The following is a 95,592-nucleotide window of genomic DNA, read 5'->3' as shown; positions in this document are numbered from 1 at the left end:
CTCGCCGACCTGCACCGCGTAGCGCGAGGGAACCAACTCTTCGGGTCGCGATCTACCGGAGGGTGAGGTGTTGTCCAAGCTCATGTTTGTCTGCTGCTGAGCAATCGAACGGGGTTTTGTTTCTGTCTGCGACATGATGCGCTCCTGTTTTGCGTGATCGAAACGTGTCGGTTACAAGCCACGGCGCGGACTTTATGTTGAGGCGCGTTTGGCGGTCGATCCGGCCAAGGAAGAGGAAAGGCCATACCTGAGGATAGGGCAGCCTATGCTCTCAGTGCGGCCGCAGCGGAGATTTTGGCAGTGAAGGGGCTGGCATGAAGGAGCAGACGCTTTGCATTGGATGTTCCCGGGCGGATGAATCCGCCCGGTGCGTTCGCGTCTGCTCGGCGATCAAGCGGCGCGCTTGTGGTCTGCCGGATGCTGCAGCCGAAAGCCGATCGCCAGTCGGTTCCAAGCATTGATCATGGCGATGCCGATAGACAGCACCAAGAGTTCGTCTTCCGAAAAGACGCTGTGGGCAATTTCATAATCCGCATCCGGCGCACGGCTCTCGGCGATATTGGTCAGCGACTCGGCCCAGGCGAGTGCTGCGCGCTCACGGTCGCTGTACAGCTGCGATTCGCGCCAGGCGCTCAGAAGAAGCATGCGCTCTTCCGTCTCGCCCCGTTTCAGAGCGTCCTGACGATGCATGTGCAGGCAATGGGCGCAGCCGTTGATCTGCGACACGCGCACTTTGACGAGCTCCATTAGTTTTGGATCGAAGCTCTTGGCAATCCAGGCCTCGACGGCGACGAGGCCATCGATGCCGTCATTCTTCCTGGCCAATATGTTCAAGCGTCTGGTCATCCTGCTCTCCGTAGATTGGTTGCGATCGGGTCGAAGCCACGCGCGTCGCCCGGATCACCCACTATCCACGGCATCGCGGATCATCCATCTGGCCGGAAGGCGCTCCCGGTTAGCATCTGATGGAGCTGAGCTTTGCCGATCGATCAGGTTTCTCCGCCGTTTGAGCCATCTCCTTCTATACTTCGGCAGTGGATGGGCGCGTCCCACGTAGAATGGCTTGCGACCGCAAACCCGCGCATCCTCCCGGCATGGCAATCGCTGCGTTAGGAGAAAGCAGATGCTCAAACTTATCAAGGTCTTGGCGCTTGGCGCTGTGATCGCGACGCTACCTGTCGCAAGCGCACAGTCTCGAGCTCACGATCTCAAGCCGACAGTCGTTCTCGTTCATGGCGCCTTTGCCGAATCGTCGAGCTGGGATGCTGTGATTGGCCGCCTGACCAAGAATGGCTATGTGGCGATCGCGGCGGCCAACCCGCTTCGCAGCGTCGCATCGGATGCCGCATCCGTCGCGGCGGTCGTTCGCGCCATCCATGGACCGGTGGTTCTGGTGGGCCACTCCTATGGTGGACCGGTCATCACGGAAGCCGCAAACGGCAATCCGAACGTGAAGGCCCTGGTCTATGTTGCAGGTTTCATGCCGGATACCGGCGAATCCAGCCTCACCCTGTCGGGCAAATTCCCGGGCAGTACGCTTGCCAGCGCGCTCGCACCCGTGATGCTGCCGGACGGCACGCAGGACCTCTACATCCAGCCGTCCAAATTTCATCTCCAGTTCGCCGCCGACGTTTCAGATGACAAGGCGGCGCTGATGGCTTCGGCGCAGCGTCCAGTCGCCCAAGCTGCGCTCGCCGAACCCTCCGGCGCCGCATCTTGGAAGCTGCTGCCCTCCTACATGATCTACGGGTCCGCCGACCGTAACATTCCACCAGCGGTCATGCAGTTCATGGCCGAACGGGCACACGCCGCGAAGACTGTCGTCGTCGACGGTGCCTCGCACGCGCTCATGGTCTCGCATCCCGCCGAAGTCACCGCTCTCATCGAACAAGCGGCATCCGCCCGGTGAACAGCCATATTGTCGGTCCGGAGAAGTTCCGCCTCAAACGAAATTGCGGGCACCGTTCCTGACGTCGCTCGGCCGGCGTCGGCTTTCAGGACTGACTCAATCACTACCAGCCGAGAATGGGATCGCCCGCCCAGGGTCACGTGCTGGCGTCTGGTAGCCGCGATCCACTGGCACAAACGCCTAGTCGTTCGATGCGATCAGCTAAACTTTCGTACAGTTCCGCAGATGCTTGCGGCCAATAGTTTTCCGGGCCGCCGGTCGCCATCCTCGTTCGCATTTCAATCATCGTGAAGGATAAAATATGCAGGACATTTCAAACCCATCGGCCGTTAGCCTCTCACGCCGCGACGCCCTGCTCGGCGGCCTCACCGCCGGTATCGCAGCGGGCTTGCCCGCGGTTGCCGCCGCAAAGACTCCGAAGCAGCCTCTCCCCGCCACCATCAATCACGGAAAGCAAGCCATGAGCACGATCACCACCAAGGACGGCACAGAAATCTATTACAAGGACTGGGGCACCGGCCCGGTCGTTACCTTCTCGCACGGCTGGCCGCTGAACTCCGATGCCTGGGACGGCCAGATGGTCTTCCTCGCCCAGCACGGCTTCCGCGTCGTCGCGCACGATCGCCGCGGCCATGGACGCTCCAGCCAGCCGACGTCGGGGAACGACATGAACGGATATGCCGACGATCTGGCCGCCCTTATCGAGGCGCTGGACCTCAGGGACGCAACGTTGGTCGGTCACTCCACCGGCGGCGGCGAGGTCGCCCGCTATATCGGCCTGCACGGTACGAAGCGTGTCGCAAAGGCCGTCCTCATCGCTGCTGTGCCGCCGGTCATGGTGAAATCGGCGACCAATCCAGAAGGCCTGCCGATTGAGGCGTTCGACGCGATCCGCGCTGGCCTCGTCAAGGATCGCTCGCAATTCTACCGTGACCTTGCCTCGCAATTTTACGGCGCCAATCGACCCGGCTCGAACGTTTCCCAGGGCACGCTCGACCAATTCTGGCTCTGGAGCATGCAGGCCGGCCTGCTAAACGCTTATGAATGCGTCAAGGCATTCTCGGAAACCGACTTCACCGAAGATCTGAAAAAGTTCGATGTGCCGACGCTCGTCCTGCACGGGGAGGACGACCAGATCGTTCCAGTCAAGGATTCCGCCGTCAAGTCTGCCCGGCTGATCAAGGGCGCCAAGGACATCTACTATCCCGGCGCGCCGCACGGCATTACCGCCACGCATCAGGACCAGGTCAACGCCGACCTGCTCGCGTTTCTCAAGGCTTGAACCCGCTACGGCTCGCGGAGCAAACCGCCGTGCTCCGCGTCCCGTCCGGAACTGGCGCGGCCTTGCCGCGCCAGTTCCTCGATCCCTTTCTATCATCGCCTTTTAGAGGTCATCCACCATGCCGAAGACTTGGCTCATAACCGGCAGTGCCAGCGGAATCGGCCACAGCACGGCCGAACTGGTGCTCGCGCGCGGCGACAACCTCATTGCAACGGCCCGCAACGTCGACCGCCTTCTCGACCTTGCGCGCCGCTACGAGGAGCACGTGGAACTCATCGAACTCGATGTGACAGACGCGTCCGCATCGCGCGGCGCAGTCGAAGCCGCGATGGAAAGGTTCGGACGACTCGACGTGCTGCTGAACAACGCCGGCTATGCGCATCTCAGCCCTTTCGAACAGGTCTCTGAAGATGATTTCAAGGCGGAGATCGACACCAATTTCTACGGCGTGGTCAATCTGACGCGCGCAGCACTTCCCGTGATGCGTAAGCAAAAATCAGGACATATTATCAATATCTCGTCCAGTTCGGCGCGCTTCGGCAGTCCCGGCTCCGCCGCCTATACCGCCGCCAAATGGGCGGTGAGTGGTTTCACCGCTTCGCTCGCCAAGGAGGTCAAGCCGTTCGGCGTCAAGGCCATCGCCGTCGAGCCGGGCAGCATCCGCACGAACTGGACACGGGTCGCCCGCAGCCATGTCCCGCCGCTGCTGCCGGAATATGAGCCAACCATCGGCGCGATTATGAGGATGACGGAGGGCTATGCCGGCACCGAGCCCGGCGATTCCGACAAGGTGGCCGCCGTCATCTTCGATCTTTCCCGCCGGGACGATCTGCCGGAACAGCTCGTCCTCGGAAGCGACGCGCTGGCGCGAATTGCCCAGAACGATGTGGTCCGATCGACGGCCGCGCTCCAGTGGAACGAGGTCAGCCGGTCGACGGACTTCGACGAGGATGCCACGCCCTTGCGGCTTTTGGACTGAGACAGGAACCATCCAATCGGGTGGCGGATATTATTGAGGCTTGACAGTTTTACACCAGGCGGCCAAGCGACGGCATCGCCGCCAATGCATGGATTTCCATAAGTTGCGGCCGTGCAGTGGCGCGAATAGGGTACGACACGGGATCGCTGACGCTGCTATCGAGACTAGCCACTCGATATGCTGTCGCCCCCCAAGGTTTATTTTCCCTGCAGGAGCCGCCGATGACGCGCGTCTGGTCGAACCGCCCTCCACTCCTGCATCTGGGTCTGTTTTTGGCGGCCTATGTCCTGGGTTGCGGCTTCGCGCAGGCTCTTGCAATCGTTCCTGGAACAGGCATTTCCATATGGCCTCCGAGCGGGCTTTTCATCGCGACCCTTGCCACCTCGCCCAGAAAGAGCTGGCCGTGGTGGGTGCTGGTTGGCTGCCTCGGCGAGCTATTCGGCAATGCCTTGTGGTTCTACAGCCCGCTGCCTGCCGCCGTCCTGATTTATGCCGGCAATGCGCTCGAAGCTATGATCGGCGCGTGGCTCGTGAACCGGGCCTTGGGGCGGCCGGTCCGGCTGGAAACCTTGCAGGAAGTTCTTGTATTCGTCGCATTAGGTGCCGGAGTTGCCCCGATCGTGAGCGCAGCGGTGGGAAGCGCGACGCTTGCCTGGTTCGGCATATTTTCGCAAACGTTCTCAGGGGCCTGGCCTCTCTGGTGGATGGGGGATGCCACCGGCGTCCTGATTATCGCACCGCTTGCGCTGGTCGTGATCCAGAACTGGAACGCCAAGGCCGAGCTATCGACTGCGCGATGGGTAGAAGCGTGTGCCGTGGGACTTATCCTTCTTGGCGTCGCGGCCCTTTCGCTCGGCGGCTACCTGCCCTTCGCCTATATCATCATGCCGCCGCTGCTTTGGGCTGCGGTGCGCTTCGAGTTCAAGGGGGCTGCCGTTGCCCTCGTCCTTCTCGCGCTCATAACTGCGATCTTCACGATATCCGGCGCCAGCCAGTTCGCCGGAAATGCCGAGAGCCAGCGCCACAACCAGATCATGCTACAACTCTTCCTGGCGATCTCGGCATTTTCGGCGCTGGTCGTGGCCGCCATATCCCGGCAGCACCAGCTCGCGTTGCTGACATTGCGCCAGAGTGTGGAGGCCCTGCGCGATCGAGAGCGAGAGCTCTCGCAGATCGTGAACATGGTCCCAGTCCACATCAGACGGCTGACGCCCGAAGGCGAGCCGACCTTCTTCAACAAGCGGCTGGTGGATTTTTTCGGGCTTGATCTGCAACAGTTGAAGAGGCCAGGCACAAGCCAGCTAGCGGCAAACATTGAGACTCTTGTCCATCCAGATGATGCGCCCAGTCTATTGCAGGCGGTGCGCCATTCTGTCGCCACAGGCGAACCATACTCGATGAAATATCGCATGCGCCGCGCGGACGGCGTGTATCGCTGGGTTGATGGCCGGGCGGAACCACTGCGAGACGAAGGCGGGAAGATCTTGCAATGGTACGCAATCTCCATCGACATCGATGATGAGGTGCGCGCGCAGGAGGCCTTGCGCGACCGGGAGCGGGAGCTCTCGCAGCTTGTCGACGCCTTGCCAGTCCACATCTGGAGCTGGACGCCTGCTGGCGAGCTGGCCTACGTCAACAAGCGATCTTTGGAGGATCTCGGCCTTTCCAAGGCGAACTTCGAAGATACCGTCCGGGTGGCGCAAAAGCTGGTTCATCCCGAAGATGCCCCCGAGGTGCTGCGAACGTCAGCCAACTCCCTTAAAACTGGCGACGCCTTCATGATGCGGTATCGCCGGCGTTGGAAAGACGGCAACTATCGCTGGATAGAGGCGCGCGCGCAGCCTCTGCGCGATCACGATGGAGCGATCGTTCAATGGTATCAGGTGTCCATCGACATCGACGATCAGGTGCAGGCCGAAGAAGCGCTGAAGAGCAGCAAGCGGCAATTGGAACAAATGATCGACGCCATGCCTTTCAATATCCTGAGCTTCACCGCTTCAGGCAAGATGACCTACACCAGCAAGCGGTATCTCGACGACGTTGGTTTGCCGACGGCGGACACTAAGGACTTCGATGCGCTGGCCCGAGACGTGGCTCACCCCGACGACTTTCCAACAATGTTTCAGAGAGCATCGGATGGCTTTGCGACCGGTCAGTCTTTCGTGAACCGATTTCGCCGGCGCAACAAGCAGGGCGTTTATCGCTGGATAGAGGCGCGCGCGCAGCCGTTGCGCGATGCAGATGGCACAATCGTGCAGTGGTACATTGCTTCGATCGACATTGAGGACGAGATGCGCGCGCAGGCGGCATTGCGCGAGAGAGAACGCTTCCTTTGGCAACTGGTGGAAACACTGCCGGCGATGATCGATTGTGCTGCGCCGAACGGCGAACCAGTCTATCGCAGCCAGCAACTGCGCGAGTTCCTTGGCTATGAGCTGGGGGAACTGGATGGGAAGGCCAAATCGCGGCTGAACGGCACGCTCGATGCCGGGGTCCATCCCGACGATGTCGCGGGCGTCAAGGAGCAATATGCCCATTGCCTCGCGACCGGCGAACCCTATCTCAGAAAGCACCGTCTGCGGCGCTTCGACGGCGAATATATCTGGGTCGAAACGCGCGCCGCGCCGATGCGCAAGGACGACGGCACCATCGTGCAATGGAACATGATCTGCCTGGATATCGATGGTGAGGTGCGGATGCAGGAAGAGCTGCGCCTGGCGCAGGAGCGGCTTGCGCGCGCCAGTCAGGCGGCGAGCCTTGCCGAACTTTCGGCCTCCATCGCCCATGAGGTAAACCAGCCTCTGGCGGCGATCGTCGCCAATTCGCATGCCTGTTACCGCTGGCTGTCAGCCGAGCCGGCCAATGTCGATCGAGCGAAGATCACGACAGAACGCGTCGTCCGCGATGCCAATTCGGCGGCGGAAGTCGTCAGCCGCATCCGGGCGCTGTTCAAGCAGTCCGTGGAGAACAGGATCAGCCTGTCGCTCTCCGGCGTCATCGCGGAGGCGTGCAACCTCGTGGCAGGGGAGGCATTGCGCCGTCGCATCCGGATCGACATCGACGTGGAAGGCAAGCTTCCGCCTATCGCGGTCGACCGCATCCAGATCCAGCAGGTCTTGGTCAATCTCATGCGCAATGGCATGGAGGCAATGGAGGCCGTCGCAGGGGAAAAATCGCTCACCGTGCGCGCCCATCGCGTGGGTAGTGAGGTGCAGACCGAAATAGGCGACCAGGGAAACGGCATCGAGTTCCCGGATCAGATCTTCGAGCCCTTCTTCACGACGAAAGAGAATGGAATGGGCATGGGTCTCGCCATCTGCCGTTCGATCGTCGAGGCGCATGGCGGGCGTCTATGGGCCGAGAAAAATGAACCACATGGCGCGCGGTTCATTTTCACCTTACCAATCGTGGGGAAAGCGGCGCCATGACAACGGATGACCATGTTGTTTTCGTCGTCGACGATGACGAACGCATCAGGGAGGCGCTCGGCGAGCTCCTGGAGACCCACGGCATGCGCGCCATCGCGTTCGGTTCGGCGGGCGACTATGTGGACGCTGAAAAACCGGATCTACCTGCCTGCCTGATACTCGACGTTGAATTGCCCGATATCAACGGCCTCGAACTGCAACGGCAGATCGCCGAGGGCGATCATCCGCCGATCGTCTTCATTACCGGCCATGGCGACATCCCCTCCTCGGTGCGGGCGATCAAGCATGGTGCGGTGGATTTTCTCACCAAACCGTTCAGCGACGCGGACCTTATGGCTGCGGTGCATACGGCAATATCCGAGGATCGGCGAAAGCGATCGGAGCGGGCTGAACTCGGCATGCTGAGACAACGCTATCTCGAACTGACGCCACGCGAACGCGACGTGCTGCCGCTCGTGGTCAGCGGCCTGCTCAACAAGCAGGCAGCATCGGAACTCGGAATCAGCGAAGTGACGCTGCAAATTCATCGGAGGAATGTGATGCAGAAAATGGCGGCGGCATCGCTCGCCGACCTCGTGCGCATAGCGGAGCGATTGGGAATACCGATCACTCATTCGCGCCGGGCTGGAGGAAACTGAGCATGGAGAAGACAAGACCGATCGTCGCGATAGTCGATGATGACCCGCGGCTGCTCGAGTCGCTGGAGGAACTGCTGGAATCCGCCGGCTATACAGCCTGCTGTTTCCGGTCGGCGGAGCATCTGCTCGCCCGTGACCTGTCGAACCTGGATTTGTTGATCACTGATATTGGCATGCCGGGCATGAACGGCTTTGAGCTTCGTGACATCGTCAAAAAGGCGCGTCCGGAACTACCGGTATTTCTGGTCACCGGCCGCCACGAGATCGCCGACCAGGGCCGCGTCAAGGGCGTCGACGGCTTTTTTCGAAAGCCATTCGATGCGCCTGCGCTACTCATTGCGATAAGCGAAGCTTTGCAGAAATCGAGAAATGGAGGGTGACATGAGAATTGACCAGCCGCTCCGCAGATCGGCACCGCTGTCGCGGCAGCACAAGAATGACACAAGTGAGCCTATCGTTATCATCGTTGATGACGATGCGGCCGTTCGCGAGGCCTTGTCGGAGCTGATCCTCTCAGCGGGCCTGCAGCCCATGAGCTTCGCCTCGACCCATGAAGTGCTCGACGCCGACATATTGGACAGCCCGGGCTGTCTGATCCTTGACGTGCGCATGCCGGGGGCGAGCGGCCTTCACCTGCAGCACCATCTGGCGGAAAACGGCAATGCGAAGCCGATCATCTTCCTGACCGGACACGGCGATATTCCGATGACCGTGCAGGCGATGAAGGCTGGCGCGGTCGACTTTCTTACCAAGCCGGTGCGCGACCAGACGCTGCTCGACGCTGTGATAGCCGGCATCGCGCTCGACGCGGCCCGACGCGCCAACGCCTTGGTCGTCAGGCGCAATATCGAACGCCTGGAGACGCTGACGCACCGCGAGCGCGAGATCCTGCGCGAAGTGGCGCGGGGGCGGCTCAACAAGCAGATCGCCTTCGATCTCGGGATAAGCGAGGTCACGGTCAAGCTGCACCGCGCCAATGTCATGCGCAAGATGGAGGCCGGGTCGATCGGCGAGTTGATCAGGGCTTGGGAGACGCTGCCCATGGCGATGCGCGAGGCTGGCGGCGCCTGGTTCTGACGGGATCGATCCTGCCCAAGGATGTCGATGTCGCCGATGATAGGTTGTACTCACATCGCTTCGATGGCTCTCGCCTCACGGGCTATGAAGTCGCAGAACAGTTTGACGCGCAAGGGCACGGTGCGGCCGAAGGCATGCAGCGCGTTGAATGGCAGGCTCGGAAGCGCAATCTCCGATGCAAACGTGACAAGCGCACCGGCTTGCAACTCCTTCGCCACCAGACACCGCAGCAGATAGGCGGCACCCAACCCAGCGAGCGCCGCCTGGATGAGCGCGGCGCCTGAAGCAGAACTGAAAACCTGTCCGCAGGAAGATCCGATCCGACCGTCACGGCATTCTAGATATCGATCGCCGGCGATGCCGGGAGGGAGGGGGAAGCGGCGCTCGTCCATGGCCAGCATACGCGCGAAGTTCCGCGCGAATACGGTCTCGGCGATGAATGCCATCGATAGCCTTCTGGGGCGCAAGGTGGCGGAGAAATCGTCGCCTACTGGATGTTTCCTGAAACCGTATTCGATGAAGGATAAAACATGCATCGATTCAAAGTGCGACAGCGACCTTTGTGCGTCTGAAAAGACGCACCGCGCTGTAGAACACGATGATCTCAGGTTGCCTCGGCCTAAATCATAAACGCTTCGATGCGAAAAGGTCAGAGCGGGATGCGGGCGGATCGATCCGGCATTCTCCGAACGTTGCACGCGAGCCGAAGTCGTGCTTCAAGATGGCACGTGACTGGACATGCTGCATGGCGTTCGCAATGCTCGCTCAGACGCATGTTGCTACGATGAGGCCGGCGAGCCCGCCAGCCGGCCTAATCCATTTTGGCGGCGGTTCTCCCGAGAGACTCTCCATGGCACTCAAAGTTGCGGTCCAGATGGACCATATTTCCTCAATCAACATCGCGGGTGACAGCGCCTTTGCCTTGATGCTGGAGGCACAGGCACGCGGCCACGAGCTTTATCACTATACCCCCGACCGCCTGGCGATGATCGGCAACGACGTTTTCTGCGTGCTGGAGCCGGTCGAGGTGCGCGACGAGAAGGGCAACCATTTCGTGCTCGGCGAGAAGCAACGCATGAACCTGGCCGATATCGACGTGGTGCTCATGCGCCAGGATCCGCCGTTCGACCTGTCCTACATCGCGGCGACCCATATGCTCGAAAAGATCCATCCCAGGACCCTCGTCGTCAACGATCCAGCCGAGGTGCGCAACGCCCCGGAGAAACTCTTCGTCACCCAGTTCGCAGATCTGATGCCGCCGACGCTCATCACGCGCGACAAGACGGAAATCGACCTATTCCGTGCCGAATACGGCGATATCGTCATGAAGCCTCTTTTCGGTCATGGTGGCGCAGCCGTGGTCCGTCTCACCAGGGACGATCTCAACTACGGCTCACTCTATGATATCTTCGCCACGACCTTCCGTGAGCCTTGGGTCATTCAGCAGTTCCTCCCGAACGTGAAGCATGGCGACAAGCGCATTCTCCTCGTCGACGGCGAGTTCGCGGGTGCGGTCAACCGGGTGCCTGCAGCCGGCGATCTGCGCTCCAACATGGTGCGCGGCGGTGCGCCGACCGTCGCCGACCTCACCAAAAAGGAGCGGGAAATCTGCGAGCGTTTGGGCCCTTCACTGCGCGAGAAGGGGCTCATTCTCGTGGGCATCGATGTCATCGATGACAAGCTCACCGAAATAAATGTGACCGCGCCAACGGGTATCCGCGCAGTGAGGAAGCTTGGCGGCCCGGACGTGGCGGCGAAAGTGTGGGACGTGTTGGAGGCGAAGCTGGCGGGGTGAGGATCGTATGGCGATACCCGCAGCCATTGGCGGGCGGGATGCTAAGCGACCCCGCGAGAGGCGGTGGTCGCGCTAACACGATCGTCCTATGGGCGGGCTAAGGGCGGTCGCGGTCTCTCCGGAGATCGTTGGCCGCCCGCCGTTTCCGCTTCCGTCGGGGGAGATCGAGTGCCGACGGGATTGAAGCGGTGAAACTCTGTCGATGCGAGAAAGATGGAAAACGAACAGCCGAAAAGAGAAACAATCAACACTAGTCATTTTTCCATCAGATGATGGAATGGTAGAGTAAAGATCCTCCTCTATTGGATCGCCTATGCTCGAATATTCTCTTGCCCATTGGATCGCATTCCTCACGGCCGCCGTTCTCCTGAACCTGTCGCCCGGTCCAGATATGGCTCTCATCCTCGGCCACACGATCAGGAGCGGAACAAGGGCTGGATTTTCAGCACTCTTCGGCATTTGGACCGGCTCGCTCGTCCACGTGCTTCTAGCTGCATTTGGTCTCTCCGCAGTTCTCGCCGCATCGGCAACCGCCTTCACAGCCGTCAAGTGGATTGGGGCGCTCTATCTCGTGTGGCTCGGCATCCAGGCGCTGCGGGCAGGCGGCGGGACGGCTTTTGCGAAAGCCCAGGGCGAAACCTCAAGTTGGAGGCAGATTTACCGACAGGGTGTTCTCGTTGCGGCGCTCAACCCGAAGGTCGCCATCTTCTTTCTCGCGTTCCTGCCGCAGTTCGTCGTCGAAGGCGCTGGCCCAGCCTGGTTGCAACTCGCCGTGCACGGCCTCCTGATCATTGTCGTGGCGGCGTTCATCGAGCCGCCGCTTATCCTTGCCGGCGGACGGTTCACGGATCTTATCAAGAGGAATGGCCGCATCTCTGTTTGGCTTGACCGTGGCCTTGGCGCGCTTTTCGTAGCACTCGGCATCCGCTTGGCGTTGACGACCCGCTAGATCATCTCTCTGAAACTACGCAATCCCGAACGGAAAGCCGTTACACGCTTTTCCCGGAATTGCTCTAAAATATGGCCTCCGTCGGGGCGGATTGGACTCTTGCCCAAGGCGCGACGGACAAGCACTCGACAAGGTAATCCATGAGCGCGACCACACGGGCCGGTCGCAAGGTGCCAGGCGGGGTCAAAAGATTTAGCGCAATGTCATTGATGCGCCATCCGGGCAACACTTCTTCGAGCTTTCCCTCGGCCAGATCTTTCCAGACCATGAATTCCGGCTGAAGCGCCAGGCCATATCCCGCCATCAGTGCCGGAGTGAGCGCCTCAGCATTATTGAACTTCAGCCTCCCCCGCACAGAAACGATGTACTCGTCGCCGCATCGGTGACGAAAGCGCCAGAGTTCGGGTGAGGGGAGATTGGTGTAGATCAGGCAGGCGTGCTGCTCCAGGTCGCGAGGGTGGGTAGGCCGGCCCCATTGATCGAGGTAGGCGGGGGACGCGACGAGCGGGCGACGCACAGCGCACAGCTTGCGGGCGCGAAACGAAGAGGTTGTCAGAGCCGCAATTCGCAATGCGAGATCAAAGCCGCCGGCAACGAGATCTTCAATGTGATCGCTGAGCGAGAGCTCGATATCGACTTGGGGATAGCGCTCGAGGAAGGCCGGAATGAGGGGAGCCAGATAGCTCACGCCAAATGACATGGGAGCGGTGACGCGGACCAGTCCGCGCGGATTGAGCGCCTGTTCCGTTGCTTCGGCTTCGATGGTTTCGCCGTCGGCAAGAATGCGTGCCGCCTTGTCGCGTGCGGCTTCTCCCGTTGTGGTGAGCGATATCCGGCGGGAAGTCCGGTGCAGGAGTGCCGCGCCGAGCCGTTGTTCGAGACGGCTGATTGCCTTCGAGATCGTCGGCTGCGACATCCCAAGAGATTCGGCTGCTTTTGCAAAAGAGCCGGTCTCCGCAACACCGGCAAAGACTGCCCAGGCCTCAAGGTCAGGAAGTTTGCTCATGTAAATCTTGGAATGAATGTCTTTCCGCGCGTTCAATTCTGCATGATCCGAGATCATGCTATTTGAGGAGAGGCGTCAAGGAAAACTTCAAGATGTCTCTCAGGCTTCCTAGTCAACATCGAAATCCGGGACATGGTCGCCGAACGCCGGTTTTTCCGGCGTCCCGTGTGGGCAATGGCATGGTCAGGCAAGTATTTCAGGTCGCCACCTATAATAGAAATGCTTACGCGGCCGGCGGTCCTCGTACGCCGGCGGAACTCGTCAATCGACCTCACTTTCGGCACCCATGATATTCCTTGTCCCGACTGAAGCCGAACGGCATCACTTGAGAAGCACGCTAACCACAATGGCGCTCTGTACCGGTACTGCAATTCTCTCCGCATGTGTCGCGCCCGAGACCATGCTACGCGGCGTTGGGGGGAATCCAGTCGCGGCGCTGCCGCCCGAGCCGCAGGGCGTAGCAGGGGAGTGGCTGGACCCGAACGGATTCGTCTCAAGCTTCAGCGGGGGAGAATTCAAAACTCGCACGACCGACACCAACCAGGTGCTCGCCTACGGCACCTATGTCAGTTCCACCCCGCATCTCATCGAGATCCGCATGACGTCCCTGCTGCGCAATCGCATGACCAGGGTCAATTGTGCACTCGTCGGTCCGAGCCAGTTGAACTGCACGGCCGAATCCGGATCGCGTTTCACGCTCCAGCGCCGGGCGGCGGTCTCCGATTCGGGCACGGCGAATGCGATCGTCGGTCCCGGTTGACGCCGGTCGGCGGTCGCCAAAGTGTGCGGACCGTTGTCGCGCGCGCCGTGCGAACAGAGACAGTAATCTGGAGGCTGGATATGGAAACGAGCTTCGATGTAGGACACGCCTCTCACGCGCTTGGGGCCATGGCGCATGCCCATCGGCTGCTCATCCTCGAATTGCTTCTCGAGCGCGAATGGTCCGTTGGTACGCTCGCCGTTCGGGTCGGGCTCAGGCAGGCGACATTATCGCAGCATCTGGCGAAACTACGCGTGGCAGGCGTTGTCCAGTACCGGCGAGAAGCGCAGACGGTTCTTTATTCATGCCGTTCCGACTTCGTCGTGCGTATCATGGATGCATTGAAAAAAACGTCGATGAGGCGCTGTTGAGCCAGGAAGAGCGTTCTGAATTGTAACCTGGTTTCGCGCAGGCGCGGATCAGGCGCGGCAGCCGGAAGCCGCCGCGCCTTCTAATCACTCGGCCGCGAGCGTCTGCTCGCCGCTGTTCAGCGTGATCAGCCTCCTGGCGCGCGCGAGGCTTTCGGGCTGTTCGTTTCCGTACCGAGCGCCGATTTCCATCATCAGGACGGTGCCGGGCAGGAATTCGAGTTCGCTGAAGATGCTATCCCAGTCTATATCACCCCAGCCGAGCGGCATGTGCAGGTCGCCTATGCCGAGCGCAGTCGATTCCTGGGGGTGGAACGCCTTGTAAAATCCTTGCGGGCGGCCGAAGGAATCATGGACATGCAGATGCCCGGCGACCGGTGCCATCGCGCGAAGCTGTTCGCGGAAGTCGAGTCCGCGATAGGTCGATTCGATATAGGCGTGGCTGAAGTCGATCAGCGCCACCAGGTTAGGGTGATCGACCGCCTTCACAGTTTCCGCCAGCTCGACGGGCGTCTGCCGGTATTGTCCTGGCTCAGTGGTGAAGATGTTCTCGAACGCGACGCGCACTCCATAGGGTTTGCAGAACTCGGCAAGCTCGAACAGGGCTTCCCGCTCGCGCCGATCTGCGGCCGCCCGGTCGAAGATCTGGTCAGCACGCAGAAAGCCGCCGTGCTGGACGAGGATACGCGCATCGATCCGGTCACATAGCTCGACCAGCGCCTTCGCCGCGTCGATCTGGTAGCGGCAGGTGACCGGGTCCATGAAATTTGACGATACGAGGCCGTGGACCGTATAGCGGAAATCGAACTGGCTGGTGAGCGCCACGAGCCTGTCGGCCCTTTCCTTGATGATGCGGCCGCCGGCGATAAGGTCGAGGCTGGTGAGCCCCAGTTCAACCGTGTCGACGCCGATTCCGGCGAGGCGGTGCAGGTCCGCTTCGAGACTGGCCAGTTCGCCGTCGGTCGAGCCGGAATTGAATCCTGTCGCGATGATGTTGCCCATTGTTCGTCTCCGATCGTAGGATTTTGGGGTTATGCGTTGACCAGTGTTTCCGCGCGCAGTCTCAGGGCCAGATCCGGGCTGTCGGAGGTGAGGTGTCCGATGCCGCGGTCGAGCCATTTGCGGATGAGTTGCTCATCGTTGAGCGTCCACACGCAGAGCCGGTCGAGCGGCATGGTCCTGGTGAGGAGATTCCATTCGCGCTCCATCAATTCGTGATGGATGGCGATGATCTCGACCAGGTCGTCGACGCGGCCGAGAAAGGGCTGCAGTCCACCCTGCTTATCGGCCCACGCCGCGTCGACGGAGACGAGCCGCCGGATGAGCGGCGCATGGCGACGGCAAAGCTCGAGGACCGACGTGTCGAAGGAGGTGAGATAGCTGCGCTCGTCGAGGCCGAAGCGGGCGATCTCTGACGCCACCTTCTCGACGATGCCCGGATAGGGCGTGCCAGTTGTGTCTGACTTGATCTCCACATGCAGCGTCTTGTCCTTTGCCGGGGCGAGCACCGAAAGCACGTCGGCAAGGGTGGGGATGTTCTCGTCAGTGCCCCTCAGCTTGATCCGTGCACGGGTTTCGGGTGTGAGCGCGCGCACCGGACCTTCGGCTTCGGCTGTCCGTTCGAGCGTTGCGTCATGGATGACGACGAGCTCTCCAGCGTCTGTCAGATGCACGTCGAATTCGACGGCGTCCACGTTGAGCGCAAGCACGTTGCGAAAGCCCGTCAAGGAGTTTTCCGGCCAGAGATTGCGGCCGCCACGATGTCCGGTGATGAGTGTCATTAGCTGGTCCTGTTGGAGTATCTGAACGGTTCAGCGCACCGTCGGATCGAGCTTGTCGCGCAGCCAGTCTCCGACGAGCGAGATCGACAGCGTGGTCAGCATGATGACGAGTGCGGGGGCAAGCATGATCCAGGGTGCGCGCGTGAGGTATTCGCGTCCGAAGCCCACCATGTTGCCGAGGCTGGTTTCAGGTGGTTGCACGCCGAGGCCAAGGAAGGAGAGGCCGCTTTCCATCAGGATGATCTCGGGGAAGGTCAGCGTCATCGACACGATGAGCGTGGACGCGACGTTGGGCAGGATGTGACGCAGATAGACTCTCGCCGGTGTCGCCCCCAGCTGCACCACGGCAGCTGCATAGCCCTGCGCGCTTGCGGAAATCGCCAGGCCACGGGCGATGCGCGCGTAACGCTCCCAGCCGTAAAAGCCCATCAGGCAGACCAGAAGCACCATGGATGAGCCGAAAAAGGCGAGAACGGCGAGCGACATGATCAGAAACGGCAGAGCGGCCTGGAAGTCGGCCAGCACCAGCACGAGATGTTCGACCGCACCACGGAATTTGGCAGCGGCAAAACCAAGCGCCGTTCCGAAGACCGCCGACAGGATCGTCGCGCCAAAAGCGATGACGAGCGAGACGCGGATCGACTGGATGAGGCGGGAGAGCACGTCGCGGCCCAGCTCATCGGTGCCCAACCAGTGCTTGGCATTACCGGGCGATGCGAGCCGGTTGGTCAGATCCATCGCGGTGATGCCGTAGGGCCTCAAGGCGTCGGCAAAGCAGGCCACCAGGACCATGGCCGCCAGCCAGAAAATGCCGAGCCCGACCGAAAAGGGTACGTGGCGGCGAAAATACGAGATCAGTCCGAGAACGCCGCTGCATGCCGATTGCGTTTGCGCCGATTGCTTTTGTGCCATGTCTGCCGAGGTCATCGCCGGTCCTCAATGTGCAGTTTGCGCGCGCAGGCGCGGGTCGAGCCACCCGTAGAGCAGATCGACGACAAGATTCGAGATTACCATGGTGGCCGCGATCATCAGGAGGATGCACTGGACGACAGCCAGATCGCGGTTGCTGACGGAGACCACCAGAAGGCGGCCGATGCCGGGCCATGAAAAAATCGACTCGACCACGACGGCGCCGGCGATCAGCGAACCGACCATGAAGCCGACAATGGTAACGATCGGCACTGCCGCGTTCGGCAAAGCATGGCCCCAGACGACGTCCGACCACTTCAGCCCCTTTGCGGAGGCCGTCCGGATGTAGGGCTGGCCCATCACTTCGATCATGGCGCTGCGCGAGAAGCGTGCCAGGATGCCGATGCCGCCGATGCTCATGGTGATGGTCGGAAGGATGCTATGCATCCACGTGTCCTGACCGCCAGAGGGAAGAACGCCGAGGATCACGGAGAAGATCAACACCAGCAGCAATCCCATGACGAAGGAAGGGATGGTGAAGCCGAAAATCGCCAGCAGGATCACGCCGCGATCGGCAAAGCTCTGCCGATGAAGGGCTGCGTACACACCCGCCGGGATGCCGATCAGAAGCTTCAGCAGGAGCGCCGGAACGGTCAGTTGCAGCGTCGCCGGAATGCGCTCCAGAACGAGTTGCAGGGCCGAGGCCTCGTCGCGCATCGAGACGCCGAAATCTCCGGAGAAGATCGATTTGATATAGGCGAGATATTGCACCCAGAGCGGCTGATCCAGGCCCCAGGCCTTGCGGAAGGCGTCCACAGCGTCCTGCGGAACATCCGGGCCGAGCATCACCTGTGCCGGATCGCCCGACATGCGCAGCACGACGAAAGCGAAGGTGACGACGGCGAAAATGGTGATCACGGCGCGAAGCAGGCGGGTAAGAACGAAGCGTATCATCGTCACCTCCCGTTATGCGGCGACCGGCGCGGTTTCGCCGGGGACCAGGTGACAGGCCGCGGTTCGGCCGCCTCCGATCGAACGAAGATCCGGCGCGCTTGTCCGGCAGATGTCGCTCGCCAGGGGGCACCTCGGGTGGAACGCGCATCCGGAGGGACGGTTGGCGGGGTTCGGCGGCTCGCCCTGCAGGATCCTGCGCCCCTCGAGTATCTTGCCCGGAACAGGTACGCTCGATACCAGGGCCTCGGTGTAAGGATGTCTGGGCGACTGAAAAATCACGTCGGAGGACGCCTCTTCGACGATCTGTCCGAGATACATCACGGCGACACGGTCCGCGATGCTGCGCACGACTTTCAGGTCATGGCTGATGAAGATCATGGCGATCCGATTCTGTTCCTGAAGGTCGCGCAGCATGTTGACCACTTGCGCCTGGATGGAGACGTCCAACGCCGAAACAGGTTCATCGCAGACCAATAATCGCGGACGGGAAGCGAGCGCTCTTGCGATGACCGCGCGCTGGCGCTGGCCGCCCGAAAGCTCGTGCGGAAAACGGCCGGCCTGATCTCGGCGCAAGCCGACGGCGGACATGAGTTCCTCGACACGGGCGGCACGATGTTCCTTCGGAATGAGCTTGTGAATATCCAGGGGCTCTCCGATCTGGGTGGCGATCGTCAACCGCCGGTCGAGTGCGGCAAGCGGATCCTGGTAGACGAATTGCATTCTGGCGCGTAGCGCCCGCCATTCGGCTGTCCCGGGGGCTGCCATCGGCTTGCCCTCGAATTTCACCTCACCGGATTGCGGCGGATCGATGCCGAGGAGCATGCGCCCCAGCGTGGATTTTCCGGATCCCGATTCGCCGACAATGCCAAGGGTCTCGCCGGGCATCAGTTTGATCGAGACCCCGTTCACGGCGCGAACGGGTGTCGGAGTGCCAAAGAGGCCGCGGCGGACCTGATAGACCCGCACCAGGTTATTGGCTTCGAGGAGGGCGCTAGTCACGATACGGCTTCCAGAGTTCGTGTCCTGACCGGTGGCGCCGAGACGATGGGGACAGGCCTGTGGCAGGCCAGCCGCCGGCCATCATGCATCGGCGCGAGGCTCGGCAAGTCACTGCGACAAGCCTCCACGGCGCGCCCGCAGCGGGGAGAGAAGGCGCATCCGGCGGGAAGATTTTTCGGATTCGGCACGGTGCCGGTAATCGGGAAAAGCCGTTGGCGGGGACCATCGATCCGCGGGATCGCGTCGAACAGGCCGCGGGTATAGGGATGGCGCGGTTCGGAGAACAATTGCTCCATGCGGCCCTGTTCGACGATGCGGCCGGCATACATGACGCAGACGCGCTCGCAGACCTGCGACACGGCGCCGAGATCGTGGCTGATGAACACCATCGCCATGCCGGTTTCTGCTCGAAGCTGGACGAGAAGATCGAGGATTTGCGCCTGGATCGTCGCGTCGAGCGCGGTCGTTGGCTCGTCGGCGATAAGGAGATCAGGTTGACCGGCAAGCGCCATCGCGATCATCAGACGCTGGCATTGGCCGCCGGAAAATTCGTGGGGGTAGAGATCGAAGCGGCGCCGGGCATCCGGAATGCCGACCATGTCCATCAGTCTTAGGGCTTCAGCCTTGGCCGTCTCACCATGAAGCCCGCGATGGATCGCCAGTGCTTCGGTGATCTGTCGTCCGATACGGATCACGGGATTGAGGGAACTCGATGGGTCCTGGAAGATCATCGCGATCCTTCCGCCGCGAACCTCCTCCAGCACATGGCGGGAGCTACCGCAGATTTCGCGGCCCTCGATCCGAACGGAACCGGTGACGCTCGCCTTGCCCGGAAGCAGGCCCAGCGCCGCAAGCCAGGTCACCGATTTGCCGCATCCGGATTCGCCGACAAGCCCCACGGACTCGCCGCGCCCGACATCAAGGTCGATGCCGTGCAGGACCTGGACGCCGTCAAAGGCAACTCTCAGACTGCGCAATTCCACGAGGTTGGGGATCATTCCACTGACCTCCTTCGATGTCCGCGCTTGCGTGCCTTCCGGTTCGCAACTGCGCGTGCTGAAAAGGGGAAAGACACCGGGACCTTCGGGCCGCCGGTGTCTTTTTTGTTTGCGGATCACATGGTCCAGTTGCTGGCGCGGAAGTCCATTGCGAAGGCCGGAGCAGCCTTCCACTTCAGCGACGACTTCATGCCGGTGAAGACGGCGTTCTGGTGCAGAACCTGATAGACCGGGTCTTCGCGTTCGCAGATTTCGAGCATGCGGGCGAATGCCTTCTTGCGCAGGGCCGGATCGGTGCTGGTTTCCAGAACGACCGACAGTTCGTTTGCCTCGGCATTGGTCCAGTCCTTCTTCTGCTGGACTTCGCCGTTCGGGCCGAACTGTGCGACCATCGGCGTTACCGGGTCGTTGATATTGGCCGAGGCCGACCAGTCGCGGACGCCCTTGAGGCCGGACGGATCGTGGATCTGGCCCCAGTTTTCCTTCATCTCGATCTCGACGTTCAGGCCCACCTGTTTCCACATCTCCACCATGACCTGACCGTTGGCGGTCTGGTTGGTGTAGTAGTTGTTGAGCAGGCGGAAGGGGATCGGATCACCTTTGTATCCCGCCTGTTTCAGAAGGTCCTGGGCCAGTTGCGGATTGTATTCAGGCGCTTTCCAGTCCTTGATGAACATGTCGCCATAGGACGAGAATTGAAGCCCGTCCGGAACCACGGTCTGGCCGGCCCAGAGCGCATCGACGATCGCCTGGCGGTCGATCGAATGCGTCATGGCGCGGCGCACGAGCGGATCGGCCAACACCGGATTCTGTACGTTGAAGACCGAAATGCGATGGTTGAGAATGGTGGAACCCTGCACCTCGAAGCCCGATGCGGCGCGAACGGCGCCGATCTGATCCGGCGGCAGGTCGCAGGCGAAATCATATTCGCCGGAGAGCAGACCGTTCACACGGGACGAAACCTCGGGAACTTCCACGAAGCGGATCTCTTCGAGCGGCGGGCGGCCACCCCAATATTCGTCAAAGGCGACCAGCGTCAGGGAAACGTCTGGCTTGTACTCGCCGACCATATAGGGGCCGGTCGTGACCGGCTTGCGGGCCCAATCGGCGTAGGTCGCAGCTTCGTCCCAAGCACGACGGTTTGCGATCTGGCTGCCGAATGCATAGAGGCGACCTTCGAGCGTGATGTCCGGCGTCGCATTGTGGAAGCGCACGGTATACTTGTCGACCGCTTCGACGCCGGCGAGCGCCGGCCAGAGACGACGGCCGATGCCCGGAACGGAGGCAGGCAATTCCTTCGCCGTCGTCGGCTTGTGTTCATCGGCGAAGATCGTCTTGCCGCCAGCGGGCTGCGTGTCGCCGAAGAGGCGTTGGGCCGAGAAGCTGAAGACGACATCGTCGGAGGTCAGTTCATCGCCATTGTGGAACTTGACGCCCTGGCGCAGCTTGAGTTCAAGCGTCTTGTCGTCGATCCGCTTCCATTCGGTGGCGAGACCCGGCACCGGACCCTGGCTGCCCATCCAGTCGCGCAGGATCAGGCCTTCCCAGAAATTGGGGAAGAAAACGCGCTCGCCGACGTTCGACTGTTCGTTCCAGATGTCGAGCGTGTTGTTGTTGGTGATCTTCTGGACGGCGATCGTGACGGACGGGCGCTTGCCCTGGCTGAAGGCCATGCGCGGCAGTATCAGGCTGCCGGCGGTGGCTCCCATTAGTCCAAGCGCGCTGCGTCGGGTGATTGAAAGCATCTGGATCCTCTCCTTCTACAAGGGACAACTCAAAAAGCGCAGAAATCTGTCTTGTGCATTCCGGGTGTCGGCTTCTTGATAATCCTGTGAATTTTCAGTGACATCGCCGCACCCGCGAGGGCGCCGGTCATACCGGCGTTGGAATTTTCACCGCGCGCTCGGCCGGATGAACGGGTGCTGCGGAAAAGACGGTGCTCAAGGCCGCCGACAGTTCCTCGGCGCCGGTAGCGACCAGTGTCGCGCCTGCCTCGGCGAGCACCGCGCTACGCCCTTCGCGAGGGTCCGCAGGGTCGACGAAGCCGATCGCGCTCATTCCGGCGGCGACGGCGCCGGCAATTCCGTGAGGACTGTCGTCGATCACCAGGCACTTGGCTGGATCGACGCCAAGGGTCTCGGCACACAGCAGAAAGAGATCGGGCGCAGGCTTGGCACGCGCGACCATGTCGGCGCTGAAGATGTTCGGGGCGAATTCATCCCAGAGATCGAACAGACCGAGACTGTTCTCCAAGCGCTCCATCGTGCTGTTGGATGCGACACATTTCATGTGCGGCAAGGAGCGGATGAGCGCTGCGATGCCCGGCATCGGCGCCAGCGAACGGGCGAACTCGGCGTAGAGATTGTCGCGGGCATCCGCGAAAATACCGTCGACGTCCTTGAGCCCCAGCTCCTGGATACAAATGCCTCTTGCATCCGCCTCCGAATAGCCGGTGAACCGCTTATGGACCTCGGCATGGGACAATGTTGCGCCAGCGCTCTGCAACGCCTTCCAAAAGACACGGCTTGCGACAGGTTCGCTGTCTATCAACACGCCGTCGCAATCGAAAATAAGCAGTTCTGGGGTCATCATGATGCACGTGCCTGGTGGTTTATGCGGGCATGTTGGAATGCAGGAAGGCGAGCTCCCGAAGAGTTCGGATTGCCGTTTTCCAATTCGGTTGCTGACCGGCTGGCTCGGCGTGAGAATTGTCTTCGGCCGAGCAACCGTGTTGGGCTGCTTCTAGGTTACAATTGTTACGCCGATGTGACATTTGCTCAGGAAGGAATTGAGTTTGGACATCCAGGAACTGATGGTGAAGGCGTCGTGGCTCTACCACGTGGAAGGTCTCACGCAGGCAGAGATCGGCGAACGGATGAACCTCACGCGGCGTCGGGTGAATGAGCTGCTCGCCGCCGCGCTGCACAAGGGCATCGTGCGGGTCAGCTTCAATTCCCCGCTTGCGGAGAGCGTCGAACTGGAAGCGCAGCTATGCAGCCGCTTCGGCCTCCAGGAAGCTGTGGTCGTGCCCACGCCCTCGGATTCTGGCCAGATGCATGCCGTCCTCGGCCGTGCCGCCGCTGCTTTCCTCGATCGCCTGATCCAGGTCCGCAAACCAGGGGCCATCGGTGTCGGCTGGGGTGCGACATTGCGTGAGACGGTGCAACATCTGACGACGAGGAACGAGCCGCATATCGAAGTCTGCTCCATGATGGGTGGGCTGACGCGCGGTTCTGAAATCAACACCTTCGAAATCGTGCGTAGCTTCGCTGAGGTTCTCAATGCCAAGTGCCACTATTTCGCGGCACCGATCTATGCGAGCAGCGAGCAATCGCGCGATGTCATCATCGCGCAGCCGGTGTTTCAGGAGCTGCTTCGGGAAAGTTCGAACGTCGATATGTCCTTCCTGAGCGTCGGCGATGTCACGGACCAGTCCCTGCAGGTCCGCTACGGACTGCCGCTGCAAAGCGACATACGGGAGCTTGTTGCGACCGGTGCCGTGGGCGATTTGCTCGGGCGCTACCTCGATGCCGAGGGGAGACCGGTCGATCATCCGCTGAACCGCCAGGTCATCTCGCCAGAACTTGCGGACTATCACGGCATTCCCTGTCGCATAATCGCATCGGGTGGATCCCATAAGCGCGCCATTCTCTTGGCCACGATGAAGGCGCGTTTGGCAACGGCGCTCGTTACGGACTCGGACAGCGCCCGTTGGCTGCTCATCCAGCCCCCGGCGGAGGCCGGCCGTTGATCAGCCGCGCTGGCCGAGATCCATCAATTGCCGAACCAGTTTGAGGACGAGGTCTGTTGCCAACCCCGGCCGCAATAAACTGGTTTCACATCGACGTGAGCTTTGGCGTCGGCGTGATGATTTCCTCGAGCATCCACCCTAGGGTGCGTCGATGATCAAGCTGGTTGCTGCATTTCTGTCGTTTTTGGCGTTCCTGCCGTTTGCGATCGCGCAGGAGGTCCCCTCCGTGCCTTCGCTGCTCGATGGCCTTGCTGACCGCGACGATCTGAATGCATTGAAAACCGTCGTCATTGCCCGCGGCGGCAAGGTCGTCGCGGAACGCGGCTATCGCGGTCATACGCCTCGGGAATCGACCAATATCAAATCGGCATCGAAGGCTATCGTGTCGGCGCTTGTCGGCATTGCGATCGACAAGGGTCTGCTCGAAGGGCCGGATCAGAAGATCGCGCCGATCCTGAAAAGCGAGCTGCCGGCTTCACCAGACCCGCGGATCAACGACATCACGATCGGCAACCTGCTTTCGATGCAGGCGGGACTTGGGCGGATGTCTGGGCCGAACTACGGACGCTGGGTCTCCAGCCGCAATTGGGTTCGTTTTGCGCTCGCGCAGCCCTTCGACGACGAGCCGGGAGGGCGGATGCTTTATTCGACGGCCTCTACCCATCTCCTTTCGGCGATCCTGACGAAAGTCGGCGGCAAATCGACCCTGGCGCTCGCGCGCGAATGGCTCGGGCCGGTCGAAGGCTTCCGGATAGGCGCATGGGAGCGCGATCCGCAGGGCATTTATCTCGGCGGCAACCAGATGGCGATGAGCGCCCACTCGCTGCTTGCTTTCGGAGAGCTTTACCGCAATCGCGGCAGGACGGCCGAAGGCCGGCAGATCGTTCCGGAAGATTGGATCGATCTCTCATGGCAGGCGCGCACCAATTCCCGTTTCTCAGGCGACGCCTATGGCTACGGCTGGTTCGGACGGCAGATCGGCGGCGAGGACGCGTATTTCGCCTGGGGATATGGCGGCCAGATGCTCTATATCGTGCCGTCGCTGCAACTCACCGTCGTGATGACCTCGGCGGAGAGCGGACCTTCGGCGCGCAATGGCTATCGTGATGCGCTGCATGGTGTCATGGCCGATATCGTAAGAACGGTTCGCGCATCCTGAAGGTGAGCCCACCGCAGGAATGGCATCCGCGCCTTCACTGTCCCGCGCCGAAGAACGCGAGTCGGGTGAAGAGCACGTAGTTCGATTCCGACACCATCAGTGCCACGAAAACCAATACGAGGAGGGGCGGCAGCAGGATCGCGTAGGTCAGCGCGAGGCGCTCCCAGGCCATGTGCATGAACACAGCGACGATGAGACCGGCCTTGAGCATCATGAAGATCAGGATCAGCGACCAGCGCAGATAACCCTCGAGGCCGAGATAGTCCACCATGTAGGAAAAAGCGCTGAGGACGAACAACAGTCCCCAGACCAGAAGATAGAGCTTGATCGGGTGGTGCTGCTGCTGCTCGGCATGCGCCTCTACCGGAGCCATGATGCCCTCCTCACCAAAGATAGAAGAATGCAAAGATGAAGACCCAGACCAGATCGACGAAGTGCCAATAGAGGCCGGTGATCTCGACGATCTCGTAGTGACCTTTGCGGCTGGTGAAGAAACCGCGCCGCTCCGTATCGAAATCGCCGCGCCAGACCTTGCGGGCGATGATCAGCAGGAAAATCACGCCGAACGTGACGTGGGTGCCGTGAAAGCCGGTGATCATGAAGAAGGTCGAGCCGAACTGCGCCGCTCCCCAGGGGTTGCCCCAGGGCCGCACGCCTTCAGCAATGAGCTTCGACCATTCGAAGGCCTGCATGCCGACGAAAGTGGCGCCGAACAGCGCAGTCAGGAGCATCAGCGCAGCCGTCTTGCGCCGATCGCGGCGGTAGCCGTAATTGACGGCCATCGCCATGGTGCCGCTGCTGGAGATGAGGACGAACGTCATGATCGCGATAAGGATCAGCGGCACATGGACGCCGCCGATCTCCAGCGCGAAGACCTCGCTCGGGTTCGGCCAGGGCACGGTTGTCGACATGCGCGCCGACATGTAGGCGATCAGGAAGCAGCCGAAAACGAACGTATCGCTCAGGAGAAAGATCCACATCATGGCCTTTCCCCAGGAGACGTTCTTGAATGCCCGCTGGTCCGAGGCCCAGTCGGAGGCAAAGCCGGCGAGGCCGGACGAGCGGGTCAGCGGTTCCAAGGCAGACGGCTTTAGCGGAGCAGACATGTCAGCGTTCCTATGTCAGCAATTGACGGCAGAGGTCGACGACGTCGTTGGCCCAACCGGAGAGGAGGGCGAAGAGAACCACCCAGACGGCCAGCATGAAATGCCAATACGTGGCGCAGAGCCCGATCGCGAGACGCGTCCGCCGGTCGATCGGCGCGTCCCACGTGCGCAGCGCGACGCGCCCCAGCGCCGCAAGTCCGCCGACGATGTGCAGGCCGTGCATTCCGGTGATCATGTAGAAAAAGCTGTTGGCTGGGTTGCCGCTCAAGAGATAGCCGGCCGAAGAGAGCGCTCGCCAGGCGAAAAGCTGTCCAACGAGAAAGGCGAGGCCAGCGGCGAGCGCGACGAGCAGACTGGTCCGTGCCGCCTCGTCATTCCGCCGTTCGGCTTCGACCTTTGCCCAATGCAGGGTCACGCTGCTCAAGACGAGAACGCCGGTATTGATCCAGAGGAAGCGCGGCAGCGGCATTGGCGACCAGTCGGACGAGGCCATGCGCATGAAGTAGGCGCTGATGAAAAGCGTGAAGAGCGCGCCAACGACGGCGAGAAAGACGCCGAGACCGATCTTGGCGGCCGGCACCGGCTCGATGCCACGGCGGTCGTGCGTGTGCCCAACTTCCAGCCACGGTTTCGAGGCCAGTCGCTGCTGTGCCAGCCACCAGGCGATGATGACGGCGATGACCGCCAGGAAGACCATCACGACCGTCATGAAGCGGCCTCATGGGACATGCGTCCGGGCGCCGGCTGGTTCTGCGGAATGAAGTCCTCGGGTGCGCCGGGGACGCTATAGTCGTAGGCCCAGCGATAGACGACCGGCAGTTCCTTGCCCCAGTTGCCGTGGGGCGGCGGCGTTTCGGGTGTTTGCCATTCGAGCGTCGTTGCGCGCCAGGGATTGCCGCCGGCCTCTCTGCCATGGCGCAGGCTCCAGACCAGGTTGAAGAGAAAGACGATCTGGGCCGCGCCGACGATGAGCGCTGCGACGCTGATGAAGGCGTTGAGGCTGTGGACGGAGTCCGTCACGAACGACGCATCGCCAAGCTCGTGGTACCGGCGCGGCACGCCGACGAGGCCAAGATAATGCATCGGGAAGAAGATCGCATAGGCACCAAGGAAGGTGATCCAGAAATGCAGCTGACCGAGCGCCTCATTGAGCATGCGTCCGGTGACCTTGGGATACCAGTGGTAGATAGCGCCGAAGATGACGAGAATCGGAGCAACGCCCATCACCATGTGGAAATGCGCCACCACGAACATGGTATCGGAGAGCGGCACATCGATGACGACATTGCCGAGGAAGAGGCCGGTCAGCCCGCCATTGACGAACGTGACGATGAAGGCGAGCGCGAACAGCATCGGCAATGTCAGGTGAATGTCGCCGCGCCAAAGCGTCAGCACCCAGTTGTAGACCTTGATTGCCGTCGGCACGGCGATGATCAGGGTCGTGGTCGCGAAGAAGAAACCGAAATACGGGTTCATGCCGCTGACATACATATGGTGCGCCCAGACCACGAAGGAGAGCGCGCCGATGATGACGATCGCCCAGACCATCATCCGGTAGCCGAAGATGTTCTTGCGGGCATGGGTGCTGATGAGATCGGAAACGATGCCGAAAGCGGGCAGGGCGACGATATAGACTTCCGGATGGCCGAAGAACCAGAAGAGGTGCTGGAACAGGATCGGACTGCCGCCGCCATATTCCAACTGCTCTCCCATCTCGGCGATCGCCGGCATGAAGAAGCTCGTACCGAGCAGGCGGTCGAAGAGCATCATGACGCAGGCGACGAACAGCGCCGGGAACGCGAGAAGCGCCATGACCGTGGCGGTGATGATGCCCCAGACCGTCAGCGGCATGCGCATCAGTGTCATGCCACGGGCTCGGCCCTGCAGGACCGTGACGACATAATTGAGGCCGCCCATCGTGAAGCCAATGATGAAGATGATCAGCGAAGAGAGCATGAGGATGATGCCCCAGTCCCTGCCGCCCGGTGTGTTGGAGAGGATCGCCTGCGGCGGATAAAGCGTCCAGCCCGCTCCAGTCGGTCCGCCGGGCGCGAAGAAGCTTGCGGCCAGCACCAGCACCGCGAGCAGATAGATCCAATAGCTCAGCATGTTCGCGTAGGGAAAGACCATGTCGCGAGCGCCGACCATCAGCGGAATGAGATAGTTGCCGAAGCCGCCGAGGAAGAGCGCGGTGAGCAGATAGATCACCATGATCATTCCATGCATGGTGATGAACTGGTAGTAGCGTTCCGCATCGATCAGTTCGAATGTGCCGGGAAAGCCGAGTTGCAGGCGGATCAACCAGGAGAGCACCAGCGCGACCATGCCTATGGCGATTGCGGTCGTCGAATACTGGATGGCGATGATCTTCGCGTCCTGGCTGAAAACGTATCGGGTCCACCAGCTGTGCGGATGATAAAGTTCAACATCCTCGACTTCGGCGGGCGGGACCGCCTCGCCAATACCTGACCGGACGTCGACCATCATGTTCCTCCCCGTTCCCTACCGCATGTTTCCTCAAACCGGAGCCGATTCAGGGATAAAAACATGCAGTAATTCAAAGTGCTACAGCGACCCTGTGCATCTGATTAAGACGCCCGGTGCCGTAGTGTTCTGTCCTGGCGCCTCCTATTGCGCCGACGAGGCGTCGGCCGTGGCTGCCGTCGGGCTCCCACCGGCAGATGCCGTCAATTGCGAAAAAGTCTGCTGCTCGGCGAGCCACGTCTGGTAATCCGCCTCGGTGTCGACCACCACCGTGCCGCGCATCTGCGGATGGCCAACGCCGCAGAGCTCGGCACAGAGGATCTCGAACGTGCCCGTCCGCGTCGGCGTGAACCAGAAATAGGTTACCATGCCGGGCACCATGTCCATTTTGGCGCGGAATTCCGGCACGTAGAAATCATGCAGGACGTCGACCGAGCGCAGAAGGACCTTGACCGGTTTGCCGATCGGCAGGTGCAACTCGCCGCCTTCTATAATGAGATCGTCCAGAGTTGCCGCGTCGTTGCGGTTGAGGCCGAGGGAGTTCTCGGGCGCGACGTCCCGGGTTTCCGATGTTCCGAGCTTTCCGTCCGCGCCCGGCAGCCGGAAGCTCCACAACCACTGCTGGCCGACCACTTCGACTTCCGTGGCCTCCGCCGGAACGGTGACAAACTGGTTCCAGACGAACAGGCCGGGCGCGAGCATTGCGATGACGCCAACCGTCGTGCTCATTGCGAGCCAGCCTTCAAGCCGCTTGTTTTCGGGTTCGTAAGCGGCCTGATTGCCCGGGCGATGCCGGAAGCGCAGAACACAATAGGCCATGAACAGGACGACCGCGACGAAGACGAAGCCGGTAATCCAGAAAGTTATGATCAGGGTATTGTCTATGTAATTCCAGTTGGAGGCGATTGGTGTCCACCACCAGGGACTCAACAAATGGAACAACACTGATCCGGCGGCCAACAACACCAGAATCACCACCACGGCCATTTCTTGTCCCTCCTCGCCGTGATCGGCTGTGGGCATGAATACGCAATCCGCAGAGTTCCGATCACGATTATTGCACGAACGGAAAATAGTCGCAAATCGCCCGAAAGGGTTGTCGTCATGTTCCCTTTCGCGCGTGAGTTTTGGCTATTGAGAATGTTGTTTGAGGTAGGCAATCACGTTGGAGATATCGGCCTCTTCCTTCAGGCCGGGAAAGACCATCTTGGTTCCTTTCACCTTTGCCTTCGGATTCTGGAGGTATTCACGCAACGTCGCCTCATCCCAGACCAGGCCGCCCTTGCCGGCCTCGACCATAGCCGGTGAGTAGCGGAAATTGGGATGCGTGCCGGCTGTCCTGCCCATGACATGATTGAGCGATGGGCCGACTTTGTTGGTGTCTTTGTCGACGACGTGACAGACCGAGCATTTCTTGAAGACGACCGCGCCGGCCTCGGCGTCACCCTCTTGCGCGAGGGCCGTCACGGGACAGAGTGAGAGTGCCGAAAAGGAGAAGGCAACAACAGAAATTCGCATGACACTTCCTCAATTTCGCCGGGCGCGGGGCAAGGAGGACTATCGTCAAATCGTCGTTTTGGCGGTGCTTGCTTCTCTGAATGATGGCGCGCCGAGGGCGGTTGATACTTGCGACAAGAACAAAACTAAGGCCCGCTTGGCAGAAGTCAATTGCCGGGGCGCGTCCAGCGGTGCCAAGGCCCGGGAGATACGCTCCCTGACGGTTTCCACGGCGGCGCGCCGGGTCAGACGCGGTTTCCCGCCACGTCGAAGAAATGCAGGTAGTGCGCGGGAAAGTGGACCGGGATCGTGCCGGAGGTCGTCAGAAACGACCGGTCATTGGTGAAGGCCTTGAAGCTTGTCCGGCCGAGCGACAGGTGCAGGATGATGCCGAAGCCGGTGGGCTCGACGAGTTCCACCGTCGCGAGCAGGCTGTCCGGCCCGTGCCCCGCAAGCACGACGTGCTCGGGACGGATGCCGAGCGTCGCCTTGGCATTGTCCGCGGCCGACGCGGATGCATCGAGCGGAATGCTGACGCCGCTCTCCGTCTCGAAGCTCGGCCTTTCTCCGGCACGGTATGTGCCCTCGAAGAAGTTCATGCCGGGGGAGCCGATGAAGCCTGCAACGAAGAGATTGGCGGGTCGGTCGTAGAGTTCGAGCGGGCTTCCCACCTGTTGGACCACGCCGGCGTTCATGGCGACGATGCGGTCGGCCAGCGTCATCGCCTCGATCTGGTCGTGCGTCACGTAGATCGACGTGGCGCCGAGGTCCTTGTGCAGTTTCTTGATCTCGGCGCGCATCTGTTCGCGCAGGCGAGCGTCGAGATTGGAGAGCGGCTCGTCAAAGAGAAAAGCTTTCGGCTGGCGGACAATCGCGCGCCCCATGGCGACGCGCTGGCGCTGGCCGCCGGAGAGCGCACGCGGGCGGCGCTCCAGCAGGGGCTCGAGACCGAGCTTGGCGGCGGCGCCCGAAACGACGGTCGTGATCCTGTCCTTGGCCGTCTTGCGAAGGCGCAAGCTGTAGCTCATGTTCTTCTCGACCGACATATGCGGGTAGAGCGCATAGGACTGGAAAACCATCGCGATGTCGCGGTCCTTCGGCGCAAGTTCGTTGACCCGCTTGCCGGCAATCCGAATCTCGCCGGCTGTCACGCTTTCAAGCCCCGCGATCATGCGCAGGAGGGTGGACTTGCCGCAGCCGGACGGGCCGACGAGGACGACGAACTCACCGTCGCGGATCTTGAGGTCGACGTCGTGCAGCACCGGGTGGATGCCGTAGGATTTTTGGATATTGGCGATATCGATGGAAGCCATGGGTAATCAGCCTTTGACCGCGCCGGCCGTGAGGCCCTGGACGAGATAACGTTGAATGAGCAGGAAGAAGAGGCAGGCGGGGATCAATGCCAGCACGCCGGCCGCCATCATCTGTCCGAAATCGACCGAAAACTTCGAGACGAAGGAGAGGAGCCCGACCGGGAAGGTCGCCTGCTCGTTACCGGAGATCAGCATCAGCGAGAATAGCAGTTCGCTCCAGGCGGCGGTGAAGACGAAACCGAGCGTCGCGGCGATGCCGGGCAGCGTCAGCGGCAGAATGATCTGGCGAAAGGCGACGAATTGCGTGGCGCCGTCTATCATCGCCGCTTCCTCCAGATCCTTCGGAATGCCATCGAAGAAAGACTGCATCAGGAAGGTGGCGAAGGGTACGTTGAAAGCCGTGTAGACGACCACGAGGCCGGTGAGGCTGTTGGTCAGCCCCATCGGTGACAGGATCTTGAAGATCGGCGCGACCAGCATCACCAGCGGGAACATCTGGGTAAGCAGCATCAAGGTCACCAGCCAGTACTTGCCGCGGAAGCGGAAGCGCGAGAGCGCATAGCCGGAGAGCGAGGCGAGGATCGTCACGATGACCGCGGTCGAGCCCGAGACGATCAGGCTGTTGCGGAAGAAGACCGGAAAGGCGCTGTGCCTGAGCACAAAGTCGAAATGCTCGAAACTGGCGCGCGACGGCCAGAGGCGAACGCCCTCGGTATAAAGCAGGTCGTTCGGTGTGACCGCTACCTTGAGCAGCCAGAACAAGGGGAAGAGCGCAAAGGCGATATAGGCGAGGATCGCCAGGCGGTGCGCAATGGTGAGGAAGGCTGATTTGGTGCGCATCGGTTTTCAATCCTTGCTGAGCAGCCACTGTCTCAGGATGACGATCAGCAGCGAATAGGCGAGCAGCAGTGCGAGCAGCACCAGCGCGATCGCCGAGGCATAACCGAAATCGAGCCGCTTGAAGGCTTGGGTGAAGATGTAGCTGGCGACGATCTGTGTCCGGTCGGCCGGCCCGCCATTGGTCATGACGATGATGAGGTCGGCGAAGTTCGAGATCCAGACCGTGCGCAGGAGGATGGTGATCGCGATCGTCGGCGCCAGGAAGGGAAGGGTGATCGAAAGGAAGCGCTGGACCGGTCCCGCGCCGTCGATGCTGGCGGCTTCGTAGAGATCGCGCGGAATCGCCTGCAGCGCGGCAAGCAGGGTGATCGCGAAGAAGGGGATGCCCCACCAGATATTGGCGACGATCGGCCCCCACATGGCGAGCTGCGGATCAGAGAGAATATTGGCCGGCTGGCTCATCAGGCCGAGCCCATAGAGCCAATGCGGCAGCGGACCGACGACGGGGTTGAAGAGCCAGGCCCAGTTGAGGCCGGCGAGAAAGCTCGGGACGGCCCAGGGCAGGAAGACGAGCGCCTGAGCGACGGCGCGGCCGTGGAAGGGTTTGTCGAGAAGCAGGGCGAGGATCAGCCCGAAAGTGAACTGCAGCAGCACCGAAGCGCCGGTCCACCAGAGCGTGTTGCTGAGCGCGCGGAAAAACGCCTGGTCCTGCGACAGCGCCCTGAAATGATCGAGCCCGACGAAGGCGCCGGAGAAGGGGTTGAGCAACTGGATGTCGCGGAAGGCATAGGAGACGCCGAGCACGAGCGGCACGAGCATGACCGCGACGATCAGGATCAGCGCCGGCGCGCTGTAAAGATAGGGCGCGGACGCGTCGGCGATGCGTTTCATCAGCGGCGGACGAATAGCAGGCAAGCCGTTATGGCGTGCGGCATAGGCCATCGATCGTATTTTCCCCTTTTTGACCGCCGTTATCGATCGGCGTGCCTCTTTGTCACTACGGCAGTCGACCGGCGGCGGCACGAGCCGCCGCCGGTACCGGTTTACTTCTTGTTCGCCAGGTACTTCTGCTGCGCCTTGGTCAGGTAGTCGGCCCACTGGTTGGCGAGCTCTTCCGGCGTAATGTCGCCAAGCAGCGCTTCCTGGGTCGTCTTGATTGCCAGCGAATCCTTGAAGAAGGCGAATTCTTCCAGATAGGTCGGCATGACGGTCAGCACGACATCCTTGTCGGCCAGTTCATCGAACCAGCCCTTGAATTGCGGGCTTGCGTAGAAGGGGTCCTTCTCGGCCGACTTGTGAACCGGCAGCGCGCCTGTGCGCTTGTTCCACTCGATATTGCCTTCCGGACCTTCGAGCGTTTCGATGAGCTTCCAGGACAGATCCTTGTTCTGGCTTGCGGAAAGCATCGACCAGCCGGCAAAGCCGATCGTAGTGAAGGCCTTGCCGCTCGGACCCTTCGGCATCGTGGTGACGCCGAAGTCGTCCGGCTTCATGCGCTGGGCAATGGCGATCAGCGCATCCGGATCCTGGTCGAGGAAGGCGCAGGTGCCGCTATAGAAGCCGGCAACGATTTCATTGAAGCCCCAATTGACGCTATCCTTCGGCGCGAGGCCCTTCTTGTAGAGATCGATGACCCAGGTCAGGCCCTTGACCCAGCCCTCGCTGTTCATCGTCGACGTGCCATCTTCGTTGAAGAACTTGTTGTCGCCGGCCATGGTCGCGCCGAACATCACCCAGCCGTTGAGGCCGCCCGGACCCCCGCGCAGGCAGTAGCCGGATTTGCCCGGCAGCTTGGAGACCGCTTCCGATGCCTTGACGAAATCGTCCATCGTCTTCGGTGGCTCGGCAACGCCCGCTTCGGAAAGCAGCTTCTTGTTGTAGAACATCGCCCGCAGATAGAAGCCGTAGGGCAGCATGTAGGCGGTATCGTTGACGTCGCGGCCGAGTTCGAGCGCACGCTCGGTCAGGCCAGATGTGTGCTCCCACTTTGCGAGATAGGGCTCGAGGCTTTCGAGCATGCCGTTATTGGCATAGAGCGAGAGCCAGGTGTCAGGCATTTCCATGACGTCCGGGATCTCTCCGGCCGAGACCATCGTCGCGAACTTCTGGAACGCTTCGCCCCAAGGCAGCGAAATGATTTCGACAGTGGTGCCGGGGTTTGCGGCCTCGAACTTGGCGACGATCGACTTCAGGGTTTCCGTGCGCTCGGGGCTGGTGATGACCTCGACGAGCTTCAGCTTGGTGTCGGCGAGCGCGCTGCCGGCCATCAGCGTCGCAAGCAGCGTGGCGGTGATCAGTTTCCTCATTTCAGTTCCCCTTTTTCTTGGGTGGTTGATCGCTTCTCTGAGAACGGGATGCGGGCGGAAAACCGCTTGCACTTCCCCATCCCGCTCGTCGTCAGCCTGACGAAGCGGCGGCAATCGCCGCTTCGAGATCGCTCCAGAGGGCCTCCGTTCCCTCCAGGCCAACATGGAGCCGTACCGACCGCGGAGAAATGCCGAAGGCGGCCGCGGAATTGGGCTGGGCTTTCTGCGCCAGAACGACTTCGCCCGGCACGATGAGGCTTTCGTGACCGCCCCAGGAAACGCCGAGCTTGAACAATTGAAGATGATCGGCAAAGTGGCGCACGTCGACGCCCTCGCTGAAGATGAACGAGAACAGGCCGGACGTGCCGGAAAGACCCGGCGGCAGATGATTGGCGAGGCCGGGATGGCAAACCGTTTCGACCAGCGGATGGCTTTGCAGGCGCTGCGCAACAGTGAGTGCCGAGCGTTCGTGCGCCTTCATCCGGATCGGCAGCGTCCGAAGCCCGCGGATCAGGAGCCAGGCATCGAAAGGCGAAAGCTTGCCGCCGAGATAGGGGTAGGCTTCGGAGCGGATGCGGCCGATCAGTTCCTTCGAGCCGGCTACGACGCCGGCTACGACATCGCTGTGGCCGCCGAGATACTTCGAGGCCGAATGTATGACGAGATCGACGCCGAGCGCGATCGGCTGTTGGAACACCGGGCTCGCCCAACTGTTGTCGATCACGGTGACAATGCCCTCGGACTTGGCAATTGCGGCCAGGGCGGAAACGTCGTGAGTGTCCATGACCCAGCTCGTCGGGCTTTCCATATAGAAAAGCTTGGCGCCGGGCAGAGCCTTCGCCACCGCCTCCTCGTCACGCCCGTCGACATAAGTGACTTCGACGCGCATGCGTCTCAGATGCGTGCCGAACAGCCGGAAGGCGTCGGGATAAACATGCTTCACGGCGACGATGCGGTCGCCCGGCTCGACGAAGGAAAGAACGGTGGAGGAAATCGCCGACATGCCGCTGGCAAAGCCGATTGCGTCGTCGGCGCCTTCGAGTTTCGCCAGCATCTCCTCGAACATCCTGACCGTCGGGTTGAGGCCGCGTGTATAGATCGGCCGCACCCGCTCGCCCCGGTAAGAGGCGACCATGTCATCATAGTCCTTAAAGGTGAAAAGCGACGTCTGGACGATCGGCGGCACGACCGCATCGAAGGCATTGCCTTCGTCATGCGCGACGATGAGGGAGGCTGCATCGAACGGATCGAGGCCGTTGTTCATTTGGACATTTCCTTGATGTCTTCCTCGACGATCGCGAGGATTTTCAGTGTTTCCAAGCGCGCTGCGTCGGAGTCCTGCGCCGCGATCGCGTTGAAGAGCGTGCGGTGGAACGGGAAGGAGCGCCGCGCGAAATCCGGCCGGTCGAAAGGCTTCTCCCAGAAGCGCTCGAAGGCTTCGCGCATCTGTTCGAGAAGCTGGCGGAAGAGCGGATTGTGGGTGGCGTCGTAGATCGCCAGGTGGAAAGCCAGGTCTTCCGGACCAGACGTGCCCTTGGCGAGATGCACGCGTTCCATCTCATCGAGTTTTGCTTGGATGTTGATGAGGTCCGTATCCGTGCGGCGGCGCGCGGCCACCATGCCGGCCTCGGCCTCGATTCCACGCCGCACCTCGAGCGTCTGCAGAAGCGCATCGCGAAGGTGCTGGGTGTCGAGCGTCAGCGGCATGTGGATCGTCGCGCCGGAAATGGTGCGCAGAAGATAGGTGCCACTGCCCTTGCGCGCCTCGACGACGCCGAGTGCCTGGAAATGGCTGAGGACCTCGCGGACCGTGGAGCGCCCGACGGCAAGCGCCGCCATCAACTCGCGCTCTGCCGGCAGCCGATCGCCCTGCTTCAAGCCGGAATGCTGGATGTAGTCGGCAAGAGCGGCAATGACCTGCTGCACCCGATCGACCGGAGGCAGGGGCAGGAGCGTCGCCTTGTCTTGCTGCGGCATCCGGTTCCCCCCATGACGCCAAATTGGTCTGACATCTGAGCAATATGCCGCCGGCGAGTTGGGCGGTCAAGCGGCAAACTCGGGTTTCTCGACCGACATTACGCGGGACTTGAGTTCTGGATCGCCGGATCACACGGCTATCTACGGTGCGGCCCCAGCCCCTCAGCTTGAATGCAAAGAACGCCGGCGCGTTGCACCGGCGTTCTGCAAGACACGGAAAGGCGCGTCAGACCTTGGCGACATGGACCTCGCGCGGCAGCGAGGAGAGAACCTCCGGCCCGTCGGCGCGCAGGATGACGATATCCTCGAGCCGGATGCCGAAGCGGCCGGGCAGGTAGATGCCAGGCTCGATCGAAAATACCATGCCTTCCTCAAGGATCGTTTCGGAAGTCGCGGTGATGTAGGGCGGCTCGTGACCGTCGATGCCCATGCCGTGGCCTGTGCGATGCACGAAATATTCGCCATAGCCGGCATCCGTAATCACCTTGCGGGCGGCCGCGTCGACCTCCTTCGCCGGCACGCCCGGGCGGGCTGCCTTCATCGCCGCCTGCACCGCTTTTTCGACGATCGTGTGGATCTGGCCATAGCCCTCCGGCGGGCGGCCTACGACCGCCATGCGGGTAATGTCGCTCGGGAAGCCCTGTTTGCGGCCGCCGATGTCGATCACCACGGCGTCGCCTTCTTCGATAGCGCGGTCGCTCGCCGAATGGTGCGGAAATGCGCCATTGCCGCCGGCACCGACGATCCAGAAGGCCGGTGCCGCGCCTTCCGAGGAAAAGTGCGCACGGATCTCGGCCGCGAGTTCCTTCTCGGTCATGCCGGGGCGGATCTTCGAGAACGCGGCCTGCATCGCCCGATCGGCGATCGCCGCGTTCATCTTCAGGAGTTCGTATTCACCGCGATCCTTGCGCATGCGCAGTGCACCAAGCGTGCCCGGCGTAAAATCGCGCACGGTGTCTTCCGGCAGATTGTCGAGAAGCAGCAGCGCAAAATCCGCGCGCATCGTCTCATCGAGAACGACGCGGCCGGGCTCTGCGGCACCGAGTCCGGAGAGCGCCGTCCTGAGCGCCTGAACGGGACCTTCCGCGTCCGACCAACTGTAGAAGTCAATGTTGGTATGCTCGCGCGTGCCCTCGGCGTTGAGCGCCGGCATCAGAAAGGCTTCGCGTTCCGGCGCGATCAGAAGCAGGCAGGGGCGTTCGTCCGGATGCGGATGGAAGCCGAGAACCCAGTCCATGTGCGATCCCGGTGCGATTGCGATCAGTCCTGTGCCGGTTTCCTTCATTCGTGCGCGCAGTGCGGCAAGCCGCGTCTTCGTCTGCTCGTTCATGTGGTTCCGTCCTGTGTTGGTGGGGAAAATGCTGTATGCGAGGCGGGCGTCAGGCGGTGTGTCTTATCCGTCAGCGCGACCCTTATTTCTTCACTGTTCCGCGGCGGCCTGCGGCGCGCGTCACCGCCAGGCTGTTGTCCGGGTCGCCGAAAGGCTCGCCGTCGCCGAACACATCCATCGTGCAGGTATGCAGAATGGTCGCAGGCTCGTTCGTGTGGTTCCAGGTCGCGTGGGTGCGCGTGGAGGGGAAATGGGCTGAATCACCAGCCTTCAGAACGACCCGTTCGCCGTCTATTTCCAGCGTCAGCGAACCCTCGAGGATGAAATAGATTTCCTCGCCTTCGTGTGACATCGGTTCGCTTCGGCGCCCGGGTGGCTCATGAATGATCGTGCTTCGAAGGACATTGCCGGGGAAGGCGGCGGAGAGGCGTTCGTAGGAGACGTTGCCGTCGCCGTCGCCGAGCGCATAGATCGGGCGGTGCGCGCGGCGGGTGATGGGCGAGGCAACTTTCGGCGGCGTGAAGACGGTGCCGATTTCGACTTTCAACGTGCGGCAGACGGCGATCAGCGATGTGAGCGAAGGCACAGTAATGCCGCGCTCAATCTGGGAGATGAAGCCAACGGAAAAGCCGGAGCGGTCGGCGACGTTCTGAAGCGTCAGCTTCAGTTCCTTCCGGCGCCGGCGCAGCCGCTCGCCGAGCGGCGGGTCGCCTCCACCGAGGCGCGCTTCTGAAGAGTTCTCCGTCTCCAAAGGCTTCTCCCGCTTTTTAGTATTTCTTCAAAGCTGGAGCAGTCATGAACCGCTGTCAACGAGATTTTTTAGCTATACTAAAAATCGTCGTCGGATGTACTTGAGCGGGTTTGCGCCTTGGTTGTCTCTCAGTGTGTTGAGATTGGGTTCATCTGGCGAGGCTGAGCAGCTTTGCGATCGCTTGCTGGTCAAAGCCGCCGATACCTTCGCGGATATCGGCTCCGATTGCTTCGGCGACAGCATCCTCGTCGCGTCGTCTCAGCGCGTCGATCGCCTCGCGATGGCGATCGACGACGTAGAGTTCCGCGACATGCTCCATGGCGATGCCGAGAATGGGCCCGAGCTGCAGCCACACGCTCTCGATCAGCGGCATGGCGACCTGGTCCGGATTGGCCATGTATATCTGTCGGTGGAACGCCTGGTTGGCGATCAATGCCGCAGCCTTCTGGCCATCGAGGATCGCGGCCTCGATGGCTTCGTCGATTGCGACGATGCGGTCGATCTGCCGGTCGGAAAGATGGGCGACCGCCCTGCGCGCGGCGTGGCTTTCGAGCACGATCCGTAGCGAGATCAGTTCCTCGAAGCGCGCCGGCGTGATGCGCGGCACGACGATCCGCCGGTTTTCGAGGAAGTCTAGCGCGCCGATAGAGGTCAGCTGCCGCAGCGCTTCGCGCACCGGCGTCGGGCTGCTCTCCAGCGCTTGGGCCAAACCGCGGATTGTCACCGACGTCCCGGGGCGAAAGGCGCCGACCATGATCGCCTGTCTGAGGCGCGCAAAGGCATAGTCATGCGTGGTCATGCCTTCCGGCCGTTCCAACGCCGGCAAAACCAGGGCCTTCAAGATTGCGATTCCTCCTGCCGCATCGGTTCGCGCGGCTGATAGCACCGGTCAAGCTTGACTTCAAATCGTGAATTATGTCAACTTTCCTTAATTGTGATCACAAAATAAGAATTGAGATATGTCTCTAGAGGCGGAAGATCCAAGCGCATTCAAGGTCTGGCTGGAACAGAACGGCCCGATCGAAAGCATCCAGGCGGTCATCTGTGACCTGAACGGCATCATGCGCGGCAAGCGTGTGCCGGTCGAACAGGCTTCCAAGGTGCTCGGAGGCGGAATCCGCATGCCGCTCTCGATCGTCGGCGTCGATGTCTGGGGAGAGGACATCATCGGCAGCGAACAGGTTTTCGCGACCGGCGACCGCGACGGAATCTGCGGTGTCACCGGGCGCGGTGCGCTGCCGGTCAACTGGACGTCCCGGCCAAGCGCGCTGGTGCCGCTCTGGCTCTTCGTCGAGGACGGCAAGCCGTTTCTTGCCGACCCGCGTCAGGCGCTTGCGGCGATCGTCAGGGAGTACCGCGAATTGGGCTTGCGTCCCGTCGTCGCCACCGAGATGGAATTCTACCTGATCGACCCGGAGCCTGACAGCGCCGTGCCGCCGATTTCGCCCTACACCGGCAAGCGGCTCGATTCCGACGCGATTCTATCGATCGACGAACTTGACGATTTCGGCGAGTTCTTCTCAGACGTCTACAAGGAATGCGCACGGCAGAACGTGCCGGCGGACGCCGCGATCGCCGAGAACGGTATCGGCCAGTTCGAGATCAACCTGCTCCACACCAACGATCCGCTGAAGGCGGCGGACGACGCGATTTTCTTCAAGCGCATCGTCAAGGGTGTCGCGCGCAAGCACGGGCTCGCGGCGACCTTCATGGCCAAGCCCTATGGCACGCGATCTGGCAATGGCATGCACGTCCATTTCAGCCTACTCGACGAGGAAGGCAACAATGTCTTTGACGACGGCAGCGACGAAGGGTCGTCCGTGCTGAAGCATGCGGTCGCCGGTCTGTTGCGAGGGATGGCGGAGACGACGCTGCTCTTCGCGCCGCATTTCAACTCCTACCGGCGGCTGAGACCCGATACGCATGCGCCGACTTCGATTTCCTGGGGCTACGAGAACCGCACTTCGGCGATCCGTATTCCGGGCGGAAATCCAGCGGCGCGGCGCATCGAGCATCGCGTGGCCGGTGCCGACGCCAACCCCTACCTCGTCATCGCCGCGATCCTTGGTGCAGCACTCGTCGGCATCCGCAACAAATGGAAGCCAGCGGCACCTGTTGAGGGGCGGGCCTACGATGCGGAGAAACTGCCCAAAATTCCTGCCGAGTGGGGGCAGGCGGTCGATGCCTTCGAGGCCGGACCGATTGCCGCCGAAATCTTTGACCCCGTGCTCCGCTCCATGCTGATCGCCTGCAAGCGCCAGGAGATCGCCGGCTTTGCCGAGCAGGTTACGGACTATGAGTTCAGCGCCTATCTGGAAATCGTATGATGGCAAGCGCAACGAAATCCTACGCCGGTGACGGCAGCTATCCGACGAGCTATTACGCCGCGTCCCGCAACATTATCCGCACCCCGGTTAAGCTTCAGGGCCGCATCGAGACAGACGTTTGCGTCGTCGGCGCCGGCTATTCGGGCCTGTCGACGGCAATCCACCTCGCCGAAAAAGGCTACCAGGTCACTGTGATCGAAGGCGCGCAAGTGGGGTGGGGCGCCTCGGGTCGCAATGGCGGACAGGTCGTTAACGGCCTCAACGCGAGCCTGTCGACGATCCAGAGCCGCTACGGCGAGGATGCGGCCCGTTTCATCGGCGGCCTGGTGCAAGAAGGAGGTCGGATCATCCGACGGCTCGTCAGCCAGTACCAGATCGACTGCGACCTGAAGCCCGGCAATATCTATGCCGCCTATACCGCCGCGCATATGAAGGAACTGGAGGCCAAACAGGCACTCTGGCGCAAGTACGGGATGGACGACCACCAGCTTCTCGACCGCGAGGCGCTCAGAAAGCTCGTCAATTCCGATGCCTATTGCGGTGGCATGCTCGACACAACGGGCGGCCACATGCATCCGCTGAATCTCGTGCTCGGCGAGGCCCGCGCCTTCGAGAGCCTGGGCGGCACGATCTACGAGATGTCGCCAGTGACACGCGTGGACCATGAGGCGGCGCGACCGACAGTCTATACGCAGGAAGGCGAGGTCAGCGCGCGCATCGTCGTCCTCTGCGGCAATGCCTATCTCGGCGACGCGGTGCCGAAGCTCGTCTCGCGCGTCATGCCCGTCTCGACGCAGATGATCACCACGGCCCCGCTCGGCGAGGAGCTCGCCCATTCGCTGATCCCGAGCGACATGTGCGTGGAGGACGTGCGCTATATCCTCGATTATTTCAGGCTCTCGGCTGACAAGCGGATGATTTTCGGCGGGGGCACCGTCTATGGCGGCACGGATCCGGCGGATGTCGTCGCCAAGCTCAAGCCCAATCTCGAAAAGGTTTTTCCGCGGCTCAAGGGTGTGAAGATCGATTATGCCTGGAGCGGAAACTTCGCGCTCTCCTTCACGCGCGTGCCGCAGATGGGGCGGATCGGCGCCAATACCTATTTTGCCCATGGCTATAGCGGTCATGGCGTCACCGGTTCCCACCTCTTCGGCCGCACGCTCGCCGAGGCGATCGACGGCGACACCGCGCGCTTCGACGTCTTCGAGAAACTACCGTGGTATCCGTTCCCGGGCGGACGAATGTTCCGCGCGCAATATTCGACGATCGGCTCCTGGTGGTATTCCTTCAAGGATGCCGTCGGCTGGTAAAATGCCTGCCGCCGTTTCGAGGCGATTGGTTGCCGCGGCTGCCGTCTTTCCCTCCCAAATCGATTCCGCTCGTCCCGATCATGCGCTAGAATTTCTCGGCTGAACCGTCTGACCGGCGCGTTCAGATGGGCGTGATATCCGACGTACCGCAACGGTGCGCGGCCGGCTTTTCCTTGGCCCGGATCTCAACAAATCGAGATCGCGGCAAACGCGACGCGTGGACATCTATTTCGGGGCATTCACGCCCTGACCGCGGGCCAGAGCCATGACAGAACGGTCGCGGTCGATCAGGGAGGTCGGAAATGTTCATACGCTTCGGTTACGAGATCGGCGTTCGGTGCACCCAGCCAACGCCCATGATGACCTATCTTTCGGTCGTACCCGAACGGCGTGGAAGCATTGTCCGGGAGCACGGCCCGGTCGCGTCACCGATGCTGGCGATGGAGGAAATCACCGATCCCCACGGCAATGCCTGCCTGCGGATGGTCTTGCCCGAGGGCGAAACCGGGCTCAGCTATGACGCGGTGATGAATGATGACGGCAGGCCGGACGCCTCGGATCCGTTGGCGGAAGCCGTGCCGGTGGAAAGGCTTCCGCCCGCCTGGCTGCCTTATCTTTCCGCCAGCCGCTATTGCGAGACGGACCGGCTCGGCGCGCTGGCGTGGAAGCTTTTCGGCGATGTTCCGGCGGGATGGCTGCGCGTCCAGGCGATCTGTGACTATGTCCACGACCGGCTGGTTTTCAGCTATGGCTATGCGCAGGCAATGCGCACGGCACTGGAAGCGCATGAGGATCGCTTGGGCGTGAGCCGCGATTACGCCCATCTCGCCATTGCTTTCTGCCGCTGCATGAACATGCCGGCGCGGTACGTCAACGGCTACATGACCGATGTCGGCGCGCCGGAAAGCCCGGCGCCGATGGATTTCAATGCCTGGTTCGAGGTTTATCTCGGCGATCGCTGGTTTACATTCGATGCCAAGAACAATGCGCGGCGCATCGGCCGCATTCCGGTCGCGCGCGGCCGCGACGCGGCAGACATCCCGCTGATGCAGACTTTCGGCAAACACGAACTCACCGCCTTTACCGTGTGGACCTCGGTCGAAAGCGACGTGTCGCTTGCCCGCTCGCACCGGGCCGCCGATGTCTCGCTGCTGACCCCCTGGTTCAGCGAAACTTGGTCGCGACATCTCCAGGAACGCGACCGCAATCGGCACTGAATGTAGCCAGGCTCCGTAAAACAGATTTTTCGTTTCCGGCGCGATCGGCAGAAAATAATATCTATAAACTCAATGGATAATATAGGAGAACAAAGCTGCTCGTGGAGTTGCGAAACAGCGGAGTGGCAAGATGAACGCGATCAAGGCGACAACCCAACCCCGCTACACGATCTACACTGCACAACCGGCGCGACGCGCGCGGGGCAATCTCATTCCTCACACCGTCGCTATTGCAGCGGCTTTCGGTTTTCTGTCGGCGCTCATCATCGGCGCGATCTGAAACGCCAGTGGTGGGCTAACCTGACCGCGACAATGCTCGTCCACGGCGAGCCATCCCCGCCGCGGCGTAATCTCGAACGCGATCATTTCCATTTCCTCCGCCCTGTCGGGAGGCCGCGGACGGCGAGATCGTTCCCCTTGCGGTCCGGGCTGCTGGCGTCGTAGCCTTGCCCTCGGCAAGCGGGAATCTATGACATATGCGGCGGATTGCTCCGGAAGACTGGTATGCGGTGAAGCGTCTCGAAAATGACGTCACCTCTATTTCGGAGCCGTTCATACAGGAGTTCTACCGCTGCAACGTCTGGCACGTGCGCGGCCGTGACCGCGACATGCTGGTCGACAGCGGCCGGCGCGCATTGTCGATGGCGGGCATCTTCCGAGTTTTCCGGCGAACGCTATCGGGTGCCGATCAAGGACTGGCTCGACCAGAAAGAAGACAATTTGACGGGAAGGAGAAGTGAATGCTCGACAAGAGAAAGTTCTACATCAACGGCGAATGGATCGACCCCATCGAGCCCAAGGATCTGGAGGTCCTGAACCCGGCGACCGAGCAGCCGATCGCAGTGATTTCCATGGGCACCGCCGCCGATATCGATCATGCCGTTGCCGCCGCGAAGAAGGCCTTTGCAAGCTACAGCCAGACCAGCGTCGAGGAACGTCTGGCGCTGCTCGAAAAGCTGCTTTCGATCTACAAGCGTCGCTATGACGAGATGGCCGCGACGATCACGATGGAACTCGGCGCCCCGGCGACGATGGCGCGCGAACAACAGGCTGATGTCGGGGTCGGTCACCTGCAGGGCTTCATCGACGCGCTGAGACGCTTGAAAACACGTGACCGGCTTCCGAACGGCGATGTCATGCTGCGCGAGCCGATCGGCGTCTGCGGGCTGATCACGCCCTGGAACTGGCCGATCAACCAGATCGCTCTCAAGGTCGTGCCGGCGCTTGCGACCGGCTGCACCTGTGTGCTGAAGCCAAGCGAATTCACGCCGCTCAACGCCATGCTCTATGCGGAGATGATTGACGAGGCGGGCTTCCCGGCGGGTGTCTTCAATCTCGTCAACGGCGATGGGGTCAGTGCCGGTGCCGCGCTCTCGAAGCACAAGGACATCGACATGATGTCGTTTACCGGTTCGACCCGGGCGGGCATCGCCGTCAGCAAGGATGCGGCCGAAACGGTCAAGCGCGTCACGCTGGAGCTTGGCGGCAAGTCGCCGAACATCGTCTTTGCCGACGCCGATCTCGAGGATCGCGTCACCGGCAGCATTCTCGAATGCTTCAACAATTCCGGCCAGTCCTGCGACGCGCCGACGCGCATGCTGGTGGAGCGCAGCGTCTACGACAAGGTGGTGGAGATTGCGAGACGTGTCGGCGCCGAGGCGAAGGTCGGCGACCCGACAAAGGAGGGCTCGCACATCGGCCCGCTCGTCAGCCACGTCCAATACGGCCGCGTCCAGGCGCTGATCGAGGCGGGCATTGCCGAAGGCGCCAAACTGCTCATCGGCGGCGTGGGCAAACCGGAAGGCTTCGAGACCGGCTATTTCGTCAAGCCGACGATTTTTGCCGACGTCGACAATACCATGCGCATCGCGCGCGAAGAGGTATTCGGTCCGGTGCTGGCGATCATTCCCTTCGACACGGAAGAGGAAGCGATCCGAATCGCCAACGACACCAATTACGGGCTCGCGGCCTATGTTCAAACGGGGGACCCGAAACGGGCGGAACGCGTCGCCGCAAGGCTGCGCGCAGGCATGGTGCACATCAATGGCGGCCCGCACCGCTACGGTAGCCCCTTCGGCGGTTACAAGCAGTCCGGTAATGGCCGCGAAGGCGGCATGTTCGGACTTGAGGATTTCCTGGAAGTGAAGACCGTCCACGTCCCGGACGCGGCATGATCTGCCGCTAGGCTAAATCCAGCCGGTGCCGCCGCGCCGGCTGATTTTTATTGCTAATTTAGCGGTTGGCCGCTGTTGTCGGCAGCAGGCCTCTGATAGCTGGCTTGCGGGTGCCATTGAGCTCGTGGCGCCGCAGTAAGTCGACCCCTCTGGACATCGCCGTGACACAAGCCGCCGGTTCCGTTTCTTCCCGCAACTCGATTGCGATGGCAGCGCTGCTGCTCGGTGGTGTCGCCATCGGCGGGTCGCCGATCTTCGTTCGGCTTTCCGAAGTCGGGCCGATGGCGACGGCCTTCTGGCGCGTAGCCTTGGCTCTTCTGCCGCTCGTCGCCTGGTCATGGCTGCGCAACGGATCGGCGAGCGACAGGCGGCCGGAGCAATTCTCCGATTACGCCATGCTCATCCTGCCCGGCGTCTTTCTCGCGATCGACCTCGCCGCCTGGCATCTCGCACTGACCATGACGTCCGTTGCGAACGCGACACTGCTCGCAAACCTTGCGCCGGTCTTCGTCACGCTCGCGGGCTGGGCGCTGTTTCGCACGCCGGTCAGCGCCGTCTTCGTCGCGGGGCTTGCCACGGCCGTCGCCGGCGTCGTGATCTTGAAGGGCGGGCCCGCCGCGCTCGCTGGCGGCGACGTCCTCGGCGACGGCATCGCTGTCGTCGCCGCGATGTTCTATGCTGGCTATATCCTGGCGATCGGCACGTTGCGGAGCCGGTTCAGCACCAACCGGATCATGATCTGGAGCACCGCCTCGGCTGCCGTGTGCATGCTGCCGATGACGCTTGTCGCTGAACCCTCGCTCTTCCCGGCAAGTGCCTTCGGATGGGCGATGGTGTTCGGCCTCGCCTTCGTCAGCCATGCGGGCGGACAGGTGGCGATCACCTATGCGCTCGCCTACCTGCCGGCAGCTTTCTCCTCGCTGACGCTGCTCTTGCAACCGGTCGTGGCGGCGATCCTCGCCTGGATGCTGCTCAGCGAACCGGTGGGCCTTGCGCAGGCGATCGGCGGCGCGATCGTGCTCGTCGGGATCTTGATCGCCCGCCGCGGATAACCCTCTTCAGATGCCGGGCAGCTCGAAGCCCGCGAGCCGTTCCTCGAGCTTGCGGATCGTCGCGACATCGGCATTGGCGAAGGCGAAGCGCAGGTAGTTTTCCTGACCTTCGCCGAAATAGTCGCCAGGCAGGCAGACCACGCCGGCGAGCTTCGCCAGTTTTTCGGCAACGAATTGCGAATCGATGTCGGGGAAGGGGTGGCGGATATAGGCAAAATACGCCCCGACTGCCTGCAGCTTCCATTTTGCCAGGCGGCTCATGACGTCCTTGAGCGCGTCGGCACGTGCGGCAATTTCGGCACGATTCGCAAGCCGCCAGTCCGCGAGTGCCGGAATGGCCTTGGCGACGGCCGCCTGTGCGGCCCGCGGCGCGCAGATCTGCAGGTTATCCATGACCTTGGTGATCTGTTCGACGAGCGCCGGACCGGCGGTGATCGCGCCGAGGCGGTGGCCCGGAATGCAGAAGGATTTCGAGAAACTGTAGAGGCCGATGAAGCTGTCCTGCCAGCCCTTCGTCTCAAGCAGGCCGTGCGGCGCAATGTCGGCCGACGGCAGGAAGTCGCGATAGGTCTCGTCGAGGATCAGCCAGGTGCCGTTCTTGCGGCAGGCTTCGTGGATGCGCTGGAGAAGTTCCGGCGGATAGACGGCGCCGGTGGGGTTGTTGGGGGAAACGAGGGCAAGCGCGCGAATGCCCGGCCGAAGCGCCGAGACGATCGCGTCGACTTCCGGCAGGAATCCGGCGCCGGCGTCGCAGGGTACCAGCTCGACATTGATGCCGAGCATCGCCAGCGTCGTTTCCTGATTGAAATAATAAGGGTTGGTCATCAGCACCGTGTCGCCGGCACCGGCGATCGCCATGACGGCACACATGAAAGCCTGGTTGCAGCCCGAGGTAATGTGAATGTTGTCGGCGGTGATCGCCGCACCATAGAGAGAGGCGACATGGGCGGCATAGGCGGTGCGCAATTCCGCCTCGCCCTCGATCGCACCGTAGCCGGTAAAGGCGGTCGATGCGGAAGCCTCGCCGAGCCATTTCAGCATGTCCGGATGTGCAGGATAGCCCGGCACGGCCTGCGAAAGATCGATCAACGGACCTCTCGCCCCATCATAGGCCTTCGCCCAGGCAAGCACGGAGGGAACCGGCGGCGGCGAGAGCTTTTCGACGAGAGGATTGAAATGCGGCATTTGAACCTTCCTGTTGCTGCTAGCGGTGGGCGAAGTGCTGGCGGAGAGAACCGCGCAGGCGCTTCGCTCTATGATTTGGCCTTGCGTTTAGGGGGGCGTTCCGGGCGCCGATTCCGCGTCGGCGACGAGATCGGCTGAAAGCTCTCCGCTTTCGACTTTTGCGCGGCTTCCGGCCTCGACATGCGGCTGCGAATGATCGTACGGGCCGAGACTTGGAGCTCCGGCATAGGATCGCTTTCGAGCGCGGCGAACAGCCAGTCGATGAAAACGCGGACGATCGGCGCGGCGCGGATTTCGTTGCGGCAGGCGACGAAAAAAGCGTCGTTGGCAGGCACCGTCAGATCGAAGGGAGCGATCAGCTCGCCGCGCGCGATCAGGCTTCCGGCGGTGATCGTATCGCCGAGCGCCACGCCCTGATTGTGCAGTGCCGACTCGGTCGAAAGCCGCGCATCGCTCATGAAATGCTGGCGGCCGCGCTGCAGGTCGATGGCATCGGCTGCGGCGAGCCAGGTGTTCCACTCTCGGCCGTCGTCGCCGTGAAGCATCACGTGATCGCGCAGATCCCGTACCGAGCGCAGCGGCCGCATGTTGAGAAGGGTTGGGCTTACGACCGGGAAAAGCTCGAGCCGGCTCCAGAGCTTCGCCCAGCAGTCGTTCCAGTTGCCATCGCCATAGAGCAGGCAGACGTCGACATCGGGGGAATGGAGGTGCGCCGCGTCGTTGGAGGCGATCAGCGTCAGCCTGACATCGGGGAACTGCTCGGTGAACTGGTGCAGGCGCGGGATCATCCAGAAGGAGAGCAGCGCCGGCACGCAGGTGATCCGGAGCTCGCCGCTCGTTGCCGGCCGGGTCATGGCGGCGGTGGCGGCGGCGATTTCCGCGAAGGCGTGGGTCACGGCCGGCAGCAACAGGGCGCCTTGTGGCGTCAGTCTCAGCCGCTTGCCGCCGCGCTCGAAGAGAGTGGCATTGAAGGAAAGTTCGAGCGCGCGGATCTGGTGGCTGATCGCACCGTGGGTGACGTTGAGCTCACGTGCTGCGGCCGAAACGGAACCGCGCCGGGCGGTCGCCTCGAAGGCACGCAGCGGGTTCAGCGGGGGCAGTCGGCTCGACAAGAAAGGCTCCGAAAGGCGGTAAAAGAATGTGAATTTTTCTCACACGAAACGCTATAACAATGTCAATTGATTTTCCAGCAAAATTGTCTCCTAATATGTGCCAACAAGGGCAAAAGCCTGGGGAACGTGACCGCGCCGGCAAGGCCGGCGAAATCGCAGATCGTCATTTGCGGTGCTTCGCGCACATGTCCCCGGCTGAACACACGGAGGTTCGGGCGCATGGCCTGGGATGAACAGAAGCTCAACGAATTGAAGGCGAAATATGGCGAAAGCCACGGCGGTGAGCTCTTCGATCCGACGTTTCGCAAGGTCGCCGACAAGATCTTCACCAAGAGCGGCACGCGGCTGGCGCCCTATTCCGGCATCCCGACCTTCCTGACTGCGCCCTATATGCCGGTCGACAACGAAAATCCGGATTTCGGCAATCTCCAGGTGGCAATCGTCGGCATACCGATGGATCTCGGTGTCACCAACCGTCCGGGTTCCCGTTTCGGACCGCGCGCCTTGCGCGCCATCGAGCGGATCGGTCCGTACAACCATGTTCTCGGCTGCGCGCCCGTCCACGATCTCCGTGTCGCGGATATCGGTGACGTAGCCTTCCAAAGCCGCTATCGGCTGGAACTCAGTCATGAAGACATCGAAAAGCGCATCAACCAGATCGTCGATGCCGGCGTCGTGCCGCTGTCGGTCGGCGGAGACCATTCGATCACCCATCCGATCCTGAAGGCGGTCGGCAACAAGCGCCCGGTCGGCATGATTCATATCGACGCCCATTGCGACACCGGCGGCGCCTATGACCTCACCAAGTTCCATCACGGCGGTCCGTTCCGCAACGCGGTTCTCGACGGCGTGCTCGATCCTACCCGCGTCGTGCAGATCGGCATCCGCGGCTCGGCCGAATATCTCTGGGAGTTCTCCTACGAGTCCGGCATGACGGTCATCCATGCCGAAGAAGTTACAGGTCTCGGTATTCCGGCTATCATCGAAAAGGCGAAGAAGATCGTCGGCGATGGTCCGACTTATCTCTCCTTCGACATCGACAGCCTCGACCCGAGTTTCGCCCCAGGCACCGGTACGCCGGAAGTCGGCGGGCTTACGACCCGTGAGGTGCTTGAGCTCATTCGCGGTCTCAAGGGCGTCAATCTCGTCGGCGGCGACGTCGTCGAGGTCGCCCCGCAATACGACGCAACGACGAATACGGCGCATGCCGGCGCGCAGGTGCTCTTCGAGATCCTGAGCCTGATGGTTTTCAGCCCGGCGATCAAGGCCGGCTGAGCCTTTGACGCTCGTTCTGCCACCGAACTGGAAGCGGCGGCAGGGCGAGAGCCGGAACAAACAAGCTTCCAGACAGGGGAACCACGATGTCGTCGTTTTTCCGGAACCGGGACAGTTTGCCGGTTACATCTGGAACGAAGCGACCCTCCGCGCCGACGAAGCCGGATGCGGTCGTGTCTGGCATCGCCTTTGACACGCATCGGGAGCAATGATCGGATGCCAGGCTTCTCAGGATGGCCAATGCGGTCGATAATGCGGACGTGGAGTTTTTTGCGGCCGGCAGGCTGATTGCGGCCTTGTTCGCGCTTTGCAACGCGCTGATCGAACATGGGACAATTCTCCGGCGACAAAGGCTGGCGGAGCGAGCCGAAAAGATGCAAGGAATCAACTACAACAGGGAACGCGGCGGTAGCCGCCAAAACAAAGGAGACATGCGATGAACATCAATTCCATCAAGCGCCGCACGCTGCTGGGGGCAGGGCTCGCCGGCGCGTCGATGCTGGCGATGCCGGCCGTCTTGAGAGCGCAGGACAAGTCGCTGAAGGTCGGCGTCTACGGCGGTTACTTCAAGGATTCGTTCGACAAGAACATCTTCCGGGAATTCACCAAGGCGACGGGCATCGCGGTCGAGTCGGTGGCAGAGCCGACCGGTGAGGCCTGGCTCGTCCAGTTGGAACAGGCCGCTCGTGCCGGTCAGGCTCCGGCGGACGTCTCGATGATGTCGCAGGTCGCAATGCTCAAGGGTCAGGCGACCGATCTCTGGACGCCGATCGATGTGGCGAAGATCAAGAACAGTTCCAACCTGCTCGACCGGTTCGTCAACAAGTATCCGGACGGTCGCGTCGCAGGTATCGGTGCCGTTTCCTGGTACATCACTCTCGTCACCAACACCGACGTCTACAAGGAAGCGCCGACATCCTGGTCCGCCTTCTGGGATCCGGCGAATGCCGATAAGCTCGGGCTGCTCGCGCTCGTCTCGAACTCCTTCCTGCTCGAGGTTACCGCGAAGACCTTCATGGGCGGCACCAATGCGCTCGACAGCGAAGAGGGCATTCTCAAGGCTTTCGAAAAGCTCGCGGAAGTGAAGCCGAACGTGCGCCTCTGGTATCGTGACGAAGCGCAGTTCGAACAGGCGCTGAAGTCCGGTGAAATTCCGATGGGCCAGTACTACCATGACGTGACCGGCCTTGCCGCGGCCGATGGCCATCCGGTGCGCTCTACCTTCCCGAAGGAGGGCGGCATCCAGGATTCCGGTTGCTGGGCATTGTCGCGCGCCTCGCAGAAAACAGAGGAAGCGCACATTTTCATCGACTATATGTGCCAGTCATCGATTCAGGCGACCCTGTCGCGCAAGGTCGGAACCGCGCCCACGGTCAAGCGCGAATCGACAGATCTCACGGACAAGGAGTTTGCAGCCGTGTCATCGGACATAGAACCGATTGTCCCGCGCTACGATCTCTACCAAACCAAGTCGGATTGGCTGAACCAGAAGTGGACGGAACTGATCGTCGGCTGATCGCCAACAGGTCTCCCGCCGGCCGAGCGCCGGCGAGAGACCCTATTGCAGCGGACATTGCGCGTCCGAAGAGACACGCGGCGCTGTGGAAACCATCTGCGCATGAGGCGCTACTGCATGGTTTCTTAAACCGGAAACCGATTTAAGAAACCATGCAGCAATTCAGAGCGATACAGCGGCCATTGCGCGTCTGAAGAGACGCACGGCGCTGTGGGACGGGGAATATATGTCGGGACTTGCCCTTCAGAACGTTGTCAAGGAATTCGGATCCTTCACGGCCGTCAACAATGTCGAGCTCACCGTGCCGCACGGCACCTTCGTTTGCATGCTCGGCCCATCGGGCTGCGGCAAGACGACGTTGCTGCGCATGATCGCCGGGCTTGATCTCCCGACGGGAGGTGCGATCCATCTCGACGGCGAAGACATCACCCGCGTGCCGACCCATAAGCGCAATCTCGGCATGGTGTTTCAGTCGCTGGCGCTCTTTCCGCACCTGACCGTCGGCGAAAACATCGCCTATCCCTTGCGCATCCGAAATGCACCGAAGGAGGACCAGAAGCGGCGGGTCGAGGAATTGCTGTCGATGATCCATCTCTCGGGCTATGCGGACCGGCCGGTCTCCAAGCTTTCCGGTGGCCAGCGCCAGCGTGTCGCGATCGCCCGTGCCCTGGCGATCTCGCCGAAGCTTTTCCTGCTCGACGAGCCGCTCTCGGCGCTCGACGCGAAACTGCGCGAGGCGATGCAGGTGGAGCTCCGGCAACTGCAGCAGAAACTCGGGATCACGACGATCGTCGTCACGCACGACCAGCGCGAAGCGATGACCATGGCCGATACGGTGGTCGTCATGAACGGCGGGGAAATCCGCCAGGCGGCCTCGCCGATCGAGATCTACCGTCGGCCGGCGGACAGTTTCGTCGCCGACTTCATCGGCCAGACCAACTTGATCGAAGCCGAAGCGGACTCGCTCGGCCATGTTTCCGTCCTCGGCCAGCCAGTGCCGGGCCTCGCGCTGCTCCCCGGCGCGGCCAAGGCGACGCTGTCGATTCGTCCCGAGGACGTGCACCTGACGGCGCCGGGTGCCGGTGCAATTTCCGGCACGGTCACCTTCGTGCGCGATCTCGGCGGGACGATCGAGACCTTCGTGGATGTTGCCGGCCGCCAGATTGTCGCCGTTTCCACGCCGCGCGAGCGGCCGGACGTCACCGTTGGCCAACAGGTCGGCGTCGCGCTCACTCCGGATGTTTGCGTGGTGCTCAGGAAATGAGACGCGAACCGCCTCAGACCATCGGCGACTACGCGCCGCTTCTTTTCCCCGCGGCGATGCTCACCATCTTCTTCGTCGTGCCCTTCGGCACGATGATCGCCGTCAGCTTCTTCCAGCGCCAGCAGGGCGGCTTCTATACGCCGGCCTTCGTTTACGACAATTACGCCCGCTTCCTCTCGGCCTTCTTCGGCGGCGTGCTCGGCTTCTCGCTCATGATGGCGATCGCGGTCGCCATCTGCTGCGTCGTGCTGGCGCTCCCCTTCACCTATATGCTGACGCGGATGGCGCGCAGCGTGCAGGTCGTCTGGCTTGTCGCGCTGCTTTCGGTGCTCTCGCTCTCCGAGGTCATCATCGGTTTCGCCTGGTCGACGCTCTTCTCGCGCACGGCCGGCATCACCAACATCCTTGTCGCGCTCGGCATCATGGGTGAGGCCAAGGCGCTGACGCCGAGTTTCGCGGCAGTGCTGACGGGCATGGTTTATCAGGCCTTCCCCTATACGGTGCTCGTCCTGTTCCCGGCGCTCGTCCGCCTCGATCCAACCTTGACCGAGGCTGCTCGCACGCTCGGCGCCTCGCCGCTCAGGGCCTTCTTCACCGTCGTCGTTCCGGCGCTCAGGAACACCATCGTCGCGACGCTGATCATGGTCTTCATCTTCGCGCTCGGTTCCTATCTGCTGCCGCAGCTTCTCGGACGGCCCCAGCACTGGACCCTGTCCGTCCTGATCACCGACCAGGCGATCTACCAGTCGAACATGCCCTTCGCTGCGGCGATGGCGGTGTTCCTCGTGCTGGTGACGCTCGGGCTGGTCGCCTTGACGGTAATTGCGGGACGGAAGGGAGAAGCGGCATGACGTCCATTTTCCGCAACTTCTATTTCTTCCTGATCGCCCTCTTCCTCGCGCTGCCGCTGATCGTGGTTGCCGGCGTTTCGATCAACGAAAAGCAGACGCTCGCCTTCCCGCCGCAGGGCTTCTCGACATCCTGGTATGGCGAGATCTTCCTGAATCCCGAATGGCGAAACGCGCTGATGGCCTCGGTCACGCTCGCCGTGCTTTCGGCGGCGCTTGCCGTCGCCATAGCCCTGCCGCTTGCCTGGTTCCTGTGGCGGCGCGTGGCGCCTTGGGCGAATATCTTCCAGCTTCTGGGCGTCGCACCCTTCACGCTGCCGCCGGTCATCACGGCGCTCGGCCTTCTCACCTTCTGGGCGACCGCCGGATTCTATGGCCAGCCCTGGACTGCAGTCGTCAGCCACGCGATTTTCTTCGTGACCTTGCCGCTCGTCACCCTGTCGCTCGGTTTCACGTCGATCGATCGTTCGCTGGTCGAGGCGGCCTCGACCATGGGCGCGGACGAGCGTACGGTTTTCCGTACGGTGGTGCTGCCGCTGATCCTGCCCTACATTGTTTCGGGCTATGCCTTTGCCTTCGTGCTATCGCTCAACGAATATATCGTCGCCTACATGACCGTCGGCTTCACCATGGAGACGCTGCCGATCAAGATCTTCAACGCGCTGCGCTATGGCTACACGCCGACCATGGCGTCGGTGACGATCCTCTTCGTCACGACGGCTGCGGTCATCTTCGGTCTCGTCGCCCGTTTCGGAGACCTACCGAAGCTGCTCGGCGCCATGTCATCGGATGGTAAATGATGAGGCTTGCCGCTCTGCAGATGAAAACCATTGGCGGCGACGTTGCTGCGAATCTCGGCCGGATCGGCGGGGCGGCAGCGGAGGCTTCGCTCCAGGGCGCGACGTTGCTGATCACGCCCGAGCTCGGCATTACCGGCTACGGCGCGGGCGATGTAATCCGCGACATCGCCGAACCCGCCGATGGCCCCATCGTGCGGCGATTGCAGCAGATTTCGGCCGAAGCCGGTATCGCGATCATTGCGGGCTTCGCCGAGCGCGAGGGCGATGCCATCTATAACAGCGCGGTCTACGTCAACGGCGACGCCGCCCCGACCGTATATCGCAAATCGCATCTTTATGGCGACTATGAGCGCGCGCTGTTCACGCCGGCAGAACCGTCGACGCGCATCTTTGAACACCGGGGCGTCACCTGCGGCATGCTGATCTGCTACGACGTCGAGTTTCCCGAAAATGTCCGGCGGCTCGCGTTTGCCGGCGCCGAGGCGGTACTGGTGCCAACGGCGCTTCCGGCCGGCTGGTCGGGAACGTTCATCACCGAGCACATGATCCAGACAAGGGCGTTCGAAAACCAGGTCTTTGTCGCCTACATCAATCATTGCGGTTCCGATTCGATGTTTTCTTTCGCCGGCTTGTCGCGGGTTGCCTCTCCGGACGGCCAACTCCTGGCGAAAGCCAATTCCGCGGACGAGACCCTGATCTTTGCCGAGATCGACCCGGAGGCATTTGCCATTTCGCGCTTGGAGAATACTTATCTCAAGGACCTGTAGCGTCCACGCCGCTAGATCGTTCGCCTATAGAGAACAATCTGTTCGCGTCGTTTCCTCTTTTCGAAACGACCGGGCCGACCGATATTCTGCTCAACGAAATGCCCGCCCTACGGCGCCGCGCGTCCCCGGATGCGCAAAGTCCGCCGTAACGCTTCGAACTGGAGGCAATCATGAGCTTGCAACTAACAGGTATCCACCATCTCACGGCGATCACGGCCAATGCACCGGAAAACCTGCGCTTCTACACGAAGACGCTGGGACTGAGGCTGGTCAAGAAAACCGTCAATCAGGACGATACGACCGCCTACCATCTCTTCTATGCCGACGGAAAGGCGACGCCCGGCACGGACCTGACGTTCTTCGACTGGCCGGTCGGCCCCGAGGGACGCGGCACGCACAGCATTTCGCGCACCGGCCTTCGCGTTGGCAGTGCCGAAAGCGTCAGATGGTGGAAGCGCCGTTTCGACGAGCTAAGCGTCTCCGCCGGCGAGGTCACGGAAATCGATGGCCGCGCCTCGCTCGACTTCGAAGACGGCGAAGGGCAGCGTTTCCGGCTGCTCGACGATGGCGGGCTGACGCCGTCGCATCCTTGGGACAGGAGCCCGGTTCCAGCCGAGCATCAGATCAAGGGCCTCGGTCCCATTACCATCAGCGTGCCTGACATCACCAACACGGCGCTCGTGCTCACCCACGTGATGAACATGGCGGAGGTGCGCCGCTACCTTTCGCCCGACGGCTCCGGCGAAGTACACGTCTTCTCGATGGGCGAGGGTGGTCCGGCGGCCGAATTGCATGTCGCGGTTCAACCGGATCTGCCGATTGCGCGCCAGGGCGCCGGCGCCGTTCACCATGTGGCGTTCCGCGCGCCGGACATGGACGCGCTCCATCAGTGGACGGAACGCCTGAACGGCTTCCGCCTGCCGTCGAGCGGCGAGGTCGAACGCTTCTATTTCCGCTCGCTCTACTTCCGGGAGCCGAACGGCATCCTGTTCGAGATCGCGACCGACGGGCCCGGTTTTGCTGTCGATGAACCGATGGAAACGCTCGGCGAAAGCCTATCGCTGCCGCCCTTCCTGGAGCCCAAGCGGGCTCAGATCGAGGCAAGGCTGAAACCGCTGGAATAATGCTGCCAACGCAAAGCCGGGACGCTGCTCCCGGCTTTCTTTTTGTCCTTTGATCTCTAGTTCTAATGAATGCGGACTGCAGCGCCGCGCGTCTGATCAGACGCGCAAATGATGCTGTACCGAGGCATAAACAAGAGGAAATCAAGCATTCATGACGAAGATACTCGGCATATCGGGCAGTCTGCGGAAGGCTTCCTTCAATACGGCCTTACTGAAGGCTGCAAAGTCCGTTGCGCCGGACGACATCGAATTCGAGACCGCGACGCTGCATGGCATCCCGCTCTACGATGGTGATGTGGAGGCTGAGAGCGGCGTTCCGGCGGCGGCGGCCGATCTCAAGCGGAAGATCATGGCGGCGGATGGCGTGATCCTTTTCACGCCGGAATACAACAACTCGATGCCCGGCGTTTTCAAGAACGCGATCGACTGGCTCAGTCGCCCGCCGGCCGACATCCGTAATGTGTTCGGCGGTCGCCCCTTTGCCTTGGCCGGTGCCTCTCCCGGCAATTTCGGGACCATTCTCAGCCAGAATGCCTGGCTCGCCGTGATGCGGACGCTCGGAGCCGACCTTTGGTCGGGCAAGCGGCTGATGCTGCCGAAGGCCGACACGCTTTTCGACAGCGAAGGGCAGTTGACCGACGACCAGACCAGGGAGCGGTTGCGCGGCTTCGTCAGGGCTTTCGCCGACCATGTCGCGACAGTGAAAGCATAACGCGGTGTTCAGAGCCTGTTTTCCGCCATCCAGCGGCGAATGGCTGCAACATCGTCGTCGCCGATGCCGTGATGGGTATCGATATCCAGTGCCTCGAGACTGGCGCCGGTATCGGCGAGGACCTTCTTCAGGGCCGGCGCATGTTTGCCGTAGGGATCCTGCTTTCCGGTGAGCACCAGGATGTTTGCTTCGGCAAGATCGGGCTTTGGCGCGTCTTCGAGCGCCGACATCGCGCGCATCATCACCACGTTCCTGAGCAGGCCGGGATAAAGCAGCATGACGGCGGCCAGCATGTTGGCGCCGTTCGAATAGCCGATGAATATTGTCTTGTCGGGAGCGAGCCCGTAGCCCTCGCGCGCGCCTTCGACGAAGGCTGCGAAGGCCTCTGCCTCCGAGCGGATGTCCTGCTGGTCGAAGGTCGTCATCGACAGGCGGCGGAACCACCGGGGAAAACCTTCCTCGTTGCTTCGGCCACGCATTCCGAGCAAGGTGGCGTGCGGATCGATCTGATGTCCGAAGGGAAGCATATCCGTCTCGTTGCCGCCGCTGCCGTGCAGCAGCACGAAGGTGCGATCGTTCGGCTGATCCGGATGATAGAACCGGTGGATGAAGGGCAGGTCGCGCGGCGTCAGCCGCGGCTCGCCGGGCAGGGCGAATTGCGGCAGCTTGACCAAAGTCGCAGCCGCGTCGGCATCCAGATGCGATGGCAGGAAGAGCTTGGATCCGAGCGTGTCGGAAGGCTCGTCGACAGAAAAGCCCGGACCGTCGGTCGCCAGCTCGTAGAGCGAGCCGCCCGGCTCACGGACATAGAGCGAGAAGAAATACTTCCGGTCATGCGCGTTGGTGGCGCCGGCGTGCTCCTGCTCGAGATCGGCGCGCACGGCAAGCACCGTCGCCTCGTCCGGCGCGCGAAAGGCGATATGGTCGATCGTGCCCGTGCCGGGCGCCGACGTCCAGAAGCCGGTGGCGTCGCGCACGTCGATAACGTCTCCGGAAGTGGAGGTGAAGCGCCGGATCGTGGCTGTCGCGCCGGTCTCCGAATAGCCGAAATGGTTTTGAAGGAAGTGAGCGCTCTCCTTGGGCTTCTCCGTGAGAATGGTCGCACCGCGCAGCCGCCGGACCGCGTCCGTTTCGGGGATGTCCCGGCTCGCCCACGGGGCAGGTTCGGCGAGCGCGTTCGTTCCGACCAGTTTTACGATCACGCCGTCCGGATCTTTCAGACGCAACACCGGTTCGCCGAATTCCTGTGCCGGGCCGGTCGCCTGAATGTTGAATTGCAATGCGCGTGTCAGCCAGAAGCCGATACTCTCCGGCGGGATGGCAAAGGCGATTTCGCTCGGCTGGCCGTGCCCGACGCGTCCTGGCGAGCCGTCTTCCCACATGAGGAAGGTGACGAGCGAACCTGGCGATCCCGCCGCATCGCCGTAAAAGAGATGTAGTTGATTAGGGTCCTCGTAGCCGCCGGTTCGCTTGACGAGGCGCAGCCCGAGGAAGCCGACATAGAAATCGACATTTGCCTGCACCTTGCGGGCGATCAGGGTGATGTGGTGAATACCGCTCGTCACGGTCTTGTCCTTCCTGCTGTTCCACTGCTGCATGATCCCTTAAATCGGAATCGATTTAAGGGCAAAATCATGCAGCAATTCAAAGTGCTACAGCGATTTTAGCGCGTCCGATTGGACGCGCGGCGCTGCAGAACCGCCCGTCTCGTTGCCTCGGTTCGTCGGACGGCCGTTTCTCAATCGCCGTCGAGGAATGCCTTGAAAGCGTCGCCGTGATCGGGGTGCCAGCGCGAAAGCGGCGGCCGGTTCTCGACGATATCACCGGCGGCCCACAGGATGCGCTTCTCGTCCGTCGAGCGGACGACTTCGTTGTCCGGGCAGAGGATATAGAAATCGCTGCGTTCGAGGCTATCGATCATGAAGTCCACAGTCTGCTCAGGAGTCCACGCTCCCGCCGGTTTCTCCGTCCGTCCATGGGCGGTCAGCGACGTGTAGACGAAACCGGGGATCAGCAGGTGGGCGGCAACCTTGCAGCCTTCAGTATTGCGCAACTCGTGCTGCAGCGCCTCGGTGAAGACCTTCACGCCGGCCTTCGAGACATTGTAGGCGGGGTCGCCGGGCGGCGTCGTGATGCCTTGTTTCGAGCCCGTGTTGATGATCAGCCCCGGCTCACCATGGGCGATCATGGCAGGCGCGAAAATTCGCGAGCCGTTGATCACGCCCCAGAGATTGACGGTGATCACGTCTTCCCAGTTCTCCAGCGGGCCGAACATCGAGCTGCCCGGCTGGATGCCGGCATTGTTCATCAACACATGCACGTGGCCGAAGCGCTCGCGCACCGAACGCGCCAGCGCCGCCAGCTCGTCGGGCTGTGAGACGTCCGTCGCGATTGCGGCGACATCGTTCGCTCCGCCTGCGGCGACCTTCGCTACCTCGGCCGCAGCCGCCTGCAAGCGCTCGCCCGGCAGGTCGGCAAGGACAACTTTCAGCCCGAGATCGGCGAAGCGTTTCGCCGCGGCAAGTCCGATGCCGGAGGCGGCTCCGGTGACGACGGCGACATGGTTTTTCGAAAGAGCGGCGTGGGGCATTGAGATTGCTCCTGATAACGAAGGTGCCCGAAGAAATAGGACGCCCCTTCCGCGAAGTCCATCGCACTTCCGCGTTTGGCTGTCGGCATGCTGCCGCCGTATTTCGATCAGGGTTTGCCGCGGGCGACGAACCAGGGATTGGCAAAATCGCTGTCGTGGCGCTGGTTGCGCTTGCCATAGGTAAGCGGCGTTCCGTCCATGGTCAGAGTCTCGCCGCCGGCCGCCCGCAGGATGGCGTCGCCGGCGGCCGTATCCCATTCCATCGTGCGGCTGAAGCGCGGGTAGATGTCGGCAAGGCCTTCGGCCAGCAGGCAAAATTTCAGCGACGAGCCGACAGCCTCGTAATCGGTGATGCCGTGATCGGCGAGATAGGCGATCGTCTCCGCGCTGTTGTGCCAGCGGCTCGTCAGCGCCACCGGCCGGGCGCCGCAGCTGCGGCAGCCGATGGCCGCATGAGGACCGGCAATGCGATCGTCCACGACCAAGGCCTTCTTCGCCTTCCTGGAACTTGCCGAATAGAGGATCCCGAGCGCGGGTGCATAAACCACGCCGGTAACGGGCACGCCGTTCTCGATCAATGCGATATTGACGGTGAAATCGCTGTTGCGGCCGACGAACTCCTTGGTGCCGTCGAGCGGATCGACCAGAAAGAACGGTTTTCCGGCAATATCCGGCACATGGCCGGCGGCGGCGGCTTCCTCGGCGATGACGGGAACATCGGGAAAGTTCGCTGCGAGATCGGCGAGAATTATGCGTTCGGCGCTGTGGTCTGCGTCGGTGACCGGCGAGGCATCGGCTTTGTAGGCGACCGCCGGCCCGGCGTTATAAATGTCCAGGATCGCCTTTCCGGCCGCGATCGCCGATCTTTCCAGTATTTCCAGCATCGTCACTCTTCTTTTCCACGCCGTTGCTGCGATTCGTATGAGACGGGCGGAATACCGATAGGCTTCTTCCGTTCATACTCAAATCTTTCTCTTTGCCGCAATCGCGGACGCTCTATGCCGTAGCGATCCATCACCGCGGCATTTTGCAGCCGCAGAGCCTCTTGCATCTTTGCGTTGCGCTTCGCTTATGCAAAAGTGACCGCGCAAGTGAACTGGATGCCTTCATGCGCTATTCCGCATTCTCGATCGTCAAGAACGCACTCTCCGGAAATCTGAATTGGAAGCCGCAATGGCGACAGGCCGAGCCGAAATCGCATTATGACGTGATCATCGTCGGCGGTGGCGGTCATGGCCTTGCAACTGCCTATTATCTCGCCAAGGAATTCGGTGTCAAAAACGTCGCCGTGCTGGAGAAGGGCTATCTCGGCTCCGGGAATGTCGGCCGCAACACGACGATCGTGCGTTCCAACTACATGCTGCCGGGCAACGAGCCGTTCTATGAGTTCTCCATGAAGCTCTGGGAAGGGCTGGAGCGGGAGCTGAACTATAATGTGATGCTGTCGCAACGCGGCGTTATCATGCTTTACCACAGCGACGGCCAACGCGACGCCTATATACGGCGCGGCAACGCCATGTGGATGGAAGGCGTGGCGGCCGAGCTGATCGAGCGCGACCAGCTGAAGAAGATGATCCCCTTCCTCAACTACGACCACGCCCGCTATCCGATCCTCGGCGGGCTGCTCCAGCGGCGCGCAGGCACGGCCCGACACGATGCGGTCGCCTGGGGCTATGCGCGCGGTGCCGACCGGCATGGTGTCGATATCATCGAGCACTGCGAGGTGACCGCGATCCGTCGCGAGAACGGCGTCGTCACCGGTGTCGAGACGACCAAGGGGTTCATCGGCTGCGGCAAGCTCGCGCTGGCGGCCGCGGGCAACAGTTCCCGCGTCGGTGAGATGGCGGATCTGAAGCTGCCGATCGAGAGCCATGTGCTACAGGCCTTCGTCACCGAAGGGCTGAAGCCTTGCATCGATCATGTGATCGTCTATGGCGGTGGCCACTTCTATATCTCGCAGTCGGACAAGGGCGGTCTCGTCTTCGGAGCCGAGATCGACGGCTATTCCTCCTATGCCCAGCGCGGAAACCTCGCGACCGCCGAGCATGTGATGGAGGAAGGCGTGACGATGATCCCCGGCCTTTCGCGCGTCCGCGTGCTGCGCTCCTGGGCCGGCGTCATGGACATGAGCATGGACGGGTCGCCGATCATCGACCGTACGCCGGTCGACAATCTCTACCTGAACTGCGGCTGGTGCTACGGCGGCTTCAAGGCTACCCCCGCATCCGGTTACTGCTTTGCCCACCTGATCGCCAAGAACGACACGCATCCGGTCGCACGTTCCCTGAGGCTCGACCGTTTCGCTCGCGGCTATGCGGTCGACGAGGCCGGTGCCGGTCCCCAACCCAATCTTCACTGATAGAAGCGGCGAGCCCGCAGCGGCCGCATTTCGAGCCAACTGGACCCGTTCGGGCCCAAGGACAAGACGATGGCAAGCCTGATCACCTGTCCCCATTGCGGGGTTCGTCCAAAAGAAGAGTTTTCGATCCGCGGCGATGCGTCGCTCGTTCGTCCGGCGCCGACCGCATCGGACGAGGCCTGGCACGATTACGTCTATGTGCGCGCCAATCCGCGCGGGCGCACGCTCGAGCACTGGCAGCATGTGGCGGGCTGCCGCCGTTTCCTCGTGGTCGAGCGGGACACGTTCACCCATGAGGTCCATTCCGTGACCGATGGCGCGGTCTTCGCCCGGGAGAACGGCCGATGACCGCCTACCGCCTGACGGCCGGAGGGCTGGTCGATCGCAGCCGTTCGCTGAGTTTCAGCTTTGATGGCCGCCCCTTGCGTGGTTTTGCCGGCGACACGCTGGCCTCGGCGCTGCTTGCCAACGACCAGATGCTGGTCGGCCGCAGCTTCAAATATCATCGTCCGCGTGGGATCGTCAGCGCAGGCTCGTCAGAACCGAATGCGCTCGTCACCATCGGCTCCGGCGCGCGCAGCGATCCCAACACAAAGGCGACCGTTGCCGAGCTCTATACCGGATTGACGGCGCGCAGCCAGAATCGTTGGCCGTCGCTCGGCTTCGATATAGGGGCGGTAATTGATCGTTTCTCGCCATTCCTAGGTGCGGGCTTTTACTACAAGACCTTCATGTGGCCGGCGCAACTTTGGGAAAGGCTCTACGAACCGCTGATCCGCCGTGCTGCCGGTCTCGGTCGCGCGGTGCTCGAACGCGACCCGGAAACCTACGGGAAATCCTGGGCACATTGCGATCTGCTCGTCGTTGGCGGCGGCCCGGCCGGGTTGATCGCCGCGCTGACCGCGGGACACGCGGGGCTTCGCGTCATTCTCGCCGACGAGGATTTTCGCCTGGGCGGATCGCTCCTTTCGGAGACGCAGCCGATAGACGGTGCGCCCGCGCATGTCTTTGCCGATCGCGCCGTTGCCGAATTGCAGGCGCTCCCGAATGTAACCTTGCTGCCGCGGACGACGGTCTTCGGCTGGTACGACGACAATGTCTTCGGCGCGGTCGAGCGGGTCCAGAAGCACGTCGCCGAGCCCTCCGCCAAGCTGCCGACGGAGCGGGTCTGGCGCATTGTCGCGAGGCGAGCGCTCCTCGCGACCGGTGCGGAGGAGCGCCCGCTGGTCTTCGGCGGCAATGACCGGCCGGGGGTCATGATGGCCGGGGCACTCAGCACCTATGCCAACCGTTACGGTGTGGCGGCCGGCAGGTCGGTTGCGATTTTCACCAATGGCAGCGCGGGATATCGCGCCGCCCGCGATCTCCACGCGAAGGGCATCGCCATTGCTGCAATCGTCGACAGTCGCGCAGCGGAAGCGGACGCCGCGCCGGAAGGCGTGCGCGTGATCCGTTCGGCCTCCGTCGTCGATACGCGTGGACGCCTGCGGGTTTCCGGGCTTGTGGTCGAACGGTCGGGTTTCGAGGAGCTCGTCGCCTGCGATGCGGTCGGCATGTCCGGCGGCTGGAGCCCGGTCATTCACCTGGCCTGCCAGCGGGGAGCGAAGCCTGTGTGGTCCGAAGCCCTGAACGCGTTCGTCGCGCCGGATGTCGGCGGTGGATTGCGCGTTGCCGGTTCGGCGAATGGTGTTTACACGCTCTCGGGTTGCCTCGGCGACGGTGCCGCCAAGGCATCGGCGATCGCGTCCGAGCTGGGATTCAAACCCGCTCAGGACGTCTTGCCGGCAACGGGAGAGGAGAGCGATCCGTCGTTTACCGCGCTTTGGTACGCACCCGGAGCAAAGTCCAAGGCCTTTGTCGATTTCCAGAACGACGTTCACGCAAAGGATCTGGGGCTTGCGCTTCGCGAAGGGTTTGGCCACGTCGAACGCGCCAAGCGCTACACCACCAGCGGCATGGCCACGGACCAGGGCAAGCTCTCGAACATCAATGCAGTCGGCATTCTTGCCGGTATGCGAGGGGTAAGCCCCGCAGATGTAGGGACGACGACATTCCGCCCGTTCTACACACCCGTTTCCTTCGGCGCGCTTGCCGGCACGGCGCGCGACAAGCACGCAGCACCTGTCCGCAAATCGCCGTTGCATGAATGGGCACGGAAAAACGGGGCGAGCTTCGTCGAAGCGGGCCTTTGGTATCGATCCGCCTGGTTTCCCCGGGCGGGCGAAAAGACCTGGCGCGAGAGCGTCGATCGCGAGGTGCTGAACGTGCGCGCGAACGTCGGCATTTGCGATGTGTCGACATTAGGCAAGATCGAACTTTTCGGACCGGACGCGGCTGAATTCCTCAATCGGCTTTATTCCAACGCGCTGTTGAAGCTCCCGGTCGGAAGGGCGCGTTATGGCCTGATGCTGCGCGAAGACGGCTTCGTCTATGACGATGGCACCGTCAGCCGGCTTGCGGAGGAGCATTTTCTCGTCACGACGACGACCGCGCTCGCGGGTGGCGTGATGTCCAACATGGAATATTGCTCGCAGGTGCTCTGGCCGGACCTGAAGGTCCGCTTCTGCTCCGTCTCCGACCAATGGGCGCAGATCGCAATCGCCGGTCCGAAGGCGCGCAGCGTGCTGCAGCAACTTGTCGAGGACGACATCTCCAACGCGGCATTCCCCTTCCTCGCTGCCGGAACAGTAACGCTCAAAGGCGGCCTGAAAGGGCGGTTATTCCGCATATCCTTCTCCGGCGAACTGGCTTTCGAACTAGCAGTTCCGGCAGGATTTGGCGCGGCGGTCGCCGATCAGGTCATGGAAGTGGGCCGTGCCTTCGATATCTGCGCCTATGGCGTCGAAGCGCTCAACGTCCTGCGGCTGGAGAAGGGCCTGCCGACGCATGCCGAGTTCGACGGCCGGGTGACGCCGGACGACGCCGGACTCGGCCGAATGGTTTCGGCGCAGAAGACGGACTTCATCGGCAAGCATCTTTCGGCACGATACGGGCTGACCGCCGCAGACCGCTCGCAACTCGTGGGACTGAAGCCGATAGACAAGGAAAAGGATATTCGCGCGGGTGCGCATTTGCTGCGCGAGGGCGTGAAGCCATCGACCCTCAACGACCAGGGCTGGGTGAGTTCCGCCTGCTTCTCGCCGGTGCTCGGTCATCATATTGCGCTTGCCTTCCTCAAGTCGGGCCGTGAGCGCTATGGCGAACGGATTGTTGTCTGGGACAAGCTGCGCGATCAGGAGGTGATGGCCGAGGTCTGCGATCCGGTCTTCGTCGATCCCGAAAACGCCAGAATGAAAGCCTGAGGGAACGCTGATGATCCGCGATTACTACAACCGTCATGCGCTCGATGAGAAGCTGCGCGGCGCGCCTCGGCCGGCAGGTGTCAATCATCTGGCTATCGGCCACAGACAGGCGGTCGCTACGGTGCTGGCCCAAGCCGGCGAGGAGGACACCGTACAAAGGGCGTTGTCGTCGGCAACTGAATTCGCTGTGCGTTTCAGCGCGCCAGGCGAATGGCTGGTTGTCTCCGAAAACGATACGCCGGAAGGGCTGCAGCGTCGTCTCGAAGCTCTTTGCACCGGCCGGGCTTATATCGTCGACCAGAGCGAGGCGCGTGTCCTGTTCTGGCTTTCCGGTCCGTCGACGCACCGGATTCTTGCAAAGGGCATCGGCCTCGACCTGCATCCTGCAGTCTTTGCCCCCGGCGCCAGCGCGAATGCGTTGTGCGGCCATGTTGCCGTCAATCTCGCCCGAACGGGAGACGACACGTTTGAACTGATCGCTCCACGCTCTTTTGCCGAATCCCTTTTCGACGACCTCATGGCGATGGGACGCGAATACGATTTGACGGCGGCATTCGCCGGTTGACGAGGCAGGCCGCGGCGAGAATTCGCCCTGATATGATCCGCTCGCTAGATCGGCACGCTAGCCACCGATTTCCGCGCTTTTGCGTTCAAAGTTGCCCATTTGGCGTGCGAATGCTGCTAAAAATTTAATTTTTCTGGCTTCGAAAGCGCCAAATCGATTTTATCGCCGAAGAATCTGGCGAAGAAGCATTTTTTAGCTTTCATTTTCGTTTGAAAGAGGTATGGAATCGGGGCAAATAGCACGCTCACAATGAGCGCCAATAACAAGAGATCGGACCGCTAGGATCTGGTCCAGGGGAAGATTGATGGAGTATTTCGTCCAGCAGCTCGTCAACGGGCTGACGCTTGGGTCTATTTATGGTATGATCGCGATTGGTTATACCATGGTCTACGGCATCATCGGCATGATCAACTTCGCCCACGGCGATATCTTCATGCTTGGCGGCTTTGCCGCTTTGATTGTCTTTTTGCTTCTCACCTCATTCATAGCAGGCGTGCCGGTTGTACTGGCGCTTTTGCTTATGATCATCGTCGCGATGCTCGCGGCGTCGCTGTGGAACTGGACGATCGAGCGAGTGGCCTACCGTCCGTTGCGTGGGTCTTTCCGCCTGGCGCCGCTGATTACCGCGATTGGCATGTCGATCGTGTTGTCGAACTTTATTCAGGTGACGCAGGGACCGCGCAACAAGCCGATCCCGCCGCTCGTCTCTTCAGTCTATGATATATTCGGCATTGCCGTATCGTTGAAGCAGATCATCATCATCATCATCACGGCAATCCTGCTTTCGAGCTTCTGGTATATCGTCAACAAGACGCCGCTTGGGCGCGCGCAGCGGGCCACCGAGCAGGATCGCAAGATGGCGGCGCTGCTCGGCGTCGATGTCGACCGCACAATCTCCGTGACCTTCATCATGGGTGCCGCGCTCGCTGCCGTAGCGGGTACCATGTATCTCATGTATTATGGCGTCGTTGTCTTCACCGACGGCTTCGTTCCGGGGGTGAAGGCATTCACCGCCGCCGTTCTCGGTGGCATCGGCTCGCTGCCAGGCGCTGTCTTGGGCGGACTGATGATCGGCCTCATCGAATCCCTGTGGTCGGCCTATTTCACCATCGACTACAAGGACGTTGCGACATTCTCGATTCTCGCAATCGTCCTGATCTTCAAGCCGTCGGGTATTCTCGGACGACCGGAAGTCGAGAAGGTATAATTCCATGGCAAATATTGCATCTACTACTGCAAGCGCCGGCACTGAGGTGACGGCGCGGGCCCTACGCGAGGCTGTCTTCGCGGGCCTCATCACCCTCGGCCTGTTCGTGCTCTTCGTCGGCCTCAAGACCGACCAGAACATCCGTAACGAGCTGATCCTTACCCAGCGCTGGGGTCTGCTGGCGATCTTCGTGATCATTGCCATGGTCGGTCGCTTCCTGATAGTCGCCTATGTGCAGCCCCGGCTCGTGCAGAGAAAGGCGGCGAAGGCCGCTGCCGAAGACGTCGCCAAGGAAGAAAGCTTCTTCAGTCGCAACTTCTCGAAGATCGCGATCGCCGCTCTCATTCTCTATCCGCCCGTGATCCTCGCCCTCACCGGCGTCCAGGGGTCACTGAAATGGGTGGACAACTTCGGTATCCAGATCCTGATCTATGTGATGCTCGCCTGGGGCCTTAACATCGTCGTCGGCCTGGCCGGTCTCCTCGACCTTGGATACGTGGCCTTCTACGCGGTCGGCGCCTATTCCTATGCGCTGCTTTCCACCTATCTGGGCCTGTCCTTCTGGGTGCTGCTGCCGGTTGCCGGTCTTCTTGCGGCCTGCTGGGGCGTGGTCCTCGGGTTCCCGGTGCTGCGCTTGCGCGGCGATTATCTCGCGATCGTGACACTCGCCTTCGGTGAGATCATCCGACTCGTGCTGATCAACTGGACCGAGGTGACCAAGGGTACTTTCGGTGTATCCGGCATCGCCAAGGCAACCCTGTTCGGCATCAAGTTCGATGCTTCCAAGGATGGCTTCGCGGCGATGATGGGCCTGCCGATCTCGTCGGCCTATTACAAGATCTTCCTGTTCTATCTGATCCTCGGTCTTGCCCTGCTGACCGCCTTCGTCACCATCCGGTTGCGCCGGATGCCGATCGGCCGCGCCTGGGAAGCGCTTCGTGAGGACGAGATCGCCTGCCGTTCGCTCGGCATCAACACCGTGACGACGAAGCTGACGGCCTTTGCCACGGGCGCCATGTTCGGCGGCTTCGCCGGCTCGTTCTTCGCCGTGCGCCAGGGCTTCGTGTCGCCCGAATCCTTCATCTTCCTGGAGTCGGCCGTCATCCTCGCGATCGTTGTGCTCGGCGGCATGGGATCGCTGACCGGCATCGCGATTGCAGCGGTGGTGATGATCGGCGGTACGGAAATCCTGCGCGAACTCTCCTTCCTCAAGATGATCTTCGGACCGAACTTCACGCCTGAACTCTACCGCATGCTGATCTTTGGTCTTGCCATGGTCGTCGTCATGGTCTGGAAGCCGCGCGGCTTCGTCGGATCGCGCGAACCGACCGCGTTCCTGCGTGAGCGCAGGGCCGTCTCCGGCAGCTTCACCAAGGAAGGGCACGGCTGATGGCGATCGACACAATGACGAGCACAATGACAAAAGACCCCATTCTCAAGGTTGAGCACCTGTCGATGCGCTTCGGCGGTCTCATGGCCATCAACGACTTCTCCTTCGAAGCCTATCGCGGCGACATCACCGCGCTGATCGGCCCGAACGGGGCGGGCAAGACGACGGTGTTCAACTGCATCACCGGCTTCTACAAGCCGACGATGGGCATGATCACGATGAAGCAGAAGTCCGGGCAGGAGTTCCTGCTGGAGCGTCTGCCTGACTTCGAGATCACCAAGCATGCCAAGGTTGCGCGCACCTTCCAGAACATCCGGATGTTCTCCGGCCTGACCGTCCTGGAAAACCTGCTCGTGGCCCAACACAACAAGCTGATGCTGGCCTCCGGCTATACCATTCTTGGCCTGCTCGGATTTCCAGCCTATCGGCAGGCTTCCAGGGAAGCGATCGAAGTTGCGAGACATTGGCTCGAGCGGGCTTCGCTGATCGACCGCGCCGACGATCCTGCCGGCGACCTGCCTTACGGCGCGCAGCGGCGGCTCGAGATCGCACGTGCGATGTGCACCGGGCCGGAGCTTCTCTGCCTCGACGAGCCGGCGGCCGGCCTCAACCCGCGCGAGTCGCTGGCGCTCAACGAATTGCTGCAGAACATTCGCCGCGACACCGGCACCTCCATCCTTTTGATCGAGCACGACATGTCCGTGGTCATGGAGATTTCCGATCACGTGGTGGTGCTCGAATACGGTCAGAAGATTTCCGACGGCAACCCGGATTTCGTGAAGAACGATCCAAGGGTCATTGCGGCCTATCTGGGTGTCGAGGACGAAGAGGTTGAAGAGGTGATCGAACAAATCGAGGAAATCGAAGGCGAGCAGGGAGGCACCAAACAATGAGTGCGCCGCTGCTGCATGTAAGAGCCGTCGAAACCTATTACGGCAATATCCGGGCGCTGAACGGCGTCGACGTCGAGGTGCACCGCGGAGAAATCGTCAGCCTGATCGGCGCCAATGGCGCCGGAAAGTCGACGCTGATGATGACGATCTGCGGCAGCCCGCAGGCGCGCACCGGCTCCATCTTCTTCGAGGGGCAGGACATCACGCGCCTGCCGACGCACGAGATCGCACGCCTCAGGATCGCCCAGTCGCCGGAAGGGCGCCGTATCTTCCCGCGCATGACGGTTCTGGAAAACCTGCAGATGGGGGCGAGCCTCGATAACCTGAAGCATTTCAACGAGGACGTCGAAAAGATCTTCACGCTCTTCCCGCGCCTCAAGGAACGGCAGGCGCAGCGCGGCGGTACGCTGTCGGGCGGCGAACAGCAGATGCTGTCGATCGGGCGTGCGCTGATGGCGCGACCGAAGCTCCTGTTACTCGACGAGCCGTCGCTCGGCCTTGCGCCGCTGATCGTGAAAGGCATCTTCGAAGCGATCAAGAAACTCAACAAGCAAGAGGGCCTGACGGTGTTCCTCGTCGAACAGAACGCCTTCGGGGCGCTCAAGCTGTCGGATCGCGGCTATGTCATGGTCAACGGCAGGGTGACCATGAGCGGGACAGGCAAGGATCTTCTCGCCAATCCGGAAGTCCGTTCGGCCTATCTCGAAGGCGGCCGTCATTGATGCGCCGCGCCTGGAGTATGTGACATGCAGGGAATTCTCTACGAAGAAGCGTCGATCTGGCAGTTCCTCTTCATCACCTGTGTACTGGGCGGCTGGACCGCCTGGCGGACGGGTAAGAGCGTCGCCGAGAGCTGGCATAACTTTCCGCGACTGCTGGTCTACGTGGCGCTGCTGGGCTGGGGCATTCGCTTCATCCATCACGCGCTCTTCGAAGGCACGATGTTCAGCCTCCAATACTATGTCGTGGACACGATCGTGCTTTTGTTGTTTGCTACCGCCGGTTTCAGGTACTACCGGACCAGGCAAATGACCAACATCTACTACTGGCTTTATGAAAAAGCTTCGCCTTTCTCCTGGAAGGCCAAATAAGGGAACAGCGCGTGCCGGTCCGCCGCGGCCGGTGCGAAAGAAACACCGGCGCAATTAAAGTGGGCATTGCGCAGGCTTGGAAAACGAGACCCGCTCGAATATTTGGGAGTAACAAGATGAAAAAGTCTCTTCTGTCGGCCGTTGCGCTGACGGCAATGGTCGCCTTTAGCGGCTCTGCATGGGCTGACATTCTGGTCGGCGTTGCCGGCCCGCTGACCGGCCCGAACGCTGCCTTCGGTGCCCAGCTCCAGAAAGGTGCCGAGCAGGCCGCTGCCGATCTCAACGCTGCAGGCGGCATCAACGGTGAACAGATCAAGGTCGTGCTCGGCGACGACGTGTCCGACGCCAAGCAGGGCGTTTCGGTCGCCAACAAGTTCGTTGCTGACGGCGTGAAGTTCGTCGTTGGTCACTTCAACTCGGGCGTGTCCATCCCGGCTTCGGAAATCTACGCCGAAAACGGCATCCTGCAGATCACGCCTGCCTCCACCAACCCGCAGTTCACCGAGCGTGGTCTGTGGAACACCTTCCGTACTTGCGGTCGCGACGACCAGCAGGGCGCGGTTGCCGGTGCTTACCTTGCCGCCAACTTCAAGGACGCAAAGATCGCCGTCGTTCATGACAAGACCCCCTATGGCCAGGGCCTTGCCGATGAAACCAAGAAGGCGATGAACGAAGCCGGTCTGACCGAAGCCCTCTATGAAGGCATCAACACGGGCGACAAGGACTTCTCCGCGCTCATCGCAAAGATGAAGGAAGCCGGTGTTTCGATCGTCTATTACGGTGGTCTGCACACGGAAGCCGGCCTGATCATGCGCCAGATGAAGGACCAGGGCCTGAAGGCAACGATGATGTCGGGCGATGGTATCGTCTCGAACGAACTGGCCTCGATCGCTGGTGACGCCGTCGACGGCACGCTGATGACCTTCGCGCCGGATCCGCGCAAGAACCCTGAGGCCAAGGAACTCGTCGAGAAGTTCCGCACTGCCGGCTTTGAACCGGAAGCCTACACGCTCTACGCCTATGCTGCCCTCCAGGTCATCGCCGAAGGCGCCAAGGCTGCCGGCGGCAACGATCCCCAGGCTGTCGCCGAAGCGATCAAGGCCAAGGGTCCGTTCAAGACCACGATCGGCGAGCTCGGCTACGACGAAAAAGGCGACATCACCCGCCCGGACTACGTCATGTACACCTGGAAGAAGGGTGACGACGGCAAGTACAGCTACTTCCAGAACGAATAGTCATCGTTCGACCCGCTTTGGAGGACCCGGCGTGCAAGCGCCGGGTCTTTTTGTTCTACAGCGCCGCGCGTCTAATCGGACGGGCCAAGATCGCTGTAGAACTTTGAGTTCCTGCATGATTCCTCAAATCGATTCCGATTCAAGGAATCATGCAGTAGGGCGGCATCCGCGCCGTTCGATGTCTTCGTGACTGGAAGCAGCGTTATTTCAGCAGCGATGTGCGCAGCGTCGCGATCTCCTGCTTGAGCCGGACGAGCTCCGCAGGCTCCATCCCGGTCGCGCTGGCAATGCCGTACGGAACGTTGTCGGCCTTTTTCCGCAAGGCGCGGCCGGTTTCCGTCAATTTCACGCGCACCTGCCGTTCGTCGGTCCTGTCGCGGACCCGCGTAACGTAGCCCATGCTTTCGAGGCGCTTCAGCATGGGGGTGAGCGTGCTCGATTCCAGAAAAAGCCTTTCACCCAAATTGCCGACGGTCTGGTCGTCCTTTTCCCAAAGGACGACCATCACGAGATATTGCGGATAGGTGAGATCCAACTCGTCAAGCAGCGGCTTATAGACGCGCGTGAACGCATGGTTCGCCGAATAGATTGCGAAGCACAGGAAATTGTCGAGCTTCATAAGGTCTTCGTGAGAAGGACTTTCTGCCTTGGTCATTGTCATAACCCAGATTTCGCCATGCGATAAAAATAAATCGTTCGCGATCTAATCGCAAGGTATTGACACGTGAAATTCGACGCGATAACTATCGTGCACGATTTAATTGATGGCTATTCAAGTTCAGAACTGATATATGTCGCGCACGATTTAATCGTGTATTCGGATTAGGCTCTTCAACGGGAAACAAGGAGCACTCCCATGACAAAGATACAGGCAAACGCAATCGCGAACGGCATCTCTCGAAGAGGCGTGCTGGCTGGCACTCTGGGCGCCGTTGCGGCAGTATCTGCCGTCCGCCCGGCGTCGGCGGCAACCCCCGCGAAGACAGCAACCAGCAACAGCGAAGGAGCAAGGATCATGGGCAGCAGGATCATCACCCGCGACGGCGTCGAAATCTATTACAAGGACTGGGGTCCGAAAGACGGACCGGTGGTCGTGCTCAGCCACGGCTGGCCGCTGTCGTCCGACAGCTGGGAGGCCCAGGCCCTTCATCTCGCCAACAACGGCTTCCGCGTCATCACCCATGACCGCCGCGGCCATGGCCGCTCCAGCCAGCCCTGGGACGGCAACGACATGGACCACTATGCCGACGATCTCGCCGAACTGATCGAACAGCTGGATCTCACCAACATCTTCCTCGCGGGCTTCTCCACCGGCGGCGGCGAAATCTCCCGCTATATCGGCCGCCACGGCACCAAGCGCGTCGCCAAGGCCGGACTGATCTCGGCGGTGCCGCCCTTGATGGTCAGGACCGAGGCGAATCCCGGCGGGTTGCCGAAAGAGGTGTTCGACAATCTGCAGGCGGCAAGCCTCGCCGACCGCTCGCAGCTCTACAAGGATGTCGCCTCCGGCCCGTTCTTCGGCTTCAACCGGCCGGGCGCCAAGGTCTCTCAGGGCATGATCGACAGCTTCTGGCTGCAGGGCATGATGGGTGGCCACAAGAACACCTACGATTCGATCGTCGCCTTCTCGCAGACCGACTTCACCGAGGACCTGAAGAAGTTCGATGTGCCGACGCTGATCATCCATGGCGACGATGACCAGATCGTGCCGATCGATGCGGCGGCGCGGGCCTCGAAGAAACTGGTGCCGCACGCGACGCTGAAGGTCTATCCGGGCGCTCCGCACGGCATCACCGACACCCACAAGGATCAGCTCAACCACGACCTGCTTGAATTCGCGAGGTCGTAATTCGCGCGAAAGAGAAGAGGGCGCCCGCCGCGCGTCTTATAAGACGCTCAAAGGACGCTATAGCACTTTGAACTGCTGCATGTTTTCATCCTTAAATCGGCTACGATTTAAGGGAACATGCAGTAGCGGCGCCCTCTTACTTTTCACGGGACAGGCTGTCCGCAGGCGCGATTTTGTGCACTATCCGGAGCCGATTCTTCATTCTCGGAGGATAATCCCATGACCGCAAAGCCGCGCATTCTTCTCACCCGCCGCTGGCCACGAGCCGTGGAAGAGATACTTGCCCAACGGTTCGAGACAGTCTTCAACGAACGGGATGTGCCCCTCGATGCCGCCCAGCTTGCAGAGGGGCTTCGCAACTTCGATGCCTTGCTGCCGACAGTATCCGATCGGCTGCCTGCACCACTCTTCAAGGACCGTGACCTTCGCTGCAGGATTCTCGGCAACTTCGGGGTGGGCTACAACCACATCGACGTCGAAGCAGCGAAGGCCTCTGGTGTCGTGGTGACGAACACGCCGGGGGTCCTCACCGATTGCACGGCGGATCTCGCCGTTTCGCTGCTGCTGACCGTCGCGCGGCGTGCCGGCGAGGGCGAGCGGCAGGTGAGGGCAGGCGAATGGGAAGGCTGGCGCCCCACGCATATGATCGGAACGAAAGTCACTGGCAAGACGCTAGGCATAGTCGGTTTCGGCCGTATAGGCAAGGCGATGGCCAAGCGCTGCCACTTCGGCTTCGACATGGACGTGGTCTTCTACAACCGGTCGAAAGTCGCGGAAGAGGAAGCGCAGCGCTTCGGCGCCCGTCAACTCGACACGATCGAGGATGTCCTGAACGAATCCGACTTCGTCTCCCTGCATATCCCCGGCGGCGGCGAAAACCGGCATCTGATCGATGCGGCGCGCCTCGCGACCATGAAGCGGGGCGGCTATCTCATCAATACCGCCCGCGGGGACGTGGTCGACGAGAAGGCGTTGATCGAGGCGCTTGAAAGCGGCGTGATCCGTGGGGCCGGCCTAGACGTCTACGAGGCGGAACCGCAGGTGCCCGCGCGGCTGCGGGCGCTCGAGAACGTCGTGGTCCTGCCGCATCTCGGCAGCGCCACGGAAGAGACGCGAAACGCGATGGGCATGAAGGTCGTCGACAACGTCACGGCATTCTTCGCCGGTCGTGAACCGCCGGACAGGGTGGCTTGAGTTGTCCCGCCTCCACAGCGCGAGTCCCGCAAGGTCGCAGGAATTCTCGTTGCGAAACAACATCTTGACTTTGGGGGTCGGCGCACGGACGATGCCGCCATCGGTGCATGCCGTATCACAAGGATATACGACGGCCGCTCATGAATGATGCAGTGATCATCGCTCCGCAGCGGGCGTGGGGAAGGGGGCGGCTGGTTGCCAAATCCCGGAGCGGCCGCGCGTGCATTGCCGAACTCTATCAGGAAGGCTGCGCCAAGATCCGCCTGCCGCGAACCTTTGACGCATCGATGGAAGCAGTGCTCATCAACTCGTCCGGCGGGGTCACCGGCGGCGACCGGGTAACTTGGGCGTTCGAAGCGGGAGAAGGCACGGCCCTGACGTTGACGACGCAGGCCTGCGAAAAGATCTACAAGGCAAGTGCGGGAACGGCCGATATTTCGACGCGGATTTCTGTTGCCAGCGGAAGCCGGGTCGATTGGCTGCCGCAGGAAACCATCCTCTTCGACCGCGCATCCTTGTCGCGATCGCTGGAGGTCGACCTTGCCGAAGACGCGACCTTTCTGGCGGTCGAGGCGGTTCTTCTCGGCCGCAAGGCCATGGGCGAGGTGGTCCAGGCTGGTCTCTTTCGTGACCGCTGGCGGGTGAGAAGCGGCGGTCGACTGCTGCACGCCGAGAACCTGACGCTCGCCGACGATATCGCAGCACTTGCCGGGCGCTCGGCGGTGCTCCGTGGCGCCGCTGCCTTTGCGACGCTGCTCTATGTCGGGACGGATTGCGAACGGATGCTTTCGAGGCTGCGAGGAACGATCGGCGACCGCGCGAGCGCCGGTGCCAGCCATTTTCGGGTTGCCGGTCGCGACAAGCTGGTTGCCCGCGTTGCGGCGACCGACGGCTTCGCGCTCAGAAAAATTCTCGTCCCGCTTATTTCGCACTTGCGTAACGATGCGTCTGTGCCGAAAGTCTGGACTCTCTGATCCCACAATCCATTGGACGGCGACGCATGAATCTCACTCCGCGCGAAAAAGACAAGCTGTTGATTTCCATGGCGGCGATGGTCGCTCGCCGGAGGCTGGAGCGGGGCGTGAAGCTCAATCATCCGGAGGCGATCGCCCTCATCACCGATTTCGTCGTCGAAGGCGCGCGCGACGGGCGGTCCGTGGCTGAGCTGATGGAAGCCGGCGCGCACGTGCTGACCCGCGACCAGGTCATGGAAGGAATTCCGGAAATGATCCATGACATTCAGGTTGAGGCGACTTTCCCCGACGGAACGAAGCTCGTCACGGTCCACGAACCGATCCGTTAGGAATGACAGGCGACGAGGAGCAGCTTTCCGACTGGATCGACATCAACATTGAAGAGGGCAACCATGCTGAGCCTGCGTCCGAACTGCGAATGCTGCGATCGCGACCTGCCGCCCGCGAACCGGGACGCGATGATCTGCACCTTCGAGTGCACATTCTGTGCCGACTGCGCCGAAAATAGACTTGGCGGCGTCTGCCCGAATTGCAGCGGAGAACTGGTCCGCCGTCCCGTCCGCCCAGCGGCGATGCTCGTGAAATATCCGGCGTCGACGGAGCGCGTGCTGAAGCCGCAGGTTTGCGCGGGCGGCGAAGCGGCGTGAAGAAGGAGAGGGAACATGATTCCAGGCGAAGTCATCGCGGCCGACGGCGAAATTGAACTGAACGCCGGTTTCGAGGCCGTCACCATCGAGGTTTCCAATTCCGGCGATCGTCCAGTGCAGGTCGGGAGCCACTATCATTTTGCCGAAACCAACCCGGGCCTGATCTTCGATCGCGATGCCGCCCGCGGTAAACGGCTCGACATTCCGGCGGGCACGGCTGTGCGCTTCGAACCCGGCCAGACGAGGCAGGTGACGTTGATCCAGCTTTCAGGCAAGCGCGAGGTGTTCGGCTTCCGTCAGGCGGTGATGGGCAAGCTATGAGGATTTCCGCCCCTCTCGTCGGCTTGCTTCTGCTGTCAGCGGTCTCCGCAGTCGCACAGGAACAGCCAACGGTCGATTGCCAGAATGCTGTGACGCAGACGGACATGAACATCTGCGCTGGCCAGGACTATGACAGAGCCGACGCGGAACTGAACAAGGTCTACAAGCAAGCGGTCGCTGCCACGCAGGCAATGGACAAGGAGCTTGGCGAAATCGATGCCGCCTATGTCGGGGCCAACGAGGCGTTGAAGAAGGCGCAACGGGCCTGGATCGGCTATCGCGACGGCCAGTGCGAACTGGCCGGGTTCGAGGCGCGCGGGGGCTCGATGGAGCCGATGCTGGTTTCGGGCTGCCTGGCGGAACTGACCCGCAAGCGAACCACCGAATTGAAGCAACTCCTGGAACCGAGCGGAAACTGATCGTTGAGCGGCCGTACCATCACGATCGTGGGCAATGGCGATGTGCCGGAAGGGGTGGCGCCTGTGATCGATGCCGCCGACCTCGTCATCCGCTTCAACGATTGCCGCTCGGTCGGCAAGGGCGGCTCCAGGACCGATATCATCGCGGTCTGCAATACCGGCCGTCCTGCGCTTTCGATGCTCGGCGGCGGTCGATGGAAGACCAGCGAGGCAGTGCGCCAGGCGAGCGCGATATGGAGCGTTCGTTCCGGTGCGAAGTTCGCCGCCATGCGCGCGGATCTGGCGAGGACGCACCCCGACCTCGACGATCTTTGCGACGATTACACGACAGGTTTCGAGGCTTTCGCGCGCGCGACCGGTCGGCGCCATCGGGTGATCCCGATGGAAACGCATGAGCGGCTCGACCGCGATCTCGCTCTTTTCGAGCCGGCCCCTTATGTCGTACCGTCGAGCGGCTTGGTGGTGATCGCCGACATCCTGTCCGATTTCGTCCATCTCGGAGATGACGTGGTGCTTGCCGGTTTCGGCCACAGCGGCTGGGAATGGCATCCCTTTGCCGCCGAGCGCCGCTACGTCGACGCACTTGTCGCCGAAGGCCGCCTGCGCCGTCTCGGCCAATCCCAATCTTCAGACTTTTCCCAAGGAGCCTGAGCCCATGCCTTACAAGATGTCGCGCGCAGCCTATGCCAACATGTTCGGTCCGACTGTGGGCGACAAGGTACGCCTCGCCGATACCGAGCTTTTCATCGAGGTCGAGAAGGATTTCACGACCTATGGCGAAGAGGTGAAGTTCGGCGGCGGCAAGGTTATCCGCGACGGCATGGGGCAAAGCCAGGTAACGCGCGAGGCCGGCGCCGTCGATACGGTGATCACCAATGCACTGATCGTCGACCATTGGGGGATCGTGAAGGCGGATATCGGTCTCAAGGATGGGCGGATCGCGGCGATCGGCAAGGCCGGCAATCCGGACACGCAGCCCGGAGTAACGATCATCGTCGGGCCGGGCACGGAAGTCATTGCCGGCGAGGGCAAGATCGTCACGGCCGGCGGCATGGACAGCCATATTCACTTCATCTGCCCGCAGCAGATCGAAGAGGCGCTGATGAGCGGCCTCACCTGCATGCTCGGCGGCGGCACCGGCCCGGCGCATGGCACGCTCGCAACGACCTGCACGCCAGGCCCCTGGCACATCGCCCGGATGATCGAGGCGGCGGACGCCTTTCCGATGAACCTTGCGTTTGCCGGCAAGGGCAATGCGTCTCTCCCCGGCGCGCTCGTGGAAATGGTACTGGGCGGAGCCACTTCGCTGAAGCTGCACGAGGATTGGGGGACGACGCCGGCGGCGATCGATTGCTGCCTGTCGGTCGCCGACGAATACGACGTTCAGGTGATGATCCACACCGATACGCTGAACGAGAGCGGCTTTGTCGAAGATACGATCACCGCGATCAAGGGCCGAACGATCCACGCTTTCCACACGGAAGGGGCGGGCGGCGGCCATGCGCCGGATATCATCAAGATCTGCGGCCAGCCGAACGTCATTCCGTCTTCGACCAACCCGACGCGGCCCTACACGCTCAACACGCTGGCGGAACATCTCGACATGCTGATGGTCTGCCACCATCTGTCACCCTCCATCCCGGAGGACATCGCCTTTGCCGAAAGCCGCATCCGCAAGGAAACCATCGCGGCAGAGGACATCCTGCACGACATCGGCGCCTTCTCGATCATCTCGTCCGACAGCCAGGCGATGGGCCGCGTCGGGGAAGTGGCGATCCGCACCTGGCAGACGGCCGACAAGATGAAGCGCCAGCGCGGGCGACTCAAGGAGGAGAGCGGCGACAACGACAATTTCCGCGTCAAGCGCTACATAGCCAAATACACGATCAACCCCGCGATCGCGCACGGTCTCAGTCATGAAATCGGCTCGCTCGAAGTCGGAAAGCGCGCTGATCTCGTCATCTGGAACCCGGCCTTCTTCGGCGTGAAGCCAGATATGGTGCTGCTCGGCGGCTCGATCGCCGCGGCACCGATGGGCGATCCGAATGCCTCGATCCCGACGCCGCAGCCGGTTCATTACCGGCCGATGTTCGGAGCCTATGGGCGGAACCGCACCAATTCCTCCGTCACTTTTGTTTCGCAGGCATCGCTCGATGCCGGGCTCGCGGGAAGGCTCGGCGTTGCCAAGCAGCTCGTTGCCGTCCAGAACACCCGCGGCGGTATCGGTAAGGCGTCGATGATTCACAACAGCCTCACGCCGCATGTGGAGGTCGACCCGGAAACCTACGAGGTGCGTGCCGACGGCGAGTTGCTGACCTGCGAGCCGGCGACGGTGCTGCCGATGGCGCAGCGTTATTTTCTGTTCTAGGTCGGGCTGCTCTGGGGCATTTGTGAATGAAGCGAACGGTCAAGCGGTTCTTCACGGCCGTTGTGCTCCTGCTGCTCGCCGTCGCGTGCGGGGCTTTGATCCCGCGTCCCTTCATGCCTGTCCACGCCTCGTCCGAAATCGCGGGATCGCGACGAATCCTACTGCTATCCGGGCCGATTCACACCGACATCGCAATTCCCCTGGACGACGCGTTGCGCGCAAGGTTCGATTTTGTTGAAAGCGCTGGCGTGCCTCTTCGGCATCCAGATGCGGAATGGCTGATTTTCGGGTGGGGAGGGCGCGCCTTTTACCTGGAAACGCCGACCTGGGGCGATCTTAAACCGCTACCGGTTTTGCGGGCACTGAGCCTCGATCGTTCCGTGATGCACGTCGACATCGCAGCACGCATCGTCGAACCGCAGGCATCAGTTGCTGGATTTGAAGTCGACCATGCGGAGTTCGAGCGGCTCGTGACCTTCATCTCCAACAGCTTCCGGAGAGAAGCCGGCCAAGCCGTCCCCATTCGTAACTTCTCCTACGGTCCGGACGATAGGTTCTTCGAGGCGAGGGGCTATTTCAACGCCCTGTTCGGCTGCAACACCTGGACTGCCAGTGCATTGAGATCAGCCGGCATTCGGACCGGAATCTGGAATCCCTTTCCGGCGACACTTGGCGTCTCGCTCGACCTCTACAATTAGCAGCGCGAAAGACCGACGGGCGGGCCAGAAAGCCATGCAGTTGCCGCATGGCAGCCATGCCAGCCACCGAAACCGGCTCTTCGATGCTGCACTGCAGCGGAATCTTCGGTAGGAAAAGCTCTCACTTTTCCGCCGGCTGCGCTTCCTCCAAGACCGATCGCGGCCGGCAGCCTGTCCTGAAGGAGATGATGATGCTCGGCAGAAAAGTTCCCGCTGTAACCTTCCGCACCCGCGTCCGCGATGAAGCCGTCGGCGGCTCCAATCCGTTCCGCTGGCAGGACGTTTCGTCGGACGAGTATTTCGCCGGCAAGCGCGTCGTGCTGTTTTCGCTCCCGGGTGCCTTCACGCCGACCTGCTCGACCTACCAGCTTCCGGACTTCGAAAAGCTCGTTGCCGAGTTCCGCGCCGAAGGCATCGACGAGATCTATTGCATCTCGGTCAACGACGCCTTCGTGATGAACGCCTGGGGCAAGTCGCAGAATCTCGAAAACGTCAAGCTGATCCCGGACGGCTCCGGTGAATTCACCCGCAAGATGGGCATGCTGGTCGCGAAGGACAATCTCGGCTTCGGCATGCGCTCCTGGCGTTATGCCGCCGTCGTCAACAACGGTGTCGTCGAGCAGTGGTTCGAAGAGGAAGGCTATTCCGACAATTGCGACAGCGACCCATATGGCGTTTCCTCGCCGCAGAACATTCTCGCGGCTCTCCGGTCGCAGAAGATCGCTGCCTGATAAAGCCGATCGCCGGCGCGTCCGGAAAGACGCACAGGCGCTGAAATAGAGAGGAGGCCCCGTTGCTCCGGCAGGCTGCGGAAACCATTTCGCTTTCCGCCTTCCTGCTGGCGCCGGGGCCTTTTCTTGTTACATTGGTGCTGGAGAGGCGCAGCGAGGATCAATGGTTTACGTCATCGCATATCGGAAGGCACATGCGGGCAAGGGCGATGACGTTGTCGCCTTGGCGGCACAGCTGATCGAGGCCACACGCAAGGAAGCGGGCTGCGTCAGCTACGATCTCTACCGCAACCCTACGGAACCGGACACCCTGGTCTTCGACGAGAACTGGAAAGATCGAGCGGCCGTGGACGCACATTTTGCCGAGCCGCATCTGAAAGCCTTTCAGGCGGCGATGGCGGACGTTCTGGCGGACGCTCGCATCGAGGTCGTGCACCCGGAAAGGATAGAGGTGATCTGACGTGCCTTATCGCTCGACCGAAGTTCTCTCGCCGGGCCCCGCAGACAAGGTGCCGCTCCACAGCGTGACCTTGGCGCATGATGGGCGCCATCTGCGGCGCAAGCTGTTGCATCTCGAAAACGACGACGTGGTGATGCTCGACCTCAAGCAGCCGGTGATGCTCGCGGATGGCGATCTGCTCGTGCTGGAAGGAGGCGGCTATATCCGGATAAAGGCCGCCGACGAGGCGCTTTACGAGGTTCGTGCGCGAGACATTCTGCATCTCATCGAACTCGCCTGGCATCTCGGCAATCGGCATCTTCCGGCAGCGGTCGAGCAGGGACGGATCCTGATCGGCCGCGATCCCGTCATCCGCGTGATGCTCGAAGGCCTCGGTGCCACCGTCAGCGAAGTGACGGAACCCTTCCAACCACTGCGCGGCGCCTATCATGGTGGCGGGCACAGCCACGACAATCATGGGCATGGCGGTCACCACCACAATCATGGCTGACCAGGCCGACACACGGGCGCTCCTGCGTCTCGCCACCTGGCTATCGCCTGCTTTTCCGGTCGGTTCGTTTTCCTATTCCGGGGGGCTGGAGCAGGCGGTCCACGATGGCCTGGTGACCAGTGCCGAAGAGCTGCGGCTTTGGCTCGAAACGCTTCTGACGCGTGGTGCCATCTGGAACGACGCCCTTCTGCTGGCCGAGTGCTATCAGGCGCATGACGATCCACAACGACTGAAGGCGGCGAGCGAGTTGGCCGAAGCGATGGCCGGTTCGTACGAGCGTCACATGGAAACCATGCTGCAGGGCGAAGCGTTTCTTGTCGCTGCGCGTAACTGGCCGGGCGCCGTATTCGACCTGCTTGGGCCTGTAGCAGCCTATCCGGTGGCGGTCGGTGCCGTGGCGGGCGCGCATCGAACGGGATTGCGAGCTGCGCTTGCTGCCTATCTCGGCGCCGCGATGTCGAATGCCGTTTCTGCCGCCATCCGATCCGGCGTCATCGGCCAGCGCGATGGCGTCGGTGTACTGGCCGCTCTCGAAAGCACGATTGCCGCTGTCGCCGATCATGCTGCGCAAGCCTCGCTGGACGAGCTTGGCTCGGCGACGATCATGGCCGATATTTCGTCGCTGAGACACGAGACCCTGCACACCCGCCTGTTCCGCTCCTGACGGGCGGCCGCATTCTGAAAGGACAAGCAAAGATGCCATCGAAAAACGGTCCCCTTCGCGTTGGTATCGGCGGCCCGGTCGGTTCCGGCAAGACGGCGCTGACCGACAAGCTGTGCAAGGCGATGCGCGAGAAATATTCCGTCGCCGTCGTCACCAACGACATCTACACCAAGGAGGACGCGGAGGCGCTGGTGCGCATGCAGGCGCTGCCGTCGGAGCGGATCGTCGGCGTCGAAACCGGTGGCTGTCCGCACACGGCGATCCGCGAGGACGCATCGATCAATCTCCAGGCGATTGCCGATCTCAATCGCCGGATTCCCGATCTCGACGTGGTCTTCATCGAATCCGGTGGCGACAATCTGGCGGCGACCTTTTCTCCCGATCTCGCCGATCTCACGATCTACGTCATCTCGGTCTGCCAGGGCGAGGAAATTCCGCGCAAGGGCGGACCGGGGATCACCAGATCCGATCTCCTTGTAATCAACAAGAAGGATCTCGCACCTTATGTCGGAGCCGATCTCGATGTGATGGAGCGGGATGCGGAGCGGATGCGCGCGGCAAAGCCCTTCGTGTTTTCGGATATGAAGCGTGGCGACGGTGTCGACCGGATCGTCGAATTCCTGACGGTGGAGGGAGGGCTTTAGTCAGTCTAGACTGCGCGACGCGGACGGGTCAGAACCTCTCGAGCGCCTGCCGATCGCGGATTTCAATCACACGGCCCTTTACGGTGACGCCCGACTGGCGGAGCATCGAAAAAGCGCGCGACAAGGCCTCCGGCGCAAGACCGAGCTTGCCCGCAAGGACGTTCTTCTGGAACGGCAGGCGGAAAGAGAAGCTGCTCAGCCCATCCGGACAATGGCTGAGGATATAGCTCGCGACCCGCTGGGGCGCGGTGAGCAGACGGTCCTCGGCAAGGCAGTCTTCCGTCATCTTGCCATGATGGCAGAGAAGTTCGATGAGCGCCTGGGCGACGTCGGTGTTCTCCGCAGCAAGCTGGCGGAGCTTGCGGCTTTCAAGCCGCGCGACGATCAGAGGCTCGGCCGCCTGCGCGTTGGCAGTGGCGCGATGGTCCAGGAACATGGCGTTTTCGCCGAAGATCTCGCCCTTGGGGAAAACGGCGATATCGGCTTCGCGACCGTCCTTGCCCAATCGGTAGAGACGAACAAGTCCCGAGAGCACGAAGAAGACGTGGTCGACCGGCTCGTCCTGACGAAACAGGATGTCGTGTTCTTCGTGGGTGGAAGCGATTGTCCCGTCGAGGATGGCCTCTGCCGTCGCCCGCGGTAGTCTCGCGAAGAAACGTGAATCGAAAAGAACGGCTCTATCGTTGGAGGTCAGTCGCAGGGTCTTCATCGTGCCATCCCGAATGGATCGAACCGACCCTAATCGGTCATCGAGACATGCGGATTGACCCTAATCAAATAATTTTCACAAAATATGGCCCGCGCATGGCTGCGCGGGCTTCAGGTGACGGTTCGCGTCTGCTGACGCAGACGCCTCTATTCTGCAGCAAGCGCGGGATGGTTGATGACCTTGCGGTCGGACTTGCCGTCACGCTGCGCTTCCAGCGTCTTGATGCGCTCCTGCAGTTCCTCGATCGTATCGCCGTGCTCGGCCACCCGTTCGGTGAGCGCCGCGCTGTCGAGCGGCAGGTTTTCCTCGTCCTTCTTGCCGACGAACCGACCGAAGATACGGGCAAGCAGCCGCGACAGGTCGTCCATGATCAGGAAGAAGGAAGGAACGACGACGAGGCTCAGCACGGTCGAGACGATAATGCCGCCGATCACCGCGATCGCCATCGGCGCACGGAAGGAGCCGCCTTCGCCGACGCCAAGGGCCGACGGCAGCATGCCCGCGGACATGGCGATCGACGTCATGACGATCGGGCGGGCGCGTTTGCGGCCGGCCTCGATCATCGCCAATCCCCGGTCCATGCCGTGATGCATCATTTCGATTCCGAAATCGACGAGCAGAATCGCGTTCTTGGTGACGATGCCCATCAGCATAAGGATACCGATGAGGACGGGCATCGAGAGCGCGTTCTGAGTGAGGATCAGCCCGGCCGCCACGCCGCCGATCGCGAGCGGCAGCGAGAACAGGATTGTGAACGGCTGGATGACGTCCTTGAACAGCAGGATGAGCACCACCAGCACCATCATCAGGCCCAACAGCATGGCGTTGCCGAAGCTCTCCTGCATCTCGGCCTGCACTTCGGCATCGCCGCTTTCGAGGAACTCGACGGTACTCGGCAACTTCGCTTCGGCCGCGATCTGCTTGAAGCGATCGGACGCGGTGTTGAGCGCAACGCCGATCGGCAGGTCCGCGCCAAGTGCCACGACGCGGTTGCGGTCGTAGCGCTTGATTGAGCTCGGGCCTTCCGAATAGTTGATGTCCGCGACGCTTGAAAGCGGAACTGTAGCGCCCGATGCGGTCTGGATCTTCAGGTTGCGGATCGCCGCGATATCGGTGCGGAAATCGCGGTTGAGCTGCACCCGGATCGGAATCAGCCGGCCGTCGAGCGCGATCTTCGTGAGCGCGGCGTCGATATCGCCAATCGTAGCGACACGGATCACCTCGGAGATCTGGGCCGTCGTGATGCCAAGGCGGGACATCTGGTCAGCGCGTGGACGGATCTGCAGCTCCGGCCGCGGCAGCGCGCCATCGGGGCTGACATTGGCGAGCAGCGGATCGCTGCGCAGCTTCGCCTCGAGGGTCGCCACAGCCGCGTCCAGATCCGCCTCGTTGTTCGAGAGCAGGTTGAAGGACAGGTCGCGTTCGCCGCGGTCATTCAGCTTGATGACCCGAACGTCAGGGATCGATTGCAGCCGCGCGAAGATCTCCTTTTCGATCTGCGACTGCGGCTTGGTGCGCCCAGCGGGTGGCAGCTTCGGCAGGTATTGGCCGATCAGCGGCGTGCGGCCGATGACGTCGTTGACTATCTTGTTGATCAGCGAATGGTCTAGCTTCTTGAGAAGCACGGTCACGGCAGCGCGGCGCAGCTCCAAGTCGCCCTTGGGCGATGCGCCGCCAAGCACGAAGACGTTTTCGACGCCTTCGATGTCCTTGACGCGGTTGTAGATTTCCGCTGTCGTCCGGTCCGTGTCCTCGAGCATCGCGTCCGGCGGAAGCTCGATCGACAGGCTGACGCGCGATGCGTCCTCGGGCGGGAGGAAGCTGCCCGGAACCTGGAACAGGAAGTAGACGGAAACGACGAGGCAGGCGATGGCGGCGAGAAGCGTCGTATAGCGCCAGCGCGTCGTCACGCGGATGAGGCCCGTATAGAGCTTCATGATCGCGCTGTCGTCGTCACCGTGGTGGCCGCCGCCGACGTCCGTGGGCTTCATCAAGTAGGCCGCCATCACGGGTGTGATCAGGCGGGCGACCAGCAGCGAGAAGAACACGGAGACAGCGACCGTCAGGCCGAACTGGATGAAGTATTGGCCCGGGATGCCCGGCATGAACGAGACCGGGACAAAGACCGCGATGATGGTGAACGTGGTGGCGATTACCGCAAGACCGATCTCGTCCGCCGCTTCGATCGCGGCCTTGTAAGGCGACTTGCCCATGCGGATATGCCGCTCGATGTTCTCGATCTCGACGATTGCGTCATCGACGAGGATACCGGTCGCGAGCGTCATCGCCAGGAAGCTCACGAGGTTGAGCGAGAAACCGAGAAGCTCCATCACCCAAAAGGTTGGAATGGCCGAGAGCGGCAGCGCCACCGCCGAAATCAATGTCGCGCGCCAGTTGCGCAGGAAAAGCATTACCACGAGGACGGCGAGCAGGGCGCCTTCGATCAACGTGTGAATAGCGGCCTCGTAGTTGCCGTAGGTGAAGTAGACCGAATCGTCCACCTTCTCGATAGTGACATCCGGATGTTTCGCCCGGATTTCGTCGAGCGTCTTGGCGACCGTTTCGGCGACGGTCACTTCGCTGGCGCCCTTGGCGCGGAATACCGCGAAGGTGACGCCGGGGTTGCCGTTAAAGCGGGAAAACGACTTCGGCTCCTCATAGGTGTCGGTCACCGTGCCGAGTTGCGACAGGCGAACGAAGCGACCGTTCGGGAGCGAAATCATCGTATTGGAAAGCTCGGCTACGTCGCGCGTGTCGCCGAGCGTACGGATCGCCTGTTCGCTGCCGCCGACCTGGCCGCGGCCGGAACCGAGATCCATGTTCATCCGGCGAAGCTGGCCGTTGACATCGGCGGCCGTGATGCCGAAGGAGTTCAGCCGGTCTTCATTGAGTTCGATGCGGACTTCGCGGTCGGAGCCGCCGTAACGGTCGACACGGCCGATGCCGCTTTTACCCTGGATCGCGCGCTTGATCGTGTCGTCGACGAACCAGGAGAGTTCCTCGAGCGTCATACCGGGGGAGGACACGGCGAACGTCTGGATCGCCTGGCCTTCGACGTCGACCTTGGAGACGATCGGCTCTTCGATCGAGGTCGGCAGGTCGCTGCGGATGCGGTCGATCGCGTCCTTGACGTCCTGCACGGCTTGAGTCGTCGGCACCTCCATGCGGAAGATGACAGCGGTCGTGGAACTGCCGTCGGTGATCGTCGATTGGATGTGGTCTACGCCCGAAACACCCGCGACCGCATCCTCGATCTCCTTGGTAACCTGGGTCTCGAGTTCGGCGGGGGCGGCACCGCTCTGCGTGACGCTGATCTGAACGATCGGCACGTCGATGTTCGGGAAGCGGGTGATCGGCAAGGAATTGAACGACTGCCAGCCGAGCACGACCAGTACAAAAAAGGCCAGGATGGGAGCGACCGGATTGCGGATAGACCAGGCGGAGAAGTTCATGGTCGCTGTTCCCGTCAGTTGGTTGCCGGTTGCGCGGATTTGACCGGCTTGATGCGGTCACCGTCGCGTACATAGGCGCCGGCCTTTGCCACTGCCTGTTCACCTGCTTTGAGGCCGGAAAGGATTTCGACGTACTGTCCGTCCTGGATACCGGTTACGACCGGAACCAGCCGGACCACGCCGTCTTCGACCTTCCGGACGATCGCCTTACCGTCTTCTGCTGTAACAGCCGTTTGCGGCAAAACAACCGTTTGCTTCTGCTGAACGATGATGGTCGCGGCGGCATACATGCCGGAGCGGGCCTTGGAGGTGTCGCTGAGAGTAATATGCACTTTTCCAAGCCGCGTCTGCGGGTCCACGATCGGTGCGATCAGGCGAATCTTGCCTTCGATCGTCGTGCTGCTGCCGGCAAGCCTGACGGTCGCCGGCTGGCCGACCGCAAGTTTGATGATGTCTGCTTCGGCGACATCCGCCTTCATCTCGATGATGCCATCGCGGATGATCGCAAACAGCGGCTCGCCGCTGCCGCTGGCGATGGCTCCGACCTTGGCGTTCTTGACGGAAATGACGCCGCTGACGGGCGCTTTCACCGCGGTGCGGGCGAGGCGGAGGTCGATGTCATCGATCTGGGCCTGGACCACCTTGATGTCGGCGGTGGCAACGCCGACGGATTGCTCGGCGGAGCGGACGCGGGCGCGTGCGGCGACCGCAAGTGCCCTCACGCGATCGGCCTCTGCCGTCGGCACGGTGCCGTTTTCAGATAGCCGCGCTGCACGGTCGGCGACCCGCGTTGCTTCCTCGGAATTCGCCGTGGCCTCGGCGAGCTGGGCGCGCAACTGCGCGAGAGCGGCTTCCGCTTTGGCGAGATTGGCTTCGAGCTGGCTCTTCTGCAAGAGAAGCGCATCGTCATTGAGAACGACCAGCGTGCTACCTTCTTCGACCTTGTCGCCAACATCGACATTCAGCGATCGGATGGAGAGACCGTCGACCAGCGGCGAAACATAGGTTTCCTCGACGGCCTCGATGGAGCCCGTCGCGATGACGCGGTCACTGATCGATTGCTGCACCGCCTCGGTAACGACGATAGAGGGCAGAGCCTGCGATTGTTGCGGCTTGACGGCTTCTTCGGCGAAGGCGCTGGAAAATGCGCTGAGCGTCATTGCCGCGCAGGCGCTGAAAAGAGGTAGGAGTCTCTGAGCCATCGGCCAATTTCCCAAAAAATGAAATGCCGGACATCGCCCTGGATGGCTGGTCTGGCTTAATTCACGCTGTTTCTTGTGTTCCAGCGCCGGCGACGGATCGCCAAGTGGCAGTCGTGGCCCACAAGCTTAAAAATCTTTGCCCCAATGCAGGCGGTTTCAAACCGCATACATCGAGTCCAGGAAAAAGTTCCCTAAACGGCAATGCTTAAGAAAACGATTTCCTCCCTGCGCCTGCCCACCCAAACGCTTTGTTCTATGTAATCGTCGCGCGAAATGCTTACAAGGTCGCTGAAGCGATGGTGCCTCATTATTCCTATTCTTGTGTGCCTCGCGATGCAATACTGGTAGTGCGGCAAAGGGTTCAACTTAGGCGCGACCTTTTGTCTGTGGCCTCCGCTGATCCTGCTGCGCCGCCCCTTCCGATGCACAAAGGTCGCCGCAGCACTTTGAATTGCTGCAGCAGGACGGCGCCAGGCATCAAGAAAAAGAGCGCGCGGCAAGGGCCGCACGCTCCGCTTTTTATCGGTTTGGCGCTTTTTACTTAAGCGCTTCGTCCGTCACTTCGTGCGTCCAGGCGCCTGCCGGCTCCTTGGAGATGACCGGATCAGAGCCGCCGGCAAGCAGCGACTGAACCGTGCGCTTGTAGTCGGCTTCATCGAGAGCGCCGTTCGAGCCGGCCGTCAGCTTGGCGATTTCGCCCATCATGCGCTTCTGGTGCTTTTCCGTCTGGGCACCGGTGGAATCGTTCTCAAGAACGATATCGGCAGCCTCGTCCGGGTTTTCCTCGGCGTATTTCCAACCCTTCATGGAGGCGCGGACGAACTTCACCATTCTTTCCTTGAAGGCAGGGTCCTTGAGCTTGTCCTCGAGCACGTAAAGCCCGTCCTCGAGAGTAGCTACACCCTGGTCCTCGTATTTGAAGGTGACGAGGTCTTCCGCCTTGATGCCGGCGTCGATCACCTGCCAATACTCGTTGTAGGTCATCGTGGAGATGCAGGCGGCCTGCTTCTGGATCAGGGGGTCGACATTGAAGCCCTGCTTCAAGACGGTCACACCTTCCGGACCGCCATCCGTCGGGATCTTCAACTGCGACATCCAGGAGAGGAACGGATATTCGTTGCCGAAGAACCAGACGCCGAGCGTCTTGCCCTTAAAGTTATCAGGGCTCGTCACGCCGGATTCCTTGAGACAGGTCAACATCATGCCGGACTTCTTGAACGGCTGGGCGATGTTGACGAGCGGCACGCCCTTTTCGCGCGTGGCGAGGGCGGAAGGCATCCAGTCGACGATGACATCGGCGCCACCGCCGGCAATCACCTGTGCGGGCGCGATATCCGGACCGCCCGGTTTGATATCGACGTCGAGGCCCTCTTCCTCGTAGAAGCCTTTGTCCTTGGCGACATAGTAGCCGGCGAACTGGGCCTGGGTGACCCACTTCAATTGGAGCGTAACCTTGTCGGCGGCATTGGCATGGAAGGCGGCAAGCGAAAAGACGCCGACTGCAAGCAGAGATGCAAGTTTCTTGTTCATGTCTGTTCCCTCTTATTGTTGGTTCATACTCATCGTCGCTTCATTTTAAAGCGCGTCGCATTCAACAAGAGCCGGGCGACGCGCTTTAAATCTTTGTTTGCATGCATGTCGTTGTCCCGAAACCACCTTTTCGGGCGACATGCGTTAGGCCCGCCCACTGCGGATGGACGGATGCCAGAAGGTGACGGCCCGCTCGGCGAGCGCGACGACCCCGTAGAAGGCGGAGCCAGCCACCGCCGCAACGGCGATCTCGGCCCAAACCATGTCGACGTTCATGCGGCCCACTTCCGTGGAGATCCGGAAGCCCATGCCGACAATAGGCGTTCCGAAAAATTCGGCCACGATCGCGCCGATCAGCGCCAGCGTGGAGTTAATCTTTAGCGCGTTGAAAATGAAAGGCCAGGCGGCGGGCAATCGCAGCTTGATGAGTGTCTGCCACCATGTCGCCGCGTAGGTTCGCATCAGGTCACGTTCCATGTGGCTTGCGGCGGCAAGGCCCGAAACCGTATTCACCAGCATCGGGAAGAAGGTCATGATGACGACGACGGCGACCTTCGACTGCCAGTCGAAGCCGAACCACATGACCATGATGGGCGCCACGCCTATGACGGGCAGTGCGGAGACGAAGTTGCCGAGCGGCAGCAGACCTCTCTGCAGGAAGGGCGAGCGGTCGATCAGGATCGCCACGACGAAGCCGAGGCCGCAGCCAAGCGCATAGCCGGTCAGCACCGCCTTAAGAAAGGTCTGCCGGAAATCGGCCGCCAGCGTCGGGAGAGAGTTGACGAGGCGCTGCCAGATCATCGATGGCGCCGGCAGCAGCACCGACGGAATGCCGAAGCCTCGAACGACGCCTTCCCAAAGGACGAGGATGGTGATGCCGAAGAGGAGGGGAACGGCAAAGCGCGCGGCGCTGGCGGCCGTGCGGTGCGCGAAGTGCTGGCGCACGAGCCATTCGTTGAAAGCCCAGGCAGCGAGCCAGAAGAGCACGGCTCCGGCGAAAACGGGAATATTCATGGCTTGGCCCCCATGCGCTTCAGAACGGCCGAATGGGCGAAGCCGACAATCATGACGAGGACGGCCGCGAGCGCTGCCGCCATGAACAAAGCCGCCCAGATCTGCACGGTCTGGCCGTAATAGGATCCGGCAAGCAGGCGGGCGCCAAGCCCGGCCACCGCACCCGTTGGCAACTCGCCAACGATGGCGCCGACAAGCGAGATGGCGACCGCGACCTTCAGCGAGGTGAAGAGGTAGGGCATGGAGGATGGCCAGCGCAACTTCCAGAAGGTCTGCGCCGGTGAGGCATTATAGGTGTGCATGAGGTCGAGCTGGATCGTTTCCGGGCTGCGCAATCCCTTGACCATGCCGACGACGACCGGGAAGAACGAAAGGTAGGTCGAGATCAGCGCCTTCGGCAGCAACCCTGCGATGCCGATGGCGTTCAGAACGACGATGATCATCGGCGCGATGGCGAGGATCGGGATGGTCTGGCTGGCGATCACCCACGGCATCAAGGACCTGTCCATCGCACGGTTGTGGACGATGCCGACGGCGAGCAGGACGCCGAGCGCGGCACCGATGCCGAAGCCGAGCAGCGTCGCGGAAAGCGTGATCCAGGCGTGATAGATGAGGCTGCGCTTCGACGTGATCGCCTTGTTGGCGGTTGTATCCCAGATTTCGGCGATGACCTGATGCGGGGCGGGCAGCACGGGCCGCTCCTGTGCCATCGTGTTCCGGACGATCTCGGAGAAGCCGATTTCGGTGCCGGCACGCGCCGCCGTATCGCGCTCGAACGGCGCGTTGAGGAAAGCGGCCGCCACATACCAGACGGCGATCAATAGCAAGACGACGGTGCCGATCGGCAGCAGCTTGTCCTTGAGAAAGCTTTGCTCGCGCATGATCAGGCCATTCCGCTCGTCGGCAGCAGCATCAGCCCCATCGCGGCGATTCCGAGCAGCACGCCCGCCATCTGCGTCGTGCTCAGCTTCTCACCGAAGAGCGTGAAGGCAATGAGGTTGACAAGCACCAGTTGCACAACGGCCGACAGGGAAATCGCGAGCCCCAGGCCTCCCTCGCGCATGAGCTTCACCATGATCAGGTTGCCGATCACATAGAGCCCCAGAGCGAGCAGCAGCACGGGAACGCTGTTGCTGGAGACGTAGGCGCGCGATGCGGTCGCGCCGCCGAGGAAAATGAACGTGGCGAGGAGAAGCCACAGAACGTAGGCGGGGTTCATGCGCGCTCACCTCCTGCGGCATACCAGCTGTAGAGTATGTCGGGCAAACCTTCCTCGTTCTCGCCGTCCGTTCTCTCCACTGCGACGAAGCCTTCGCGCTCATAGAAGCGATGTGCGTCCGCGTTACGCTCGAAAGTCCACAGATTGAGCTCGTCCGGGGCGCGTTTCTTTGCCTCGCGCAGCAGCCGGGCGCCGACACCGCCCCTTCGGTGGCGTTCATCAACGTAGAGCGCCGTGACGTAGGCCTCCGGTGACAGGGCGAGAAAGCCAACAACCTCACCCTCGCGGTCGGCAACGATAATCGCCCGGTTCGCGAAGACAGTTTCCCGGTAATACCGCTCCACGTCGGTTGCAGCATGCACCCTCGGCATCCAGGGCGTAGCATCGATCCAGCGGTTGAGAATACCGGCACATGTCGTCATATCGGCGATGACGGCGTCCCGGCACGTGATGTTGGCGGAACCGCTACTCATCATAGCTATGTCCCGCTCTCAGGCCCTCTCGGACGCGATGGGCGATTTCCAGGAATTCCGGCGTCTCGCGGATGCCGAGCGGCCGCTCCCGGGGCAGAGTGGATTCGATGATATCGGTCACGCGGCCCGGGCGCGGGCTCATGACGACGATCTTGGTCGAAAGGTATACCGCCTCCGGAATCGAATGGGTGACGAAACAGATGGTTTTGTTGGTGCGTGCCCAGAGTTTCAGAAGCTGCTCATTGAGGTGGTCGCGGACGATCTCGTCGAGTGCGCCGAACGGTTCGTCCATCAGAAGAAGATCGGCGTCGAAGGCGAGCGCGCGGGCGATCGAGGCTCGCTGCTGCATGCCGCCGGAAAGCTGCCAGGGATACTTCTTGCCGAAACCCGAGAGATTGACGAGTTCGAGCGTCCGTTCGATCCGTGCCTTCCGCTCGTCCTTCGAATAGCCCATGATTTCGAGCGGCAAGGCGATGTTCTTCTCGATCGTGCGCCAGGGATAGAGCGCGGCGGCCTGGAAAACATAGCCGTAGGCGCGGTGGCGCCGGGCTTCTTCGGGCGTCATGCCGTTGACTGTGATAGCGCCGGAGGTCGGCTTCTCGAGGTCGGCGATGACGCGCAGGAACGTCGTCTTGCCGCACCCGGACGGTCCGATGAAGGAAACGAAATCGCCCTTGGCCACGTCGAGGTTCACGCCCGTCAGCGCATTGACCGGCCCGTCGCTGGTCTGGAACGTGAGGCCGAGATCCCGAGCCGAGACCACGGAGGCAGAATTGGATGTCATGGGCGGATTCTCATTATGGCTTGTCTGTGGCAGACTGCTATCCGAACCTGCAACATGCAATCGTGGATTTGCCGCCGATGCCGTCTGTTGAGGGTTTTTCAGCGAATTCTGGAGAGCGGTCATGTCTCGATCATCCAATTCTGGCTGTCGCGTGGTTCGTCCGGGTGACGTCTATGCCGGCAAGCAAGGGCTTAATTATTTCGAGGGCATAGCCCAGGAAACGGTCGGCTCGACCGGTATTTGCATGCATCTCTTGACCATGCCGCCCGGCGCGCGCGCCAAGGCGCATCTGCACGAGAGCCACGAGACCGCGATCTACATTCTTGCCGGCGAGGCGCATACCTGGTTCGGCGATCGGCTCGAGGAGCATGTGATCGTCAAGGCCGGCGAGATGTTCTACATCCCGGCCGGCGTGCCGCATCTGCCCGCCAATCTCTCCGACAAGCCGTGCTCGGCGGTGATTGCCCGGACAGATCCGAGGGAACAGGAAAGCGTCGTGCTGCTGCCCGAACTGGATGCGCTGGTGCCGGCCTAGCGCTCCGGAAAGCGACGTTGTCCATGACGTGGGTGACAGATGCGGCATCTGGTGTGCGTCAAACCCCGCTTGCCGGAATGCCGGTGCGCTGTACGGCGCGGGGCGCCGTCACTTCCTTCCATGTAGAAAGAGCCGTGTTGACGGCGGGGAAGGGTTCGCGCCTGACGAACTCTCCGTGGCCTTCCTGCGTCTTGACCATGCCTTCCTCGATCGAAACGACACCGCGGGTGAGGGTGAAGCGAGGCAGGCCCGTCACGGTTTTACCTTCGAAGACGTTATAGTCGATCGACGATTGCTGGGTCTTTGCCGAGATCGTTTTGGAGCGCTTCGGATCCCAGACGACGAGGTCGGCATCCGCTCCGACCAGGATCGCGCCCTTCTTCGGATAGATGTTGAGGATCTTGGCGATGTTGGTCGAGGTCACCGCGACGAATTCGTTCATGGTGATGCGGCCCGTGGCGACGCCATAGGTCCACAGCATCGGCATCCGGTCTTCCAGCCCCCCGGTGCCGTTCGGGATCTTGGTGAAATCCCCGACGCCGAAGCGCTTCTGGTCGGTGGTGAAGGCGCAATGGTCAGTCGCCACCACCTGCAGTGAACCGGAGGCAAGCCCGGCCCAGAGGCTGTCCTGATGCAGCTTGTTGCGGAAGGGTGGCGACATCACGCGGCGGGCGGCGTGGTCCCAATCCTTGTTGAAATATTCGCTTTCGTCGAGCGTCAGGTGCTGGATCAAGGGTTCGCCGAAGACGCGCATGCCCTTGGCGCGGGCACGCCGGATCGCCTCGTGCGCCTGTTCGCAGGAGGTGTGGACGATATAGACCGGACAGCCGGCCATGTCGGCGATCATGATCGCACGGTTGGTGGCCTCGCCCTCGACTTCGGCCGGCCGCGAATAGGCGTGCGCCTCGGGGCCATCGTTGCCCTCGGCGAGCAGCTTTGCCTGCAACTGAGCGACGACATCGCCGTTTTCGGCGTGGACAAGCGGCAGGGCACCAAGCCCGGCGCAGCGCTGGAACGAAGAAAACATCTCGTCGTCATCAACCATCAGAGCGCCCTTGTAGGCCATGAAGTGCTTGAAGGTGTTGATGCCCTTATCCTTGACGATGGTCTCCATCTCGTTGAAGACCTGCTCGCCCCACCAGGTGATCGCCATGTGGAAGGAATAGTCGCAATTGGCGCGCGTCGACTTGTTGTCCCACATGGTGAGCGCTTCGAGCAGCGACTGACCGGGCGAGGGGAGTGCGAAATCGACGACCATGGTCGTGCCGCCGGCGAGTGCCGCACGTGTGCCGCTTTCGAAATCGTCCGAGGAATAGGTGCCCATGAAAGGCATCTCGAGATGGGTATGCGGGTCGATGCCGCCGGGCATGACATAGCAGCCGCTCGCATCCAGCGTTTCAGTGCCGGAGAGGTTCGGGCCAATCTCGACGATCCTGCCGCCCTCGACCTTGATATCAGCCTTGTAGGTGAGGTCGGCCGTGACGATGGTTCCACCCTTGATCACAGTGCTCATTGGCTATGTTTCCCTTGCGATTGTGTTTTCGGCCGCCGGAG

At 61.7% G+C, this 95,592-nt stretch carries 97 protein-coding genes and 1 pseudogene; 55 read left to right on the top strand and 43 right to left on the bottom strand.

Going from position 1 to position 95,592, the window contains the following annotated elements:
* Both QN224_RS26865 and QN224_RS26860 read right to left on the bottom strand, forming a co-directional pair.
* A pseudogene (locus QN224_RS26865) lies at positions 1-135 on the bottom strand (MBL fold metallo-hydrolase); the annotation flags it as partial.
* A gap of 255 nt (positions 136-390) precedes the next feature.
* Complete coding sequence (locus QN224_RS26860) at positions 391-846, bottom strand: carboxymuconolactone decarboxylase family protein (protein WP_283979096.1); 456 nt, start codon at positions 844-846, stop codon at positions 391-393.
* Between the two features lie 277 nt (positions 847-1,123).
* Between QN224_RS26860 and QN224_RS26855 the strand changes: the two genes are divergently transcribed.
* The 7 genes from QN224_RS26855 (at position 1,124) to QN224_RS26825 (ending at position 9,313) form a co-directional block, all read left to right on the top strand.
* Positions 1,124-1,909: an alpha/beta hydrolase gene (locus QN224_RS26855; RefSeq protein WP_283979095.1), complete on the top strand. Its 786-nt coding sequence runs from the start codon at positions 1,124-1,126 to the stop codon at positions 1,907-1,909.
* 301 nt (positions 1,910-2,210) lie between these two features.
* On the top strand, positions 2,211-3,191 hold the full coding sequence (locus tag QN224_RS26850; RefSeq protein ID WP_283979094.1) for an alpha/beta hydrolase: 981 nt from the start codon (positions 2,211-2,213) through the stop codon (positions 3,189-3,191).
* 118 nt (positions 3,192-3,309) lie between these two features.
* Positions 3,310-4,170 carry an SDR family oxidoreductase gene (locus QN224_RS26845; protein ID WP_283979093.1) on the top strand — a complete coding sequence of 287 codons (861 nt, stop codon included), beginning with the start codon at positions 3,310-3,312 and terminating at the stop codon, positions 4,168-4,170.
* Between the two features lie 221 nt (positions 4,171-4,391).
* Positions 4,392-7,598: a PAS domain-containing protein gene (locus QN224_RS26840; protein ID WP_283979092.1), complete on the top strand. Its 3,207-nt coding sequence runs from the start codon at positions 4,392-4,394 to the stop codon at positions 7,596-7,598.
* Entirely contained in the window at positions 7,595-8,236 is a 642-nt protein-coding gene (locus QN224_RS26835; RefSeq protein WP_283979091.1) for a response regulator transcription factor, read from the top strand. The genes QN224_RS26840 and QN224_RS26835 overlap by 4 nt, the downstream gene beginning before the upstream one ends.
* A 2-nt stretch (positions 8,237-8,238) precedes the next feature.
* Positions 8,239-8,616: a response regulator gene (locus tag QN224_RS26830; RefSeq protein ID WP_269281885.1), complete on the top strand. Its 378-nt coding sequence runs from the start codon at positions 8,239-8,241 to the stop codon at positions 8,614-8,616.
* A 1-nt stretch (position 8,617) separates the two neighbouring features.
* The gene (locus QN224_RS26825; protein ID WP_269281886.1) at positions 8,618-9,313 is read left to right on the top strand and encodes a response regulator transcription factor; all 696 of its coding nucleotides are present in this window, start codon (positions 8,618-8,620) and stop codon (positions 9,311-9,313) included.
* Positions 9,314-9,363: 50 nt separating this feature from the next.
* Here the strand turns inward: QN224_RS26825 and QN224_RS26820 are convergent, their stop codons facing one another.
* Positions 9,364-9,705: a LysR substrate-binding domain-containing protein gene (locus tag QN224_RS26820; RefSeq protein WP_283979106.1), complete on the bottom strand. Its 342-nt coding sequence runs from the start codon at positions 9,703-9,705 to the stop codon at positions 9,364-9,366.
* Positions 9,706-10,163: 458 nt separating this feature from the next.
* Here QN224_RS26820 and gshB point away from each other — a divergent pair, with 458 nt between their 5' ends.
* Both gshB and QN224_RS26810 read left to right on the top strand, forming a co-directional pair.
* Positions 10,164-11,108 carry a glutathione synthase gene (gene gshB / locus QN224_RS26815; RefSeq protein WP_283979090.1) on the top strand — a complete coding sequence of 315 codons (945 nt, stop codon included), beginning with the start codon at positions 10,164-10,166 and terminating at the stop codon, positions 11,106-11,108.
* 313 nt (positions 11,109-11,421) lie between these two features.
* Positions 11,422-12,057, top strand: a complete 636-nt coding sequence (locus tag QN224_RS26810; protein ID WP_173509344.1) for a LysE family translocator — start codon at positions 11,422-11,424, stop codon at positions 12,055-12,057.
* 64 nt (positions 12,058-12,121) lie between these two features.
* On the opposite strand, the gene QN224_RS26805 is transcribed toward QN224_RS26810, so the two are convergent.
* On the bottom strand, positions 12,122-13,063 hold the full coding sequence (locus tag QN224_RS26805) for a LysR family transcriptional regulator (RefSeq protein WP_283979089.1): 942 nt from the start codon (positions 13,061-13,063) through the stop codon (positions 12,122-12,124).
* 400 nt (positions 13,064-13,463) lie between these two features.
* Here QN224_RS26805 and QN224_RS26800 point away from each other — a divergent pair, with 400 nt between their 5' ends.
* The gene (locus tag QN224_RS26800; protein WP_283979105.1) at positions 13,464-13,823 is read left to right on the top strand and encodes a hypothetical protein; all 360 of its coding nucleotides are present in this window, start codon (positions 13,464-13,466) and stop codon (positions 13,821-13,823) included.
* A gap of 80 nt (positions 13,824-13,903) precedes the next feature.
* Complete coding sequence (locus QN224_RS26795; protein ID WP_283979088.1) at positions 13,904-14,194, top strand: metalloregulator ArsR/SmtB family transcription factor; 291 nt, start codon at positions 13,904-13,906, stop codon at positions 14,192-14,194.
* 84 nt (positions 14,195-14,278) lie between these two features.
* On the opposite strand, the gene QN224_RS26790 is transcribed toward QN224_RS26795, so the two are convergent.
* The 8 genes from QN224_RS26790 to QN224_RS26755 all read right to left on the bottom strand — a co-directional run bounded on the left by QN224_RS26790 (position 14,279) and on the right by QN224_RS26755 (position 22,421).
* Positions 14,279-15,193: a TIM barrel protein gene (locus QN224_RS26790; RefSeq protein ID WP_283979087.1), complete on the bottom strand. Its 915-nt coding sequence runs from the start codon at positions 15,191-15,193 to the stop codon at positions 14,279-14,281.
* 29 nt (positions 15,194-15,222) lie between these two features.
* Positions 15,223-15,972 (bottom strand): glycerophosphodiester phosphodiesterase family protein, encoded by a 750-nt coding sequence (locus QN224_RS26785; RefSeq protein WP_283979086.1) that lies wholly within the window; start codon positions 15,970-15,972, stop codon positions 15,223-15,225.
* A gap of 30 nt (positions 15,973-16,002) precedes the next feature.
* Positions 16,003-16,899 carry an ABC transporter permease gene (locus QN224_RS26780; protein WP_283979085.1) on the bottom strand — a complete coding sequence of 299 codons (897 nt, stop codon included), beginning with the start codon at positions 16,897-16,899 and terminating at the stop codon, positions 16,003-16,005.
* A 9-nt stretch (positions 16,900-16,908) separates the two neighbouring features.
* Positions 16,909-17,835, bottom strand: coding sequence for an ABC transporter permease (locus QN224_RS26775; protein WP_283979084.1), 927 nt, complete (start codon positions 17,833-17,835; stop codon positions 16,909-16,911).
* Between the two features lie 12 nt (positions 17,836-17,847).
* On the bottom strand, positions 17,848-18,834 hold the full coding sequence (locus tag QN224_RS26770; protein WP_283979083.1) for an oligopeptide/dipeptide ABC transporter ATP-binding protein: 987 nt from the start codon (positions 18,832-18,834) through the stop codon (positions 17,848-17,850).
* Positions 18,831-19,832 (bottom strand): ABC transporter ATP-binding protein, encoded by a 1,002-nt coding sequence (locus QN224_RS26765; protein WP_283979082.1) that lies wholly within the window; start codon positions 19,830-19,832, stop codon positions 18,831-18,833. The genes QN224_RS26770 and QN224_RS26765 overlap by 4 nt, the downstream gene beginning before the upstream one ends.
* Positions 19,833-19,948: 116 nt before the next feature.
* Positions 19,949-21,577, bottom strand: a complete 1,629-nt coding sequence (locus QN224_RS26760; protein WP_283979081.1) for an ABC transporter substrate-binding protein — start codon at positions 21,575-21,577, stop codon at positions 19,949-19,951.
* Between the two features lie 127 nt (positions 21,578-21,704).
* Positions 21,705-22,421, bottom strand: a complete 717-nt coding sequence (locus QN224_RS26755) for an HAD family hydrolase (protein ID WP_283979104.1) — start codon at positions 22,419-22,421, stop codon at positions 21,705-21,707.
* A 205-nt stretch (positions 22,422-22,626) separates the two neighbouring features.
* Here QN224_RS26755 and QN224_RS26750 point away from each other — a divergent pair, with 205 nt between their 5' ends.
* Both QN224_RS26750 and QN224_RS26745 read left to right on the top strand, forming a co-directional pair.
* The gene (locus QN224_RS26750) at positions 22,627-23,583 is read left to right on the top strand and encodes a sugar-binding transcriptional regulator (protein ID WP_283979080.1); all 957 of its coding nucleotides are present in this window, start codon (positions 22,627-22,629) and stop codon (positions 23,581-23,583) included.
* Between the two features lie 151 nt (positions 23,584-23,734).
* Positions 23,735-24,742 (top strand): serine hydrolase, encoded by a 1,008-nt coding sequence (locus QN224_RS26745; protein ID WP_283979079.1) that lies wholly within the window; start codon positions 23,735-23,737, stop codon positions 24,740-24,742.
* Between the two features lie 34 nt (positions 24,743-24,776).
* On the opposite strand, the gene QN224_RS26740 is transcribed toward QN224_RS26745, so the two are convergent.
* From QN224_RS26740 to QN224_RS26670, 15 genes are all read right to left on the bottom strand, one after another.
* On the bottom strand, positions 24,777-25,115 hold the full coding sequence (locus QN224_RS26740; RefSeq protein ID WP_283979078.1) for a cytochrome C oxidase subunit IV family protein: 339 nt from the start codon (positions 25,113-25,115) through the stop codon (positions 24,777-24,779).
* A 10-nt stretch (positions 25,116-25,125) separates the two neighbouring features.
* The gene (locus QN224_RS26735) at positions 25,126-25,848 is read right to left on the bottom strand and encodes a heme-copper oxidase subunit III family protein (protein WP_283979077.1); all 723 of its coding nucleotides are present in this window, start codon (positions 25,846-25,848) and stop codon (positions 25,126-25,128) included.
* A 10-nt stretch (positions 25,849-25,858) separates the two neighbouring features.
* On the bottom strand, positions 25,859-26,557 hold the full coding sequence (locus QN224_RS26730) for a cytochrome c oxidase subunit 3 (protein WP_283979076.1): 699 nt from the start codon (positions 26,555-26,557) through the stop codon (positions 25,859-25,861).
* Positions 26,554-28,332 carry a cytochrome c oxidase subunit I gene (ctaD, locus tag QN224_RS26725; protein ID WP_283979075.1) on the bottom strand — a complete coding sequence of 593 codons (1,779 nt, stop codon included), beginning with the start codon at positions 28,330-28,332 and terminating at the stop codon, positions 26,554-26,556. The genes QN224_RS26730 and ctaD overlap by 4 nt, the downstream gene beginning before the upstream one ends.
* A gap of 144 nt (positions 28,333-28,476) precedes the next feature.
* A complete protein-coding gene (locus QN224_RS26720) occupies positions 28,477-29,319 on the bottom strand; it encodes a cytochrome c oxidase subunit II (RefSeq protein WP_283979103.1) in 843 nt (280 codons plus the stop codon).
* 144 nt (positions 29,320-29,463) lie between these two features.
* Entirely contained in the window at positions 29,464-29,850 is a 387-nt protein-coding gene (locus QN224_RS26715; protein WP_283979074.1) for a cytochrome c family protein, read from the bottom strand.
* A gap of 224 nt (positions 29,851-30,074) precedes the next feature.
* A complete protein-coding gene (locus QN224_RS26710; protein WP_173509362.1) occupies positions 30,075-31,142 on the bottom strand; it encodes an ABC transporter ATP-binding protein in 1,068 nt (355 codons plus the stop codon).
* A 6-nt stretch (positions 31,143-31,148) separates the two neighbouring features.
* Positions 31,149-31,982, bottom strand: a complete 834-nt coding sequence (locus QN224_RS26705; RefSeq protein ID WP_283979073.1) for a carbohydrate ABC transporter permease — start codon at positions 31,980-31,982, stop codon at positions 31,149-31,151.
* 6 nt (positions 31,983-31,988) lie between these two features.
* Positions 31,989-32,924 (bottom strand): sugar ABC transporter permease, encoded by a 936-nt coding sequence (locus tag QN224_RS26700; RefSeq protein WP_283979072.1) that lies wholly within the window; start codon positions 32,922-32,924, stop codon positions 31,989-31,991.
* A gap of 101 nt (positions 32,925-33,025) precedes the next feature.
* A complete protein-coding gene (locus QN224_RS26695; RefSeq protein WP_269281904.1) occupies positions 33,026-34,288 on the bottom strand; it encodes a sugar ABC transporter substrate-binding protein in 1,263 nt (420 codons plus the stop codon).
* 91 nt (positions 34,289-34,379) lie between these two features.
* Positions 34,380-35,552 carry a PLP-dependent transferase gene (locus QN224_RS26690; RefSeq protein WP_283979071.1) on the bottom strand — a complete coding sequence of 391 codons (1,173 nt, stop codon included), beginning with the start codon at positions 35,550-35,552 and terminating at the stop codon, positions 34,380-34,382.
* Positions 35,549-36,265, bottom strand: a complete 717-nt coding sequence (locus QN224_RS26685) for a FadR/GntR family transcriptional regulator (RefSeq protein WP_173509367.1) — start codon at positions 36,263-36,265, stop codon at positions 35,549-35,551. The genes QN224_RS26690 and QN224_RS26685 overlap by 4 nt, the downstream gene beginning before the upstream one ends.
* 226 nt (positions 36,266-36,491) lie before the next feature.
* Positions 36,492-37,595 (bottom strand): aminopeptidase P family protein, encoded by a 1,104-nt coding sequence (locus QN224_RS26680; protein ID WP_283979070.1) that lies wholly within the window; start codon positions 37,593-37,595, stop codon positions 36,492-36,494.
* A gap of 82 nt (positions 37,596-37,677) precedes the next feature.
* Complete coding sequence (locus QN224_RS26675) at positions 37,678-38,346, bottom strand: helix-turn-helix domain-containing protein (protein WP_283979069.1); 669 nt, start codon at positions 38,344-38,346, stop codon at positions 37,678-37,680.
* 148 nt (positions 38,347-38,494) lie between these two features.
* Positions 38,495-39,187, bottom strand: a complete 693-nt coding sequence (locus QN224_RS26670) for a GntR family transcriptional regulator (protein ID WP_283979068.1) — start codon at positions 39,185-39,187, stop codon at positions 38,495-38,497.
* 118 nt (positions 39,188-39,305) lie between these two features.
* On the opposite strand from QN224_RS26670, the gene QN224_RS26665 reads away from it, so the two are divergent.
* From QN224_RS26665 to QN224_RS26635, 7 genes are all read left to right on the top strand, one after another.
* The gene (locus tag QN224_RS26665) at positions 39,306-40,673 is read left to right on the top strand and encodes a glutamine synthetase family protein (RefSeq protein ID WP_283979067.1); all 1,368 of its coding nucleotides are present in this window, start codon (positions 39,306-39,308) and stop codon (positions 40,671-40,673) included.
* Entirely contained in the window at positions 40,670-41,983 is a 1,314-nt protein-coding gene (locus QN224_RS26660; RefSeq protein ID WP_283979066.1) for an FAD-binding oxidoreductase, read from the top strand. Before QN224_RS26665 ends, QN224_RS26660 begins: the two co-directional genes overlap by 4 nt.
* A 302-nt stretch (positions 41,984-42,285) precedes the next feature.
* Entirely contained in the window at positions 42,286-43,200 is a 915-nt protein-coding gene (locus QN224_RS26655) for a transglutaminase family protein (RefSeq protein WP_283979065.1), read from the top strand.
* Positions 43,201-43,330: 130 nt separating this feature from the next.
* Positions 43,331-43,480: a hypothetical protein gene (locus QN224_RS26650; protein WP_283979064.1), complete on the top strand. Its 150-nt coding sequence runs from the start codon at positions 43,331-43,333 to the stop codon at positions 43,478-43,480.
* Positions 43,481-43,676: 196 nt separating this feature from the next.
* Positions 43,677-43,940 carry a hypothetical protein gene (locus QN224_RS33940; protein WP_336621128.1) on the top strand — a complete coding sequence of 88 codons (264 nt, stop codon included), beginning with the start codon at positions 43,677-43,679 and terminating at the stop codon, positions 43,938-43,940.
* Positions 43,941-45,374 carry an aldehyde dehydrogenase family protein gene (locus QN224_RS26640; protein ID WP_283979063.1) on the top strand — a complete coding sequence of 478 codons (1,434 nt, stop codon included), beginning with the start codon at positions 43,941-43,943 and terminating at the stop codon, positions 45,372-45,374.
* A 161-nt stretch (positions 45,375-45,535) separates the two neighbouring features.
* Entirely contained in the window at positions 45,536-46,426 is an 891-nt protein-coding gene (locus QN224_RS26635) for a DMT family transporter (RefSeq protein WP_369292615.1), read from the top strand.
* 6 nt (positions 46,427-46,432) lie between these two features.
* Here QN224_RS26635 and QN224_RS26630 read toward each other — a convergent pair whose 3' ends face one another.
* Complete coding sequence (locus QN224_RS26630; protein WP_283979062.1) at positions 46,433-47,611, bottom strand: aminotransferase; 1,179 nt, start codon at positions 47,609-47,611, stop codon at positions 46,433-46,435.
* Between the two features lie 68 nt (positions 47,612-47,679).
* Positions 47,680-48,723: a LysR substrate-binding domain-containing protein gene (locus tag QN224_RS26625; protein WP_283979061.1), complete on the bottom strand. Its 1,044-nt coding sequence runs from the start codon at positions 48,721-48,723 to the stop codon at positions 47,680-47,682.
* 219 nt (positions 48,724-48,942) lie between these two features.
* Here QN224_RS26625 and speB point away from each other — a divergent pair, with 219 nt between their 5' ends.
* The 9 genes from speB (at position 48,943) to QN224_RS26580 (ending at position 57,029) form a co-directional block, all read left to right on the top strand.
* Positions 48,943-49,998 (top strand): agmatinase, encoded by a 1,056-nt coding sequence (gene speB, locus QN224_RS26620; protein ID WP_283979060.1) that lies wholly within the window; start codon positions 48,943-48,945, stop codon positions 49,996-49,998.
* Positions 49,999-50,231: 233 nt separating this feature from the next.
* Positions 50,232-50,438: a hypothetical protein gene (locus QN224_RS26615; RefSeq protein ID WP_173509379.1), complete on the top strand. Its 207-nt coding sequence runs from the start codon at positions 50,232-50,234 to the stop codon at positions 50,436-50,438.
* Positions 50,435-51,514 (top strand): ABC transporter substrate-binding protein, encoded by a 1,080-nt coding sequence (locus tag QN224_RS26610; protein ID WP_283979059.1) that lies wholly within the window; start codon positions 50,435-50,437, stop codon positions 51,512-51,514. Before QN224_RS26615 ends, QN224_RS26610 begins: the two co-directional genes overlap by 4 nt.
* A gap of 226 nt (positions 51,515-51,740) precedes the next feature.
* The gene (locus QN224_RS26605) at positions 51,741-52,778 is read left to right on the top strand and encodes an ABC transporter ATP-binding protein (RefSeq protein ID WP_173509381.1); all 1,038 of its coding nucleotides are present in this window, start codon (positions 51,741-51,743) and stop codon (positions 52,776-52,778) included.
* Entirely contained in the window at positions 52,775-53,629 is an 855-nt protein-coding gene (locus tag QN224_RS26600) for an ABC transporter permease (protein WP_173509382.1), read from the top strand. Before QN224_RS26605 ends, QN224_RS26600 begins: the two co-directional genes overlap by 4 nt.
* Positions 53,626-54,426, top strand: coding sequence for an ABC transporter permease (locus tag QN224_RS26595; RefSeq protein ID WP_173509383.1), 801 nt, complete (start codon positions 53,626-53,628; stop codon positions 54,424-54,426). The genes QN224_RS26600 and QN224_RS26595 overlap by 4 nt, the downstream gene beginning before the upstream one ends.
* Complete coding sequence (locus QN224_RS26590) at positions 54,423-55,193, top strand: carbon-nitrogen hydrolase family protein (RefSeq protein ID WP_283979058.1); 771 nt, start codon at positions 54,423-54,425, stop codon at positions 55,191-55,193. Before QN224_RS26595 ends, QN224_RS26590 begins: the two co-directional genes overlap by 4 nt.
* 170 nt (positions 55,194-55,363) lie before the next feature.
* The gene (locus QN224_RS26585; RefSeq protein WP_283979057.1) at positions 55,364-56,317 is read left to right on the top strand and encodes a ring-cleaving dioxygenase; all 954 of its coding nucleotides are present in this window, start codon (positions 55,364-55,366) and stop codon (positions 56,315-56,317) included.
* A gap of 151 nt (positions 56,318-56,468) precedes the next feature.
* Positions 56,469-57,029 (top strand): NADPH-dependent FMN reductase, encoded by a 561-nt coding sequence (locus QN224_RS26580; protein WP_269281922.1) that lies wholly within the window; start codon positions 56,469-56,471, stop codon positions 57,027-57,029.
* Positions 57,030-57,037: 8 nt separating this feature from the next.
* Here the strand turns inward: QN224_RS26580 and QN224_RS26575 are convergent, their stop codons facing one another.
* From QN224_RS26575 to cysQ, 3 genes are all read right to left on the bottom strand, one after another.
* Positions 57,038-58,594 carry a VOC family protein gene (locus QN224_RS26575; protein ID WP_283979101.1) on the bottom strand — a complete coding sequence of 519 codons (1,557 nt, stop codon included), beginning with the start codon at positions 58,592-58,594 and terminating at the stop codon, positions 57,038-57,040.
* Between the two features lie 173 nt (positions 58,595-58,767).
* Positions 58,768-59,619, bottom strand: a complete 852-nt coding sequence (locus QN224_RS26570; protein ID WP_283979056.1) for an SDR family oxidoreductase — start codon at positions 59,617-59,619, stop codon at positions 58,768-58,770.
* Between the two features lie 107 nt (positions 59,620-59,726).
* A complete protein-coding gene (gene cysQ / locus QN224_RS26565; RefSeq protein ID WP_283979055.1) occupies positions 59,727-60,503 on the bottom strand; it encodes a 3'(2'),5'-bisphosphate nucleotidase CysQ in 777 nt (258 codons plus the stop codon).
* A 224-nt stretch (positions 60,504-60,727) separates the two neighbouring features.
* On the opposite strand from cysQ, the gene QN224_RS26560 reads away from it, so the two are divergent.
* The 10 genes from QN224_RS26560 (at position 60,728) to QN224_RS26515 (ending at position 71,661) form a co-directional block, all read left to right on the top strand.
* Positions 60,728-61,978: a sarcosine oxidase subunit beta family protein gene (locus tag QN224_RS26560; protein WP_283979054.1), complete on the top strand. Its 1,251-nt coding sequence runs from the start codon at positions 60,728-60,730 to the stop codon at positions 61,976-61,978.
* A 69-nt stretch (positions 61,979-62,047) separates the two neighbouring features.
* Complete coding sequence (locus tag QN224_RS26555; RefSeq protein WP_283979053.1) at positions 62,048-62,326, top strand: sarcosine oxidase subunit delta; 279 nt, start codon at positions 62,048-62,050, stop codon at positions 62,324-62,326.
* Positions 62,323-65,280 carry a sarcosine oxidase subunit alpha family protein gene (locus QN224_RS26550; RefSeq protein ID WP_283979052.1) on the top strand — a complete coding sequence of 986 codons (2,958 nt, stop codon included), beginning with the start codon at positions 62,323-62,325 and terminating at the stop codon, positions 65,278-65,280. The genes QN224_RS26555 and QN224_RS26550 overlap by 4 nt, the downstream gene beginning before the upstream one ends.
* Before the next feature lie 10 nt (positions 65,281-65,290).
* Positions 65,291-65,845, top strand: a complete 555-nt coding sequence (locus tag QN224_RS26545) for a sarcosine oxidase subunit gamma (RefSeq protein WP_283979051.1) — start codon at positions 65,291-65,293, stop codon at positions 65,843-65,845.
* Positions 65,846-66,149: 304 nt separating this feature from the next.
* On the top strand, positions 66,150-67,052 hold the full coding sequence (locus tag QN224_RS26540; protein WP_269281930.1) for a branched-chain amino acid ABC transporter permease: 903 nt from the start codon (positions 66,150-66,152) through the stop codon (positions 67,050-67,052).
* A 4-nt stretch (positions 67,053-67,056) separates the two neighbouring features.
* Positions 67,057-68,442: a high-affinity branched-chain amino acid ABC transporter permease LivM gene (gene livM / locus QN224_RS26535; protein ID WP_173509396.1), complete on the top strand. Its 1,386-nt coding sequence runs from the start codon at positions 67,057-67,059 to the stop codon at positions 68,440-68,442.
* Entirely contained in the window at positions 68,442-69,335 is an 894-nt protein-coding gene (locus tag QN224_RS26530; RefSeq protein WP_269281931.1) for an ABC transporter ATP-binding protein, read from the top strand. Before livM ends, QN224_RS26530 begins: the two co-directional genes overlap by 1 nt.
* Positions 69,332-70,057: an ABC transporter ATP-binding protein gene (locus QN224_RS26525; RefSeq protein WP_173509398.1), complete on the top strand. Its 726-nt coding sequence runs from the start codon at positions 69,332-69,334 to the stop codon at positions 70,055-70,057. The genes QN224_RS26530 and QN224_RS26525 overlap by 4 nt, the downstream gene beginning before the upstream one ends.
* 24 nt (positions 70,058-70,081) lie before the next feature.
* A complete protein-coding gene (locus QN224_RS26520) occupies positions 70,082-70,426 on the top strand; it encodes a DUF6867 family protein (RefSeq protein ID WP_173509399.1) in 345 nt (114 codons plus the stop codon).
* Positions 70,427-70,542: 116 nt separating this feature from the next.
* The gene (locus QN224_RS26515; RefSeq protein WP_173509400.1) at positions 70,543-71,661 is read left to right on the top strand and encodes a branched-chain amino acid ABC transporter substrate-binding protein; all 1,119 of its coding nucleotides are present in this window, start codon (positions 70,543-70,545) and stop codon (positions 71,659-71,661) included.
* Positions 71,662-71,863: 202 nt separating this feature from the next.
* Here the strand turns inward: QN224_RS26515 and QN224_RS26510 are convergent, their stop codons facing one another.
* Entirely contained in the window at positions 71,864-72,316 is a 453-nt protein-coding gene (locus tag QN224_RS26510; RefSeq protein WP_283979050.1) for a MarR family transcriptional regulator, read from the bottom strand.
* Between the two features lie 201 nt (positions 72,317-72,517).
* Between QN224_RS26510 and QN224_RS26505 the strand changes: the two genes are divergently transcribed.
* From QN224_RS26505 to ureG, 15 genes are all read left to right on the top strand, one after another.
* A complete protein-coding gene (locus QN224_RS26505; protein WP_283979049.1) occupies positions 72,518-73,510 on the top strand; it encodes an alpha/beta hydrolase in 993 nt (330 codons plus the stop codon).
* Positions 73,511-73,729: 219 nt separating this feature from the next.
* Complete coding sequence (locus tag QN224_RS26500; RefSeq protein ID WP_283979048.1) at positions 73,730-74,704, top strand: D-glycerate dehydrogenase; 975 nt, start codon at positions 73,730-73,732, stop codon at positions 74,702-74,704.
* 140 nt (positions 74,705-74,844) lie between these two features.
* On the top strand, positions 74,845-75,678 hold the full coding sequence (locus QN224_RS26495) for an urease accessory protein UreD (RefSeq protein ID WP_283979047.1): 834 nt from the start codon (positions 74,845-74,847) through the stop codon (positions 75,676-75,678).
* A gap of 26 nt (positions 75,679-75,704) precedes the next feature.
* Complete coding sequence (locus tag QN224_RS26490; protein ID WP_173509405.1) at positions 75,705-76,007, top strand: urease subunit gamma; 303 nt, start codon at positions 75,705-75,707, stop codon at positions 76,005-76,007.
* 63 nt (positions 76,008-76,070) lie between these two features.
* Positions 76,071-76,325 (top strand): DUF1272 domain-containing protein, encoded by a 255-nt coding sequence (locus QN224_RS26485; RefSeq protein WP_283979046.1) that lies wholly within the window; start codon positions 76,071-76,073, stop codon positions 76,323-76,325.
* 15 nt (positions 76,326-76,340) lie between these two features.
* Positions 76,341-76,646, top strand: coding sequence for an urease subunit beta (locus QN224_RS26480; RefSeq protein WP_173509407.1), 306 nt, complete (start codon positions 76,341-76,343; stop codon positions 76,644-76,646).
* Positions 76,643-77,065, top strand: a complete 423-nt coding sequence (locus QN224_RS26475) for a lysozyme inhibitor LprI family protein (RefSeq protein WP_173509408.1) — start codon at positions 76,643-76,645, stop codon at positions 77,063-77,065. The genes QN224_RS26480 and QN224_RS26475 overlap by 4 nt, the downstream gene beginning before the upstream one ends.
* A 3-nt stretch (positions 77,066-77,068) precedes the next feature.
* Complete coding sequence (locus QN224_RS26470; protein WP_283979045.1) at positions 77,069-77,716, top strand: Urease operon accessory protein; 648 nt, start codon at positions 77,069-77,071, stop codon at positions 77,714-77,716.
* Positions 77,717-77,720: 4 nt separating this feature from the next.
* Positions 77,721-79,433 carry an urease subunit alpha gene (gene ureC / locus QN224_RS26465; RefSeq protein ID WP_283979044.1) on the top strand — a complete coding sequence of 571 codons (1,713 nt, stop codon included), beginning with the start codon at positions 77,721-77,723 and terminating at the stop codon, positions 79,431-79,433.
* Positions 79,434-79,459: 26 nt separating this feature from the next.
* On the top strand, positions 79,460-80,131 hold the full coding sequence (locus tag QN224_RS26460) for a TIGR02117 family protein (RefSeq protein ID WP_283979043.1): 672 nt from the start codon (positions 79,460-79,462) through the stop codon (positions 80,129-80,131).
* 191 nt (positions 80,132-80,322) lie between these two features.
* Positions 80,323-80,862, top strand: coding sequence for a peroxiredoxin (locus QN224_RS26455; RefSeq protein WP_173509412.1), 540 nt, complete (start codon positions 80,323-80,325; stop codon positions 80,860-80,862).
* A 163-nt stretch (positions 80,863-81,025) separates the two neighbouring features.
* Entirely contained in the window at positions 81,026-81,322 is a 297-nt protein-coding gene (locus QN224_RS26450; protein WP_283979042.1) for a putative quinol monooxygenase, read from the top strand.
* A gap of 1 nt (position 81,323) precedes the next feature.
* Positions 81,324-81,812, top strand: a complete 489-nt coding sequence (gene ureE, locus QN224_RS26445) for an urease accessory protein UreE (protein WP_283979041.1) — start codon at positions 81,324-81,326, stop codon at positions 81,810-81,812.
* On the top strand, positions 81,805-82,476 hold the full coding sequence (locus QN224_RS26440) for an urease accessory protein UreF (protein WP_283979100.1): 672 nt from the start codon (positions 81,805-81,807) through the stop codon (positions 82,474-82,476). Before ureE ends, QN224_RS26440 begins: the two co-directional genes overlap by 8 nt.
* Positions 82,477-82,508: 32 nt before the next feature.
* Positions 82,509-83,120, top strand: a complete 612-nt coding sequence (ureG, locus tag QN224_RS26435; RefSeq protein WP_283979040.1) for an urease accessory protein UreG — start codon at positions 82,509-82,511, stop codon at positions 83,118-83,120.
* Positions 83,121-83,148: 28 nt separating this feature from the next.
* Here the strand turns inward: ureG and QN224_RS26430 are convergent, their stop codons facing one another.
* From QN224_RS26430 to QN224_RS26390, 9 genes are all read right to left on the bottom strand, one after another.
* Positions 83,149-83,829, bottom strand: coding sequence for a Crp/Fnr family transcriptional regulator (locus tag QN224_RS26430; RefSeq protein ID WP_283979039.1), 681 nt, complete (start codon positions 83,827-83,829; stop codon positions 83,149-83,151).
* A gap of 146 nt (positions 83,830-83,975) precedes the next feature.
* A complete protein-coding gene (locus tag QN224_RS26425; protein WP_283979038.1) occupies positions 83,976-87,281 on the bottom strand; it encodes an efflux RND transporter permease subunit in 3,306 nt (1,101 codons plus the stop codon).
* Positions 87,282-87,295: 14 nt separating this feature from the next.
* Entirely contained in the window at positions 87,296-88,483 is a 1,188-nt protein-coding gene (locus QN224_RS26420; protein ID WP_283979037.1) for an efflux RND transporter periplasmic adaptor subunit, read from the bottom strand.
* Positions 88,484-89,020: 537 nt separating this feature from the next.
* Positions 89,021-90,013, bottom strand: a complete 993-nt coding sequence (locus QN224_RS26415; protein WP_283979036.1) for an ABC transporter substrate-binding protein — start codon at positions 90,011-90,013, stop codon at positions 89,021-89,023.
* A gap of 144 nt (positions 90,014-90,157) precedes the next feature.
* On the bottom strand, positions 90,158-91,027 hold the full coding sequence (locus tag QN224_RS26410; protein ID WP_269281949.1) for an ABC transporter permease: 870 nt from the start codon (positions 91,025-91,027) through the stop codon (positions 90,158-90,160).
* Positions 91,024-91,908 (bottom strand): ABC transporter permease, encoded by an 885-nt coding sequence (locus tag QN224_RS26405; RefSeq protein ID WP_283979035.1) that lies wholly within the window; start codon positions 91,906-91,908, stop codon positions 91,024-91,026. The genes QN224_RS26410 and QN224_RS26405 overlap by 4 nt, the downstream gene beginning before the upstream one ends.
* A 2-nt stretch (positions 91,909-91,910) precedes the next feature.
* Positions 91,911-92,246 (bottom strand): hypothetical protein, encoded by a 336-nt coding sequence (locus QN224_RS26400; RefSeq protein ID WP_283979034.1) that lies wholly within the window; start codon positions 92,244-92,246, stop codon positions 91,911-91,913.
* Positions 92,243-92,719 (bottom strand): GNAT family N-acetyltransferase, encoded by a 477-nt coding sequence (locus QN224_RS26395; RefSeq protein WP_283979033.1) that lies wholly within the window; start codon positions 92,717-92,719, stop codon positions 92,243-92,245. Before QN224_RS26395 ends, QN224_RS26400 begins: the two co-directional genes overlap by 4 nt.
* Positions 92,712-93,503 (bottom strand): ABC transporter ATP-binding protein, encoded by a 792-nt coding sequence (locus tag QN224_RS26390; RefSeq protein WP_173509424.1) that lies wholly within the window; start codon positions 93,501-93,503, stop codon positions 92,712-92,714. Before QN224_RS26390 ends, QN224_RS26395 begins: the two co-directional genes overlap by 8 nt.
* A 121-nt stretch (positions 93,504-93,624) precedes the next feature.
* Here QN224_RS26390 and QN224_RS26385 point away from each other — a divergent pair, with 121 nt between their 5' ends.
* On the top strand, positions 93,625-94,038 hold the full coding sequence (locus QN224_RS26385) for a cupin domain-containing protein (RefSeq protein ID WP_283979032.1): 414 nt from the start codon (positions 93,625-93,627) through the stop codon (positions 94,036-94,038).
* A 58-nt stretch (positions 94,039-94,096) separates the two neighbouring features.
* Here QN224_RS26385 and hydA read toward each other — a convergent pair whose 3' ends face one another.
* Entirely contained in the window at positions 94,097-95,551 is a 1,455-nt protein-coding gene (gene hydA, locus QN224_RS26380; protein ID WP_283979031.1) for a dihydropyrimidinase, read from the bottom strand.
* Positions 95,552-95,592: the final 41 nt, after the last annotated feature.

The organism is Sinorhizobium sp. 7-81, from assembly GCF_030124405.1.
GTDB lineage: Bacteria > Pseudomonadota > Alphaproteobacteria > Rhizobiales > Rhizobiaceae > Sinorhizobium > Sinorhizobium psoraleae.
This window is presented reverse-complemented; position numbering and strand designations above follow the sequence as displayed.

What these genes read in the sequence shown, in the direction of transcription:
- QN224_RS26740 (WP_283979078.1), bottom strand. Translation starts at nt 25,115, where the DNA reads ATGGCTCCGGTAGAGGCGCATGCCGAGCAGCAGCAGCACCACCCGATC.
- QN224_RS26595 (WP_173509383.1), top strand. Translation starts at nt 53,626, where the DNA reads ATGACGTCCATTTTCCGCAACTTCTATTTCTTCCTGATCGCCCTCTTC.
- QN224_RS26460 (WP_283979043.1), top strand. Translation starts at nt 79,460, where the DNA reads ATGAAGCGAACGGTCAAGCGGTTCTTCACGGCCGTTGTGCTCCTGCTG.
- QN224_RS26730 (WP_283979076.1), bottom strand. Translation starts at nt 26,557, where the DNA reads ATGACGGTCGTGATGGTCTTCCTGGCGGTCATCGCCGTCATCATCGCC.
- QN224_RS26680 (WP_283979070.1), bottom strand. Translation starts at nt 37,595, where the DNA reads ATGAACGAGCAGACGAAGACGCGGCTTGCCGCACTGCGCGCACGAATG.
- QN224_RS26760 (WP_283979081.1), bottom strand. Translation starts at nt 21,577, where the DNA reads ATGCTTTCAATCACCCGACGCAGCGCGCTTGGACTAATGGGAGCCACC.
- hydA (WP_283979031.1), bottom strand. Translation starts at nt 95,551, where the DNA reads ATGAGCACTGTGATCAAGGGTGGAACCATCGTCACGGCCGACCTCACC.
- QN224_RS26850 (WP_283979094.1), top strand. Translation starts at nt 2,211, where the DNA reads ATGCAGGACATTTCAAACCCATCGGCCGTTAGCCTCTCACGCCGCGAC.
- QN224_RS26425 (WP_283979038.1), bottom strand. Translation starts at nt 87,281, where the DNA reads ATGAACTTCTCCGCCTGGTCTATCCGCAATCCGGTCGCTCCCATCCTG.
- QN224_RS26710 (WP_173509362.1), bottom strand. Translation starts at nt 31,142, where the DNA reads ATGGCTTCCATCGATATCGCCAATATCCAAAAATCCTACGGCATCCAC.
- QN224_RS26525 (WP_173509398.1), top strand. Translation starts at nt 69,332, where the DNA reads ATGAGTGCGCCGCTGCTGCATGTAAGAGCCGTCGAAACCTATTACGGC.
- QN224_RS26755 (WP_283979104.1), bottom strand. Translation starts at nt 22,421, where the DNA reads ATGACCCCAGAACTGCTTATTTTCGATTGCGACGGCGTGTTGATAGAC.
- QN224_RS26410 (WP_269281949.1), bottom strand. Translation starts at nt 91,027, where the DNA reads ATGAATATTCCCGTTTTCGCCGGAGCCGTGCTCTTCTGGCTCGCTGCC.
- QN224_RS26795 (WP_283979088.1), top strand. Translation starts at nt 13,904, where the DNA reads ATGGAAACGAGCTTCGATGTAGGACACGCCTCTCACGCGCTTGGGGCC.
- QN224_RS26605 (WP_173509381.1), top strand. Translation starts at nt 51,741, where the DNA reads ATGTCGGGACTTGCCCTTCAGAACGTTGTCAAGGAATTCGGATCCTTC.
- QN224_RS26555 (WP_283979053.1), top strand. Translation starts at nt 62,048, where the DNA reads ATGGCAAGCCTGATCACCTGTCCCCATTGCGGGGTTCGTCCAAAAGAA.
- QN224_RS26820 (WP_283979106.1), bottom strand. Translation starts at nt 9,705, where the DNA reads ATGGACGAGCGCCGCTTCCCCCTCCCTCCCGGCATCGCCGGCGATCGA.
- QN224_RS26660 (WP_283979066.1), top strand. Translation starts at nt 40,670, where the DNA reads ATGATGGCAAGCGCAACGAAATCCTACGCCGGTGACGGCAGCTATCCG.
- QN224_RS26530 (WP_269281931.1), top strand. Translation starts at nt 68,442, where the DNA reads ATGGCGATCGACACAATGACGAGCACAATGACAAAAGACCCCATTCTC.
- QN224_RS26500 (WP_283979048.1), top strand. Translation starts at nt 73,730, where the DNA reads ATGACCGCAAAGCCGCGCATTCTTCTCACCCGCCGCTGGCCACGAGCC.
- QN224_RS26505 (WP_283979049.1), top strand. Translation starts at nt 72,518, where the DNA reads ATGACAAAGATACAGGCAAACGCAATCGCGAACGGCATCTCTCGAAGA.
- speB (WP_283979060.1), top strand. Translation starts at nt 48,943, where the DNA reads ATGGCCTGGGATGAACAGAAGCTCAACGAATTGAAGGCGAAATATGGC.
- QN224_RS26570 (WP_283979056.1), bottom strand. Translation starts at nt 59,619, where the DNA reads ATGCCCCACGCCGCTCTTTCGAAAAACCATGTCGCCGTCGTCACCGGA.
- QN224_RS26690 (WP_283979071.1), bottom strand. Translation starts at nt 35,552, where the DNA reads ATGAACAACGGCCTCGATCCGTTCGATGCAGCCTCCCTCATCGTCGCG.
- QN224_RS26495 (WP_283979047.1), top strand. Translation starts at nt 74,845, where the DNA reads ATGAATGATGCAGTGATCATCGCTCCGCAGCGGGCGTGGGGAAGGGGG.
- QN224_RS26745 (WP_283979079.1), top strand. Translation starts at nt 23,735, where the DNA reads ATGATCAAGCTGGTTGCTGCATTTCTGTCGTTTTTGGCGTTCCTGCCG.
- QN224_RS26695 (WP_269281904.1), bottom strand. Translation starts at nt 34,288, where the DNA reads ATGAGGAAACTGATCACCGCCACGCTGCTTGCGACGCTGATGGCCGGC.
- QN224_RS26585 (WP_283979057.1), top strand. Translation starts at nt 55,364, where the DNA reads ATGAGCTTGCAACTAACAGGTATCCACCATCTCACGGCGATCACGGCC.
- QN224_RS26800 (WP_283979105.1), top strand. Translation starts at nt 13,464, where the DNA reads ATGCTACGCGGCGTTGGGGGGAATCCAGTCGCGGCGCTGCCGCCCGAG.
- QN224_RS26560 (WP_283979054.1), top strand. Translation starts at nt 60,728, where the DNA reads ATGCGCTATTCCGCATTCTCGATCGTCAAGAACGCACTCTCCGGAAAT.
- QN224_RS26480 (WP_173509407.1), top strand. Translation starts at nt 76,341, where the DNA reads ATGATTCCAGGCGAAGTCATCGCGGCCGACGGCGAAATTGAACTGAAC.
- QN224_RS26475 (WP_173509408.1), top strand. Translation starts at nt 76,643, where the DNA reads ATGAGGATTTCCGCCCCTCTCGTCGGCTTGCTTCTGCTGTCAGCGGTC.
- QN224_RS26735 (WP_283979077.1), bottom strand. Translation starts at nt 25,848, where the DNA reads ATGTCTGCTCCGCTAAAGCCGTCTGCCTTGGAACCGCTGACCCGCTCG.
- cysQ (WP_283979055.1), bottom strand. Translation starts at nt 60,503, where the DNA reads ATGCTGGAAATACTGGAAAGATCGGCGATCGCGGCCGGAAAGGCGATC.
- ctaD (WP_283979075.1), bottom strand. Translation starts at nt 28,332, where the DNA reads ATGGTCGACGTCCGGTCAGGTATTGGCGAGGCGGTCCCGCCCGCCGAA.
- QN224_RS26715 (WP_283979074.1), bottom strand. Translation starts at nt 29,850, where the DNA reads ATGCGAATTTCTGTTGTTGCCTTCTCCTTTTCGGCACTCTCACTCTGT.
- QN224_RS26490 (WP_173509405.1), top strand. Translation starts at nt 75,705, where the DNA reads ATGAATCTCACTCCGCGCGAAAAAGACAAGCTGTTGATTTCCATGGCG.
- QN224_RS26805 (WP_283979089.1), bottom strand. Translation starts at nt 13,063, where the DNA reads ATGAGCAAACTTCCTGACCTTGAGGCCTGGGCAGTCTTTGCCGGTGTT.
- QN224_RS26420 (WP_283979037.1), bottom strand. Translation starts at nt 88,483, where the DNA reads ATGGCTCAGAGACTCCTACCTCTTTTCAGCGCCTGCGCGGCAATGACG.
- QN224_RS26440 (WP_283979100.1), top strand. Translation starts at nt 81,805, where the DNA reads ATGGCTGACCAGGCCGACACACGGGCGCTCCTGCGTCTCGCCACCTGG.
- QN224_RS26765 (WP_283979082.1), bottom strand. Translation starts at nt 19,832, where the DNA reads ATGATCCCCAACCTCGTGGAATTGCGCAGTCTGAGAGTTGCCTTTGAC.
- QN224_RS26830 (WP_269281885.1), top strand. Translation starts at nt 8,239, where the DNA reads ATGGAGAAGACAAGACCGATCGTCGCGATAGTCGATGATGACCCGCGG.
- QN224_RS26860 (WP_283979096.1), bottom strand. Translation starts at nt 846, where the DNA reads ATGACCAGACGCTTGAACATATTGGCCAGGAAGAATGACGGCATCGAT.
- QN224_RS26485 (WP_283979046.1), top strand. Translation starts at nt 76,071, where the DNA reads ATGCTGAGCCTGCGTCCGAACTGCGAATGCTGCGATCGCGACCTGCCG.
- QN224_RS26825 (WP_269281886.1), top strand. Translation starts at nt 8,618, where the DNA reads ATGAGAATTGACCAGCCGCTCCGCAGATCGGCACCGCTGTCGCGGCAG.
- ureC (WP_283979044.1), top strand. Translation starts at nt 77,721, where the DNA reads ATGCCTTACAAGATGTCGCGCGCAGCCTATGCCAACATGTTCGGTCCG.
- QN224_RS26810 (WP_173509344.1), top strand. Translation starts at nt 11,422, where the DNA reads ATGCTCGAATATTCTCTTGCCCATTGGATCGCATTCCTCACGGCCGCC.
- QN224_RS26700 (WP_283979072.1), bottom strand. Translation starts at nt 32,924, where the DNA reads ATGGCCTATGCCGCACGCCATAACGGCTTGCCTGCTATTCGTCCGCCG.
- QN224_RS26590 (WP_283979058.1), top strand. Translation starts at nt 54,423, where the DNA reads ATGATGAGGCTTGCCGCTCTGCAGATGAAAACCATTGGCGGCGACGTT.
- QN224_RS26610 (WP_283979059.1), top strand. Translation starts at nt 50,435, where the DNA reads ATGAACATCAATTCCATCAAGCGCCGCACGCTGCTGGGGGCAGGGCTC.
- livM (WP_173509396.1), top strand. Translation starts at nt 67,057, where the DNA reads ATGGCAAATATTGCATCTACTACTGCAAGCGCCGGCACTGAGGTGACG.
- QN224_RS26580 (WP_269281922.1), top strand. Translation starts at nt 56,469, where the DNA reads ATGACGAAGATACTCGGCATATCGGGCAGTCTGCGGAAGGCTTCCTTC.
- QN224_RS33940 (WP_336621128.1), top strand. Translation starts at nt 43,677, where the DNA reads ATGCGGCGGATTGCTCCGGAAGACTGGTATGCGGTGAAGCGTCTCGAA.
- QN224_RS26415 (WP_283979036.1), bottom strand. Translation starts at nt 90,013, where the DNA reads ATGAACAAGAAACTTGCATCTCTGCTTGCAGTCGGCGTCTTTTCGCTT.
- QN224_RS26540 (WP_269281930.1), top strand. Translation starts at nt 66,150, where the DNA reads ATGGAGTATTTCGTCCAGCAGCTCGTCAACGGGCTGACGCTTGGGTCT.
- QN224_RS26510 (WP_283979050.1), bottom strand. Translation starts at nt 72,316, where the DNA reads ATGACCAAGGCAGAAAGTCCTTCTCACGAAGACCTTATGAAGCTCGAC.
- QN224_RS26390 (WP_173509424.1), bottom strand. Translation starts at nt 93,503, where the DNA reads ATGACATCCAATTCTGCCTCCGTGGTCTCGGCTCGGGATCTCGGCCTC.
- QN224_RS26615 (WP_173509379.1), top strand. Translation starts at nt 50,232, where the DNA reads ATGGCCAATGCGGTCGATAATGCGGACGTGGAGTTTTTTGCGGCCGGC.
- QN224_RS26655 (WP_283979065.1), top strand. Translation starts at nt 42,286, where the DNA reads ATGTTCATACGCTTCGGTTACGAGATCGGCGTTCGGTGCACCCAGCCA.
- QN224_RS26855 (WP_283979095.1), top strand. Translation starts at nt 1,124, where the DNA reads ATGCTCAAACTTATCAAGGTCTTGGCGCTTGGCGCTGTGATCGCGACG.
- QN224_RS26775 (WP_283979084.1), bottom strand. Translation starts at nt 17,835, where the DNA reads ATGATACGCTTCGTTCTTACCCGCCTGCTTCGCGCCGTGATCACCATT.
- QN224_RS26515 (WP_173509400.1), top strand. Translation starts at nt 70,543, where the DNA reads ATGAAAAAGTCTCTTCTGTCGGCCGTTGCGCTGACGGCAATGGTCGCC.
- QN224_RS26790 (WP_283979087.1), bottom strand. Translation starts at nt 15,193, where the DNA reads ATGGGCAACATCATCGCGACAGGATTCAATTCCGGCTCGACCGACGGC.
- QN224_RS26640 (WP_283979063.1), top strand. Translation starts at nt 43,941, where the DNA reads ATGCTCGACAAGAGAAAGTTCTACATCAACGGCGAATGGATCGACCCC.
- QN224_RS26665 (WP_283979067.1), top strand. Translation starts at nt 39,306, where the DNA reads ATGTCTCTAGAGGCGGAAGATCCAAGCGCATTCAAGGTCTGGCTGGAA.
- QN224_RS26705 (WP_283979073.1), bottom strand. Translation starts at nt 31,982, where the DNA reads ATGCGCACCAAATCAGCCTTCCTCACCATTGCGCACCGCCTGGCGATC.
- QN224_RS26650 (WP_283979064.1), top strand. Translation starts at nt 43,331, where the DNA reads ATGAACGCGATCAAGGCGACAACCCAACCCCGCTACACGATCTACACT.
- QN224_RS26780 (WP_283979085.1), bottom strand. Translation starts at nt 16,899, where the DNA reads ATGACCTCGGCAGACATGGCACAAAAGCAATCGGCGCAAACGCAATCG.
- QN224_RS26685 (WP_173509367.1), bottom strand. Translation starts at nt 36,265, where the DNA reads ATGCCGCAGCAAGACAAGGCGACGCTCCTGCCCCTGCCTCCGGTCGAT.
- QN224_RS26520 (WP_173509399.1), top strand. Translation starts at nt 70,082, where the DNA reads ATGCAGGGAATTCTCTACGAAGAAGCGTCGATCTGGCAGTTCCTCTTC.
- QN224_RS26840 (WP_283979092.1), top strand. Translation starts at nt 4,392, where the DNA reads ATGACGCGCGTCTGGTCGAACCGCCCTCCACTCCTGCATCTGGGTCTG.
- QN224_RS26630 (WP_283979062.1), bottom strand. Translation starts at nt 47,611, where the DNA reads ATGCCGCATTTCAATCCTCTCGTCGAAAAGCTCTCGCCGCCGCCGGTT.
- QN224_RS26785 (WP_283979086.1), bottom strand. Translation starts at nt 15,972, where the DNA reads ATGACACTCATCACCGGACATCGTGGCGGCCGCAATCTCTGGCCGGAA.
- QN224_RS26545 (WP_283979051.1), top strand. Translation starts at nt 65,291, where the DNA reads ATGATCCGCGATTACTACAACCGTCATGCGCTCGATGAGAAGCTGCGC.
- QN224_RS26720 (WP_283979103.1), bottom strand. Translation starts at nt 29,319, where the DNA reads ATGGCCGTGGTGGTGATTCTGGTGTTGTTGGCCGCCGGATCAGTGTTG.
- ureG (WP_283979040.1), top strand. Translation starts at nt 82,509, where the DNA reads ATGCCATCGAAAAACGGTCCCCTTCGCGTTGGTATCGGCGGCCCGGTC.
- QN224_RS26385 (WP_283979032.1), top strand. Translation starts at nt 93,625, where the DNA reads ATGTCTCGATCATCCAATTCTGGCTGTCGCGTGGTTCGTCCGGGTGAC.
- QN224_RS26455 (WP_173509412.1), top strand. Translation starts at nt 80,323, where the DNA reads ATGCTCGGCAGAAAAGTTCCCGCTGTAACCTTCCGCACCCGCGTCCGC.
- QN224_RS26405 (WP_283979035.1), bottom strand. Translation starts at nt 91,908, where the DNA reads ATGCGCGAGCAAAGCTTTCTCAAGGACAAGCTGCTGCCGATCGGCACC.
- QN224_RS26430 (WP_283979039.1), bottom strand. Translation starts at nt 83,829, where the DNA reads ATGAAGACCCTGCGACTGACCTCCAACGATAGAGCCGTTCTTTTCGAT.
- QN224_RS26395 (WP_283979033.1), bottom strand. Translation starts at nt 92,719, where the DNA reads ATGAGTAGCGGTTCCGCCAACATCACGTGCCGGGACGCCGTCATCGCC.
- QN224_RS26600 (WP_173509382.1), top strand. Translation starts at nt 52,775, where the DNA reads ATGAGACGCGAACCGCCTCAGACCATCGGCGACTACGCGCCGCTTCTT.
- QN224_RS26450 (WP_283979042.1), top strand. Translation starts at nt 81,026, where the DNA reads ATGGTTTACGTCATCGCATATCGGAAGGCACATGCGGGCAAGGGCGAT.
- QN224_RS26550 (WP_283979052.1), top strand. Translation starts at nt 62,323, where the DNA reads ATGACCGCCTACCGCCTGACGGCCGGAGGGCTGGTCGATCGCAGCCGT.
- QN224_RS26835 (WP_283979091.1), top strand. Translation starts at nt 7,595, where the DNA reads ATGACAACGGATGACCATGTTGTTTTCGTCGTCGACGATGACGAACGC.
- QN224_RS26845 (WP_283979093.1), top strand. Translation starts at nt 3,310, where the DNA reads ATGCCGAAGACTTGGCTCATAACCGGCAGTGCCAGCGGAATCGGCCAC.
- QN224_RS26400 (WP_283979034.1), bottom strand. Translation starts at nt 92,246, where the DNA reads ATGAACCCCGCCTACGTTCTGTGGCTTCTCCTCGCCACGTTCATTTTC.
- gshB (WP_283979090.1), top strand. Translation starts at nt 10,164, where the DNA reads ATGGCACTCAAAGTTGCGGTCCAGATGGACCATATTTCCTCAATCAAC.